Source organism: Acidovorax kalamii (assembly GCF_002245625.1).
GTDB classification, from domain to species: Bacteria; Pseudomonadota; Gammaproteobacteria; order Burkholderiales; family Burkholderiaceae_C; genus Acidovorax; species Acidovorax kalamii.
This window is the reverse complement of record NZ_NOIG01000014.1, coordinates 1-111,534: the sequence shown is the minus strand read 5'-3', so window position 1 is coordinate 111,534 and position 111,534 is coordinate 1. Positions and strand designations below refer to the sequence as shown.

93 protein-coding genes are annotated in these 111,534 nt (G+C 65.1%); 29 read left to right on the top strand and 64 right to left on the bottom strand.

The genetic code is table 11. From position 1 onward, the window contains the following. Positions 1 to 299: 299 nt before the first annotated feature. The 23 genes from CBY09_RS22485 to surE all read right to left on the bottom strand — a co-directional run bounded on the left by CBY09_RS22485 (position 300) and on the right by surE (position 23,211). On the bottom strand, positions 300 to 824 hold the full coding sequence (locus CBY09_RS22485; protein ID WP_063463243.1) for a phosphoribosyltransferase: 525 nt from the start codon (positions 822 to 824) through the stop codon (positions 300 to 302). Between the two features lie 60 nt (positions 825 to 884). Continuing rightward, positions 885 to 2,261, bottom strand: coding sequence for an adenylosuccinate synthase (locus CBY09_RS22480; protein ID WP_094291795.1), 1,377 nt, complete (start codon positions 2,259 to 2,261; stop codon positions 885 to 887). Between the two features lie 27 nt (positions 2,262 to 2,288). Continuing rightward, positions 2,289 to 3,437 carry an ATP phosphoribosyltransferase regulatory subunit gene (locus CBY09_RS22475; RefSeq protein ID WP_094291794.1) on the bottom strand — a complete coding sequence of 383 codons (1,149 nt, stop codon included), beginning with the start codon at positions 3,435 to 3,437 and terminating at the stop codon, positions 2,289 to 2,291. 89 nt (positions 3,438 to 3,526) lie between these two features. Continuing rightward, positions 3,527 to 3,709, bottom strand: a complete 183-nt coding sequence (locus CBY09_RS22470; RefSeq protein WP_094291809.1) for a DUF2065 domain-containing protein — start codon at positions 3,707 to 3,709, stop codon at positions 3,527 to 3,529. 25 nt (positions 3,710 to 3,734) lie between these two features. Beyond that, a complete protein-coding gene (hflC, locus tag CBY09_RS22465) occupies positions 3,735 to 4,643 on the bottom strand; it encodes a protease modulator HflC (RefSeq protein WP_063463240.1) in 909 nt (302 codons plus the stop codon). A gap of 9 nt (positions 4,644 to 4,652) precedes the next feature. After that, positions 4,653 to 6,029 carry an FtsH protease activity modulator HflK gene (gene hflK / locus CBY09_RS22460; RefSeq protein ID WP_094291793.1) on the bottom strand — a complete coding sequence of 459 codons (1,377 nt, stop codon included), beginning with the start codon at positions 6,027 to 6,029 and terminating at the stop codon, positions 4,653 to 4,655. Positions 6,030 to 6,082: 53 nt separating this feature from the next. After that, the gene (gene hflX, locus CBY09_RS22455) at positions 6,083 to 7,258 is read right to left on the bottom strand and encodes a GTPase HflX (protein WP_094291792.1); all 1,176 of its coding nucleotides are present in this window, start codon (positions 7,256 to 7,258) and stop codon (positions 6,083 to 6,085) included. Positions 7,259 to 7,321: 63 nt separating this feature from the next. Next, a complete protein-coding gene (gene hfq / locus CBY09_RS22450; RefSeq protein WP_063463238.1) occupies positions 7,322 to 7,576 on the bottom strand; it encodes an RNA chaperone Hfq in 255 nt (84 codons plus the stop codon). A gap of 106 nt (positions 7,577 to 7,682) precedes the next feature. Next, positions 7,683 to 9,026, bottom strand: coding sequence for a ribosome biogenesis GTPase Der (der, locus tag CBY09_RS22445; protein ID WP_094291791.1), 1,344 nt, complete (start codon positions 9,024 to 9,026; stop codon positions 7,683 to 7,685). Between the two features lie 13 nt (positions 9,027 to 9,039). Beyond that, entirely contained in the window at positions 9,040 to 10,206 is a 1,167-nt protein-coding gene (gene bamB / locus CBY09_RS22440) for an outer membrane protein assembly factor BamB (protein ID WP_094291790.1), read from the bottom strand. A gap of 4 nt (positions 10,207 to 10,210) precedes the next feature. Then, complete coding sequence (locus CBY09_RS22435; protein WP_094291789.1) at positions 10,211 to 10,897, bottom strand: YfgM family protein; 687 nt, start codon at positions 10,895 to 10,897, stop codon at positions 10,211 to 10,213. 26 nt (positions 10,898 to 10,923) lie between these two features. Next, positions 10,924 to 12,219: a histidine--tRNA ligase gene (hisS, locus tag CBY09_RS22430; protein ID WP_094291808.1), complete on the bottom strand. Its 1,296-nt coding sequence runs from the start codon at positions 12,217 to 12,219 to the stop codon at positions 10,924 to 10,926. 122 nt (positions 12,220 to 12,341) lie between these two features. After that, positions 12,342 to 13,580, bottom strand: a complete 1,239-nt coding sequence (gene ispG, locus CBY09_RS22425; RefSeq protein WP_420807473.1) for a flavodoxin-dependent (E)-4-hydroxy-3-methylbut-2-enyl-diphosphate synthase — start codon at positions 13,578 to 13,580, stop codon at positions 12,342 to 12,344. 31 nt (positions 13,581 to 13,611) lie between these two features. Beyond that, the gene (locus tag CBY09_RS22420; protein ID WP_094291788.1) at positions 13,612 to 14,541 is read right to left on the bottom strand and encodes a helix-turn-helix domain-containing protein; all 930 of its coding nucleotides are present in this window, start codon (positions 14,539 to 14,541) and stop codon (positions 13,612 to 13,614) included. After that, entirely contained in the window at positions 14,534 to 15,367 is an 834-nt protein-coding gene (gene pilW, locus CBY09_RS22415; protein WP_094291787.1) for a type IV pilus biogenesis/stability protein PilW, read from the bottom strand. Before pilW ends, CBY09_RS22420 begins: the two co-directional genes overlap by 8 nt. A gap of 36 nt (positions 15,368 to 15,403) precedes the next feature. Then, on the bottom strand, positions 15,404 to 16,516 hold the full coding sequence (gene rlmN / locus CBY09_RS22410; RefSeq protein WP_094291786.1) for a dual-specificity RNA methyltransferase RlmN: 1,113 nt from the start codon (positions 16,514 to 16,516) through the stop codon (positions 15,404 to 15,406). Positions 16,517 to 16,603: 87 nt separating this feature from the next. Then, complete coding sequence (gene ndk, locus CBY09_RS22405) at positions 16,604 to 17,029, bottom strand: nucleoside-diphosphate kinase (protein ID WP_063463230.1); 426 nt, start codon at positions 17,027 to 17,029, stop codon at positions 16,604 to 16,606. 89 nt (positions 17,030 to 17,118) lie between these two features. Further along, on the bottom strand, positions 17,119 to 18,711 hold the full coding sequence (locus CBY09_RS22400) for a pseudouridine synthase (protein ID WP_094291785.1): 1,593 nt from the start codon (positions 18,709 to 18,711) through the stop codon (positions 17,119 to 17,121). Next, entirely contained in the window at positions 18,711 to 19,493 is a 783-nt protein-coding gene (gene scpB, locus CBY09_RS22395) for an SMC-Scp complex subunit ScpB (protein ID WP_094291784.1), read from the bottom strand. Before scpB ends, CBY09_RS22400 begins: the two co-directional genes overlap by 1 nt. Before the next feature lie 150 nt (positions 19,494 to 19,643). After that, entirely contained in the window at positions 19,644 to 20,687 is a 1,044-nt protein-coding gene (locus CBY09_RS22390) for an RluA family pseudouridine synthase (RefSeq protein WP_094291783.1), read from the bottom strand. A gap of 5 nt (positions 20,688 to 20,692) precedes the next feature. After that, on the bottom strand, positions 20,693 to 21,616 hold the full coding sequence (locus tag CBY09_RS22385; protein WP_094291782.1) for a peptidoglycan DD-metalloendopeptidase family protein: 924 nt from the start codon (positions 21,614 to 21,616) through the stop codon (positions 20,693 to 20,695). 12 nt (positions 21,617 to 21,628) lie between these two features. Then, complete coding sequence (locus tag CBY09_RS22380; protein WP_094291781.1) at positions 21,629 to 22,417, bottom strand: protein-L-isoaspartate(D-aspartate) O-methyltransferase; 789 nt, start codon at positions 22,415 to 22,417, stop codon at positions 21,629 to 21,631. Next, positions 22,417 to 23,211 carry a 5'/3'-nucleotidase SurE gene (gene surE / locus CBY09_RS22375; protein WP_094291780.1) on the bottom strand — a complete coding sequence of 265 codons (795 nt, stop codon included), beginning with the start codon at positions 23,209 to 23,211 and terminating at the stop codon, positions 22,417 to 22,419. Before surE ends, CBY09_RS22380 begins: the two co-directional genes overlap by 1 nt. A gap of 150 nt (positions 23,212 to 23,361) precedes the next feature. On the opposite strand from surE, the gene CBY09_RS22370 reads away from it, so the two are divergent. From CBY09_RS22370 to CBY09_RS22355, 4 genes are all read left to right on the top strand, one after another. Next, on the top strand, positions 23,362 to 24,336 hold the full coding sequence (locus CBY09_RS22370) for an NADPH:quinone oxidoreductase family protein (RefSeq protein ID WP_094291779.1): 975 nt from the start codon (positions 23,362 to 23,364) through the stop codon (positions 24,334 to 24,336). Between the two features lie 113 nt (positions 24,337 to 24,449). Beyond that, the gene (locus tag CBY09_RS22365; RefSeq protein WP_094291778.1) at positions 24,450 to 25,982 is read left to right on the top strand and encodes a GGDEF domain-containing protein; all 1,533 of its coding nucleotides are present in this window, start codon (positions 24,450 to 24,452) and stop codon (positions 25,980 to 25,982) included. A gap of 205 nt (positions 25,983 to 26,187) precedes the next feature. Next, positions 26,188 to 27,762 carry an alkaline phosphatase D family protein gene (locus tag CBY09_RS22360; protein ID WP_094291777.1) on the top strand — a complete coding sequence of 525 codons (1,575 nt, stop codon included), beginning with the start codon at positions 26,188 to 26,190 and terminating at the stop codon, positions 27,760 to 27,762. A 248-nt stretch (positions 27,763 to 28,010) separates the two neighbouring features. Continuing rightward, the gene (locus tag CBY09_RS22355) at positions 28,011 to 29,855 is read left to right on the top strand and encodes a gamma-glutamyltransferase family protein (RefSeq protein WP_240515819.1); all 1,845 of its coding nucleotides are present in this window, start codon (positions 28,011 to 28,013) and stop codon (positions 29,853 to 29,855) included. 219 nt (positions 29,856 to 30,074) lie between these two features. On the opposite strand, the gene CBY09_RS22350 is transcribed toward CBY09_RS22355, so the two are convergent. The 3 genes from CBY09_RS22350 to CBY09_RS22340 all read right to left on the bottom strand — a co-directional run bounded on the left by CBY09_RS22350 (position 30,075) and on the right by CBY09_RS22340 (position 32,129). Further along, entirely contained in the window at positions 30,075 to 30,737 is a 663-nt protein-coding gene (locus tag CBY09_RS22350; RefSeq protein WP_094291776.1) for an HAD hydrolase-like protein, read from the bottom strand. Between the two features lie 63 nt (positions 30,738 to 30,800). Then, positions 30,801 to 31,496, bottom strand: a complete 696-nt coding sequence (locus CBY09_RS22345; RefSeq protein ID WP_094291775.1) for a M23 family metallopeptidase — start codon at positions 31,494 to 31,496, stop codon at positions 30,801 to 30,803. Between the two features lie 78 nt (positions 31,497 to 31,574). Next, complete coding sequence (locus CBY09_RS22340; RefSeq protein WP_094291774.1) at positions 31,575 to 32,129, bottom strand: hypothetical protein; 555 nt, start codon at positions 32,127 to 32,129, stop codon at positions 31,575 to 31,577. Positions 32,130 to 32,305: 176 nt separating this feature from the next. On the opposite strand from CBY09_RS22340, the gene CBY09_RS22335 reads away from it, so the two are divergent. From CBY09_RS22335 to CBY09_RS22310, 5 genes are all read left to right on the top strand, one after another. After that, entirely contained in the window at positions 32,306 to 33,301 is a 996-nt protein-coding gene (locus CBY09_RS22335; protein ID WP_094291773.1) for a LysR family transcriptional regulator, read from the top strand. 167 nt (positions 33,302 to 33,468) lie between these two features. Then, on the top strand, positions 33,469 to 35,079 hold the full coding sequence (locus CBY09_RS22325; RefSeq protein WP_094291771.1) for an AMP-binding protein: 1,611 nt from the start codon (positions 33,469 to 33,471) through the stop codon (positions 35,077 to 35,079). 172 nt (positions 35,080 to 35,251) lie between these two features. Then, on the top strand, positions 35,252 to 36,478 hold the full coding sequence (locus tag CBY09_RS22320; protein ID WP_094291770.1) for an acyl-CoA dehydrogenase family protein: 1,227 nt from the start codon (positions 35,252 to 35,254) through the stop codon (positions 36,476 to 36,478). Positions 36,479 to 36,540: 62 nt separating this feature from the next. Beyond that, entirely contained in the window at positions 36,541 to 37,533 is a 993-nt protein-coding gene (locus CBY09_RS22315; protein WP_205734200.1) for a Bug family tripartite tricarboxylate transporter substrate binding protein, read from the top strand. A gap of 108 nt (positions 37,534 to 37,641) precedes the next feature. Continuing rightward, positions 37,642 to 39,615, top strand: a complete 1,974-nt coding sequence (locus CBY09_RS22310) for an alkyl/aryl-sulfatase (RefSeq protein ID WP_094291768.1) — start codon at positions 37,642 to 37,644, stop codon at positions 39,613 to 39,615. Between the two features lie 121 nt (positions 39,616 to 39,736). Here CBY09_RS22310 and CBY09_RS22305 read toward each other — a convergent pair whose 3' ends face one another. From CBY09_RS22305 to CBY09_RS22290, 4 genes are all read right to left on the bottom strand, one after another. Next, the gene (locus CBY09_RS22305; RefSeq protein WP_094291767.1) at positions 39,737 to 41,662 is read right to left on the bottom strand and encodes a sensor domain-containing diguanylate cyclase; all 1,926 of its coding nucleotides are present in this window, start codon (positions 41,660 to 41,662) and stop codon (positions 39,737 to 39,739) included. A 106-nt stretch (positions 41,663 to 41,768) separates the two neighbouring features. Further along, complete coding sequence (locus CBY09_RS22300) at positions 41,769 to 42,521, bottom strand: sulfite exporter TauE/SafE family protein (protein ID WP_094291766.1); 753 nt, start codon at positions 42,519 to 42,521, stop codon at positions 41,769 to 41,771. A gap of 98 nt (positions 42,522 to 42,619) precedes the next feature. Then, positions 42,620 to 43,258, bottom strand: coding sequence for a pyridoxamine 5'-phosphate oxidase family protein (locus tag CBY09_RS22295; protein ID WP_094291765.1), 639 nt, complete (start codon positions 43,256 to 43,258; stop codon positions 42,620 to 42,622). 168 nt (positions 43,259 to 43,426) lie between these two features. After that, complete coding sequence (locus CBY09_RS22290; RefSeq protein WP_094291805.1) at positions 43,427 to 43,990, bottom strand: carboxymuconolactone decarboxylase family protein; 564 nt, start codon at positions 43,988 to 43,990, stop codon at positions 43,427 to 43,429. 148 nt (positions 43,991 to 44,138) lie between these two features. Between CBY09_RS22290 and CBY09_RS22285 the strand changes: the two genes are divergently transcribed. From CBY09_RS22285 to CBY09_RS22275, 3 genes are all read left to right on the top strand, one after another. Next, on the top strand, positions 44,139 to 45,026 hold the full coding sequence (locus tag CBY09_RS22285) for a helix-turn-helix transcriptional regulator (RefSeq protein ID WP_094291764.1): 888 nt from the start codon (positions 44,139 to 44,141) through the stop codon (positions 45,024 to 45,026). Positions 45,027 to 45,185: 159 nt separating this feature from the next. After that, positions 45,186 to 45,683: a hypothetical protein gene (locus tag CBY09_RS22280; RefSeq protein ID WP_094291804.1), complete on the top strand. Its 498-nt coding sequence runs from the start codon at positions 45,186 to 45,188 to the stop codon at positions 45,681 to 45,683. Beyond that, entirely contained in the window at positions 45,680 to 45,943 is a 264-nt protein-coding gene (locus CBY09_RS22275) for a hypothetical protein (RefSeq protein ID WP_094291763.1), read from the top strand. Before CBY09_RS22280 ends, CBY09_RS22275 begins: the two co-directional genes overlap by 4 nt. A gap of 14 nt (positions 45,944 to 45,957) precedes the next feature. Here the strand turns inward: CBY09_RS22275 and CBY09_RS22270 are convergent, their stop codons facing one another. The 3 genes from CBY09_RS22270 to CBY09_RS22260 all read right to left on the bottom strand — a co-directional run bounded on the left by CBY09_RS22270 (position 45,958) and on the right by CBY09_RS22260 (position 50,460). Then, complete coding sequence (locus CBY09_RS22270; protein WP_094291762.1) at positions 45,958 to 47,604, bottom strand: acyl-CoA synthetase; 1,647 nt, start codon at positions 47,602 to 47,604, stop codon at positions 45,958 to 45,960. A gap of 93 nt (positions 47,605 to 47,697) precedes the next feature. Beyond that, the gene (locus tag CBY09_RS22265) at positions 47,698 to 49,365 is read right to left on the bottom strand and encodes a GGDEF domain-containing protein (RefSeq protein ID WP_240515818.1); all 1,668 of its coding nucleotides are present in this window, start codon (positions 49,363 to 49,365) and stop codon (positions 47,698 to 47,700) included. Between the two features lie 9 nt (positions 49,366 to 49,374). Further along, complete coding sequence (locus tag CBY09_RS22260) at positions 49,375 to 50,460, bottom strand: ABC transporter substrate-binding protein (protein ID WP_094291802.1); 1,086 nt, start codon at positions 50,458 to 50,460, stop codon at positions 49,375 to 49,377. A gap of 68 nt (positions 50,461 to 50,528) precedes the next feature. Between CBY09_RS22260 and dnaG the strand changes: the two genes are divergently transcribed. The 4 genes from dnaG (at position 50,529) to CBY09_RS22240 (ending at position 58,202) form a co-directional block, all read left to right on the top strand. Further along, a complete protein-coding gene (gene dnaG, locus CBY09_RS22255) occupies positions 50,529 to 52,595 on the top strand; it encodes a DNA primase (RefSeq protein WP_094291761.1) in 2,067 nt (688 codons plus the stop codon). A gap of 263 nt (positions 52,596 to 52,858) precedes the next feature. Beyond that, entirely contained in the window at positions 52,859 to 55,240 is a 2,382-nt protein-coding gene (gene rpoD, locus CBY09_RS22250; RefSeq protein WP_094291760.1) for an RNA polymerase sigma factor RpoD, read from the top strand. Positions 55,241 to 55,498: 258 nt separating this feature from the next. Further along, entirely contained in the window at positions 55,499 to 56,536 is a 1,038-nt protein-coding gene (locus CBY09_RS22245) for a Bug family tripartite tricarboxylate transporter substrate binding protein (RefSeq protein WP_094291759.1), read from the top strand. Positions 56,537 to 56,585: 49 nt separating this feature from the next. Then, a complete protein-coding gene (locus CBY09_RS22240; protein WP_240515817.1) occupies positions 56,586 to 58,202 on the top strand; it encodes a methyl-accepting chemotaxis protein in 1,617 nt (538 codons plus the stop codon). Positions 58,203 to 58,366: 164 nt separating this feature from the next. Here the strand turns inward: CBY09_RS22240 and CBY09_RS22235 are convergent, their stop codons facing one another. The 3 genes from CBY09_RS22235 to CBY09_RS22225 all read right to left on the bottom strand — a co-directional run bounded on the left by CBY09_RS22235 (position 58,367) and on the right by CBY09_RS22225 (position 61,704). After that, positions 58,367 to 59,377: a tripartite tricarboxylate transporter substrate binding protein gene (locus tag CBY09_RS22235; RefSeq protein ID WP_094291758.1), complete on the bottom strand. Its 1,011-nt coding sequence runs from the start codon at positions 59,375 to 59,377 to the stop codon at positions 58,367 to 58,369. A 107-nt stretch (positions 59,378 to 59,484) separates the two neighbouring features. Next, complete coding sequence (locus tag CBY09_RS22230; protein WP_094291757.1) at positions 59,485 to 60,702, bottom strand: CaiB/BaiF CoA transferase family protein; 1,218 nt, start codon at positions 60,700 to 60,702, stop codon at positions 59,485 to 59,487. Positions 60,703 to 60,726: 24 nt separating this feature from the next. Further along, on the bottom strand, positions 60,727 to 61,704 hold the full coding sequence (locus CBY09_RS22225) for a hydroxymethylglutaryl-CoA lyase (RefSeq protein ID WP_205734198.1): 978 nt from the start codon (positions 61,702 to 61,704) through the stop codon (positions 60,727 to 60,729). A gap of 118 nt (positions 61,705 to 61,822) precedes the next feature. On the opposite strand from CBY09_RS22225, the gene CBY09_RS22220 reads away from it, so the two are divergent. The 3 genes from CBY09_RS22220 (at position 61,823) to CBY09_RS22210 (ending at position 63,710) form a co-directional block, all read left to right on the top strand. After that, on the top strand, positions 61,823 to 62,737 hold the full coding sequence (locus CBY09_RS22220) for a LysR family transcriptional regulator (RefSeq protein ID WP_094291756.1): 915 nt from the start codon (positions 61,823 to 61,825) through the stop codon (positions 62,735 to 62,737). Positions 62,738 to 62,929: 192 nt separating this feature from the next. Beyond that, the gene (locus CBY09_RS22215) at positions 62,930 to 63,238 is read left to right on the top strand and encodes a winged helix-turn-helix transcriptional regulator (RefSeq protein WP_063462008.1); all 309 of its coding nucleotides are present in this window, start codon (positions 62,930 to 62,932) and stop codon (positions 63,236 to 63,238) included. A 112-nt stretch (positions 63,239 to 63,350) separates the two neighbouring features. Next, positions 63,351 to 63,710 (top strand): FKBP-type peptidyl-prolyl cis-trans isomerase, encoded by a 360-nt coding sequence (locus tag CBY09_RS22210; protein ID WP_094291755.1) that lies wholly within the window; start codon positions 63,351 to 63,353, stop codon positions 63,708 to 63,710. A 136-nt stretch (positions 63,711 to 63,846) separates the two neighbouring features. Here CBY09_RS22210 and CBY09_RS22205 read toward each other — a convergent pair whose 3' ends face one another. From CBY09_RS22205 to ppsA, 4 genes are all read right to left on the bottom strand, one after another. Further along, positions 63,847 to 64,374 carry a hypothetical protein gene (locus CBY09_RS22205; protein WP_094291754.1) on the bottom strand — a complete coding sequence of 176 codons (528 nt, stop codon included), beginning with the start codon at positions 64,372 to 64,374 and terminating at the stop codon, positions 63,847 to 63,849. A 161-nt stretch (positions 64,375 to 64,535) separates the two neighbouring features. Further along, complete coding sequence (locus CBY09_RS22200) at positions 64,536 to 66,638, bottom strand: VC_2705 family sodium/solute symporter (protein WP_094291753.1); 2,103 nt, start codon at positions 66,636 to 66,638, stop codon at positions 64,536 to 64,538. Next, the gene (locus CBY09_RS22195) at positions 66,631 to 66,975 is read right to left on the bottom strand and encodes a DUF4212 domain-containing protein (RefSeq protein ID WP_094291800.1); all 345 of its coding nucleotides are present in this window, start codon (positions 66,973 to 66,975) and stop codon (positions 66,631 to 66,633) included. Before CBY09_RS22195 ends, CBY09_RS22200 begins: the two co-directional genes overlap by 8 nt. A 100-nt stretch (positions 66,976 to 67,075) precedes the next feature. Then, entirely contained in the window at positions 67,076 to 69,469 is a 2,394-nt protein-coding gene (gene ppsA / locus CBY09_RS22190; RefSeq protein ID WP_094291752.1) for a phosphoenolpyruvate synthase, read from the bottom strand. A gap of 264 nt (positions 69,470 to 69,733) precedes the next feature. Here ppsA and ppsR point away from each other — a divergent pair, with 264 nt between their 5' ends. Both ppsR and CBY09_RS22180 read left to right on the top strand, forming a co-directional pair. Further along, the gene (ppsR, locus tag CBY09_RS22185) at positions 69,734 to 70,555 is read left to right on the top strand and encodes a posphoenolpyruvate synthetase regulatory kinase/phosphorylase PpsR (RefSeq protein WP_094291799.1); all 822 of its coding nucleotides are present in this window, start codon (positions 69,734 to 69,736) and stop codon (positions 70,553 to 70,555) included. Positions 70,556 to 70,590: 35 nt separating this feature from the next. Next, positions 70,591 to 71,199 (top strand): hypothetical protein, encoded by a 609-nt coding sequence (locus CBY09_RS22180; RefSeq protein WP_094291751.1) that lies wholly within the window; start codon positions 70,591 to 70,593, stop codon positions 71,197 to 71,199. A gap of 197 nt (positions 71,200 to 71,396) precedes the next feature. Here the strand turns inward: CBY09_RS22180 and CBY09_RS22175 are convergent, their stop codons facing one another. Then, entirely contained in the window at positions 71,397 to 72,326 is a 930-nt protein-coding gene (locus CBY09_RS22175; RefSeq protein WP_094291750.1) for a LysR family transcriptional regulator, read from the bottom strand. Between the two features lie 109 nt (positions 72,327 to 72,435). Between CBY09_RS22175 and CBY09_RS22170 the strand changes: the two genes are divergently transcribed. Next, a complete protein-coding gene (locus CBY09_RS22170; RefSeq protein ID WP_094291749.1) occupies positions 72,436 to 73,422 on the top strand; it encodes a 2Fe-2S iron-sulfur cluster-binding protein in 987 nt (328 codons plus the stop codon). Between the two features lie 19 nt (positions 73,423 to 73,441). Here the strand turns inward: CBY09_RS22170 and maiA are convergent, their stop codons facing one another. The 18 genes from maiA to CBY09_RS22080 all read right to left on the bottom strand — a co-directional run bounded on the left by maiA (position 73,442) and on the right by CBY09_RS22080 (position 96,983). Continuing rightward, on the bottom strand, positions 73,442 to 74,080 hold the full coding sequence (maiA, locus tag CBY09_RS22165) for a maleylacetoacetate isomerase (protein WP_094291748.1): 639 nt from the start codon (positions 74,078 to 74,080) through the stop codon (positions 73,442 to 73,444). 31 nt (positions 74,081 to 74,111) lie between these two features. After that, positions 74,112 to 75,113: a Bug family tripartite tricarboxylate transporter substrate binding protein gene (locus CBY09_RS22160; protein ID WP_094291747.1), complete on the bottom strand. Its 1,002-nt coding sequence runs from the start codon at positions 75,111 to 75,113 to the stop codon at positions 74,112 to 74,114. Between the two features lie 54 nt (positions 75,114 to 75,167). After that, on the bottom strand, positions 75,168 to 76,292 hold the full coding sequence (locus CBY09_RS22155; RefSeq protein WP_094291746.1) for a cupin domain-containing protein: 1,125 nt from the start codon (positions 76,290 to 76,292) through the stop codon (positions 75,168 to 75,170). A 31-nt stretch (positions 76,293 to 76,323) separates the two neighbouring features. After that, positions 76,324 to 77,040 carry a fumarylacetoacetate hydrolase family protein gene (locus tag CBY09_RS22150; protein WP_094291745.1) on the bottom strand — a complete coding sequence of 239 codons (717 nt, stop codon included), beginning with the start codon at positions 77,038 to 77,040 and terminating at the stop codon, positions 76,324 to 76,326. Between the two features lie 90 nt (positions 77,041 to 77,130). Next, positions 77,131 to 78,426: an NAD(P)/FAD-dependent oxidoreductase gene (locus tag CBY09_RS22145; protein ID WP_094291744.1), complete on the bottom strand. Its 1,296-nt coding sequence runs from the start codon at positions 78,424 to 78,426 to the stop codon at positions 77,131 to 77,133. 19 nt (positions 78,427 to 78,445) lie between these two features. Then, on the bottom strand, positions 78,446 to 78,769 hold the full coding sequence (locus CBY09_RS22140) for a non-heme iron oxygenase ferredoxin subunit (protein WP_094291743.1): 324 nt from the start codon (positions 78,767 to 78,769) through the stop codon (positions 78,446 to 78,448). 9 nt (positions 78,770 to 78,778) lie between these two features. Beyond that, a complete protein-coding gene (locus tag CBY09_RS22135) occupies positions 78,779 to 79,252 on the bottom strand; it encodes an aromatic-ring-hydroxylating dioxygenase subunit beta (RefSeq protein ID WP_094291798.1) in 474 nt (157 codons plus the stop codon). Positions 79,253 to 79,257: 5 nt separating this feature from the next. Further along, positions 79,258 to 80,583: an aromatic ring-hydroxylating dioxygenase subunit alpha gene (locus CBY09_RS22130; protein ID WP_094291742.1), complete on the bottom strand. Its 1,326-nt coding sequence runs from the start codon at positions 80,581 to 80,583 to the stop codon at positions 79,258 to 79,260. 784 nt (positions 80,584 to 81,367) lie between these two features. Beyond that, entirely contained in the window at positions 81,368 to 82,636 is a 1,269-nt protein-coding gene (locus tag CBY09_RS22125; RefSeq protein ID WP_094291741.1) for a hypothetical protein, read from the bottom strand. Continuing rightward, the gene (locus CBY09_RS22120; protein ID WP_133066333.1) at positions 82,633 to 86,361 is read right to left on the bottom strand and encodes a hypothetical protein; all 3,729 of its coding nucleotides are present in this window, start codon (positions 86,359 to 86,361) and stop codon (positions 82,633 to 82,635) included. Before CBY09_RS22120 ends, CBY09_RS22125 begins: the two co-directional genes overlap by 4 nt. Positions 86,362 to 86,507: 146 nt before the next feature. Then, positions 86,508 to 87,062 (bottom strand): hypothetical protein, encoded by a 555-nt coding sequence (locus CBY09_RS22115; protein ID WP_133066332.1) that lies wholly within the window; start codon positions 87,060 to 87,062, stop codon positions 86,508 to 86,510. Between the two features lie 159 nt (positions 87,063 to 87,221). Beyond that, positions 87,222 to 88,802 carry an argonaute/piwi family protein gene (locus tag CBY09_RS22110; protein ID WP_133066331.1) on the bottom strand — a complete coding sequence of 527 codons (1,581 nt, stop codon included), beginning with the start codon at positions 88,800 to 88,802 and terminating at the stop codon, positions 87,222 to 87,224. Next, positions 88,799 to 90,637: a hypothetical protein gene (locus tag CBY09_RS22105; RefSeq protein WP_094291737.1), complete on the bottom strand. Its 1,839-nt coding sequence runs from the start codon at positions 90,635 to 90,637 to the stop codon at positions 88,799 to 88,801. Before CBY09_RS22105 ends, CBY09_RS22110 begins: the two co-directional genes overlap by 4 nt. 275 nt (positions 90,638 to 90,912) lie before the next feature. Beyond that, complete coding sequence (locus tag CBY09_RS22100; protein WP_094291736.1) at positions 90,913 to 91,551, bottom strand: response regulator; 639 nt, start codon at positions 91,549 to 91,551, stop codon at positions 90,913 to 90,915. After that, positions 91,548 to 92,609, bottom strand: a complete 1,062-nt coding sequence (locus tag CBY09_RS22095; protein WP_094291735.1) for a PAS domain-containing sensor histidine kinase — start codon at positions 92,607 to 92,609, stop codon at positions 91,548 to 91,550. Before CBY09_RS22095 ends, CBY09_RS22100 begins: the two co-directional genes overlap by 4 nt. A 56-nt stretch (positions 92,610 to 92,665) precedes the next feature. Then, positions 92,666 to 94,171 carry a methyl-accepting chemotaxis protein gene (locus CBY09_RS22090; RefSeq protein ID WP_165773972.1) on the bottom strand — a complete coding sequence of 502 codons (1,506 nt, stop codon included), beginning with the start codon at positions 94,169 to 94,171 and terminating at the stop codon, positions 92,666 to 92,668. 51 nt (positions 94,172 to 94,222) lie between these two features. Continuing rightward, positions 94,223 to 95,182 carry a porin gene (locus CBY09_RS22085; protein ID WP_094291733.1) on the bottom strand — a complete coding sequence of 320 codons (960 nt, stop codon included), beginning with the start codon at positions 95,180 to 95,182 and terminating at the stop codon, positions 94,223 to 94,225. Positions 95,183 to 95,312: 130 nt separating this feature from the next. Beyond that, positions 95,313 to 96,983, bottom strand: a complete 1,671-nt coding sequence (locus tag CBY09_RS22080; protein WP_240515816.1) for a long-chain-fatty-acid--CoA ligase — start codon at positions 96,981 to 96,983, stop codon at positions 95,313 to 95,315. Between the two features lie 209 nt (positions 96,984 to 97,192). On the opposite strand from CBY09_RS22080, the gene CBY09_RS22075 reads away from it, so the two are divergent. From CBY09_RS22075 to CBY09_RS22045, 7 genes are all read left to right on the top strand, one after another. Continuing rightward, positions 97,193 to 98,332: an ABC transporter substrate-binding protein gene (locus CBY09_RS22075; protein ID WP_165773971.1), complete on the top strand. Its 1,140-nt coding sequence runs from the start codon at positions 97,193 to 97,195 to the stop codon at positions 98,330 to 98,332. A 228-nt stretch (positions 98,333 to 98,560) separates the two neighbouring features. Beyond that, complete coding sequence (locus CBY09_RS22070; RefSeq protein WP_094291730.1) at positions 98,561 to 99,445, top strand: alpha/beta fold hydrolase; 885 nt, start codon at positions 98,561 to 98,563, stop codon at positions 99,443 to 99,445. 150 nt (positions 99,446 to 99,595) lie between these two features. Then, on the top strand, positions 99,596 to 100,681 hold the full coding sequence (locus CBY09_RS22065; protein ID WP_094291729.1) for an ABC transporter substrate-binding protein: 1,086 nt from the start codon (positions 99,596 to 99,598) through the stop codon (positions 100,679 to 100,681). A gap of 15 nt (positions 100,682 to 100,696) precedes the next feature. Then, positions 100,697 to 102,226: a sugar ABC transporter ATP-binding protein gene (locus tag CBY09_RS22060; RefSeq protein ID WP_094291728.1), complete on the top strand. Its 1,530-nt coding sequence runs from the start codon at positions 100,697 to 100,699 to the stop codon at positions 102,224 to 102,226. Continuing rightward, the gene (locus tag CBY09_RS22055; RefSeq protein WP_094291727.1) at positions 102,223 to 103,149 is read left to right on the top strand and encodes an ABC transporter permease; all 927 of its coding nucleotides are present in this window, start codon (positions 102,223 to 102,225) and stop codon (positions 103,147 to 103,149) included. Before CBY09_RS22060 ends, CBY09_RS22055 begins: the two co-directional genes overlap by 4 nt. A 68-nt stretch (positions 103,150 to 103,217) precedes the next feature. Then, positions 103,218 to 104,147, top strand: a complete 930-nt coding sequence (locus CBY09_RS22050) for an ABC transporter permease (RefSeq protein WP_205734197.1) — start codon at positions 103,218 to 103,220, stop codon at positions 104,145 to 104,147. A 26-nt stretch (positions 104,148 to 104,173) separates the two neighbouring features. Further along, the gene (locus tag CBY09_RS22045; RefSeq protein WP_094291725.1) at positions 104,174 to 105,001 is read left to right on the top strand and encodes an SDR family oxidoreductase; all 828 of its coding nucleotides are present in this window, start codon (positions 104,174 to 104,176) and stop codon (positions 104,999 to 105,001) included. Between the two features lie 513 nt (positions 105,002 to 105,514). On the opposite strand, the gene CBY09_RS22040 is transcribed toward CBY09_RS22045, so the two are convergent. The 5 genes from CBY09_RS22040 to CBY09_RS22020 all read right to left on the bottom strand — a co-directional run. Continuing rightward, positions 105,515 to 105,913, bottom strand: a complete 399-nt coding sequence (locus CBY09_RS22040; protein WP_094291724.1) for a hypothetical protein — start codon at positions 105,911 to 105,913, stop codon at positions 105,515 to 105,517. Positions 105,914 to 105,985: 72 nt separating this feature from the next. Further along, on the bottom strand, positions 105,986 to 109,105 hold the full coding sequence (locus tag CBY09_RS22035; protein ID WP_094291723.1) for an efflux RND transporter permease subunit: 3,120 nt from the start codon (positions 109,103 to 109,105) through the stop codon (positions 105,986 to 105,988). A 9-nt stretch (positions 109,106 to 109,114) separates the two neighbouring features. After that, on the bottom strand, positions 109,115 to 110,236 hold the full coding sequence (locus CBY09_RS22030; RefSeq protein WP_094291722.1) for an efflux RND transporter periplasmic adaptor subunit: 1,122 nt from the start codon (positions 110,234 to 110,236) through the stop codon (positions 109,115 to 109,117). Further along, the gene (locus CBY09_RS22025) at positions 110,233 to 110,805 is read right to left on the bottom strand and encodes a hypothetical protein (protein WP_094291797.1); all 573 of its coding nucleotides are present in this window, start codon (positions 110,803 to 110,805) and stop codon (positions 110,233 to 110,235) included. The genes CBY09_RS22030 and CBY09_RS22025 overlap by 4 nt, the downstream gene beginning before the upstream one ends. A gap of 35 nt (positions 110,806 to 110,840) precedes the next feature. Beyond that, positions 110,841 to 111,534 (bottom strand): TolC family protein (locus CBY09_RS22020; protein ID WP_165773969.1); only part of this gene is annotated, 694 nt, incomplete at its 5' end.

Sequence of the window (111,534 nt, the reverse complement as noted above, 5' to 3'; positions counted from 1 at the left end):
TTAAGAACTGTCAAACTTTTTGCTTTTCTTTCGAGGCCATCGACATCTGCCAACAACCCGCTTTACTCAGCGAAGCCTTGTATTCTATACCGAGTTTTTAAGCACCCAGACACAAAACCAAAACTTTTCTTCACCCCTCGATCGCCAGCAGCACAACCCCACAAGAGCATCACCGCCAGCCACCGAACACAGCACCAAACAACTACATCGTTCGGGCAAGTGCTTCAGAAGCGAAGCCCTCGACTATAGCACGGATTGAAGAGGCTTTGCCAAGAATTCTGAAAATTCTTGGCAACCTATCAAACCCGCCACTTCTCCAGCAGCTTTTCCGGGCCCAGGCTGTCATAGCCTTCAAATGGCTGATGGATCCAGGGATTCGTCGGCAGGAACTCCACGGAGTAGTCAGGCGTGAACGTTGACAGCCCCTTGGTCCAGATCACCGCACTGCGCAGCTCCGTGATCGGTGCGTAGTTGGTCTTGAGCATGTCAATGACCGCATGCAGTGTGTGCCCAGAGTCCGCCAAGTCATCCACTAGCAACACTTTGCCGGCAATCTCACCCTTCGGGGTGGTGATGAAGCGTGCAATGTCGAGGTGACCCTGCACAGTACCAGCTTCGGCCCGATAAGAGCTTGTGGACATGATGGCCAGCGGTTTGTCGAAAATGCGGCTCAGGATGTCACCGGGACGCAGACCACCACGGGCCAGGCACAGAATCGTATCGAACGCCCACCCGGACTGATGCACCTTGAGCGCCAGCTTCTCGATGAGACTGTGGTACTCGTCGTAACTGACATAGAGGTGTTTTCCGTCTTCGGTCAACATGGAATGGCTCCTGAATAGTGGGTGGCGGCTAAGACAACAGAGACAAGGCAACCCCGAAGGTTAGCCTGCAACATAGGGGTGACGCATCATGATCGTGTGGTCCCGATCAGGGCTGGTCGAGATCATGTCGATGGGAACTCCCGTGACCTGCTCGATTCGCTCCAAATAACGACGGGCGCTTTCTGGCAACTTTGCGTAGTCGGTCACACCCACGGTGGACTCACTCCAGCCCGGCAGCGTTTCATAGATAGGAGTACAGCGGGCAATGTCATCCGCGCCCATAGGCAGCAAGTCAATACGTTCGCCATCCAGCTCGTAGCCGGTGCACAACAGCAACTCGGTCAATCCATCGAGCACATCCAGCTTGGTGATGCACAGACCCGAGAGACCATTGACCTGCGCACTGCGCTTCAACAGCGCGGCATCAAACCAGCCGCAACGGCGGCTACGGCCCGTGGTCACGCCTTTTTCGGCACCCACAGTGCTCATGTGGTACCCGGGGGTCCCAGGAACTTCCCAATCCAGCTCCGTCGGGAAAGGACCGCCACCCACACGTGTGCAGTAAGCCTTGGTGATGCCCAGGATGTAATGCAGCATGCCGGGCCCCACGCCAGAACCCGCAGCCGCATTCCCCGCCACGCAGTTGCTCGATGTGACATAGGGGTAGGTACCATGATCCACATCAAGCAGCGTACCTTGCGCGCCTTCAAACAGAAGATTGGCCCCCGCCTGGTTGGCTTCATTCAACTCGCGCGACACATCCGCCATCATGGGTTTGAGCAACTCGGCATGGCGCATGGCTTCGGCATAGACCACGTCAAACTGCACCCGGCCGTCCTGGATGTAAGGCTTGAGCGCATCGCCAAACACGAATTTGGCGGAGCCCAGGTAGGTGGTGAGCACGTGGTTGTGCAGATCCAGCAGTTCACGCAGCTTGGATGCAAAACGCTCGGGGTACTTCAAGTCCTGCACGCGCAGGGCGCGGCGGGCAATCTTGTCTTCATAGGCGGGGCCAATACCACGGCCAGTGGTACCGATCTTCTCGGTGCCCCCCTGCTCCCGCGCAGCCTCACGGGCCACATCGATCGCGGCATGGAAAGGCAAGATCAGCGGGCAGGCTTCGCTGATGCGCAGACGCGAGCGAACTTCGACACCGGCCTTTTCCAGCCCCTCGATTTCCTCGAACAACTTCGCAGCCGACAGCACCACACCGTTGCCGATGTAGCACTTGACCCCGGGGCGCATGATGCCGCTCGGAATCAGATGCAGTGCGGTCTTCACACCATTGATCACCAGCGTGTGGCCTGCGTTGTGTCCTCCTTGAAAACGCACAACACCTTGAGCGCTTTCCGTCAGCCAATCGACCAGCTTGCCTTTGCCTTCGTCGCCCCACTGGGTACCGACCACCACTACGTTGCGACCTTTGGTTGCTTTCATCTCAAACCCAATTCAAATGACAATTGCTCAAACAGCCTGCACGACCCAACGGCCCGCGACCTGCACCAGTTCGCGGTCGCAGTGGAATTCATCCACTTCACTCCCGTGGCCCGGCAAAACACAAACGACCGTCTCCCCTGCAGAGCGCAGTTCGGAGATCGCAGCATGCACATCCGCCCCCTCGCCCCAAGGGGCCCGGATGGCAGCCTTCAATGCACGGGGAGGCACCACACCCACCACCTGCTTGATGTCCAAGCTGAATCCAGCGGCAGGCCGGTTACGCCCAAACACCGCGCCCACTTCGTCGTAGCGGCCGCCACGGACCAGCGCGTCACTGGCACCACGGGCATAAATCGCGAAGCGGGCGCCGCTGTAGTAGGCATAGCCACGCAGGTCCGCCAGATCAAAGGTCACCGCAGCACCCTCCAATCGCGACGCCAACCATTTCAAATTGGATAGCACCTCCGGCACACCAGATACGCGGTGAAGGGCTTTTTCGGCTTCAACCAACACAGAGGAATCGCCGTAGAGCTGAAGCAAGGCCAAAAGGCCTTCCCGGGACTCCACCGGGAAATCACGGGTCAGCGCTCTCAGCTCCTGGGCATCCTTGGCAGCCAATGCAGCATGGATCGCACTCAACAACTGCGGGCCCACCGTGACGCCTGCAAGGAGGTTACGGACGATGCGAACATCCGCCAAGTCAACCGTGGTGTCACGGACCTCAGCGATCCGCAGGCATTCACGGGCCAGTTGCAATGCCTCCAGGTCGGCTTCGACCCCAGCATGGCCGTAAATCTCGGCACCAAACTGCAGTGGCTCACGGGTGGCATGGGGACGATCAGGACGCGTATGCAGCACGGGCCCGCAGTAACACAGGCGCGTTACCCCTTTGCGATTGAGCAGGTGGGCATCGATGCGAGCGACCTGGGGCGTGGTATCGGCCCGCAACCCCATGGAGCGGCCGGAGAGCTGATCGACGAGCTTGAAAGTCTGGAGGTCCAGCGCTTCGCCCGTGCCCGTCAAGAGCGACTCAAGGTGCTCCATCAGCGGCGGCATGACCAACTCATAGCCATAACAGCGGGCTGTATCAAGCAGCCCGCGACGCAATTCTTCGATGTGCCGCGCTTCAGACGGCAAGACATCGGCAATGTGATCCGGAAGGACCCAAGCAGACATGGAGAAAAGGGGAGGCTGTTAAAACCGTGATTCTACCGGCACCCGCCAGAGGCACCCAAAGAATCTCTAGCGAGGCCTGATGACAACCGTTAGAGCCAGAGCATCAACAGGCCTGCAATGATGGCCAGAAGCGCGAAAAATCGCACCTGACCATCTTGCAGTTGGGCAATCTGCTGGACCGTGCGCTTCCAGCTTTGTGGCGAGAAAAAGGGCAGCAAGCCCTCAATCAGCAGGACCAGCGCCAACGCGGTCCACAAGCTGTCCCAGGTCACGCCCACCACTCACCACGCACGCGCATTACTTGCGAGGAGCCGCCTGGGATGCAGCAGGCGCCCCGCCGCGGAAAACCTTGAAAAAGTCAGACGAAGAAGGGTCCAGCACCATGACATCGCTTTTCTTGCTGAAGCTGGCTTTGTAGGCATCCAGGCTCCGGTAGAACTGCGCGAATTGCGGGTCACGACCAAAAGCCTCTGCGTAAATGCGCGCCGCCTCGGCATCACCTTCACCCTTCACCTTCTGGGCATCACGGTATGCATTGGCGATGGTGATCTCACGCTGGCGGTCCGCATCGGCACGGATTTTTTCACCCTCAGCCGCACCGGTGGAGCGCAGCTCATTGGCCACACGTTTGCGTTCCGCCTCCATGCGCCGGTACACGGATTCCGTGATCGCCTCTACATAGTCCACACGGGTGATACGAACATCCACCACGTCCACGCCCCAAGGCTTTGCACCACGGACTGTATCGAGCACTTCACGCTTCACATCCGCCATCAAGGCTTCGCGCTTGACGGAAAGGAGCTCCTTGACGGTGCGCTTGTTGATCTCTTCCTGGAAGGCATTGCGCACCACCCGGTTGAGCTGCATGGCGCCTGCGCTCTCATCCAGACCCACGTTGCGAATGTACTCCGTGGGCTCGGAAATGCGCCAGCGCACGTACCAGTCGATCACCACCCGTTGCTTCTCAGCCGTCAGCATGGGCTCGGTGTCTGTGCTGTCCAAGGTCAGGAGACGCTTGTCAATGTACGTCACGTTCTGAAACGGTGGCGGCAGCTTGAAATTGAGGCCGGGCTCAGTGATCACTTCCTTGATCTGCCCCAGCGCATAGAGCACCCCGAACTGACGCTGATCCACCACGAAAAGCATCGAACTCATGAGAGCAAGCACCACCAAAATAGTGGATGCAATAAATCCAACTCTGTTCACGAACGGCTCCTAGCGAGATTCACGGTCACGGGTGCGATTGGAATCACGCGCCCGGGGATCATTGGAAAAATTGGCCGCCGGTGCAGCAGGCGCCGCAGCGGGCGCTGCACTGGTTGCAGGAGCATCCACAGACCCCACACCACCACTCGCCACACTCTGCATGATCTTGTCGAGCGGCAGGTACAACAGGTTGGAGCCTTGGCGAGACTCCACCAGAACCTTGGTCACATTTCCGTAGATCTGCTGCATGGTGTCCAGATACATGCGATCACGCGTGACCTGGGGCGCCTTCTGGTATTCAGCCAGAACCGACGAGAAGCGCTGGGCATCACCTTGCGCCTGGGCCACGATACGCGCCTTGTAGGCTGCGGCTTCTTCGTTCAGGCGCGAGGCAGACCCCACCGCGCGCGGCACCACGTCATTGGCGTAGGCCTGCGCTTCATTCTTGGCACGCTCTCGCTCCTGGCCCGCTTTCAAAACATCGTCGAAAGACGCCTGAACCTGCTCTGGCGGACGCACCCCGCCTTGCTGCAGATTGATACCCACGACCTCGACGCCCACTTTGTAGCGGTCCAGAATCGTCTGCATCAGCGTGCGAACGCGGGGAGCAATCTGGTCGCGTTCTTCGGCCAAGGCCGTGTCCATGCGCATCTTGCCCACCACCTCCCGCACGGCAGTTTCGGCGGCCTGGACCACGGCGTCCGACGGATTCTTGCTTTCAAACAGCCACGCCCGCGCATCGCTCAGGCGATACTGCACGGCGAACTTGATCTCGACGATGTTCTCGTCTTCGGTGAGCATGGCCGACTCCCGCAGGCCCGTGCTCTTGATGACGGTGTCGCGGCCCACATCAGCAGAGCGGATCTGGGTCACAAAAACCAGCTCATGGCGCTCAATGGGGTAAGGCAAGCGCCAGTTGAAGCCCGCACCCACGGTGCTCTTGTACTTGCCAAACTGGGTGATGACGGCCTGCTGGCCTTCCTGGACGATAAAGAAGCCTGTGCCCATCCAGATCACGAAGACAATGCCAGCAATCAGGCCTACACCGACCCCGGCACTCTTCATGTCAGGCTGAAAGCCCCCCCCCGACCCGCCACCATTGCCAGGACCACGCGATCCGCCGTTTTTGCCACCGAACAGGCCACCCAGCTTGCGATTCAGGTCGCGCCAGAGCTCATCCAGATCCGGAGGCTGTTGACCATTGCCAGGGCGCTGGTCGCCTCCACGGGGACCGTTCTGAGGTGAGCCTCCCTGCCGATCGTCAGGACGCCCCCCCTCTTCCGATTTGTCCTCACCACGACCCCAGCGAGGATCATTCAGATTGAACATGCCCCGAATACGTTCTGGCAGCGAAGCCCAGCGTAGGGTGCGGTTTTGGAAATTCATGCGCAAAGTCTCTGGTTCTCGGATGGGGTCAATCAGTCCGTCATTGTGCCCAATCAAGGCATGGCATCCGGCAATTCAACGGCATCACCTGGGGTCATGTCCAACTGCGTGGCCAGCACCCTGGCAGCAAGCGCATGGCGCAAATGGTCAAGCCCCTCGCCCGAACGGGCACTCACGAACAGCCGGGGCAACAGATGCCCAGCCACCTCGTACTGGTCCTGCAACTCCGGCGGGCGCCGCTCACCAGCCAATGCATCCAACTTGTTGAACACCAGAATCTGTGGAATATCGGCAGCACCGATCTCCTGCAAAACGCGTTCAACCTGAGCCATCTGCTCAGGAAAATCGGCATTGGATGCATCCACCACATGCAGCAGCAAATCTGCGTCAATCGCCTCTTGCAACGTGGCCTGGAAGGCATCCACCAGCCCGTGCGGGAGGTCCCGGATAAAACCCACCGTATCGGACAACGAGACCGACCTGCCCGCATCAGCCAGATACAGCTGGCGGGTGGTCGTGTCGAGCGTTGCAAACAGTTGGTCAGCCGCATAAGCACGGGCCTTGACCAAGGCATTGAAGAGCGTGGACTTGCCTGCGTTGGTGTAGCCAACCAGCGAAATGTTGAAGGTATCGCGCCGCTCGCGCTGCCTGCGTTGCGTAGACCGCTGGCGCTTGACTTTGACCAAGCGCTCGCGCGTGCGCTTGATGGCATCGCCGATCATGCGGCGGTCCAGCTCGATCTGCTTTTCGCCAGGGCCACCACGGGCACCAATTCCGCCGGTCTGACGCTCCAGATGCGACCAGCGACGAACCAGACGGGTGCTCACATACTGCAGCTTGGCAAGCTCGACCTGCAGCTTTCCCTCGTGGCTGCGCGCACGCTGGGCAAAAATCTCAAGAATGAGCAACGTGCGGTCGTTGACCGGCAACTCGATGTGGCGTTCCAGATTGCGCTGCTGGGCTGGGCTCAAGGACTGGTCAAACAGCACCTCAACCGCACCATGCATCTGGGCCAAGGTTCGGATTTCATCGGCCTTTCCGCTGCCCACAAACAGCGCCGCATCCGGCGCCTTGCGCTTGCAGGTAATGCGGGCCACAGGCTGCATGCCAGCGGTCTGTGCCAGCAGACCCAGCTCCTCCAGTTCACCGTCAAAGTGAGGCAGACCGAAGTCCACCCCCACCAACAATACCGGAGCGGTGCCTGCCTGAAGGGGCGTAGCCGAACTCAAAGCGGACCGCCCTTTCGTACCACCTGACTCAAAAACGAAAACCGGCTAACAAGCGGCAACCAATCAAGGGTTGCTGCTGTCGGCATCAGGCGTTTCTGCGGTGGAAAAATTGACTGCGCGACCCGGGACGATGGTCGAAATCGCATGTTTGTAGACCATCTGGGTCACCGTGTTGCGCAGCAACACCACATACTGGTCAAACGACTCGATCTGCCCCTGCAGCTTGATGCCATTCACCAAATAGATGGAGACTGGCACATGCTCCCGACGCAGGGCGTTGAGAAAGGGGTCTTGCAAAAGCTGGCCTTTATTGCTCACGATATTCTCCGTGTTCAAAAATGTTGTTGTAAACCAGCACCTTACCACAGCCAGAGCCCCGTACCGCCAGGTTCAGGCATGGCCCTTCTTGATTCGCGACTTTGTTTTAACCCTCGTCCTTGTCGGCAAACGGGTTGTGCGAGGTCTTCATCTCGATTCGGAGCGGCGTGCCCACCAGGTCGAACTCCTTGCGGAAGCGCCCTTCCAGAAAGCGTTTGTAGGCATCCGTCACGTGCTCCAGCGAATTTCCGTGAATCACGATCACCGGGGGGTTCATGCCCCCCTGGTGCGCATAGCGCATCTTGGGGCGGAACATGCCAGCCCGCTTCGGGCTCTGGAATTGCACGGCCTCCAGAAGCAGGCGCGTGAGCACCGGGGTGGACATCTTGCAGGTAGCCGCCCGGTGGGCCTGGACGATGGACGTCCAGAGGGGGCCGAGGCCCTGGCGCTTCTTGGCCGAAATGAAGTGCAGTGAAGCGAACTTCAAGAACGTCAATCGGGTCTCGATGGACCGCTCCAGCTGCTGGCGCTGATAGTCATCCACCGCATCCCACTTGTTCACCGCCACCACCACAGCACGGCCACTTTCCAGGATGTAGCCCGCGATGTGCGCGTCCTGGTCCGTGACGCCCTGCGTGGCATCCAGCAGCAGCAGCACCACGTTCGCTGATTCGATCGCCTGCAGCGTTTTGACCACGGAGAATTTCTCGATCGCCTCGAACACCTTGCCCTTGCGCCGCAAACCAGCGGTGTCCACCAGCTCAAACCGCTGGCCATTGCGCTCGAAGGGTACGGTGATCGCGTCACGGGTGGTTCCCGGCATATCAAACGCCACCAGCCGCTCCTCACCCAGCCAGGTGTTGATCAGCGTGGACTTGCCCACGTTGGGGCGGCCCGCCACGGCCAGCTTGATGACGCCCTTGTCGGCTGCAGCCTCCATCTCGTCGGGATCGGGCAACTGCAAAGGTGCCAGCGCCAGATCGACCAACCCACGGATACCTTGCCCGTGTGCTGCCGATACGGGATAGACCTCGCCCAGCCCGAGCTCATAGAACTCGGCCAGCTGCACGCCCTGCACCATGCCTTCGGCCTTGTTGGCCACCAGCACACAAGGCTTGCTCAGGCGGCGCAGGTAGTTGGCGATGTCGTGGTCTTGCGCCGACAGGCCCGCGCGGGCATCGACCACAAACACCACCACATCGGCCTCGGCCACCGCTTGCTGGGTCTGCTTGGCCATCTCGCGATAGATACCGCTTGAGGCGTCGGGCTCGAAGCCCCCTGTGTCGATGACGATGTACTCGTGCTTGCCCTGCTTGCCATTGCCGTAATGCCGGTCACGCGTGAGCCCGGCAAAGTCCGCCACGATGGCGTCGCGGGACTTGGTCAGACGGTTGAAAAGCGTGGATTTGCCGACATTCGGACGCCCCACGAGGGCGATAACTGGCTTCATTGAATACAACCGATCAATCTGGACGGAATCCGTAAATACTGCCGTTGCGGGTCACAACCACCAAAGTATCTGCAGCCACGGCAGGTGCCGCCGCAATGCCGGACCCGTCCGTGGCAATGCGGTTGAGGGGAGAGCCGTCCGTACGGGACAACAGGTGAACCAACCCGGTGTCGTCACCGATCACCACAGAGCGCCCCAACAACAGCGGCGCTGTCAGCTTGCGGTGCTTGAGCCGATCAACGCCCCACAGGCGCGAGCCGTCGCTACGGCGCCAGGCGAGCACCGTGCCATTGCTTTCAACACCAAACAGCGCATCCGCGTCGCCATGCACGCCTTCAGCGCCGCTGGCAGGCTGCGTCCAGGCCACGGAGCCCCGGGCCGTGTTCACACAACCCACCGCAGCCTGGAACGAGCGCGCGCAGACGCTGTCACCCACCTTGCTGGTACGCCCGACCAACTCGACCAGGCGCTCCACGTCATTGGTGCCCCGTGGACTGGCCAAAGGCGCTTCCCAGCGCACGCTGCCATTGTCTGGGTTCAGACCCACCAGGCGGCCCGACAGGCCAACCACCAGGGTGTCCCCCACGGCCAGCAGAACGCCGGCCTGGCGCAGCACGAGAGGCTCACCAGGGCGCTGCTGAGCCCACAGGCGCCGCCCCGTGGTGGCGTCATAGGCAGAAACCGAACGGTCTGCCGACAAAACAAACACGCGCCCGCCTGCCACCAGAGGAGGTGTAAAGACCTGGGCGGCCAGGGTTTCGCGCCAGCGCTCGCGGCCGGCCTCCAGCACGATCAGTGCGTTGTTGCGCGAGACCACGGCAGCCGATTTGCCGTCGCTGCCCACAGCCGCCGACAGCGGCTCGCCCAGCGTCGTGCGCCAGACGTCCCCACCAGTACGGGCGTCAATGGCTGCGACCACCCCGTCGGAGGACGCCACAGTGACCACATTGCCCAGGGCATGCACATCCAGGGGCAAGCCAGCAACGTTGCCCACGCGGGCCGTCCAGGCCTGCCGGACCCCCAGGACGGCGACGTTTGCGCCGAGGTCAGCAGGGGCAGGCTTTGCGCTGCCACCACCGCTCCACAACGAGCAGCCCGCCAGCGACGCAGCCAGCACCACCAACGCAGTGCCACGCAGGAAAGAAGAGCGGCCGGACACCGCATGTGGAGTCAATGTCATGTGTTTACTTGGTTTGCACGGAAGATGGGGCCGCCGCCACGGTCGCTGCCTGCGGCGACACACCCAGCGCGTTCAGCTTGATCTCCACCAGGCGGCGGTATTCAACGCTTTCTTCGAAACCCTTGTAGGCCTTGGTGTACTCGGCAATCGCCTCCTGGCGCTTGTCCTGCAAGAGCAGCACATCGCCCTTGCGGTCTGCCGCGACCGACGCGAACTCGGGAGGGAAGCTGCCAGACACCTGCTTGAGCGCCTCATCGTAGTTCTTCTGGTCCATCAGCACGCTGGCCAGGCGCAATTTGGCCAAGGCCTTGAGGCCGTCGTCCGAAGATTGCTCCGCCACCCAGCCCAGCGCATCCTTGGCGGCGTCGGCGTTGCCGGTGTCCTGCATCGCCTTGGCAAAGGTCAACCCGGCCTGACCCGCCTGGGTGGTGCTGCCGTACTTGGACTTGAGGTCGCCAAAAGCCTGCTCCAAGCGCGTTTTGTCGCCCGACCGGGCAGCCACATCCACGGCATCAAAAAGCGCCGCCGCCTGGGTGGCCTGGCGGTTCTGCCAGTACTGGTAACCGTTCCACGCGGCCGCACTGCCTGCCACCACCAGCACCACCGAGCTGATCAGCGTGCCCCAGGTGTTCCAAAAATGCTTGAGCTGGTCAAGTTGCTCTTGTTCTTCAAGATCGAGATGATTGGCCATAAAAGATCAGCGGTTCTGTATTCGGATTAAGCGATGGATTGTAGGGTGGCGGCCCATTGCGCCACATCGGCCAGGGGGTGCTCGGCCTGCGCACCGCTGCCGTCGCGCAAGGCCTTGACGGTGACGTGGCCCCGCGCCAGTTCGTCCTCGCCAAAGATGAGCGCGTGGCGCGCACCGCTGGCGTCGGCCTTCTTGAACTGTGACTTCATGCTGCCCGCACCTTCGGCGCCACCAGCGTGCTGCACCACGTTCAGCCCCGCGGTGCGCAGTGCCTCCAGCACGACGATGACGGGGGGCAGTGGCGTGCCAGGCGGCACGATGGCATAGACATCCGCCGCAGCCGATGGCATGGGCAGGTCCAATTCATCAGCCAGCAGCAACAGGCGCTCGATGCCCAGGCCAAAACCCACGGCAGGCGCACTCTTTCCGCCCAGCTGTTCAATCAGGCCGTCGTAGCGGCCACCGCCACACACCGTGCCTTGCGAACCGAGCTGGTCGGTCACCCACTCGAACACGGTCAGGTTGTAGTAGTCCATGCCGCGCACCAGGCGCGGGTTCACACGGTACTCCAGGCCCACGGCCTCCAACGCAGCGCGCACGGCGTCAAAGTGGGCACGCGACGCGTCGCCGAGAAAGTCCATGAGCTTCGGCGCCGCCTCGATCAAGGCCTGCATTGCCGGGTTCTTGCTGTCCAGGATGCGCAGCGGGTTGCTGTGCAGGCGGCGACGGGCTTCTTCGTCCAGCTGGTCCTGGTGCTGCTCAAAGTAGCGGATCAAGGCCTCGCGGTGCTCGCGGCGTTCTGCGGGCTGGCCCAGGCTGTTGATTTCGAGCCGCACATGCTGTCCCTCCACCAAACCCAGCTCGCGCCACAGTGCGCGGGCAACCAGGATGATTTCCGCATCCACATCCGGCCCGCCAAAACCCAGCGCTTCCACGTCCAGCTGGTTGAACTGGCGGTAGCGGCCCTTTTGCGGGCGCTCGTGGCGGAACATGGGGCCCTGTGTCCACACGCGCAGCGGGCCGTTGTAGAGCGCGTTGTGCTCGACCATGGCGCGCACGATGCCCGCCGTGGCCTCGGGACGCAGGGTAAGCTTGTCGCCGTTCATCGAGTCGGTGAAGGAATACATCTCCTTTTCGACGATGTCCGTTACCTCGCCCAGCCCGCGCACGAACAGCGCCGTGGGTTCGACGATGGGTGTCAGCAGGTATTGGTAGCCATAACGGGCAAGCACCTTGCGCACCGCAGCCTCGAACCACTGCCAGCGTGCCGATGTCGGAAGCTTTTCGGTGCGGGGCACCGAGGCGGGCAGGATGTCGTTCATGCCTTTGACGGCGCTCAGCTTCTGCACTTTGCTCACTGCGGTATTTTCCTGGTATTTTTTTGAAACAAATCAGGCCCTACCGCCTGATAGACATACGTTGATAGCTATTATTTTTATAGCTATCAAGAACGACCGTAGCGGCGCTCGACATACTGCTCGACAAGGGCATGGAACTCTTCGGCAATGCGCTCGCCGCGCAGCGTCAGGGCCTTTTCGCCATCGATGAACACAGGCGCCGCCGGGGCCTCACCCGTGCCGGGCAGGCTGATGCCGATATCGGCATGCTTGCTTTCGCCAGGGCCGTTGACGATGCAGCCCATCACGGCCACCTTCATGCCCTCCACCCCCGGATAACGCACACGCCACACGGGCATTTGCGCACGCAGGTAGTCGTCGATCTGCTTGGCCAGCTCCTGGAACGTGGTGCTGGTGGTGCGGCCGCAGCCCGGGCAGGCCGTGACGCTGGGCACGAACACGCGTAGCCCCAGCGATTGCAGGATTTCAGAAGCAACCACCACCTCCTGCGTGCGCGCCTCGCCGGGCTGGGGCGTGAGCGACACACGGATGGTGTCGCCAATGCCCTCCTGCAGCAGGATGCCCAGTGCCGTGCTGGACGCCACCGTGCCCTTGGTGCCCATGCCCGCCTCGGTCAGGCCCAGGTGCAGCGCGTAGTCGCAGCGGCGGGCCAGTTCGCGGTAGACGGCGATGAGGTCCTGCACGCCACTGACCTTGCACGACAGGATGATCTGGTCACCATTCAGGCCCATAGATTCAGCCAGTTTGGCCGACTCGATGGCCGACGTGATCAGTGCCTCGTACATCACCTGGCGCGCCTCCCAGGGCTGCGCGCGCTGGCTGTTGGCATCCATCAGGCTGGCGAGCAGTTCCTGGTCCAGGCTGCCCCAGTTCACGCCGATGCGCACGGTCTTGTCCCAGCGCATGGCAGCCTCGATCATCTGGCCGAACTGCTTGTCCTTCTTGTCGCCCTTGCCCACATTGCCCGGGTTGATCCGGTACTTGGAGAGCGCCTGCGCACAATCGGGGAATTCGGTCAGAAGACGGTGGCCGTTGTAGTGGAAGTCCCCCACCAGCGGCACGCTCTCGCCCATCCGGTCCAACTGTTCGCGGATGTAGGGCACGGCAGCAGCCGCTTCGGGAGTGTTGACCGTGATACGGACAAATTCAGACCCAGCCTGGGCCAGTTCCTTGACCTGGATCGCTGTGCCGATGGCATCCACCGTGTCCGTGTTGGTCATGGACTGCACGCGCACCGGCGCATCGCCGCCCACGGTCACGATCCGTGAGCCCCAGGTCACTTTTGCCTGGCGCGAACGGCGAGGCAAAGGGGTAGCGACCGCCACGGGGCCAAAATCACGCAAAGGGTTCTGCACGCTACTTCACCTCAAAACGAGCGACGTTCTCGCGCGACACGGCGGTCAGGTCGAACGGCTTGCCACGCACCGTCACCTCCGTTGCGTCGGCACGCCCCACGACCACCGCCAGCGGGGGCTGGGCCGATACCGACACGGACTCCCCCGCAGCCAGGTTGCGCTGCAAGGCCAGAGCGCCGGTGGCGTCTTTCACCTGCACCCAGGATTCACTGCGTGCGCGCAGCACCAGTGTGCCCGCCGGTGCGTCGGCCGCAGGCGCTGGGGCGCTGGCCACCACGGCCGGTGCCGGCGCCGAGGCAGGGACAGCAGCGGTAGCGGGCACTGCAGTGACAGCGGCAGACAAGGCCGGGGCCGCCACCAAGGCCGGAGTCACCGCAGCAGGTGCGGGGGCGGGCTCCGCAGGCCGCTCGGCTGCTGGCGCATCCGCCGCCCCCGTCGGCACAGCATCTGGGGCCGAAGAAAGCACAGGAGCGGTCGTTGAAGTGGATGCCGCGCGGTCCTCGCCCCGAGGGAAGAAGTACAGGGCCAGAGCCCCCATCAGCAGGGCCAGCACCACAAACCCCACAGAGCGCGAAGCGGACCCGTTCCCGGAGAACGATGAAGAGGACACCGCGGATTTGCCCACGCTGCCCTTGACCGGGGCGTTGATCCCGGCGCTGTCTGCCGCCAGACTGGGACTCTGGCTTTGGGGCAGCAAGGCCAGCACGGGCGCCGCGTCCACCTTGAGCACGCGGCACACACTGGAGGCCAGGGCCCGCACGAACACGGTATCGGGCAGCACCGTAAAGTTGTCAGCCTCCAGGGCCTCCAGCTTGCTGACCGGCACTTTCAGTGCCACGGCCAAGGCCGCAATGTGCATTCCAGACGCCTGGCGGGCCTCCCTCAGCAAACCACCCGCCGTCAACCCACTACTCTCCACAACCTCACTCATTGAAAGCCCCGCGTTCGTAAGCACCCAACTCCCGCGAATCCGGGAACCGCTTGCGCAACTGGCCTGCCAGTTGCCGCATTGCCACGGAGTCGCCCAAGGCGCGCTCCACCTTTATGCCCAGCCACAGCGATTCAGCATTGGCAAACTCGCTGTTGTTGAGGCGCCGGATATAAAACTGTGCCCGTGTCAGCTCGTTGCGCCGCAGCAGCAACGAGGACAGCTGGTATGCCACCACCGGATTGGCAGCATCCATCTCGTAGGCCTTCAGAAACGACTGCTCCGCCTCCGCAAGCTGGCCCGCCCGGGACTGGCACAGCCCGCGCGCCATCAAGGTCTTGCCGCGCGCCATGTAGGTGGGGGTGGCAATGGCGCGCCCAAAATACTGGTCCGCATCCGCGTACTTCTGCTGCTGGCACAACAGCCACCCGTAGTTGTGCAGCAGGTTGGCATCGTTGCCGCGCAATGCCATGGCACGGCGAAAGCTGTCGTCCGCCTGCGCCAGGTCGTTCAAGCGCATGAAGATCAGGCCGCGCAGGTTCAACGCATCGGCATAGGAAGGATCTGCGGCAAGCGACTGCTTGACTTCGTCCAGGGCCACCGCTGTCTGGCCCATCTCGAAGTAGTTGGCTGCGAGTTCCAGCCGGATACGGGCACGGCGCCGGGCTTCGGACTCATCGGAGGGGGTTACCAGATCGGCTTCTGATTCACCCAGGGCCGCCGCGTTGTTGGCCGCACACCCCTGGAGTGCTGCGATGCAAATCAATGCACTGCATGCCGTGAGTGTCCAGCGGCCAAAATGCTGCCAGCGTCCAACCAATCCCGCCATGTAGAGCCTCCTTGAAGTTTGCCGATTGCCTGCTGATCAAGTCACCGGTTTGAGCACGATTGTGCGCTGCTTTGCCATGCGCTCTGCAGCGCGGGTGCGATCCTTGACATCACCCGCCAACTGCCCACAGGCCGCATCGATATCATCGCCTCGGGTCTTGCGTACCGTTGTGACAATACCGGCGTCGCTCAAGACCTTGGAAAAGGCAAGAACCTGATTCTGCGCCGACCGCAAGAGCCCTGACGCAGGGAACGGATTGAAAGGAATCAGATTGAACTTGCAGCGCACCCCGGAGCGCCTGACCAACTCAATAAGCTGCTGCGCATGCTCCAGCTGGTCATTCACGCCATCCAGCATGCAGTATTCAAAGGTGATGAAGTCGCGAGGCGCATGGGCAAGATAACGGCCACAGGCCTCCAGCAACTCCTGGATCGGGTACTTGCGATTGAGCGGCACCAGGTTGTCGCGCAAGGGATCGTTCGGCGCATGCAGGGACACCGCCAGAGCCACGGGGCAGTCCTGCGAGAGCCGGTCCATCATGGGAACGACACCCGAAGTGGACACCGTTACCCGGCGGCGTGACAGGCCATAGCCATGGTCGTCCAGCATCACACGCAGGGCGGGCACCAAGGCAGCGTAGTTCTGCAGCGGCTCGCCCATGCCCATCATGACCACGTTGGAGATCACGCGGTCTTCGGTGTTGAAACGCTTGCGCAGGGAGTGCTCAGCAAACCACAGCTGGGCCAGGATCTCGCCCGTGGTCAGGTTGCGGCTGAAGCCCTGGTGCCCCGTAGAGCAAAAGCGGCAGCCCACGGCACAACCGGCTTGTGACGACACGCAGAGCGTGCCCCGGTCATCCTCGGGGATGAACACGGCCTCGACCGCATTGCCATCCCCCACGTCAAACAGCCACTTCACTGTGCCGTCCGACGAAACATGTTCGGAGACAACAGGCAGGGCCTCGACCTTGGCACACCCCTTGAGCTTGTCGCGCAGGGCCTTGGCCAGGTCGCTCATGGCGTCGAAGTCGCTCGCGCCACGCTGATGGATCCAGCGGAACAGCTGGGTCGCACGAAAACGTTTCTCGCCCAGCTGCTCGCAAAAGGCTGCGAGGCCGTCGAGGTCAAATTCCAACAGGTTGGTGGTCATTGCGCCGCCCTCTCGGAGGGCCGGGCGCAACCGTCCCCATGGCGCAGACATCCCACGGTTGCGGGAACAGGCATGGGGATCACCATATCAACGCGAGTAGATGTTCAGGCCAGGGAAGAAGAAAGCCACTTCCACAGCAGCCGTTTCAGCAGCGTCCGAGCCGTGCACGGCGTTGGCATCGATGCTGTCAGCGAAGTCAGCGCGGATGGTGCCAGCTTCTGCCTTCTTGGGGTCGGTGGCGCCCATCAGTTCGCGGTTCTTCAGAATCGCGTTTTCGCCTTCCAGGGCCTGGATCATCACAGGGCCGGAGATCATGAAGTCCACCAGGTCCTTGAAGAAAGGACGCTCTTTGTGCACGCCGTAGAACTGCTCGGCTTCCAGGCGCGACAGATGCACCATGCGGGCAGCCACGACCTTGAGGCCAGCGGCTTCAAAACGGGCGTAGATCTGGCCGATGACGTTCTTGGCCACTGCGTCGGGCTTGATGATGGAGAGAGTGCGTTCGATAGCCATGTTGATTTTCCTGAATGAATAATGTTGCCGTGATTCGTTTGTCCACCGGACAAAGCCCTCGATTCTAACCGTGGAAGCCTGGCAGCAGATTAACGACCACCGCCGCGCCGGGGGCCACCACCGCCGGGTCGGCGTTTGTCCTGGCGGTGCCGCGAGAGGCTGTCCATCCCGATGTACCCCACCGAGGTTTTCATCGGATCGGGTTGGGCCGCGCCGCGCTGGCGATCGCCACCCGCGGCATTGTTGCCCCGCGCGCCCTGCCCTTGCCCGCCGCCGTCACGCCGAGGCTTCTGACCCCGGGGGCCCGCACCGCCACCGCCCTGGGACATGTCCCGGCGGGGACCATCTCCCGCCCGGGGGCCGCCACGACCCCTATTGCGCGCATTGCCATTGCCACCGCGCCCGCCAGCCGCAGGGCCCGCTTCCGCGCGGCCCTCGACCGAATCAGCGCGCCCCGCGCCCGCCGCCTGGACCAGGGCCCGGATATCGCTGTCATCCAGCTCCAGCCAGGCTCCCCGCTTGAGGCCACGGGGCAGCACCATGGCGCCGTACCGGATGCGGATGAGGCGACTCACGGCATGCCCCACCGATTCCATCATGCGGCGCACTTCACGGTTGCGGCCTTCGGAGATGGTGACCCTATACCAGCAGTTGGAACCCTCACCGCCACCGTCTTCGATGGAGCCAAACGACGCCATGCCGTCGTCCAGACGCACGCCGTCGAGCAGCTTCTGCTTTTCTTCGTTGCTGAGTGCACCGAGAACACGCACCGCGTACTCACGCTCCAGTCCAAAACGGGGGTGCATAAGCTTGTTGGCCAGTTCGCCCGAGCTGGTGAACAGCAGCAGCCCTTCGGTGTTCAGATCCAGCCGCCCCACCGACTGCCACTTGCCCTGCATCAGCCGGGGCAGCTTGCGGAAAACCGTCGGCCGGTTCTGCGGGTCGTCATGGGTCACCACCTCGCCCACGGGCTTGTGGTACGCGATCACCCGCGCTGGCGGCGGGTCGATGCGGTAGCGGATGGGTTTGCCATTGACCTTGACCTGGTCGCCAAACTGGATGCGCTGGCCGATGTGGGCCGGCTCATTGTTCACCGAGATCCGCCCTTCCAGGATGAGCTGCTCCATCTCAAGACGCGAGCCCAAGCCCGCCTGGGCCAGCACCTTGTGCAGCTTGGGCGTTTCCACCTGGGGCAACAGCACCCGCTTGGCGGGGGCCACATCTGCCGACGCGTCATCCTGGTCGAAACGGCCCGAGACCACATCCTCGAACTGATAACCCTCCACCCCTGGCGCGGGCTTGCGCTTGTCGCGCCCCATCCCTTCCGCACGGGGTGGACGCCCCCGGTGGTCGGCCGGGGCCTGGCCCTTGCGTCCCCCACGCGGTGCGGCACCATCAGCCCCAGGCGCCTGCGAACCGACAACTGCGGGCTCTACAGCCACCGCCAACTCGGCACCAGCGGGCACTTCGACCGGGCTCGAAGACTCAGCCTGCACCCCTGTGGCCGAAGCCACCGCAGCCATTCCGGAGTCCGCCGCCAGGGTGTCGGCCCCCTCTGCGGAAACCGGCACAGCCTTCTTGCGCGGCGCGCGCTTGGCAGCAGGCTTTTTGGCAGCAGGAGCCACATCAGCAGCTCCAGCCTCGGGCGTTGCGCCCGGATTGTCGGGGGTCGAATCGTTCATCAAGTGTTTCCCTGGACACCACCCGGGGTATCCGTATCCATATGGTCGCCACGGAGATCTGTCTCCGTGTCATTAAAAAAATCGTCCACCAACGGTGGGGGCACGCTCTCCACGATGGCAGAGGCGAACTGCGGCTGCTGCTCCACCACAGGCTCCACAACCACCACCTCGGGCTCAGGCTCCGGCACCGCCTCCAAAATCGGCACCAGTTCCGGCTCGATCACCCCCTGGGCCGCAGCAGCCATGGCCTCCAGCACATTCGCATTGCCGGTGGGGTCGTCCAAAACGGGCAACTGGTCCAGTGACTGCAGGCCCATGTCATCCAGAAACTGGCGGGTGGTCGCAAACAGCGCAGGACGGCCCACGGTTTCCCTGTGCCCGATGACCTCGACCCAGCCCCGGTCCTCCAACTGCTTGATGATCAGGCTGTTGACGGTCACGCCACGGATGTCCTCGATGTCACCCCGCGTCACCGGCTGGCGGTACGCAATGATGGCCAGCGTTTCCATGGTGGCCCGCGTGTAGCGCGGGGGCTTTTCGGGGTGCAGCCGGTCGAGATACTCCCGCATCTCGGGGCGGCTCTGAAAACGCCAGCCCGTGGCCACCTGCACCAATTCCACTCCACGCTGTGCCCAGTCCTGCTGAAGCTCCTGCAGCAGGAGCTTGAGTGTGTCAGACCCCAGCGCATCATTGAAAAGCACCCGCAGCTCGCGCACAGGCACAGGTTGCTGCGCACAGATCAGCGCAGTTTCGAGGACCCTTTTGGCATCCACCGTGTTCATGGTTCAGCGATTCCTGGAAAAGTGCCACGCGTTGCAACGGGTGTCACATCAACAGCAGGGGGCAATCAAATTGGCGCGCAGTGCAAGGACGTTGGCGCGACACAAGGGCCCGGCGGGATTCCGTCTTCGGGCAGGGGGCCGATCAGGCCATCAGGGCGCATTGTAGCCCAGGCCCCAGGAAGACAGTGCCTGCTGCATGTCCTCGGGTGCCTGCGCCTGGAACTCCAGCGCCTTGCCCGTTACCGGGTGCACAAAGGCCAGGCGGTAGGCGTGCAGTGCCTGGCGCTGCATGGCTCCCAAGGGCGCACCGCCGTACAGGGTGTCGCCCACCAGCGGGTGCTTGAGCGATGCCATGTGCACCCGGATCTGATGGGTCCGCCCCGTATGCAAGGTGCACTGCACCCAGCAGCCCTGGTCGGTGCCAGCCAGCCACAACACGTCGGTGCGGGCAGTTTTGCCCGCATGCAGGGCCAGGTCCACCACGGCCATGCGCAAACGGTTGCGCGGGTCGCGCCCGATGGGTGCATCGACCGAACGGATCTTGGGCCCGGTCCAGGCGCCATGCGCCAAGGCGAGGTACTGGCGCTTGACCTTGCGCTCGGCAATCAATGCCACCAATGCGTCCATGGTGGCGCGGTTCCGCGCCACCACCATGAGGCCGCTGGTGTCCTTGTCCAGCCGGTGCACGATGCCAGCACGGGGAACCAGCAGGGCCTTCTCATCCCGGGCCAGCAAGCCGTTGAGCAAGGTCCCGCTCCAGTTGCCCGGCGCCGGGTGTACCACCAGCCCTGCGGGTTTGTTCACAACCAGAAGGTGCTCGTCTTCATACACCACATCAATGGCCATGGGCTCGGGGCGGAACGCCTGGCTTTGCAACGTAGGCCGCATCTCCAGCACCAGCTGGTCACCCGCCTTGACGCGGGTGGACGCCTTAAGCACAGGCCTGCCATTGAGACTGACCAGCCCCTGCCCCAGCAACTGCTGCAGGTAGCTGCGGGAGAACTCAGGAACCAGATCGGCCAGCGCCTTGTCGAGCCGGGCAGCATGCTGCGGCGGCGCCACCAGCATGTGGCGCATTTCGCTGCTGGTCTCGACCAGCGCTTCCGACTCCTCGGCGAGCAGGAAGTCATCACCCGCTTCAGCGGGCACCCCGGCCGCACTGCCCTTGCCGCTCTGCGGCAGCCCGGCCACCATGGGGATCAACGCGCTGGCAGGTAGCGCGAGGGGTCCACCGGCTTGCCCTGCCGGCGGATTTCAAAGTGGAGCTTGACACGGTCTGCGTCGGTGTTGCCCATCTCGGCAATCTTCTGGCCCTTGCGCACGGCCTGGTCTTCCTTGACCAGCAGCGACTGGTTGTGGGCATAGGCCGTGAGGAAGGTGTTGTTGTGCTTCAGGATCACCAGGTTGCCATAGCCGCGCAGGCCTGCGCCGGCGTAGACCACGCGGCCATCAGCAGCCGCCAGCACGGGCTCGCCCGCCTTGCCGGCAATATCGAAGCCCTTGTTGCGCGCCTCGTCAAAGCCCGCGATCAGCGAGCCCGAAGCGGGCCAGATGAAGGCGATGTCGTCCTCCCCAGCAGGCGCGGCAGCTGGCGCTGGCGTAGCGGGAGCCACGGCCACCACGGTGCCGGAGGCCGCCGAGGCCGGTGGCTTGGGTGCGCTGGCTGGCGACGTAGCTGATGCAGCCGGTGCGGGTGCTACGGTGGACGAGGTCACCGGCCGCGTCACCACGCCATTGTCAGACGCCACAGCCGTCGCAGCCACAGCGGCCGTGGGAGGCACCACGCGCAGCACTTGGCCCACTTCGATAAGGTTGGCGTTTTCGAGGTTGTTCCAGCGGGCCAAGTCTTTCCAACTCTGGCCGGACTCCAGCCCGATGCGAATCAGGGTATCCCCAGGCTTGACCGTGTAATAACCCGGTTTGCCCGCATTTTCTGCCCCGGGCAACGGCTTGATGGGGGTGCCCACCACCACGCCAGGCTGGCCAGCCTGCGCGGGCGCAGAAGATATGGAGGTGCCCCGATCTTCCACAGGAGCCTTGTTCAGGCGGGTGCCACAGCCGGAGAGCACCAGCCCCGCCATTGCCACGGTAAACCCCATCACAAGACCACGCGATACGAACATAAGCAATTCCCTTTACGCAATCCCCGATTTTAGAGGGACAAAATGCACCGGTTCGAGCACGTTTTGTTTCAATCCGTGCGGGGTTTTGTCGATCACCAGCAACATCTGCTGTCCGCCCGACAGCGCCATCGGCGCCACCAACCGCCCTCCCACCGCCAGTTGATCGCACCAGGCCTGGGGTACGGCATCGCCACCTGCGGCGGCAATGATGGCGGCATAGGGTGCTCCCTTGGCATAGCCCAGCATGCCATCGCCAAACAGCAGATGGACGTTGGCCAACCGGAACGGGCGCAGGTTGTCGCGGGCCCGGTCGTGCAGACCACGCAGCCGCTCCAGCGTGTAGACCTCCCGGGCTAGCAGGCTCAGCACCGCCGCCTGGTAGCCGCAACCGGTGCCGATCTCCAGCACCCGGCCCAGGCCGCCCGCCCGCGCGCCCTCGGCACCCAGCAGCAATTCGCACATGCGCGCCACCACGCTGGGTTTGGAGATGGTCTGCCCCAGCCCGATGGGCAGGCTGGTGTCCTCATAGGCCTGGTTGACCAGGGCGCTGTCCACAAACCGGTGGCGCTCCACCGCACCCATGGCCTGCAGGACGGGCGCCGAGGTGATGCCCCCCGCCGCCAGTTTTTGCACCATGCGCGTGCGAACTGCTGACGAGTCGAGCCCCACCCCCACCGGTGCAGCTACCACTGGCTTGCGCGCCGCCAACGCCGAAGCCGGTGCCGACACCTGTGCCACCGGCTTGGCGCCAGCGTTGCCCGTGCCCGGCAGACGGGCCGGAAACCCAGGGCGGCGCTGCATCACATGCCTGGGGCGGCAGCCGCCCCCGCCCCTGCAGCCCATTGGGACGCCTTCTGCGCCCAGGCGCCCAGGCTGTCGTGATCGGTCAGGTCCACCTTCAGCGGCGTGATGGACACATGGCCCTGCGCCGTGGCATAAAAGTCCGTACCCTCGGCATCGTCTTTCGCCGCACCCGCCCCGCCAATCCAGTACATGGCCTCGCCACGCGGGCTCTCCTGCACGATGACGCGCTCGGCCGCATGGCGGCGCCCCAGTCGGCACCACTTGGCGGGCCGCAGCGCATCCAGCGGCATGTTGGGGATGTTCACATTCAGCAGCCAGGGGGTCTCGGTCACCAGTTGCTGGCTACGCATCTGCGCCACGATCTCCCGTGCCTTGGCGGCGGCGGCTTCCAGCTCGCCCCAGCCCTTGTCCACCTGCGAGAACGCAATGGCCGGGATGCCAAACAGATAGCCTTCCATGGCAGCGCCCACCGTACCGGAATAGATCGTGTCGTCCCCCATGTTGGCGCCATTGTTGATGCCCGACACCACCAGGTCGGGCCGGTAGCCCAGCAGCCCGGTCAGCGCGATATGCACACAGTCGGCTGGCGTTCCGTTCACATACCGAAAGCCATTGGCAGCCTTGTGGACGTACAGCGGCGAATGCAGGGTCAGCGCGTTCGACTTGGCGCTGTTGTTGTGCTCGGGCGCGACCACCTCCACCTCCACGCCCTCCAGGGTCTTGAGTGCGTCATGCAGGGCCACGATGCCCGGGGCCTGGTAGCCATCGTCGTTGGAAATCAGAATTTTCATGGTTGCAGCAGAGGTTGCAACGGATTGTAGGTGGGCGCTCCTGCATGCGTCGCCCCGCCATGGCGCGCGCAGGGTCGGTCGCTCGTGGGACAACAGCCCCCGGGCACCCCGGCCTATCATGCGCCCCAACATTGACAGGAGACTTTTCTCATGCACGCTTGGCTTTGCACCAACCCCGTCGGCGTTGACGCCCTGACCTGGACCGAACTGCCCACACCGGCCCCCAAGGCGGGCGAGGTGCTCATCGAGATCAAGGCGGCCAGCCTGAACTTTCCAGACCTGCTGATCGTGCAGAACAAGTACCAGATGAAGCCGCCGCTGCCCTTTGTGCCGGGCTCCGAATACGCAGGCGTGGTGGCAGCCGTGGGCGACGGCGTCACGCACCTCAAGGTTGGCCAGAACGTGGCCTGCCTGTCGGGCACGGGCGGCTTTGGCACGCACACCATTGCGCCCGCCGCACTGTGCATGCCGCTGCCCGACGGCTTCTCGCATGTCGATGCCGCCGCCTTCATCATGATCTACGCCACGTCCTACCACGCGCTGGTGGACCGGGCTCAGCTCAAGGCAGGCGAAACCGTGCTGGTGCTGGGTGCCGCTGGCGGGGTTGGAACGGCCGCGATCCAGATCGCCAAGGCCATGGGCGCGCGCGTGATCGCCGCCGCATCGAGCGACGAGAAATGCGCGCTGTGCACCTCCATCGGTGCCGACGCCACCATCAACTACAGCAAAGACAACCTGCGCGACGCCATCAAGACTCTCACCGACGGCAAAGGCCCCGATGTGATCTACGACCCCGTGGGCGGCGACTTTGCCGAACCCGCCTTCCGCTCCATTGCCTGGCGCGGCCGCTACCTGGTGGTGGGGTTTGCCTCGGGCCCCATCCCCGCGCTGCCGTTCAACCTGGCGCTGCTCAAGGGCGCCTCCATCGTGGGCGTGTTCTGGGGCGACTTTGCCAAGCGCGAGCCCAAGGCCAACGCCGCCATGATGGGCGAGCTGGCCCAGTGGTACGCACAGGGCAAGATCAAGCCCGTGATCGACCGCACCATGCCCATGGCCGAACTGCCCGCCGCCTACGCCCACATGGGCTCGCGCGGCGTGATGGGCAAGCTCGTGATGGTGAACTGAGCCTCTGCCAGCCCCCTGCAGGGGCCCCGCCAGGCCGGGCGCCCCTGCCCAAAAAAGCCATCCGCTGTGTCACACTTGCGCCTTCCCGCCCCTCCTGACACTGGTGCCCACCCATGGCCGACCGCCTCCCATCCGAGATCGCGCGCGAGACACTGAAACAGCTGGCGGCCCGCCGGTTGCAACCCACCCCTGACAACTACCTGGCGCTGTACGACGAAATTGCGGGCACCCGCAGCCCGCAGCCCTTCCCCGACGGACCGCTGAGCGGCATCCAGCGGGTGCTGCCCGCCCAGACCCCGGCCCAGAAGCGTTTGCTCACCCAGTTCGAGCGGGCCATCATCACCAAGGACTGGACCTCGCTGCAGAGCGTGATGGTGGGCTATGCCAACCTGGGCCTGCACCCCGCTGCCGCCACCCCCATCGAAACCGCCAGCGCCCCCACCGCCCTGGGCGAATTGCCGCCCGAACTGGCCGAAACTCTGGCGCGCCTGATCGACAACACCCTGCCCGCGCTGGGCGAAGACGACGCCCGCGTGATCGAGATGGCCAAGCAGCTCGTCACCTTCCTGCGCGAACCTTCGCCCCCCGTGGCCACAGCGCAGCTCATGCTGGGCAACTTCACCTACCGGCTGTCGTTTGCCACCGAAGACCAGGCCGCCATCCGCACCAGCCTGCTGGAGCTGCTGCACATGATCTTCGAGAACATTGCCGTGCTCAGCGTGGACGACCGGTGGCTGCACGGCCAGGCCGAGGCGCTGATGACCGCCTCCACCCCGCCGCTCACCCTGCGCCGGCTCGACGACGTGCAGCGCCGCCTCAAGGACGTGATCTTCAAGCAGACCGAGGCCAAGGCCCGCACGCTCGAAGCGCAAGAGCAGATGAAGGACATGCTCGCCACCTTCATCGAGCGGCTGGCCAAGATCACCGCCTCCAGCACCAGCTACCAGGGCACGATGGAACGCTGCGCCGACCTCATCGGCAAGGCCAGCAGCCTGCAGGACATCGCACCCGTGCTGCAGGAGGTGATGAGCGCCACCCGCGCCATGGCGCTGGACAGCCGCGTGGCGCATGACGAGCTGCAGGACCTGCGCGAGCGCACCGAGGCCAAGCGTGCCGAAGTGGCCAAGCTGCAGGAAGAACTCGACCGCGCCAGTTCCCAGGCCCGGCACGACCCGCTCACCGGCACCCTCAACCGCAAGGGCCTGGACGAAGCCATGGAGCGCGAGATTGCCCGCGCCCGCCGCATGGGGTCGCCCCTGTGCCTGGCGCTGCTGGACCTGGACAACTTCAAGTCCTTGAACGACCGCCTGGGCCACGCAGGTGGCGATGCGGCGCTGGTGCACCTGGCCCAGGTCACGCGCGAGGTCATGCGGCCACAGGACCTTTTGGCCCGCTATGGCGGTGAAGAGTTTGTCATCGTGCTGCCCGACACCGCAGTCGAAGCCGGCGCGGCCGCCATGACACGGCTGCAGCGCGAGCTGACCACCCGCTTCTTTCTGCAAGGCACCGAGAAAGTGCTCATCACCTTCAGCGCAGGCGTGGCGCAGCTGAGCGACACCGAAAGCAGCACCGACGCCATCCTGCGTGCCGACCAGGCCATGTACCTGGCCAAGCGCTCGGGGAAGAACCGGGTGATGGCGGCGTAGTGGCTCCCCCTGTGTCGCCTTCGGCGCCTTCCCCCAAAGGGGGGACGCCACCCGTGGCCTGGCAAAGCCAGCTCCACGGTGGCACTGGCCTGGGGTGCGCCGGTATCGACCGGCAGTAGACGAGGCAAGTGACAGGATGCCCAAGACCCGTCAATCCCGAAACAGCTGCGGGTGAAACTGCTCAACACCTGAATACCAGCGACCCATGAACCGCCGCGCCTTTCTGCAACACGCCGCCTGCGCGGCCACCGCATCCACCCTTCCCCGCTGGGCGTGGAGCAACCCGCCCACGCTGCAAAGCAACCCCTTTGCACTGGGTGTCGCCAGTGGCGACCCCACGCCCGATGGCGTGGTGCTCTGGACCCGTCTGGTGCTGGCGCAGCCCGCACAGATGTTGGCCACCCACACCGTGCGGTGGGAGGTCGCGCACGACGCGCGCTTTGCGCAGATCGTGCAAAAAGGAGAAGCCCCCGCACTGCCGCAGCTGGGCCACAGCGTGCATGTGGAACTGCACGGCCTGCAGCCAGCGCGCTGGTACCACTACCGCTTCATGCTGGGCGAGGCGGTGAGCACCGTGGGCCGCACGCGCACCGCGCCCTCAGCGGGCGACCTGCCGGATGCGCTGCGCATCGCCTTTGCGTCCTGCCAAAGGTGGGAGCACGGCCACTACGCCGCGTGGCGCCATCTGGTGGCCGACCAGCCGGACCTGGTGCTGTTCCTGGGCGACTACATCTACGAATACGCCACGCCCAAAAACACCAGCGACCTGGCGCGCACCCACAGCCTGCGCCTGGCCACCACGCTGGCCGACTACCGCGACCGCTACGCGCTGCACAAAAGCGACCCGGCCCTGCAGGCCGCCCACGCTGCCTGCCCTTGGTCCGTGACCTGGGACGACCACGAGGTGCAGAACGACTACGCCGCCAGCGCGGGGCACGCAGGCCGGGGCGATGCCACCAGCTTCCTGGCGCAGCGCGGCGCCGCTTGGCAGGCCTTCTACGAAAACATGCCCCTGCGCGCCGCCAGCCTGAGCAGCCCCTTCCCCGACACCCGGTGGGACGCATTGCAGGTTTACCGACGCCTGCGCTGGGGGCAGCTTGCACACATTCACCTGCTGGACAGCCGCCAGTACCGCAGCTGGCAGGCCTGCCGCGCGCCCGAATCGCCCAGCGCAGGCGCCGTGCGCAGCAGCAACTGCGCCGACCTGGCCGACCCCATGCGCAGCCTGCTGGGCACCGCGCAAGAGCAATGGCTGCACACCGGTCTGGCTACCGATGCCGCCACGCAAGACGCCACCCGCTGGAGTGTGATCGCGCAGCAAACCCTGTTCTCGCCGCGCCACTACCCCTCAGGCACGGTGACCACCGACAACTGGGACGGCTACCCCGCCGCCCGCGCGCGCCTGCTGCAGGCCGTGGCAAAGCACAAGCCACGCAATACCGTGCTGCTGGGCGGCGACATCCACCAGAACTACGTCTGCCGCGTGCACGCCAACGCAGACCGCCCCGACTCGCCCGTCATCGCCAGCGAGTTCTGCGGCACCTCCATCAGCTCCCGCTCGGGCACCACCCAAGACAAGGTGGACGCCGTGGTGCGCCACAACCCGCACGTGCTGTTGGCCCGCTGCGACCTGCGCGGCTACGGCCTGGCCCACATCACGCCCACGCAGTGGACCACCACCCTGCGCGTGCTCGACGACCCCCTGCGCGCCGACAGCGGCGCCAGCACGCTCGCCCGCTTTGTCGTCCAGGACGGCCGAGCGGGGCCCGTGGCCACATAGACCGCAGGCGGAACGCCGCAGTGGTCGGCGTCGCCCTTAAAAGCGTATTAGCTATACATTTGATAGCTTAAAAGGCATACCCATAGTGCGGTAACGGCCTAAAAAGCTTTGAATTTGGAGCCTGTAGCGCAATGTAACGCCGCACCCCAAAGCTGCGCCTGGCGCCGTACGATGGCCGCTGTTTCTTGCACGCACGCTTGCTTGTCCTTTCTGCTTGTCACTTCTTGCCACCCAGGAGAAACCAGCCCATGCCCACCCCCACGCCCTTCCCCGCTGCAGCCACCCGCCCATCCGCGCCACGGCGCCACCTGGTGGCCTGCGCCGCACTCGCAGCCCTGCTTGCGGGCTGCGCCAGCAGCCCCTCGCAGTTCGCCTACACCGTGCCCGCCCAGCCCGAAGGTTCTTCGGGCTACACCGAAAAACCCGGCTGGGCCACCGAGAAGTTCGCCGTGGCCGCCGCCAACCCGCTGGCCACCGACGCGGGCTACCAGATCCTCAAGGCCGGTGGCTCGGCCATCGACGCCGCCATCGCCGTGCAGATGGTGCTGACCCTGGTGGAGCCCCAATCCAGCGGCATCGGCGGCGGCGCCTTCCTGCTGCACAGCACCGGCAAGCTGGTGGAGGCCTACGATGGCCGCGAGACCGCGCCCGCAGCCGCCGACGAAAAACTCTTCCTGGGCGCCGACGGCAAGCCCGTGCAGTTTTATGACGGCGTGGTGGGCGGCCGCTCGGTGGGCGTGCCCGGCACCGTGCGCATGCTGGAGATGGCGCACAAGCAGCACGGCAAACTGCCCTGGGCCACGCTGTTCCAGCCCGCCATCACGCTGGCCGAAGGCGGCTTCAAGGTCAGTGCGCGGCTCAACACCCTGGTCAAGGCCGACGCCCACCTCAAGAAAGACCCGGTGGCCGCCGCCTACTTCTACAAACCCGACGGCGACGCCCGCGACGTGGGCTTCAACCTGCGCAACCCCGAGCTGGCCGCCGTGCTGCGCCGCATCGCCGCCGAGGGCAGCAAGGCCCTGCACGAAGGCGAGATCGCCCAGGCCATCGTAGACAAGGTGCAAAAGCACCCCACCAACCCCGGCAAGCTCAGCCTGGCCGACCTGGCCAGCTACCAGCCCAAAAAGCGCGAAGCCCTGTGCCACGACTACCAGGTGCAGGCCAAGGACTTCCGCATCTGCGGCTTCCCGCCACCCAGCTCGGGCGCCATTGCCATCGGGCAGATCCTGGGCATCCTCAAGAACACCGACGCCGCCGCCAAGCCCCTGCAAGACGGCATCCCATCGGCCGACTGGCTGCACCTGTACACCGAAGCCGCCCGCCTGGCCTTTGCCGACCGCGCACTCTACGTGGCCGACCCCGACTTTGTGCAGCCGCCCGCAGGCAGCTGGACCAGCCTGATCGCCCCCGCCTACCTGGCCGAACGCGCGAAGCTCATCGGCCAGCAGAGCATGAAGGTCGCCCAGCCCGGCAACCCGGCGGCCGTGAAGGCCGGCTACGCCCCCATGCCCGACCAGCCCGAATTCGGCACCAGCCACATCAGCATCGTCGATGCCTTCGGCAACGCCGTGGCCATGACCACGACCATCGAAGACCAGTTTGGCGCGCGGCAAATGGTCAAAGGCTTCTTGCTGAACAACGAGCTGACCGACTTCAGCTTTGCCCCCACCGACGCACAAGGCCAGCCCATTGCCAACCGCGTCCAACCTGGCAAGCGCCCGCGCTCGTCGATGTCGCCCACGCTGGTGTTCGACAAGGCCACGGGCGAGCTGCTGATGAGCGGCGGCAGCCCCGGCGGCGCGGCCATCATCCACTACACGGCCAAGACGCTGTATGGCGTCTTCAACTGGGGCCTGATGCCCCAGCAGGCCATCAACCTGCCCAACTTCGGCTCGATGAACGGCCCCACGCTGCTGGAAGAAAAGCGCTTCCCACCCGCCACGGTGGAGGCCCTGCGCGCCCGGGGCGCCGAGGTGCGCGAGATGAACATGACCAGTGGCCTGCAAGCCATCACGCGCGGCCAGGCGCATGGCAAGAAGCTGTGGATGGGTGGCGCGGACCCACGGCGGGAGGGGGTGGTGATGGGGGACTGAGGAGGTGGATGGGTTGGTGCCTTGGCATCAACCCACCCGCGCTGGCCAACCATCTGGCGCAACTGGCGCACATCCGTTACGCGACGCAGCGCGACCGCAAGCCGCTTCATGAAGCGGCCCTCTTGCACAGGAAAGAAGCCTCCAGAGCTTCGTGATGCTGCGCTGCCACCACAAAGGCTCACCACACCCAAGGTGTTTTACCTGCGCCCCCCCAATCGGTCAGGCCACGGCTGCCGTGGAGGAGTCCGTATAGCTGTGTGGGACGATTCTTCTCATCGAAAGTACATTTTCAAACTCTTCTTCAGGTGAATGGCCCCGAAGAGACTCTATCGCCCCATATCCCCATGACACGGCGCCAAAAGCGACTTTCTCTTTTCGCGCAGCATCCAAGTCGGAGATTTGATCACCAATATAGATGGCTTCATGGCAGGAAACCCCAGCCTCTTTCAACACCTTCCGTATTCGTGGTGATTTACCGAAAATGGACATCCCGCACTCAAAGTGCGTGATGATTTTCATCATGTCCGCACCAAGAATCTCACGGATATTGTCGTAAGCATTCGACGAAACCACCGCCAGGGCGACCCCATTATTTGCCAGATGAAGCAACGTGGATTCAATATGCTCAAACAAGGAGATGCTTGCCGCATTGCTTTTCATAAGCGAGGCAAAGTCCTTTGCAACAAAAGGAAGCTTCCACTTGGGCAACTCTACCAGCTGCATTATTTGCCTTGCGCTCTTCTGACGCAAGCCGGGAACAGCATCCGCATCGATCTCTCTGAATCCGTGCTTTTGGGCGAGTTGATTGAAGACTTGAATAAAAAAGGGAAACGAGTCAGCGAGCGTTCCGTCAAAATCAAAAATTGCGAGCTTATATTTCATTTAACCAATACTGTCTAACGTTCAACATGAGCGGCAAGACCCGGCTTGTCGGGGCCTGTCCTCTCAAATAAAGGGTTGGGCAACACTGCGAATCCTCTGCCTGCGCCTTGGCAATGAATTTTTTTGAATGAGCCAACGCCCATCCACATGGGCTTCATAAACCGAAAACGTGAAGGGTATCAGTTGCTGCGCCAGAGGATTGGGGCAGGACATCAGCTGAAAGTGCAAGTGAGGCACATTCGACTGCCCGCTGTCGCCCACCTCGGCGACTGGCTGCAGCCCACGCACAAGATCCCCCGCTTTGACGCTCAGGGAGCCCCGCCGAGCATGGGCCAGGAAGGCATAGATGCCGGGAGATTCAAGCGATTCGATCACCAGATGATTCCCTGCGAATTCCCGGATGTCTCCCGCTCCACTGGCGATCAGACTTGCCAGTCGGCGCCTCTCTCGGGAGGGCCACCACGATGCCCGCACAAGGCCCCAGAGCTTCATCAGGTAGCTTTGGGGGAACTCGGGACAACCATCCACGGCCGTCACGACCCTCCCATGGAAGGGGCTGAGGATCGGCTGCCCCCAGCCATGGTGCTCTTCATAGGGAACAGCCGTCAGCAGTTCTCGCCATGCGGCACGGGTCGTGGCCTTGAGGTGTTTGTCCAGGCGCATGAAGTCAAGCGCAAGTTCATGCCCGGGTTCGGTGCCGTCGGCGCCAACGTACCACTCGCCGGACAGCGGAAAGCCAACGCTCAACGAGGATGGCATTGTGTTGCCCACCGGTCGGCGCAAGGGACGATTGCAGGTGGGCGACGCCCGCTTGTGAACGCCCTCCTGGCGCAGCGGTCAGCTGGCGCTTGGGCGATAGCTCCACTTGGAGGTGGCCAGCAAGATGGCCAATGAAATGAATGCCAGAAAGATGCTGCCATAGAAGAAGACATATGACTCGCTCAGGCGTTGAGGGTAAATTTTCCATGCAGCCCCAAGACCGATGGCGTTGCCGCCGACGGCAAGGATGGCTGCAGCAAAGTCATGGAAGCGTCTTGCCCTGTTGGCACCAGCGGACCAGCGCGGATCTGTGTTGTAGCTCGGCAGGCTGGTGTGGGCATTGTCCAGGCGCTCCAGCTCAGCCAGAAAGTGGCGCAGATTGGAGATGGCGCGCTCAGACTTGTAGTTCAGCATCGCAAGGCACACCGATGCCACCGGAAAGCCAAGAATCAGCCATTCGATCGGAGGTTCGGAGCCGCTTTGGCTGGGCCTGAGAGCCACCAGGGCCGCCAGAAGGCTGACGACCAGCGTAACGTACAGGGTAAGTGCCTGCTGGCGCTGTGCGATGCGGGCGTTGACTTCCTGGTACGCGGCGATGAACCGGTAATTCGCGTCGACTGATGACTTGCTCATGGCCGAAGTATCGCTTGCCGATGGCTACCGACCGGTGTGCCACCCGCCACAGGGCTGGTTTTTGTGCAGCTGCGCCACCCGTGCGCTGCGTGGGCATGAAGCTCTGAAAGGGCACAGGCAGGGCGGAGCCAGGCCCTGCAACCATCCGCCCCTGCGCCCCGCTAAAGTCGAGCCCCATGGATCTACGAAGCCTGCGCTACTTCATTGCCGTGGTCGAGGCCGGCAGCCTCTCTCGGGCGGCGGGCAGCCTGTACATCGCGCAGCCTGCGCTCACGGCCCAGATCAAGAAACTGGAATCGGAGCTGGGCGCGCAGTTGCTGGAGCGGTCGCACGCGGGCGTTTCCCCCACGCAAGCCGGGGTGCAGTTGTACCAGGATGCACGGCGCCTGCTGAGCGATGCCACCGCCATGCGTGAACGCATCCAGCGCCTGCCCCAGGGGCCGGAAGGCTCGGTCACCATCGCCGTGCCGTTTCTGCTGTCGTCGCTGCTCATGGGGCCGTTGCTTGCGCGCCTGAAAGAGACACACCCGCGCATCCGGGTGTTCGTGCTGGACGACCTCAGCCTCATGGTCAAAAAGGCCATGGTCGAGCGGCGTGCAGACATTGGCATCCTGGTGGATACGCCGCAGGCCGAGGGCCTGGTGTGCAGGCCGTTCGCGCGTGAATCCATGTACTTCTGCGGGCACGACGCCGATGGCACCGTGCGCGCCCTGCTGCAGCGCCCGTCAGCATGCGCCACCCCCACGCGCCCCGACATCGACTTTGCGGTGGCCGCCGCGCAGCCGCTGGTGCTGCAGTCGCGTCGTTTTTCCATCCGCCAGCAGGTGGAAGACGCTGCGGCCTTGCGCGGCACGGCGCTGAACATCGTGCATGAGCACGATTCGGCCCGCGTGATCCGCTCGCTGTACGCCTGTGGCGCAGGCTTCACGTTCACGCCGGCCTGCGCGATGGGCGACACACCCGCCATGGCGTCTGACTGGCTGGTGGCACGTGTGGTCAACCCGGAGATGGCCCGTGCCTACACCGTGGCCACGGCCCCCGAGCGGGACCGGGACCCCGGTGCAGACGGTGTGATGCAGGCCGTTTTGCAGGCCCTGGCCGCTGTGGCGCAGCGCCTTGCAGACACCGGCCGGTGGGATGCAGAGATCACCGGGCCTGGCGCAGCGCCATGATGCGGGCCAGCAGAGCACGAAAGGGCCGCCAAACGGCAGCAGCCCCGCAGCCATCAATTCGATTGATACCTCCCGATCAGCAATCGGTATTTCCCTGATACCCCCGTCTTCTGGAACAGTCCGGCCAAGCCCCCGCCACACAGGGGGTTGCACTCCAGGAGACGACCATCACCACCACCCCGCCCCCCCACAGCTGCGCCCATCGCCGCCCCGTCGCCAACGTCGGCGCCCTCGTGGCGCGCAGCGCCCGCGCCCATGCCCGCCGCATCGCGGTCAAGAGCCCTGCGCGCAGCATCACTTATGCCGATCTGGAGCAGCGCTCGAACCGCCTGGCCAACGCCTTGCTGAGCCTGGGCCTGCAGCGCGGTGACCGCGTGGGCATTTACCTGCCCAACTGTGTCGAGGTGGTCGAGATCGAGATAGCCTGCTACAAGGCCGGGCTGATCAAGGCGCCGTTCAACGCCCGGCTCTCGCCCACCGAGGTCGGCGCCATTGCCGCCAACAGCGGCGCGGCGCTGATCGTGACCACTGCCGAGCGCGCCGAGACCATCCGCCCGCATGTGTCGCAAAGCATGCCCAGCGCCATGCCCCAGCTGCTGCTGACCGACGATGCGGGCCCCACAGGCTACGAAGCGGCACTGGCCCGGGCCAGCGACTCGTTCGCCCCGGTGGCCGTGTTCGAAGACGAAGTCGCCGTGCTGCACTACACCTCGGGCTCTTCGGGCGTGCTCAAGGCGGCCATGCAGACCTTCGGCAACCGCCTTGCGCAGCTGCGCAAGTTCCTCACGCGTTCGGACGGGCAGCAGCCCGGCCACATCCTGGGGCTGGTAGGCCCGATCACCCACGCATCGGGCATGCAGATGGTGCCGGCGCTGTGCCAGGGGGTCACCATCCGCCTGTTCAACGGCTTCGAGCCCCCGCGCTTCATCGCCGACATGCGGGCCGACCGGGTGACCCACACCTTCATGGTGCCCACCATGATCAACATGCTGCTGGCCGAGCTGGAGGGCCAATACCGCCCCCTGCCCGACCTGCTGCGCCTGGGCTACGGCGCCGCCCCCATGGCGCCCGCGCGCATCCTGCAGGCCATGGACGTGTTCGGGCCCATCCTGCAGCAAGGCTATGGCGCGGGCGAGACAACCTCGGGCGTGTGCGGCCTGTCGGTGGAGGACCACCTGTTTGCCCGCGCGGCGCGGCCCGAGCGGCTGGCATCGTGCGGGCGCCCGTTTCTGGAATGTGATGTGCAGATCCTGGGCGACGACGGCCAGCCCGTGGCCACCGGCGAGATCGGCGAGATCGTGGTGCGCGGCGACGACATCTTTGCGGGCTACTGGCGCGCGCCCGAGCTGACGGCCGAGGTGCTGAAGGACGGTGCCTACCACACGGGCGACCTGGCCCGCATGGATGACGAGGGCTACGTCTACATCGTGGACCGCAAGAAGGACATGGTGATCAGCGGCGGCTTCAACGTGTACCCGTCGGAGGTGGAGGCAGTGCTGTACCAGCACGACGCCATTGCCGATGCCTGCGTATTTGCCGTGCCCGATGACAAGTGGGGCGAGGCCGTGGCCGCGCACGTGGTGCTCAAGCCCGGCCGTGCGGCCGGTGCCGACACCACCGCTGCGATCGACGCGTTCTGCGCCCAGCACCTGGGCGGTTTCAAGCGGCCCCGGCGCATCGAATTCGTCACCACCCTGCCCAAGAACCCCAACGGCAAGGTGATGCGCCGCGCCGTGCAGGCCCCGTATTGGGAGGGGCGTGGGCGGATGGTGAATTAGAGGGCATCCCCCTGAGCGGCTTTGCCGCTTCCCCCTTCTCTCTTAGCGCTTCGCGCTGCGGGAAGGGGGACGACGCCCTCGCTGCGGGGCGGCCCTTGCTCGGCGTCCCTGGCCCGGGGCGCGCCAGTTTCCAGCGGCAGCAGGTAGCCGCCAACCACAAGGAATACCGACCATGAACAACGACATTACGTCCCCCCTCCCCGCGCCGCTGTTTCCCGGCATGCCTTTTGAAGGCTCGCCACAGGCGGCCGAACTGATCGCCCGCATCAACGAGTTTCTGTATGGCGAGCTGGCCGCGCTGGCGCGCGAGCATGGCATCGACCACGAGAACGCGCCCGACAGGGCCTTGCTGCAGCAGGTGTGGAAGCGCTCGCACGCGCTGGGCTTTTACGGCATGACGCTGCCGCAGAAGATGGGCGGCCTGGGCCTGCCCACGCTGGACCATGTGCTGGTCAAGGAAGCCATCTACGCCAGCGGCTCGCCATTCGCCCCCCATGTGTTTGGCGAGCTGAGTGGCCCGCCGCGCGTGGGCGCGCTGGCGCGCATGGCCACACCGCACCAGATGCAGCAGTTCATCCTGCCGGTGGCGCGGGCCGAGATGGCCATCTGCTTCGCGCTGACCGAGGCCGAGGCTGGATCGGACGCTGGCAACGTACAGACACGGGCCGTGCGCGATGGCGACGACTACGTGATCACGGGTACCAAGCGCTTCATCTCGGGCTCGCCGTTTGCCGACTACGCGGTCCTGATGGCGTCCACCGCCACACACGACGACCCCGACCCGAAAAAGCGCGAGGTCACGGCCTTCTTTGTGGACTTGCATGCACCCGGCGTGCGTGTGGAGTCGGGCTACAAGACCATGGCCGGACAGACCAGCACGGGCAACATCGTGCTGGACGGAGCGCGCGTGCCCGCCGCCAACCTGATCGGCGAGCCCGGGCGCGGCCTGGCGCTGGCGCTGGGCCGCATCAGCGTGAACCGCTTGCTGCACTGCCCGGCCATGCTGGGCCTGGCGCAGGTGACCCTGCGCGATGCACGCGACTACGCGCAGCAGCGCCACCAGTTCGGCCGTGCCATCGGCCAGTTCCAGGCCATCCAGCACATGCTGGCCGACATGGCGACCGACTGGGCCGCCGCGCGCGGGCTGATGCTGGCCACGGCCCGCGCGATTGATGCAGGCGCCGAGCCGCGCGCCGAATCGTCCATGGCCAAGCTGTTCTGCTCGGAGGCGGCCTTCCGCATCGCCGACCGCGCGGTGCAGATCCACGGCGGCGAGGGCATCGTGCAAGGCCGTCGCGTGGAGTTCCTGTTTCGCATGCTGCGCATGTACCGCGTGCTCACCGGCACGAGCGAGATCCAGCGCAACACCATCGCGAAAGAGCTTTTGGCATCCCCCTGAGCGGCTACGCCGCCCACCACGCGCCAAAACAACCCTCATAGAAAATGACAAGGAGACAAGACATGACCAAGCAACCCATCCCCCACCTGCGCCGCCGCGCACTGATCGCCGCGGGCTTGCTGCCGCTGCTGGCCGGCGCCCCCGCGCTGGCCACCGAGGCATGGCCTGCGCGCCCCATCAAGTGGGTCGTGCCCTACCTCGCGGGCACGGGCCCGGACACCACGGCCCGCATCGTGGCCGAGGCCGTGTCGAAGGAGCTGGGCCAGCCCGTGGTCATCGAGAACAAGGGGGGTGCAGGCGGCAACCTGGGTGCACGCCAGGCGGCCAAGGCGGCGCCGGACGGCTACACCTGGGTCTACGCCGGGTCGCCCATGGCGGCCAGCATGCGCATGTACAAGCAGCCGGGCTACGACGCACTCAAGGACTTTCGCCATGTGATCGGGCTCACCAGTTCGGACACGGTGGTCATCGTCAACGCGCAAAGCGACATCCGCACCCTGGCCGACCTGCTCGCGCGCATGCGTGCGCAGCCCGGCAAACTGGACTACGCCTCGGGCGGCGTCGGAACGCCCTCGCACCTGGGGGTGGAGATGGTGCTCAGCGTGAGCCAGGCGCAGGCCACGCATGTGCCGTACAAGGGCGCGTCGGAAATCGTCAACGCGGTGCTGGGCCAGCAGGTCACCTTTGGCGCACCCATCACCGCCGTGGCGTACTCCAACATCGTGGCGGGCAAGCTGCGCCCGCTGGCCGTGACGGGACCCGCGCGCAACCCCAAGCTGCCCACCGTGCCCACGCTGGCCGAGGCGGGGCTGCCGGGGGTGGAGCTGACGTCGTGGGGCGGCGTCTCCGTGCCCACCGGCACACCCGATGCCATCGTCTCGCGCGTGCGCTCCGCATTCGAAGCCGCCCTGCGCCAGCCCGCCGTGGTGGCAGCGCTCGAAGAGCAAGGCGGCATGGTCCACCCGCAAGACAGTGAGACCTTCACACGTGCCTTCGGCAGGGAAATCAGCTTCACCGAAGCCATGATGAAGCGCATCAAGCTCGAACCGATGTGACGGCGCCGGGCATGCGCCACCAGATGATCCGCTTCAATTTTGATAGCTGTCAGCGCACATCCATCAGGCGATGGGGCCATTTTTAATTCTCAAACAGTTAGCTTCTCCATGCGAACCCTCTCCCTGTGCGCGGCTCTCACCCTGCCGCTTTGGCTGGGCCTGGCCCCTGCAACCTTTGCCCAGGTGGCCGACGTCCGGCAGGACGCAACCGCCGCTACGCGTGCGCGCCAGGCCGCATCCCTGGGCACGCTGGACGTGAATGCGCCCGCCAGCTTCGAGGACGCTCGCCGAGGCCTGATTGCCACACCCAGCGGCCAGGTGCGCAACGCCCAGGGCCAGGTGGTGTGGGACTTCGACGCGCTGCGGTTTGCGCAGGGCGAGGCGCCGCCCACCGTCCACCCCAGCCTGTGGCGCCAGGCGCGCCTGAACCAGACGCCCGGCCTGTACCAGGTGCACGAGGGCATCTGGCAGCTGCGCGGGTTTGACCTGGCCAACCTCACGCTCATCCAGGGCCGCACAGGCTGGATCGTGGTGGACCCGCTCACCACGCAGGAGACGGCGGCCGCCGCCCTCGCGTTCGCGCGCCAGCACCTGGGCGCACAGCCGGTGTCGGGTCTGGTGTTCACGCACAGCCATGTGGACCACTTCGGCGGCGCCCTGGGCGTGCTGACCGCGCAGGACGCCCAGGCGCGCGGCGTGCCCATCGTGGCGCCCGTGGGTTTCATGGAAGAGGCCACCAGCGAGAACGTGCTGCTCGGCCCCGCCATGTCGCGCCGCGCGGGCTTCATGTATGGCAGCCAGCTGCCACGCGATGCGCGCGGCGTGGTGGACAACGGTCTGGGCATGGCAGTGGCGGCCGGGCGCATCGGCATCCTGCCGCCCACGGTGCTCATCGACCAGCCCACACAGGCGCTCGACATTGACGGCGTGCGCTTCGTTTTCCACAACGTGCCCGGCTCCGAAGCCCCGGCCGAGATGGTCTTCGAGCTGCCCGACCTGCGTGCATTCGGCGCGGCCGAGCTGGTCTCGCAGACGCTGCACAACCTCTACACCCTGCGCGGCGCCAAGGTGCGCGATGCGCTGGCGTGGTCGCGCTACATCGATGGCGCCATTGCGCACGCAAGCCGTGCGGATGTGGTCTTCCTGCAGCATGGCTGGCCGGTGTGGGGCCGCGAGCGCATCGACACCTTCATGACGACGCAGCGCGACACCTACCGCTACCTGCACGACCAGACGGTGCGCCTGCTCAACGCCGGGCTGACCCCCGGTGAGATCGCCGAAGCCGTGCAACTGCCCTCCACGCTCGCGGCGCAATGGGCGTCGCGCGGGTACTACGGCACCGTCAAGCACAACGTGCGCGCGGTGGCCCAGTTCTATCTGGGCTGGTTCGACGCGCACCCCGCCACGCTCGACCCGCTGCCGCCCGTGGAGGCCGCACGCCGCTACGTGGCCCTGGCGGGCGGTGCAGACGCTGCGGTGGCCGCCGCGCGTCAGGCCTACAACGCGGGCGACTACCGCTGGGCCGCTGAATTGCTGCGCCATGTGCTGCTGGCGGACAGCAACAACGCAGCGGCCAAAGACCTGATGGCGCGCAGCTTCGAGCAAATGGGCTACGCCGCTGAATCTGCGCCCTGGCGCAACTTCTACCTCACCGGCGCGCAGGAGCTGCGCCAGGGCCCAGCCCCACGCAACGCGTCGGCCCCGCGCTCTGCCGTGGCCGACATGCTCATGCAAACGCCCATCCCGCAGTTTCTGGACGCAATGGCCGCCTCGCTCAACGGCCCGCGCGCCGACGGCCTGCGCCTGGCCGTGGCGCTGCGCTTCACCGACGCGCAGGAAAACCACGGCCTGTGGATCGAGAATGCGGTGCTGCACCACCGCCCGGGCACACCGCCCTGGCCCGCCGCCGCCACGCTGGTGCTCACCAAGCCCGCCTTCCTGCGCCTGATGAACGGCCAGGCCACGCCGCAGGAGCTGGCCACCGCCGGCGCGCTGCGCATCGAAGGCGACGCCCAGGCCCTGCGGCAGCTGATGGCGCTGCTGGACAAGCCAGCGCGCGACTTTCCGATCATGACACGGTGATGTGGATGAAAAAGGCCTCCAGCGCCCGTATACAAAGCGCTTTCCGCTCCTGAATCAGGAGCGATTGCAACAAGAGAAAACCCAACGCCAGCCGGTGGTGCCCACCCGGTGGGCCTGCGCTTCACTCGGCCAGCGGGCTGGGCGCTGTGTCGGTGCTGAAGCGGTTCTTGCCCGCCTGCTTGGCGGCATACATCGCGGCATCGGCCTGCGCCAGCAGCGCATCGGCATCGCTGCCGTGGCGCGGGTACAGCCCCGCCCCCACGCTGGCCGACACCTGTGCAACCGCACTGTCCAGCACAAAAGGCTGCGCCATCGCGGACAGCACCTTGTCCGCCACAACCTCGCAGTCCTCCACCTGGTCGATGGCCGCCAGCACGATGCCGAACTCGTCCCCACCCAGCCGCGCCACGGTGTCTTCGGCGCGCACGCAGTCCTCCAGCCGCCGGGCGACCTGCTGTAGCAGCTGGTCGCCCGCTGCGTGGCCCCACTGGTCGTTGACGGACTTGAAGCCGTCGAGGTCCACATAGAGCACGGCGGCACGCCGTCCGTAGCGGCGGGCCGATTCGAGCACACGCGCAAAGCGGTCGTTGAACATTACGCGGTTGGGCAGGCCGGTGAGCGCGTCGTGCAGCGCGTCGTGCGACAGGCGCATCTCCAGCTCCTTGTGCGCGCTGATGTCCTGCGTCACCACCACCAGAAAGTCCGGACGGCCCTGCGCATCCTTGACCAGGCCCAGGGCCTCATACACCCACAACAGGCCGCCATCCTTGCGCCGGTAGGCCTTCTCCATCTCGGGCGACAACACGGGCGAGTGCGCCACCAGGCGCTGCGCCAGAAAGCGGCGCACGGCTTCGCGCTCGCCCTCATCGCTCAGCGCAAACAGGTCGCGCTGGCGCAGCTCCTGCAGCGAATAACCCAGCATGCGGCAGAACTTGTCGTTGGCCCGCAGGATGCGGCCCTCGGGCGTGATGTGGGCAATGCCCGTGGCCGCCTGGTGGAAGGTGGCGCGGAACAGCCCCTCGCTGGACGCGAGCGCATCGGCCACGGCCCGCTGGCGCGCCAGCACCACGATGAGCAGCGCGCCAAAACACAGCAGCGCCACGCTCGCGCCCGCAGCCAGGGCCAGGTAGCCCGCACGCCGCTGCATCACGGGTTCCAGCACTTCGCTGGAGGCCGAGCCCACGGTCACCATCAGCGGATGGCCCGCCATGCTGCGGTAGCTGAGGATGCGCGGCACACCGTCCACCGCACCGTGGGCGTCGATCAGATCGTCCTCGGGCGCTGCCGCCTGGCGCTGGAACCAGGGCAGGCTGCGCGCGTCGGCGCCAAAGCTCACCTTGCCGCCAGACTTGCGGCCCCGCACCACGCCATCCAGCCCGGTCAGCTCCAGCAGCCCCTGGGCGCCCAGGTCGGCCTGCCGGTAAAAGTCCGTGAAATTCGTCGGGTCCACCGACATCACCACCACGCCGCCAAAGCGCCCCCCCTCCCTCACGATGCGCAGCGCCATCGGAATGCGCCACTGCCCCGACACACGGCCCAGCACGGGTTCGCTCACGAACAGCTCGTCGCGCTCGCTGCGCCGCAGCGCCTGGAAAAAAGCGCGGTCGCTGTAGTTGACGGCCCCGGTCTCCTGGCTGCTGCTGACGATGTCGCCCTGCTCGTTGACCACGCTGATGATGGTGAACATGGGCTCACGGATCACGCCGCGCGCCACCCAGTCGCGCAGGTTGATGTCGGTGCCCTGCTGCAGGTACTGCTCGCGCACAAAGGCCGCCACCTGCTCAGCCGCCTTGAGGGTGCGGACCACCTGCTGCTCGAAGGCAATGGCCAGGTTGGCGTTGGACTGCATGGCCGAAGCAACGGCCTGCTCGCGCTCGAACGCCACACGCTGCAGCGTGACCAGCCACAGGCCCGCAACGGCCGCGATGCAGCCCAGCGCAATCGCCAGGCTCAGCGGCGTGGCGAGCCGATAGCGGCGGCGCGGCGCCCCGGCTTCAAGACGGTCGTCCGCGTCCGGCGGCCGCGTGGTGTCATCTTTGTGCTCCATGCCCCCGAAATGTAGCGGCGCATCCGCACTTGGTCGATGAAAGGATGGCAATACCAAGAAGCCAACAAAAAAAGGCCTCCAGCGCGCATCTGAAAAGCGCTTTCCGCTATCGATACATGAGCACCCTGGGGACGCTGGCCACCAGCATCGCCACGCCCGACAGCGTCAGCATGCCCAGCACAATCTGCCGGAACCGGGCCTCGCTGATGCCGTGGTACAGCCGGGTGCCCAGCAGCGTGGGTACCAGCATGGAGGGCACGACGATGGCCAGCAGGGGCAGGGCTTCGCGGGTGACCAGGCCGGTGGCGAGGTAGGTGGCAAAGGTCACCAGCAGCATGGCCAGGTTGAAGTTCTGGATGATGGCGCGCTGCACATCCTTGTCGAGCCCGCGCAGGGTGCACCACAGGGTGGGCAGCACACCGGTGAAGCCGCCCAGGCCGCCCATCACGCCACCCGCCAAACCCACCACCGCATCGGCCACACGGCCGCCCCGGGTGATGCGGGGGAGTTGTTTGGCCATGAGCATGGCGGGGCACCACAGCACGAGCAGGGTGCCCAGCACCAGCTTGAACGCGTCCATGTCCAGGCGGGGCAGCACGGCCACGCCGAGGGGGATGCCCGCCAGGCCGCCCAGCACAAAGGGCAGCAGGCGCACGCGGTCAAAGCCCCGGCGCACGGTGGCGGCGGCCACCAGCTGGCCGGTGAGTGCGCCACACACCGTGAGCACCGCCGCTAGGCGCGGCTCCAGGCTCCAGGCCCAGAACGACATGGCGACCATGCCAAAGCCAAAACCCGACAGGCCTTGCACAAAGCCTGCGGCGACGGCGCCGACCGCCACGATCAACAAAACGGAATCCATGCCTCTCCCCCCTGCGTTGGTTGCACGCTGTGCTGGCAGCGCCCTGGTGCCATTGTGTGCGCAGGCAGCGAGGCCACTGCAGCGGGGCCGCGCAAGGCTCAATACAACGTAGCCTGCTGGCGCGCAGGCAGGTCGCGGTCGTAGGTGGCGCCATCAAACTGGCCCAGCGTGATGGCCGCAAGGATGGCGCCCGGTGTGGGCACGGGGCGCGGGGTGCCGGGGGGCACGGTGCTCCACAGGCGCGAGCGCTGGATGGCCCGGGCGCACTGGAAGAAGACGGTCTCCACATCGACCACGATCACGCACTTGGGCGGCTGGCCGTTGACCACGAAGCGCGCAAGCAGATCGGGCGCGACGCTGATGCGTGCGCGGCCATTCACGCGCAGGGTTTCGCCCACGCCGGGGATGAGGAACAGCAGCGCCACACGCGGGTCGGCCACGATGTTGCGCAGGCTGTCGGCGCGGTTGTTGCCACGCCGCTCGGGCAGCAGCAGGGTTTTGTCGTCCAGCAGCTGCACAAAACCGGGCGGGTCGCCACGCGGCGAGGCATCCAGCCCGCCCGGGCCGGTGGTGGCCAGCACCGCAAAGGGCGCGGCTTCGATCATGGCGCGGTAGGCGGGGTGGATGTACGGCACCTCTTTGCTGAGCGATGCGTCGCTGGGCTGGCCGAGCAGCGCCTCCAGGCGCTGCAAAGTGTCGATGGCGTGGGGGTCGGTCGGTGCGGGGGCCTCGGTCATGGAGGTGGCGTCTTTCGTTGGGATGGCAGGGCTGGCCGGGGCGCGGCGGGTCTGCCGCGTGGTCCAACGACATTGTGGTCTGCCAGCGTGACAGGGGCCACAACAGCGCATCTGCCACCTGCCACGCGGGCGCCTGTTGCCAGTGGCAGGAGACCCGGGCCCCGCCGGTCAACGCCCCGGCCGCAGCTTGACGCCGGGGAAATCCACCGGAACGGCCAGCGCCACATTCACATAGTTGGTGAACAGGTTCAGCGCCACATGGGCCACGATCTCAACGATGTGCTCATCGCTCAACCCCTGGTCGCGCAGCGCCTGCACATCGGCGGCATCGACCTGGCCGCGCTGGTTGACGAGCTGCAGCGCAAAGCGCAGCACGGCGGCGGTGCGCGGGTCGGCAGATTCGCCCGACTGCGCCGCGGCCAGCGCCTCGCCGCTCACGCCCGCCTTGCGGCCCAGCGCGGTGTGGGCGGCCAGGCAGTAATCGCAGGCATTGCGGTTGGCCACGGCCACGGCGATCTGCTCGCCCAGGGCCGCGCCCACCACGCCGCCGCCCAGCGCGCCAAAGGCAGCCCACATGCTTTGCAGCGCGGCGGGCGAGTTGGCGACAGCGCGAAACATGTTGGGCGTGGTGCCAAAGGCGCCGTGGATCTGGTCCAGCAGCGCACGTGCCGGGCCGCTGGCGGCGGTGCGGTCTACCAAAGAAACGCGGGCGGTGGAGAAATGGTCGGACATGGTGATTTCCTTGCAGGTGGTGAAACGTTGGAGATCCGGCACTAGGGCGCCGGGTACTGCGGATGCACAGCACCCCTGCAGTGTCTTGCGCCAAGGCGTACTATTGGCCACAAAAAATCCATCATTCATACCAATTCATCCAAATCGCATGCCCACAGACCACCCACAGCCCTCACCAAGCCCCGCGCCGCTGGATCGCCTGTCGCCGCTGCTGGAGCGGTTTCGGGTGCGAGCGCACCTGTTCCACCACGGGCCGCTGTGTGGCGTGACGCACTTTGCGGCGGCGCCGGGCCGGGGCTTTTTGCATGTGCTGCGCCGGGGCGAGATGGTGGTCACGCACCAGCCCCAGGCGGGCCCGCCCGAGCGGCTGGAGGTGTGCGAGCCCAGCCTGCTGTTCTATGCGCGGCCGCTGGAGCACTTTTTTCACAACGCGCCCACCGAGGGCTCGGACTTCACCTGCGCCGCGCTGGACTTTGACGGCGGCGCAAGCCACCCGCTGGCCCGCGCCCTGCCCCCGCTGGTGCTGCTGCCGCTGGGCGCGGTGGACGGGCTGCAGCAGTCGCTGGACCTGCTGTTTGCCGAAACCGACCACCTGCGCTGCGGCCACCGCGTGCTGGCCGACCGCTTGTTTGAAGTGGTGCTGCTGCAGCTGCTGCGCTGGCTGCTAGACCACCCGCAGCAGGCGCAGATGCCGCCGGGCTTGCTGACCGGCCTGGCCGACCCGCACCTGTCGCGCACCCTCACGGCCCTGCACGAGGCGCCCGGCCAGGCCTGGAGCCTGGAGCAGATGGCGCAGCAGGCAGGCCTGTCGCGCAGCGCGTTCGCCGCCCGTTTCAAGGCCGTGGTGGGCGAGACCCCGGCCGACTACCTGGCGCACTGGCGGCTGACGTTGGCGCAGGCACATTTGCGCGGCGGCCGGTCGCTGAAGTCGATTGCCAACGAGCTGGGCTATGCCAACCCTTCAGCGCTGTCGCGGGTGTTCGCGCAGAAGCTGGGGGTGTCGCCACGGGACTGGCTGGACGGTGTTGCCGCATAGCCCGGCTCGACGCGCACCCCATGGGTTGCCACAATGGGCGGCGCCGCCTGCAACACCAAGATTCAAGCAAAATCAGGCCCTGCCGCCCGTCAATAGAGCGCAATCAGCTATCCAATTGATAGCAAATTCATTCCTCTGCCGCCGAGAAGGATGCACGCCATGAACGCTGCCCTCACCCAACTGGCTGCCGACTGCGGGCTGGCCAGCGATGCCCAGACCCCGCTGCGCCTGGCCTTTGGCCTGGCTTGTGTGCAGCGCGTGCGCCACCTGCTGGAAGATCCGGAAGCCATCGCGGGCCTGGACACGCTGGCTGCATTCACGGCAGGCATGGTGGACGCAGCCACGCTGGCCGATGCAGCAGAGCGGCTGAAAGCGGTGGCTTCGCACCACAGGGGTTCGCAATCGCTGGACGGGTCGGCCCACGCCGCCGTGTCGGCCACCTATGCCGTGGCGAATGCCCTGGCTGGCCGGGCACTGGAGGCTGCCAACTACGCGGCCTATGCCACGGTGTACGCCTATGGGGGTTACGCAGTGCAAGACCGCTCGACCTTTGAGCCAGAGCACCAGTGGCAGGTGCAGGCATTGCAGCGGCTGCTGGCAGGCGCAGCAACCCCGCCGTCGGCACCCTCGCTGGCGGCCTGCCAGCCCCCGGCATGAGCCGCCCACCCATCCCCGCCGCGCTGGCCGCTCCGCTGCGCACGATCCTCAACGCCGAACTGGCGCGGGGCAATGCCATTGATGAGGTCGCGGACTGGCCGCCCCATTGCGAGCTGCTCATCATCCTGCGCCGCCCCTTCGCCACGGCCTACCCGCTGGCGCCGGGTATGACTTTCAACGCCATCGAAGACCGGCACTACTGGAAGTCCGAATACCACCTGGATGGCGGGCGACAGACCTTGGCCTGCGGCTTTGGCTGAAGCGCTGCGCAGGCTCAGACATCAATCGCCGCTGCCGACCCGGCCAACTTGCGCAGCTCGAACTTCTGGATCTTGCCGGTGCTGGTCTTGGGCAGCTCGCCAAACACCACGGCACGCGGCACCTTGAAGCCCGCCAGGTGCTTCTTGCAGTGCGCCACGATGTCCTCGGGCGTGGTCTGCGCACCGGTTTTCAGCTCCACAAACGCGCAGGGCGTCTCGCCCCACTTGGGGTCGGGCTTGGCCACCACGGCGGCGGCCAGCACATCGGGGTGGCGGTAGAGCACGTCTTCGACCTCGATGGACGAGATGTTCTCACCGCCCGAGATGATGATGTCCTTGCTGCGGTCCTTGATCTTGATGTAGCCGTCGGGGTACTGCACGGCCAGGTCGCCGCTGTGGAACCAGCCGCCTGCAAAGGCCTCGTCGGTGGCCTTGGGGTTCTTGAGGTAGCCCTTCATGGCGATGTTGCCCTTGAACATGATCTCGCCCATGGTTTCGCCGTCCTGCGGCACGGGCAACATGGTCTCGGGGTTCAGCACGCGCACGTCGCGCTCCAGGTGGTAGCGCACGCCCTGGCGGGCGTTGAGGCGGGCGCGCTCGCCAATGTCGAGCCCGTCCCAGGCCTCGTGTTTGGCGCACACGGTGGCCGGGCCGTAGACCTCAGTCAGGCCGTACACGTGGGTCAGGTCGAAGCCCATCTTTTCCATGCCTTCGATCATCGACGCCGGTGGCGCAGCGCCCGCCACCATGGCCTTGACGCCAGCGGGGACGCCCGCCTTCATCGCGTCAGGCGCTTTGACCAGCAGGCCATGCACGATGGGCGCGCCGCAGTAGTGCGTGACGCCGTGGTTGCGGATGGCATCGAAGATAGCCTGCGCGTCCACACGGCGCAGGCACACGTTGACGCCCGCACGCGCCGCAATGGTCCACGGAAAGCACCAGCCGTTGCAGTGGAACATGGGCAAGGTCCACAGGTACACCGCGTGCTTGGGCATGTCCCACTCCAGCACGTTGCTGATGGCGTTGGTGGCCGCGCCCCGGTGGTGGTAGACCACGCCTTTGGGGTTGCCGGTGGTGCCTGAGGTGTAGTTGAGCGCAATCGCATCCCACTCGTCAGCGGGCAAGCTCCAGGCAAAGGTCGCGTCGCCGCTGGCCACAAAGGCTTCGTAGTCAGTGCCGTCCAGGCTTTGCACGGCGGGGCCGTAGAGCGCGTCCTGCACCTCGATCACGCTGATGGGCGTGGTGGCGGTGCGCAGGGCCAGCGCTTTGGCCATGGTGCCGCTGAATTCCGGGTCCACGATCACGGCCTTGGCCTCGCCGTGGTCCAGCATGAAGGCGATGGCTTCGGGGTCCAGCCGGGTGTTGAGGGTGTTGAGCACGGCGCCCGCCATGGGCACGCCAAAGTGCGCCTCCACCATCGGGGGCGTGTTGGGCAGCATCACGGCCACGGTGTCGTTCTTGCCGATGCCAGCCTGGGTCAGCGCGCTGGCCAGCTGGCGACAGCGCGCGTAGGTCTGGGCCCAGCTCTGGCGCAGCGCGCCGTGCACGATGGCCAGGCGGTCGGGGTAGACCTCGGCCGTGCGTTCGATGAACGACAGGGGCGACAGGGCGGCAAAGTTGGCTTCATTGCGGGGCAGGTGCTGGTCGAAGATGGAGGTCATGGGCGGGTGCGAGAAGGTGAACAGGACACAGCCTAGCGCCGCAGGCTGACACGAAGGCAACACCATGCGCAGAGCCAGCGCCAGGGCGCTAACTCAAACGCTGCGGCGGTGGCTTTGCTTGACACGGTACATGGCCGCGTCGGCGCTGGCCAGCAGCGTGTGCGCGTCCTGGGCGTCGCGCGGGAACAGGCTCACGCCGATGCTGGCACGCACCGGGAAGGGCTGGCCCTCGATGTCCAGCGGTGGCGCAAAGGCCTGCTCCAGCTTGGCCACGATCTGCAGCGCGGCTTCTTCCGAGTCCACGTTTTCACACAGCACGGTGAACTCGTCGCCCGCCAGCCGGGCCACGGTGTCGGCCTGCCGCACGGCGCCCAGGATGACGCGGGCCACGGCCTGCAGCACCAGGTCACCCACGGCGTGGCCGCGCGTGTCGTTGATGGCCTTGAAGTCGTCCAGGTCCACAAACAGCAGGGCGCAGTCGCGGCCGCTGCGGCGCGAGAGTTCGAGCGCCTGCGCCAGGCGCTGCTCGAACATGCGGCGGTTGGGCAGGCCGGTGAGTGCATCGTGGTGCGCCAGGTGGGCCATGGCGTCGCGGCTGGCGTTCAACTCGGTGATCTGGCGGCTGATCTGCTGCTCCATGTCGTGGAAGCTGCGGGCCAGCTCGCCCACCTCGTCCTTGCGGTGCACAGGCAGCGCACCATGCGCCAGCCCCTTCGAGAACGCCTGCGCGGCCGCCACCATGGCCTGCAGCGGCTGCGTGACCACCCGCGACACGCCCGCCGCCAGCACCACGCCCACCAGGCTGAGCACCAGCAGGATCTTGAGGATGCTGCGGCCCAGGTCCAGCACCTCGCCCTGCACGGCAGCCAGGGGCTGCGATAGGCCCACCACCATGAAGCGCCCTTCCTCCTCGCCGCCAAAGGGCATGCGCACAAACGAGAACACGCGCGCCTCGTCGTCGTCGGAGCCGGGCCGGCTGAGCACGGCCTCCTGGGCACGCCCCTCGACCAGCGCCGCCACCGGCGCAAAGCTGTCCTGGATCAGGATGCGCTGGCCCCGGTCAAAGCCAAAGGTCTGGGTGGCATCGGGGTGCACCAGGAAGTCGCCCCAGCGGTTGCTGAGGTAAAAACCATAGGGCGTTGGCAGCGCGGCATCGAAGTTGCGCAAGAACGGCTCGGCCGCCACGCGCACCACCACCACCCCCTGCACCTTGCCGCCCTGCACCACGGGCGAAGCCATGTTGAACACCGGCACCGCTTCCTCGCCCGGGGAGCCCTCGTGGTTGATGCCGAATTCGGACACATAGACCTCCCCCGCCGACAGCGCCAGGGCTTCGAACACAAAGGGGAAATGGGCCTTCTCCTGCAGCGCTTCGTCGGCAATCCGCACGGGCACCCCACCCTGGCGGTCGATGCGCACCAGCTCCAGACCGTAGTCCCAGGCGCTGATGAAACGGATCTGCAGGTAGCTGGGGTGCGCGGCCAGGCTGGCGCGGAAGATCTCGGCGAGGCGGTTCCGGTCAGGCTCCTGCGCTGCCACGCTGGCCAGAAAGGACGTATCGCGCGCGACCGTGCCGAACCCGGCCTGCATGTGGCGCGCCAGCACCTGCGTGGTGGCCATCAGCGCACGTTCGGCCCGCCCCTGCAGACGGTCGCGGCTCGAGTCAAAGGTGTAGTAGCCCGCCAGGATGGCCGCAAACACGCTGAACGAGGCCAGCAGCACCCCCAGGCGCAGTGCAATGCCCCATGTCATGCGCTGCATGCCCATGTGTCAGAACCTCGCCGGGCGGTCGCCCGCCACGATGCGCTGCCACAGTTGCGCGCGCCGGGTTTCGTCCTCCACCGGCTCCAGCCAGACGATGGGCCCCATGGGCACATCCCCCGACAGGGCGGGTGGCTCCTCCAGCGTGTTGGCCAGGCCCTGGCGCCGGGTGAATTCGCGGCTCAGCGCCGGGTCAAGCATGTAGTTGATCCACTCCGCAGCCAGGGCCACCTTGGTGGATCGACGGGTAATGGCCCAGCAGTCGAGCCAGGCCAGCGCGCCCTCTTTGGGCACCACATAGCCCACGTCCAGCCCCGCATCGCGCAACTGCTTGAGCTGCTGCTGGCCGTAGTTGGCGTGCATCACGGCCACCTTGTGCTTGCGGAACAGCTCCACCGACTCCTCGGGCAGGCTGTAGAAAGAGCGCACGTTGCGACGCAGGGCCACCAGGTCCCTGGCCAGCGAGCTGAAACGGTCGGGATCAATGCGAAACGGCGCCAGCCCCCGGTGCATGGCGGCCAGCGAAAATCCATGGCTGCTGCCGTCAAATGCCAGCACCTTGCCCTGCCAGCGCGGGTCCCACAGCACGGCAACCGAGTCCGGGGGCGTGCTGAACTGCTGGCGGTCGTAGACCAGCCCCATCTCGGAATAGGTGAAGGGCATGGCATACACCTCGCCCCACGCGGTGATGCCTGCGATGGACTGCAGTTGCCGAAAACGCGGCAGCTGGCGCGCCGTGTTGGGAATGTTGCTTACGGGCAACGGTGTCAGCATCTTCTGGTCCACCAGGCGCGCGATTTCGGCGGTGTTGGCGGCGACCAGGTCAAACCCGGGGCCGCCCGGGCTGGCCAGCTTGGCGCGCAGGACGTCGTCGGAGGCCACGGTGGTGATCTCGACCTTGACCCCGTGGCGCTTCTCGAACACGGCCACAAAGTCGGCATCGGCATACCCCGGCCAGGCCAGCACGCGCAGCACCGTGGCGGCTTGCGCCGGGCCAGGCAGCACCGCCCCCAGGCCTGCGGCCAGCAACGCTGCCGCCGCACTGCGGCGCCGCACCTGATGCGGCCCAGTGCCTGCTGCTTGCTGCCATGCCATGCACGCCATGCCGAAAGCCCCGCTTTGTAATAACTGGTAACAAACAGTTTACGCGGACAATACACCGCGTGACGATCCCTCAGTCTTTCATCCAGGAACTGCTTGCCCGCGTCGATGTGGTCGACATTGTGGGCCGCTACGTTCAACTGAAGAAAGGCGGGGCCAACTTCATGGGACTGTGCCCTTTCCACGGGGAAAAGTCGCCATCTTTCAGCGTCAGCCCCGCCAAGCAGTTCTATCACTGCTTTGGCTGCGGCAAAAACGGCAACGCCATCAGCTTCTTGATGGACCACGCAGGCATGGGTTTCGTCGAGGCCGTGCAGGACCTGGCCCAGGGCGTGGGCCTGCAGGTGCCTGACGACGACATCTCGCCCCAGGAGCGCGAGCGCGCCGCCGCCGCCCGCCAGAAGCAGGCCACGCTGAGCGACGTGCTCGAGAAAGCCGCCGATGCCTACCGCCGCCACCTGCGCGAGTCGCAGCGCGCCATTGGCTACTTCAAGGGCCGGGGCGTGTCGGGCGCCGTGGCCAAGCGCTACGGGCTGGGCTATGCGCCCGAGGGCTGGCGCAGCCTGGCCAGCGTGTTCCCGCGCTACGACGACCCGCTGCTGGAGGAAAGCGGCCTGGTCATCGTGGGCGAAGAGGGACAGGACAAGCGCTACGACCGGTTTCGCGACCGGGTGATGTTCCCCATCCGCAACGTGAAGGGCGAATGCATCGGCTTTGGCGGCCGGGTGCTGGGCGACGACAAACCCAAGTACCTCAACTCGCCCGAAACCCCGGTGTTCCACAAGGGCCGCGAGCTGTACGGCCTGTTCGAGGCCCGCACTGCCATCCGCGAGCACGGCTATGCCCTGGTCACCGAAGGCTACATGGATGTGGTGGCGCTGGCGCAGCTCGGGTTTCCGAACGCCGTGGCCACCCTGGGCACGGCCTGCACGCCCGAGCATGTGCACAAGCTGCTGCGTTTTACGGACGCGGTGGTGTTCAGCTTTGACGGCGACAACGCGGGCCGCCGCGCCGCGCGCAAGGCGCTCGACGGGGCCCTGCCCCACGCCACCGACACGCGCAGCATCAAGTTTCTCTTCCTGCCCGCCGAGCACGACCCGGACAGCTTCATCCGCGCCCACGGCACCGACGCCTTCGCCCAGCATGTGGGCAACGCCGTGCCGCTCAGCCGCTTTCTGGTCGAATCGGCCAGCGAAGGCTGCGACCTGGCCACGGCCGAGGGCCGCGCCCACATGGCGAGCAACGCCCGCCCGCTGTGGACGGCCCTGCCCGACGGCGTGCTCAAGCGCCAGCTGCTGGGCGAACTGGCCGAACTCACCCAGCTCAACGCACGCGACCTGTCGGAGCTGTGGAACTCTGGTGGCGGTGCCCGTGAGCCTGCACGTGTGCCCGCCCCGGCACCGCGCCCCCAGGCCCCGGCCGCCAGCCCCTATGCCGATGAGCCCCCCTGGGGCGACATGCCGCCCCCCGACCTGGACGGCTGGCAGCCCCACCACGAGCCCGAATACGTGGGTGGCGGGGGCACATCCGGCGGCTACGAGGCCCCTGGCGCTGGTGGTTACGGCGGCGGCAAGCCCCCGTTCCGCAAGAACAGTGGCGGTGGCGACTGGAAAAAGGGCAGCAACGGCAAATGGAGCAAGCGCGACAAGGACGCGCCTTGGCCGCCCCAGCCGCGCCTGCCCCGCACGCCCGCCATGGGCCGGGCCGACCACGCCGCGCGGCTGCTGTTGTCGCACATGGCGTTTCTCGAAGAGCTGACCCATGACGACCATGCCGCGCTGTGCGCCCAGCCCTCGCCCCACGGCCCGCTGTTCACCTGGCTGGAAGCGCAGTTCCACGAACACGGCCCCCTGGCCTGGGCCGTGCTGCGCGAAAGTCTGCGCGACCACGAATGCGAAGACCTGGCGGTGAAGGTGATGACCGGCGCCCACGCCCAGACCGAGGGCGAGCTGGCCGAACTCCGGCTGGAGCTGCGCGATTTGCTGAACCGCATGCTCATCGAGGACATCGCCGAGCAGCAGAAGCTGCTGATGCTGCAGGCCGCCCAGGACCCCTCGGCCCTGGAGCGCTACCGGGCTCTGGAGCAAAAACGCAAGATTTTGTTGGGCGTGAACACCGCAACGGCTTGAAATCGAGTCAAATGGTATGATGTAGGGTTAGGCAAGAGCGACAGCAGCACCTCCGAGCCGGGCCACCGCGACAAACGCGCACCTATGCGCTGATGGGCCCACTTATCGCAAGGACTGCACACCAAATGATCGCCCAGACATCTTGCCGCTGAGGGCATCCCCTCGAAGTGCGAAGACCGTTCAGCTTCGCACCGCCACCCGCGCCGGGATCTGTGGCGCTTGCGATTTCTTTGTGTGTCCGTTTTTGATTCTGAGGTTGTTCCATGCCCGCTCAAAAGTCCGCGAAGCCGCCCAAGTCCGCTCCAGGCACTGCCGCAAAGGCTGTTCCCACCCCTGCTGCCAAAGCAACTGCGAAAGCTCCGGCCAAAAAGCCTGCAGCCGCCGCGCCCGCTCCAGCAGCCAAGAAAGTCAAAACCGTGTCCGTGAAAAGTACCGCCGAGCTGATCAAAGCCGCCGATGAGCTGCTGAAGAAAAAGCCTGCCCGCGCCAAGGCTGTCGCCGCTGCCGCCGACGAAGAAGAAACCCCGAAGAAGCGCCCCGGCCGCCCCGCCAAGGCTGCAGGCACCACCGCCGAAGCCAAGGCCCCCGCCAAGCGTGGCCGCAAACCCAAGGCTGCCGCCGCCGGTGACGAAGGCGGCGACGACACCGACCTGTCCGACATCGAATCGGACCTGGAAGGCGAAGTCGAGGAGACCCCGGAAGCGGCCGCCACGGTCGAAAAGGTCAAGCCGCTGCGCATGAAGATCAGCAAGGCCAAGGAACGTGCCTTGATGAAGGAATTCGGCCTGGACGAAACCGTCCTGTCCGAAGAAGACATGCAAAAGCGCCGCCAGCGCCTGAAGGCCCTGATCAAGCTGGGCAAGACACGCGGCTACCTCACGCACGTTGAAATCAACGACCACTTGCCCGACAAGCTGGTCGATGCCGAAACCCTCGAAGCCGTCATCACCACCCTGAACGACCTGGGCGTGGCGGTGTACGAGCAGACGCCCGATGCCGAAGCGCTGATCATCACGGACAACGCTCCCGCTGGCGCCACCGAGGAAGAAGCCGAAGAAGCCGCCGAAGCCGCGCTGTCCACCGTGGACTCGGAATTCGGCCGCACCACCGACCCGGTCCGCATGTACATGCGCGAAATGGGCACGGTGGAGCTGCTGACCCGCGAAGGCGAAATCGAAATCGCCAAACGCATCGAAGGCGGCCTGATGGCCATGATGGAGGCGATCAGCGCATCGCCCGCCACCATCGCCGAAATCCTGAACATGGGCGAGGAAATCCGCGAAGGCAAGGTCGTGATCTCGACCATCGTGGACGGCTTCTCCAACCCCAATGAGGCCGACGACTATGTGGCCGAAGAAGACTTCGACGAATTCGACGAGGCCGATGACGACGACGGCAAGGGCGGCAGCAAGGCGCTGACCAAGAAGCTCGAAGAACTCAAGAAGCAGGCGCTGGAGCGCTTCGACAAGCTGCGCGAGCTGTTCGAAAAAGTGCACAAGGTGTACGACAAGGAAGGCTACGGCACGCCTGCGTACATCAAGGCCCAGCAGGCCCTGTCGGCCGAGCTGATGACCATCCGCTTCACCGCCAAGACCATCGAGAAGCTGTGCGACATGGTGCGCGGCCAGGTGGACGATGTGCGCAAGAAGGAACGCGAACTGCGCCGCATCATCGTGGACAAGTGCGGCATGCCCCAGGAGACCTTCATCAAGGACTTCCCGCCCAACCTGCTGAACCTGCAATGGGTCGAGAAGCAGGCCGCTGCGGGCAAGCCCTGGTCGGCCGTGATTGCGCGCAACATCCCGCCCATCCAGGACCTGCAGCAAAAGCTGATGGACCTGCAGTCGCGCGTCGTGGTGCCGCTGGCCGAGCTCAAGGGCATCAACAAGCGCATGAACGAGGGCGAAGCCACCTCGCGCGATGCCAAGAAGGAAATGATCGAGGCCAACCTGCGCCTCGTGATCTCGATTGCCAAGAAGTACACCAACCGGGGCCTGCAGTTCCTCGACCTGATCCAGGAAGGCAACATTGGCCTGATGAAGGCGGTGGACAAGTTCGAATACCGCCGGGGCTACAAGTTCTCGACCTACGCCACCTGGTGGATTCGCCAGGCCATCACCCGCTCGATCGCCGACCAGGCGCGCACCATTCGTATCCCGGTGCACATGATCGAGACGATCAACAAGATGAACCGCATCAGCCGCCAGCACTTGCAAGAGTTTGGCTTTGAGCCCGATGCGTCCATCCTGGCGGCCAAGATGGAGATCCCCGAGGACAAGATCCGCAAGATCATGAAGATCGCCAAGGAGCCGATCTCCATGGAAACGCCGATCGGGGACGACGACGACAGCCACCTGGGCGACTTCATCGAGGACGGTGCCAACACCGCTCCTATCGAAGCCGCCATGCAGGCCGGCCTGCGCGACGTGGTCAAGGACATCCTGGACGGCCTCACGCCGCGTGAAGCCAAGGTGCTGCGCATGCGTTTCGGTATCGAAATGACCAGCGACCACACCTTGGAAGAAGTGGGCAAGCAGTTCGACGTGACCCGCGAACGCATCCGCCAGATCGAAGCCAAGGCACTGCGCAAGCTCAAGCACCCCAGCCGCTCGGACAAGCTGCGCAGCTTCATCGACTCGCTGTAAGCGCCGTAAGCCTCGCAACCCAGCCTTCGCTGGCCCCAACGCCCTGCCCCGCATCTGCGGCGCAGGGCGTTTTTTTGGGCTTTGCTCAGCGCGGCCCCCACGTTTACCCCCATGCCAGCGACAGCAGACTGACAGCTTGGATGGTGACCATTGCCACACGGCTGAAGGAGACTGCCATGCAGTTCGGCAATCTCCTGTCGCAGTGCGCACAGGCCGACCCAACGATCTGCATCCCCCCCTTTTTTTGCCAAAGACCGTATGACGACCTCCTTCAACCGCCGCCAGATCCTTGCCCGCGCCACCGCCACGGGCGCCATCGGCGCACTAGGTACCTCGTTTGCCACTTCCGCCTGGGCCCAGGCGGCCGCCGCAGGCGCTGCCGCGCGCAGCGCGCCGCCCAAGGCACCCAAGCTGGTGGGCACGCTGCGCATCGTGATCCCCGCCAACCCCGGTGGCGGCTGGGACCAGACTGGCCGCGCGCTGGGCGCAGCGCTGGTGGGCGCGGGCGCGGCCGACCAGGTCGAGTACGAGAACATCGGCGGCAAGGGCGGCACCATTGGCCTCGCCAAGTACGCTGAAAAATACGGTAACGATGCCAACACCTTGTTCATGGGGGGCATGGTGATGGTGGGCGCCGTGGCGCTGCAGAAACCTGCCGTGGACATGGGCCAGATACAGCCCCTGGCGCGCCTGACCAGTGACTACCTGGTGGCGGCGGTGGCGGCGCAATCGCCCATCAAAACCACCAAGGACCTGGCCGATGCCATGCGCGCAGACCTGAAGGCGGTGCCCGTGGCCGGTGGCTCTGCCGGAGGGGTGGACCATATCTTTGCGGGAGTCTTGGCGCGTGCCACCAAGGCCAACCCGGAAGGGCTGGTCTACAAGCCGTTTCCGGGTGGTGCCGACGTGGTCGAGGCCGTGATGTCTGGCAACGCGGCCGTGGGCCTGTCGGGCTACAGCGAGTTCAGCGACGCGATTGCGGCGGGCAAGCTGCGTGCCATCGGCGTCTCGTCGCGCCGCAGCGCGTTTGGCCTGCCCGCATTCCGCGAACAGGGACTGGACGCTGTCATGGCCAACTGGCGCGGCGTGTTCACCGGCAAGGGCGTGGCACCTGCGCGGGCGGCCGAGATGCTGGCCGCCATCGAAGCCGCCACCCACCATGAGTCCTGGACGCGCACGCTCAAGCAGAACCGGTGGGAACCCTCTTGGCTCACGGGCAAGGATTTGGCAGAGTTCATGGAGCTGGACCTCACCACCGCCCGCGTGATGGTCTATTTGCTCAAGCTGAAGGCCTGATCTCACCACCAGGCCCTCCGGGCCCGCTGCAGAACCTTTGGAGCCTCTGATGAAAATGTCCAACCACTCCATCGGCGCACGCATGGCCACGGCCCTGGGCCTGGTGCTGGCGCTGCTGCTGGGCGCCGCGCTGTTCGGCATCGCCACGCTGTACCGCACGCTGGGCACCTACGACACCACGGTGCTCGGGCGGGTGGCGCAGGAGCGCGCCGTGAGCCGCATGGAGAGCGAGTTCAAGACCCAGGTGCTGGAGTGGAAGAACACCCTGCTGCGCGGCGAAGACTCGCGCAAGCGCGAATTGCACTGGAACGCCTTCCAGGCCAGCGAAAAACGGGTGGCCGATGCCGCCAAGGCGCTGGAGCCCCAGCTGACCGACGCGCAGGAAAAGGCCGCGCTGCAAAAGTTCACCCAGGCCCACGCGCAGATGGCGCAAGGTTACCGCAAGGGTTTTGAAGTGTTCCAGTCGCTGGGCTTTGTGCCATCGGCTGGGGATGCCGACGTGGCAGACATCGACCAGGGCCCGGCCAAGCTGCTCACCGAGCTGAGCCAGCAGGTGGCCGCCAGCAGCGCGGCCATTGCCCAGCAGGCGGGGCAAGACGCGCGGCGCGCGCTGGTCAGCAGCCTGGTGGCGCTGGCGCTGGTGACCGCACTGGGCGCGTGCGCGGGCTGGCTGCTCACGCGGTCGGTGGTGCGGCCGCTCGGCGTGGCCGTGTCGCTGGCCCACAAGGTGGCAGCGGGCGACCTGACCACCAGCATCCGTGTGGAAGGCCGCGACGAGCCCGCCCGGCTGCTCGAAGCCCTGCGCGCCATGCAGGACAACCTGGAGACCGTGGTGGCCGGTGTGCGCAGCAACGCCGAGGGCGTGGCCAGCGCGAGTGCCGAAATAGCCCAGGGCAATGCCGACCTGAGCATGCGCACCGAAGAGCAGGCTTCGTCGCTGGACGAAACCGCTTCGTCCATGCAGCAACTGCAGGCCACGGTGCAGCAGAACGCCTCGAACGCGCAACGCGCCAACGAACTGGCCAAGAGCGGCGCCACCGTGGCACAGCGCGGCGGCGATGTGGTGACGCAGATGGTGGAGGTGGTACAGGGCATCCAGGAAAGTTCGCGCCGCATTGCCGACATCATTGGAGTGATCGACGGGATTGCGTTCCAGACGAATATCCTGGCGCTTAATGCCGCCGTGGAAGCCGCGCGTGCGGGTGAGCAGGGCCGGGGTTTTGCGGTGGTGGCCAGCGAGGTGCGCAACCTGGCCACGCGCAGCGCCGGGGCGGCGCGCGAGATCAAGGCGCTGATCCAGACCAGCGTGGAACGTGTGCAGGCGGGCTCGGACCTGGCGCGGGATGCGGGCACCACCATGACCGAGGTCGTGGCGTCCATCCGCGAGGTGAGCAGCCTGATGGAAGAAATCAGCCAGGCCAGCGCCGCGCAGACCTCGGACATGCAGCGCGTGACACAGGCCATCGTGCGCATGGACGACGTGACGCAACAGAACGCCGCCCTGGTGGAAGAAAGCGCCGCCGCCGCAGGCAGCCTGAGCGGCCAGGCCCGCCAGTTGGTGGATGCCGTGGCGGTGTTCCGCCTGCGGCACCAGTCACATCAGCAGCATCCGCAGCGCTCTCCGCAACACCACCAGCATCACGCGTTGCCCGCACCACAAGCCTGACGCAGATTACTATCAAAACAATAGCTTAAAAGGCTTACCCATAGCGCGGTAACGTCCTAAAAAGCTTCAAATTTTTGCTCCGGAGCGGCGTGGCGAACGGTCAGGCGGCCTGACAGGCCACGCCCTGCCCCACCCGCCGCCCGGTCTCGGCGGGTCTCGGTCCGTCAGTCAATCTTCACGTGGGCGTTTTTCACCACCTGCGCCATGCGCGCGGCTTCGGTGCGGAAGAAGGCGGCGGCGGGTTCGGGCGGCGTGAGCTTGATCTCGTAGCCCTGGGCAAGCAGAGCATCGCGCGCCTCGGGCATCTCCATGGCGGCCTTGAAGCCGTTGTACAGCCGCGCGAGCTCGGCCTTGGGCAGGCCCGCAGGCGCCACGGGGGCGATCCAGCCATCCAGTTCGTAGCCCGGCAGGCCCTGTTCGGCAATGGTCGGCACCCCGGGCAGCAGGGGCACGCGGCTGGCCGTGGTCACCCCCAGGGCGCGCAGCGCACCCGACTTGATGTGCGCCGCAGCGGGCGCCACCGCCACCACCCCCAGCTGCACCTGCCCGCCCAGGATGTCGTTCATCAGCGGGCCCATGCCCCGGTAGGGGATGTGCTTGATGTCGAGCTGCGCCTGGTCCACAAACATGGCCGCGCCCAGGTGCAGGATGGTGCCGTTGCCGGACGACCCGTAGTTGAGCACGCCGGGTTTCGACTTGGCCAGCGCGACCAGCTCCTGCACCGTCTTGGCGGGCACCGAGGGGTGGGCCACCAGCACAAAGGGCGTGGCGCCAATGATGGTGATGGGCGTGATGTCGGTCAGTGAGTCGAACGGTATGTTCTTGTACACGCTGGGGTTGACCACATGGTTGTTGGACACCACACCGATCACCGAGCCGTCCTTGGGCGCACGCACGATTTGCGTGGTGCCGGTGATGCCACCCGCGCCCGGCAGGTTCTCGATGACGATGGGCTGGCCCAGTGCCTTGGCCAGGCTGGTGCTGATGGCACGGATGGCGCCGTCCGCCCCCGAGCCCGCCGACAGCGGCAGGATCACGCGCAGCGGCTTGCCGTCGCCCTGGGCACGGGCCAGGCGGGGCAGGCCCCAGGCCGCAGCGGCCAGCGCGGCGGCGCCGGTGGCCAGGGCCTGGCGACGCGTGGGCAGGCCGTGCGTGGCGGGCGCGATGCGGGGCAAGTCAAAGGCAGGGGTGGACTGGGGCACGGTTGTCTCCGGTGGTGGGGTGGGGAATCCGGGGGCCTGCGGTCTGCGCCGCGTGGGGGGCCCCGGTCGTCAAGGAAAGATCAGGCAATGGCCCCGCTGGCCTGCAACGCGGCCACTTCATCGGCCGTGTAACCCAGGCCCTGCAGCAGCTCGGCGGTGTGCTGGCCCAGGCGCGGCGGGTCACGGCGCACATCCAGGCGCTGGCCGTCCATGCGCAGCGGCATCAGCGTGATCTGCGCAGTCTGCCCGGCGCGCTCACCGTCGGGCAGCGTGATGTCGGCCAGGCCACCGGTGGCTTGCAGGTGCGGGTCGTAAAACAGTTCTTCGGGTCGGCGGATGGGTGCAAACGGCAGGCCGTGGCGCTCGAAGATCGCGGCCAGCTCATCGGCCGTGTGCTGCGCCAGCCGCTCGCGCAGCACGGGCATCAGCGTGGGACGGGCGCGCACGCGGTCGTTGTTGGTGGCGAGGCCCGTGTCGGCCTTCAGGTCGGCATAGCCCATGGCATCGCAGAAGGTCTGCCACTGCGCATCGCTCACGGCGGCCAAAAAGATCTGCCCGCCGTCCTTCACGCTGAACACGTCGTACACGGCCCAGGACGAAATGCGGTCGGGCATGGGGGCTGCCGGTTTGCCGGTGACGGCGTACTGCATCATGTGCTGGCCGACCAGGAACACGTTGTTCTCGAACAGGGCCGAATCCACCTCCTGCCCGCGCCCGGTGATGCCGCGCTGCATCAGCGCCGCCATCGCACCGATCGCGCCGAACATGCCGCCCATGATGTCGTTCACGCTGCTGCCCGCGCGCAGCGGGTCGCCAGGGCGGCCGGTCATGTAGGCCAGGCCGCCCATCATCTGCACCACCTCATCGAGCGCCGTGCGGTGCTCGTACGGGCCGGGCAAGAAGCCCGTGTGGTTGACGTAGATGAGGCGCGGGTTGACCTCGCTCAGCGCGGCATAGTCCAGGCCGTACTTGGTCATCACGCCCGGCTTGAAGTTTTGCGCCACCACGTCGGCGGATGCAGCCAGCTTGCGCGCCACCGCCAGGCCCTCGGGGCTGCGCAGGTCGATGGCAATGCTCTTCTTGTTGCGGTTGAACATGGGGAAGAAGCCCGCGCCCGCGCCCAGCAGATGGCGGGTGCGGTCGCCATCCACAGGCTCGACCTTGATGACCTCGGCGCCCAGGTCGGCCAGTACCATGCCGCAGGTGGGGCCCATGACCATGTGGGTGAACTCGACTACGCGCAGGCCTTCGAGCGGCAGGCGGGGGGACGAGGGGGTGGCGGGTGTGTCGTCGTTCATGTTCAGGTCGTTCCGAAAAGGGGGTCAGGCCGTTGCTGCCAAGCGCAGCGCGGCGGGTGCGGCATTCTGCGGCAGCCCGGCCTGCCAGAGCGTGCCATGCAGGGTCTCGCCCGACAACCATCCGGCCACGCGCTGGCGCAGCGCGAGCAGCGCGGTCACGTCGATACCAGTGGCAACGCCCATACGCTCCAGCATGAACACGAGGTCTTCGGTGGTGACATTGCCACTGGCGCCCGGCGCGTGCGGGCAGCCGCCAATGCCCGCCAGGCAGGCGTCGAAGCGGGTGATGCCTGCCTGCCAGGCGGCATACACATTGGCCAGGCCCATGCCGCGCGTGTCGTGGAAGTGCGCGCAGGCCAGGCGGTCGCCCACCAGGGCGCGGGCCTTTTCAAACAGCCGGGCGACCGAGGCCGGGTCGGCAAAACCCACGGTGTCAGCCAGGCTCACGCGGTCGGCCCCCGCATCCAGCAAGGCCACCATCAGGCGCAGCACTTCGCTCTCAGCCACCTCGCCCTGCAGGGTGCAACCAAAGGCCGTGCCCACGCCACCTTCGATCAATGTGCGGCGGCCGCTGGCATCGCGCAGCGCGCGGATGCGCGCCACCTCGGCCACCACCTCGTCGGGGGTCTTGCGCAGGTTGGCCAGGCTGTGGGCGCGGCTGGCGGACAGGGGCACGATCATCAGGTCGGCACCCTGCTCCAGCGCGCGCTCGGCGCCTTTGATGTTGGGCACCAGCACCGAGGCCACCAGGCCGGGCAGGTTTTTGGCATGGGCCAGCACCTCGGCCGTGTCGGCCAACTGGGGCAACAGCCGAGCCGGTACAAAGGAGCCCACCTCGATCTCGCGCTGGCCGGCGGCGTAGGCAGCGCTGATCCATTCGATCTTGTGCGCGGTGGGCACCACCGTGGCAATACTTTGCAGGCCGTCGCGCAGGCCGACTTCGCGGACGGTGGCACGGGCCGCCGGGGGCTGCAGGTCGGACGGGATCGGGGAGGTGCGCACGGGATGTCTCTTTCGGGTGGGTCTGGGCAAGATTCTAAAAATTCCCGAATGAATCAGAAAATACATCTCGGAAGCCATAACATTCCCAAACGGAACATCACAATCCTGGAGATTTGCCATGCGCGACCTGGATCTGCAGACCCTGCGCCTCTTTGCCGCCGTGTGCGAGCAGCGCAGCATTGCGCGCGCGGCCGAGCAGGAGTCCATCGTGGGCTCGGCCATCAGCAAGCGGCTGGCGCAGCTGGAAGACACCGTGGGCACGCCACTGCTGCTGCGCAAACGGCGGGGCGTGGTACCCACCCCGGCGGGCGAGACGCTGCTGGAGCATGCCCGCACCATGCTGGCCAGCGTGGGGCAGATCGAGCGTGACATGGCGGCCTACGCCACCGGCACGCGCGGCCATGTGCGCATGCTGGTCACGGCGTCGGTCATGGCCGAGTCGCTGGCCGACGATGTGGCGGCCTTTCTGCAGGACCCTGCACACCGCAACATCCAGATCAGCCTGGAGGAGCGCGTGAGCCCGGACGTGGTGCAAGGTGTGCGCGACGGCAGCGCCTCCATTGGCATCTGCTGGGACGCGGCCGACCTGTCGGGGCTGGAAACCAGCGCCTACCGCAGCGACCACCTGGCTGTGGTGGCACACGAGTCGCACCCCGTGGCCCAGTTGCAGAGCGTGCGGTTTGCTGATGTGCTGGAGCACGAATTCGTGAGCATGCCCGCGCTGAGCGCCGTGCAGGTGCTGCTGGCGCGTGCCGCCGCAGTGGAAGGAAAAATGCTGGCCCACCGAGTGCTGGTGTCCAACTTTGACGCCGCCCTGCGGGTGGTGCGCGCCAACCTCGCCATCAGCGTGGTGCCGCGCGAGGTGGCCCAGCCGTTTGCCCAGTTGGCACCGGTGCGCATCGTCCCGCTGAGCGACCCCTGGGCCCAGCGGCGCTTTGCCATCTGCTACCGCAGCGCCAGCGCCCTGCCCCCGGCGGCGCAGTTGCTGGTGGGGTATTTGGCGCGGCAGGGGCATCTGCTCCCGGCCCCCTGATCCGTGGCCGGTGCGCAACATTTTGCTGGCGAATGGCCCAAATTTCCCCTTCAGCGCATATGTGACGTGCATTCTGAGCTACCAAACTTGTAGCAAAACGGGTTCCGCGCTATAGTTTCAGCACATCACGGGCCCGGCAACCGTCCGCCCGATCCGAATCGAGATCCAACACTTGCGCGAGGAGAAGCGTCCATGAGCTCCAAAGAAAATGTCGCCATCAACCAACTGTTCGAGCGGCTTGAATGCCGCTACGCACTGCGCGTGCTGTGGGCCCTGAAGGACGGCCACCCCCAGACCTTCCGCCTGCTGCAGGACAGCGTGGGCGGCATCACCCCCAACACGCTCAACACCCGCATCAAGGAACTGCGCGAGGCCGGTTTTGTGGACCATGGCAGCGACGGCTACACCGTCACCCCCTCGGGCGCCGACCTGCTCAAGCGCCTGTCGGACGTGCAGGCCTTCGCCACCCGCTGGGTGGCTGGCCGTGCCAAGAAGGCCTGAGCCCCCGGCCCTGCACAGGGCATTCGCTAAAATAGCACTCTAAATAGCTTCTAGCGCGCGATGAGCAAGCGCTAGAAGCTATATTTTTAATAGCATTCAAGGAACCTCCACCATGGCACTGACCACCACCGCATCCGGCCTGCAGTACGAAGACACCACCGTGGGCGAAGGCGCCGAAGCCACCAAGGGCCAGAACGTGTCGGTGCACTACACCGGCTGGCTCTACAACAACGGCGAACAAGGCGCCAAGTTCGACTCCAGCCGCGACCGCAACGACCCCTTTGAATTTGCACTGGGCGCGGGCATGGTCATCAAGGGCTGGGACGAAGGCGTGCAAGGCATGAAGATCGGCGGCAAGCGCACCCTGATCATCCCCGCCGCCCTGGGCTACGGCGCCCGTGGCGCAGGCGGCGTGATCCCCCCGAACGCCACACTCAAGTTCGACGTGGAACTGCTCAAGGTCGGCCGCTGATCGCGGGCCCCTCGGGCTACAAAAAAAACCAAAGCGGCCTGCGGGCCGCTTTTTTGTTTTCTGCGAACCGCACTCGCCGCCCTCCAAAACAGGGAAAACAGGCGAAACGGGCAAAGGCGCAGTGTGTGCGAAGGGCTCAGTCAAACAGCGCGTGGTCCAGCCGTTCGAACTTGTCGTCCCCCACGGCCTCGCGGATCTTGGGGGCCAGCGCCGCCAGATCGTCAAAGCTGCCCGCCCCTTCCACTGCCAGGTTCAGGCGAAACCCGCGCAGCCCCAGGCCTGCCGTCAGCTCCGTCGCAATGGGGTAAGCGGCTTGGTAACGCTCCTTGGGCGAGCGCCCCGAGCCCTCCACGGGCGAGGCAATGGTGCCCAGATCGGTGCCCGGGGCCTCCAGGGCATCGGCAGCGTCCGCAAGCGCCGATGCCGGGCCACCTGCCTGGGCAAACACCGGCAGGGGCTGGCCCGACAACGGGGCCAGCAGCCCCTGGGCAATCATGGTCTGGACATCGTCCTGCGTGATGCCCATGGCCGCCGTGGCCGCCAGGACTTCGCCCATGCTGCGCTTGCCGTCAAACAGGATGAATGCCGAACGCTGGCGCGAACTCAAACTGCCACGGCGATCCTTGAGTGCCTCTTGCCCGGCCTGGGTTTTGACGAGAACCATGCCTCTCCTAGGGAATGAATACGGTGGCAGCTAAGGCCAGAAGGCCAGACGGTTGCAATGGCCGATAGGCCACGCTGTGCAGCCCAGAATCCCATATTTTGAAACCTATGGAAATCGGGGTTTACACATAAATACACCCAATCCCTGCCCGGCGGGGGGGCCTACATTTCCGAGCGGACGGGCGGCAACGCCGGGGCTGGCCGTGTCATCCAGCTCAGCACCACCGTGACCAACAGCCCGCAGGGCACGCCAAACACACCGGCAGAGATAGGCTGGATGCCAAACCAGAGCCCATCGGCCAGCAGCCAACGGGGCAACACGCCCTGCACGGCCGACACATGGGACAGCATGTAGTAGACCGCGATGCCCAGCCCGGTGAGCATGCCCGCCACCGCCCCCTGCCGCGTGGTGCCGCGCCAGAAAATGCCCAGCACCATGGCAGGCACAAAGGCCGATGCGGCCAGCGAGAACGACGCCGACACCATGGGCAGGATCTCGGAAGGCTTGAGCGCCGCAACAAAAGCGGCCGACAGGGCCACCGCCAGCAGCGCAAACTTGCTCAGGATCACCCGCTGCTCGGGCGAGGCCTTGCGCTGCGAGTCCTGAAAGTACAGGTCGCGCACCAGCGCATTGCTGATGGTGAGCAACAAGCCATCCGCCGTCGAGAGCGCCGCCGCCAGCCCACCCGCCGCCACCAGGCCCGACACCACATACGGCAGGCCGCCCAGCTCGGGCGTGGCCAGCATGATGAGGTCAGCCCCGAGGCGGATCTCCCCGAACTGGATCAGGCCATCGCCATTCACGTCTTCCAGCGACAGGAGCGAGCTGTCCACCCGTGACCATTGGGCCATCCAGTTGGGCAACGCCTCAAAGCTGCTGCCCACCAGGTTCTGCATGACCTCGAACTTGACCAGCACCGCCAGCGCCGGAGCGCTGAGGTACAGCAGCGCAATAAAAAACAGCGACCACCCCACCGACGCCCGCGCCGCCGACACCGTGGGCGAAGTGTAGAACCGGGTGAGCAGGTGCGGCAGGCCCGCCGTGCCCACCATCAGGCAGAACATGAGCGCCAGAAAGTTGCGGCGCGTCAGCTCGTAGTCGCGCTGCTCTTCAGGCGTGCCATCGGGGTCCCCCACATAGGCCTGGCTATGGGGTGGCAGCCCGCCTAGGGGGCGTGCGCGCTCGTAGTTCTCGCGCATTTCGCGGGTCCAGCGCTCGCGCGCGGTATTGGCATCGCGTGGCAGCGCAGCCAGCTCGCGGCTGGCAGCCACGATCAGGCCCACATCGGCGTTCTGCGCACGCAGCGCCCGGATGCGCTCGCGCCCCTTCTCGCGCTCGTGCGCAAGCGAGGCCTCCACGTTCTGCAGGCGCGCCTCGAAATCCTTGGCACGCTGCAGATAGGCCTGCACCACCTGGTGCTCGGCCGGGGAATCGAGCAATTGCGCCTCCAGGTCGGCGATCTTGCCGATCTGCTCACCATAGACCAGGGGCGCCAGCGGGTTGCCCAGCTGCTTGTAGGCCAGCCACGACACCGGAATCATGAACGCCAGCAGCAGCACTACGTACTGCGCCACCTGCGTCCAGGTGATCGCCCGCATGCCGCCCAGGAACGAACACAGCAGCACCCCACCCAGGCCCAGCATGATGCCGATCTCGAACTGCACACCCGTGAGGCGCGAGGCGATCAGCCCCACGCCATAGATCTGCGCCACCACATAGGTGAACGAGCACAGCACCGCCGCCAGCGCGGCAATCACGCGCGGCCAGCGGCCACCAAAACGCACGTGGAAAAAATCGGGCACGGTGTACAGCCCCATGGCCCGCAGATGCGGCGCAATCAGCATGGCCACCAGGCAGAAGCCGCCCGTCCAGCCCAGCAGATAGGCCAAGCCCCCTGCCTGCCCTGGCGTGCCCGAAAAGCCCTGCAGATACAGAGCACCCGACAGGCTGATGAACGAGGCCGCACTCATCCAGTCGGCAGCCGTGGCCATGCCGTTGTACATGGGCGGAATGCGCCGCCCGGCCACGTAGTAGTCCTCGGGGTCCGTCGTGCGGCCATACACGCCAATACCGGCGTAGACCATCACGGTGAGGAACAGAAAGATCGGGCCGATCCAGTGGCGCGACAGGCCCTGGTGCTCGGCCCAGGTCATCAGCGCCAGAAAACCCAGCACCCCCGCCACGTACAGCGCCAGGATGCGATGCAGCCGCCACAGGTAGGCGCGGTCACTGTCGGCAGGGCTTCCTGGCTTGCGCTCAGCCATGGGGGCGGTCGGGGGCCTGTGCAGAAGACAGTGGCGGGGCCTCGCGGTCTGCCAGGTCCTCCCGCTCAAAACGGTTCATGGCCCAGCCATAGGCCACCACGATGCCGATGAACACCAGCACGGCACCTTGAGCCGCGATCCAGTAACCCAGTGGCCACCCACCAAACACCAGCACCTGCAGGTCGCGGGCGAAATAGGTGGCGCCGAAAGACACCAGGGCCCACAGCAACAGGAGCCCCGCCTTGAGCTTGATGTGGCGCACGTCATGCAAGTCGGGCGGGAAAGGCCCCGCCATCTCCGGCTCGCTCGGGCGGGGGTTGGGCTGCTGAGAACGCATCATGGGCATGTCACGACCACACCGTGGTCAGATCACAAACACATCACGAACTCTGGCGCGAGCGATGTGGCGGCCCATGGCGGTGCAGCAGCCCTTTGCGTCAGCCTGCAGCCAGTTGCTGCCAGGTGGCGATCACGCTGTCGGGGTTGAGCGAGATCGACGAGATGCCTTCCTTGGCCAGCCACTGCGCAAAGTCAGGGTGGTCGCTGGGGCCCTGGCCGCAGATGCCGATGTACTTGCCCTGCGCCAGGCAGGCCTTGATGGCCTGGTGGATCAGCGCCTCGACAGCCGGGTCGCGTTCGTCAAAGTCCTGCGCCAGCAGCTCGAGGCCCGAGTCGCGGTCCAGGCCCAGCGTGAGCTGGGTCAGGTCGTTGGAGCCGATGGAGAAGCCGTCGAAGAACTCCAGGAAGCGCTCGGCCAGGATGGCGTTGCTCGGCACCTCGCACATCATGATGACCTTGAGCTCGTCCTTGCCGCGTTGCAGGCCGTGCGATGCGAGCAGCTTGGTCACGCGCTCGGCCTGGCCCAGCGTGCGCACGAAGGGCACCATCACCTGCACGTTGGTCAGGCCCATGTCGTTGCGCACGCGCTTGAGCGCTTCACACTCCATCGCAAAGGCTTCACCGAAGTCTTCGCTGATGTAGCGCGCCGCACCACGGAAGCCCAGCATCGGGTTTTCTTCCTCGGGTTCGTAGCGGCTGCCGCCGATGAGCTTGCGGTATTCGTTGGACTTGAAGTCCGACAAGCGCACGATGACGGGCTTGGGCCAGAAGGCAGCTGCAATGGTGGCCACACCTTCGGCGACCTTGTCCACATAGAACGCGCGGGGCGAAGCATGGCCGCGCGCCACAGACTCCACGGCCTTCTTCAGGTCGGCGTCGATCTGGGGGTAGTCCAGGATCGCCTTGGGGTGCACGCCGATGTTGTTGTTGATGATGAATTCCAGGCGGGCCAGGCCCACGCCGGAGTTGGGCAGCTGGGCAAAGTCAAACGCCAGCTGGGGGTTGCCCACGTTCATCATGATCTTGGTCTTGATGGGGGGCATCTCGCCGCGCTGCACTTCGGTCACCTCGGTTTCGAGCAGGCCGTCGTAGATCTTGCCCGTGTCGCCCTCGGAGCAGCTCACCGTGACCAGCGTGCCGTCTTTCAGGCGCTCGGTCGCATCGCCACAGCCCACCACAGCGGGAATGCCCAGTTCGCGCGCAATGATGGCGGCGTGGCAGGTGCGGCCGCCCCGGTTGGTGACGATGGCGCTGGCGCGCTTCATCACGGGCTCCCAGTTGGGATCCGTCATGTCGGTGACCAGCACATCGCCGGGCTGGACCTTGTCCATCTCGGAAATGTTGTGCACCAGGCGCACGGGGCCAGTGCCAATCTTCTGGCCGATTGCGCGGCCCTCGGCCAGCACGGTGCCGTGGCCCTTGAGCTTGTAACGCAGCTCTGCCTGGCCCTTGGCCTGGCTTTTCACGGTTTCAGGCCGTGCCTGCAGGATGTAGAGGTGGCCATCAGTGCCATCCTTGCCCCACTCGATGTCCATGGGGCGGCCGTAGTGCTGCTCGATCACCAGCGCGTAGCGGGCCAGTTGCTCCACATCGGCATCGGTCAGCGAGTAGCGGTTGCGCTGCTCGGTGGGCACGTCCACGGTCTTGACCAGCTTGCCGCTGGCGGCTTTTTCTTCCGGCGTGGAGAACACCATCTGGATCAGCTTGCTGCCCAGGTTGCGGCGGATCAGCGCTTTCTTGCCCGCCTTGAGCATGGGCTTGTGCACGTAGAACTCGTCGGGGTTCACGGCGCCCTGCACCACCGTCTCGCCCAGGCCGTAGCTGCTGGTGATGAAGACCACGTCTTCAAACCCGGACTCGGTGTCGATGGTGAACATCACGCCTGCCGCGCCCAGGTCAGAGCGCACCATGCGCTGCACACCCGCCGACAGGGCCACCACGTCGTGCTCGAAACCCTTGTGCACGCGGTAGGAGATGGCGCGGTCGTTGTACAGCGACGCGAACACTTCCTTCATCTTGTGCATGACTTCGTCGATGCCCACCACGTTCAGGAAGGTTTCCTGCTGGCCGGCAAACGATGCGTCGGGCAGATCCTCGGCCGTGGCGGACGAGCGCACGGCAAACGAGGCAGCGGCGTTGCCCGCGCTCAGCTTGGCAAATTCGTCGGCAATGGCCTTTTGCAGATCGGCCGGGAAAGGCTGGGCCTCGACCATGGCGCGGATCTCGGCACCGACCTGGGCCAGCGCACGCACGTCCTCGGTGTCCAGGCTCTTGAGCTTGGCGCTGATCTTGTCGGCCAGGCCGTCATAGGCCAGGAATTCGCGGAACGCGTGGGCGGTGGTGGCAAAGCCCGTGGGCACGCGCACGCCCTGCGGCAGCTGGGAGATCATCTCGCCGAGGCTGGCGTTTTTACCGCCTACCGCCTCGACATCGGTCATTCTCAGGTTTTCAAACGGTACGACCAGGGCGGTCGGGCTGAAAAGTGCAGACATGGGAAAGCTCCAGAAGTTGAAACCGGGTCTGCATGCCTGGCCTCGGCGGGCGTCAGGCAGGCGGCCATGCACAGGCTGCAGCTTTGTCGTTGTGGTTGTAGGCCGACGGTGTGCATGGTGAGAATCAGATAATTGTGACAATTGTAGGCCCGAGCTTCTGGCAACGGGCTGACGCTTTCACGCGACTCGCGCAAATCGGGCCATAGCCACGTCTTTGTGGTGGCCACCCCGCTGGCGCAAACCGCATCCAAAAAAAGGGGCCCCATGCACTCGCGCACCGTATTTTTTGTCTCTGACGGCACCGGCATCACCGCCGAAACCTTCGGCAATGCCATCCTGGCCCAGTTCGAAATGAAGCCGCGCCATGTGCGCCTGCCCTTCATCGACACCGTGGACAAGGCCCACCAGGCCGTGCGGCAGATCAACCACACCGGCGAGGTCGAGGGCAAAAAGCCCGTGGTCTTCACCACCCTGGTCAACATGGAGGTGCTCAAGGTCATCCAGGAAGGCTGCAAGGGCATGCTGCTGGACATGTTCGGCACCTTCGTCCACCCGCTGGAGGAAGAGCTGGGCATCAAGTCGCACCACCGCGTGGGCCGCTTCAGTGACGTGAGCCGCAGCAAGGAATACACCGACCGCATCGAAGCCATCAACTTCAGCCTGGCCCACGACGACGGCCAGAGCAACCGCGACCTGGCAGGTGCCGACGTGATCCTGGTGGGCGTGAGCCGCAGCGGCAAGACCCCCACCAGCCTGTATCTGGCCATGCAATGTGGCCTGAAAGCCGCCAACTACCCGCTGATCCCCGAGGACTTCGAACGCCGCCAACTGCCCCCGGCCCTGGTGCCGTTCCGCAGCAAGATCTTTGGCCTGACCATCAGCCCCGACCGCCTGGCCGAGATCCGCGCCGAGCGCCGCCCCAACTCCCGCTACGCCAGCATCGAAAACTGCCGCATGGAAGTCTCCGAAGCCGAGGCCATGATGCGCCGCGCGGGCATCCGCTGGTTGTCCACCACCACCAAGTCGATCGAAGAGATTGCGACGACCATCCTGCAGGAGATCCGGCCGGAGAAGCTGGTGTATTGAGCGGCAACCGCCCTCCACACGATGCCGCGCTTCGCATGAAAAAAATCTCATTCGCCGAATTCGATGCCTGGACAACACGCCAAGCGCGGCTGATCCAGGAAAACGCCTTTTTCGACGCCGCCCACGCCTTTGAGGACGAGGGGGTGATGTTTCACCAAGGCGATCTGGTGGTGGACGAGCTGATGGTTGCGCCGGTCACCGTCATCGACGGCAACGTGTCCGCTCGCAAGATTGGCTACCCCTACGACGTGGGCCTGCTGGTGGTCACCGGCAACCTGACCTGCGAGCACATCGGCCGCATGAGTTTTGACGTGATTGTTGGCGGCCATCTCCACGCCCAATCGGTGTGCGTCAACACCTCGAACGACTATCTGCTGCGGGTCGGCGGCAACATCACCTGCGACTTCTTTTCCGAATACGGCTGCGCTGTGGAGGTGCAGGGCAAGATCATCTGCCCCAAGGTGCTCTCCCTCATGAACAAGGTGGTCGCCCATGGCGGCATCGAAGGCGAGCTGATAGACAACTTCCGGGGCAAGGATGTCGCGCAGGTGCTCATCAGCGAGGTACTGGCAGACGACGGGTATTTTGACGAGGAGAAGTTCGAGGCCTGTGTCCGCAGCGGGAAGTCGCCCTACAAGGACTGACCTTCAGCCGGCCTTCAGGGCGTGCATCTGCTTACTTTCAAACCAATGGCTCAAAAAGCTCAAGGGGTGAGCACAAATTCCTATTAAAAATCGGCCCTACCGCGCGACCGACAAGCGCAAGCAGCTATAAATAACATAGCATTTCATGGTAGCGCCTGTGGCTCAGCCCGGCATGCGCTGTGGGCCCGGCCCACCGATCACGCCAAGCCAGCCCCTGGGGGGCCATCGCCCCCAAACAATTCAAACACCATGCTGCGCAGCCATTGGTTCACCGGCTCGCGGTGCACCTTGGCGTGCCAAAACACGCTGATGGGCGCGTCAGGCAGTTTGACGGGGTGCGTGCGCACCACCAGGCCAAAGGGCTCGACCAGCTTGAGCGCCAGCCGCTCCGGCACCGTCGCCACCAGCGCCGTGCTTTGGAGGATGTGGCCCACGCTCACAAAGTGCGGCACGCTCAGCCGCACCAGGCGGTCGATGCCGGCCTTCTGGATCAATTCATCCACCTTGCCGTGCCCCGTGCCCGCAGACACGATCACCAGGTGCTCTGCCGCTTTGTAATCCGACAGCAGCAGCTTGGGCCGGTCCAGCGCGTGGCCCTTGCGGAACAGGCACACATAACGCTGGCGGAACAAGCGCCGCTGGAAAAATCCCGCTTTCAGCTGCGGCAGCAGGCCGATGGCCAGGTCCACCTTGCCAGCCTCCATGTCTTCGCGCAGATGGGCGGCGTTGTTGCGCACGGTGTTCAGCGTGACGCCCGGCGCCTCCCGCCCCAGGCGCTCCAGCAGCGCGGGCAGGAAGACGATCTCGCCAATGTCTGTCATGCCGATGGTGATGGTGCGCTTGAGCGTTGCAGGCGTGAACTGTGTGCGCTGGTTCAGCCCGCTGTGGATCATGCCCAGCGCATACCCCACGGACTCGCCCAGTTGTTCGGCAAAAGGCGTGGGCACCATGCCGCCCGAGGTGCGCAAGAACAGCTCGTCGCCAAAAATGCGCCGCAGCTTGGCCAGCGCGTTGCTGACCGCAGGCTGTGTCAGCCCCAGGTTGTCGGCCACCTTCGACACGCGCCGCTCGACCATGAGTTGCTGAAACAGCACCAGCAGGTTCAGGTCGATATCCGATAGCTCCATCGCCACTCCATCAGCTCGGGTGATATGAAGTGGCGATGGTATTGCAGCCAGTGATTCGCAGGCGCTTTCGTGGGCACAATGGGCTGGATGAAATCGAACGCAGCCCGCCATGGACATCCTCGTTCAGCCGCTTAACCGCGTGATCCGCGCCGAGCCCGGCGTGAACCTGCTCGACGCCCTGCGCGCAGCGCAGGTTCCGATGTCGTATTCATGCCTGTCGGGCCGCTGCGGCATCTGCCGCTGCCGGGTGCTGTCTGGTGAGGTGCTCGATGGCGGGCGCGAGCAGCAGCGCCCGCTGGACGGCGTGGACGGTGCCGTGCTGGCCTGCCAGACCTATGTGGCCGAGCCCTGCACCATCGAAGTGCCCGCCCCCGGCGAAGCCGTGGTGCACCGTGCGCGCGTGGCCAAGGCCACCGTGGTGGCCATCGAGCCGCTGGCGGCAGACATCCGGCGCCTGCTGCTCAAGGTGGCAAAGCCCATTGAGTTTTCGCCAGGCCAGTACGTGCAGCTGGGGTTCACGCCGACGCATGTTCGCCCCTACTCCATGGCAAACCTGCCGGGCGAACAGCTGCTGGAGTTTCATGTGCAACTCATGCCCCAGGGCCGGGTCAGCAGCTACATCGCCGGGCAGCTGAAGGTGGGGGACAAGGTCAAGGTCAGCGGGCCGCTGGGTGCGGCGTATCTGCGCCAACAGCACACGGGGCCCATGCTGTGCGTGGCTGGGGGTACCGGGCTGGCGTCAGTGCTGTCGGTGGTGCGCGGCGCGGTGGCTGTGGGCATGCGCAACCCCATTCACCTATACTTCGGCCTGCGCTCGCCGCGCGAGCTGTATGGCCTGGCATGGCTGGACCATCTACGCAGCGTGAACCCTGCCCTGCAGGTGCATGTGGTGGTGGCCTCGGGCGCCGACTCTGCCACGCAGCGGCGCGGGCTGGTGACCCAGGCCATCGAGCAGGACCACGCCAGCCTGCGTGGCTGGCAGGCGTATCTGTGCGGATCGCCGCCGATGGTGGAGACCACCACACTGCTGGCGCTGGGCAAAGGCCTGGAGGTGGCCCACCTCCATGCCGAGGCCTTTTACATGCAGGGCGACTGAGGGGTAAGTTCCTTCAGGCTCAGCCCGCATCCGGCTGCGCGCTCGGCGCCGCCTTGCGGAACGCTTCCAGCTGCGCGCAGGCCGCGTCCACCGCCTGCACCAGCGGCCAGCGCGCCAAGTCCACCTTGAAGCGGCGCGCGCTTTCCACCTGCGGAACCAGGTACACATCGGCCAGCGTGGGGGTGCTGCCAAAGCAGAAATCACCGCGCTGCGGGTCCCTGGCCAGCAGCGCCTCGATGGCGTCAAAGCCCGCGCTGATCCAGGTGCCGCACCAATCGTTCACAGCTGCCTCGTCCGCACCAAAGCGGTGGCGCAGCGCCTCCAGAATGCGGCGGTTGTTGATGGGGTGGATGTCGCAGCCCACGATGGCGGCCAGGGCGCGCACCTGGGCGCGATCGCCTGCATCGCCGGGCAGCAGCGGTGGGGTGGGATAGCGCTCCTCGAGCCACTCGATGATGGCTGGCGACTGGATCATCAGGCGCTCATCGGCCTCCAGCACGGGCACGAACTGCTGCGGGTTGATGGCCTTGAAGGCATCGCCAAAATGTTCCTCACGCCGCAAATCGACCGCGACCTGCTCGTAGGCCAGCCCCTTGAGGTTGAGCGCAATGCGCAAGCGGTGGGATGTTCCGCTGCGGAAGAAGGAATAGAGTTTCATGGTCAGTCTCTGTTTCAGTCCCTGTGTCAGGTCAGTCCAGGGCAATCTTGGCACGCTTGACGACTTCACCAAACGTGCGCGAATCGCGTTCGATGGCCTTGGTGAGTTCGGCGGGCGGGCCGATGTAGGGCTCAAAGCCGAAGGTCGCCAGGCGCTCCTTGACCTCCGAGGTGGCCAGCACCTTGCCCACGTCGGCATTGATCTTCTCGATGGCCACCTTGGGCGTGCCTGCGGGCGCAAACAGGCCCACCCAGGTCTTCACTTCAAACCCGGCCGGGCCGCCCGCTTCGCCCATGGTCGGAATGTCGGTGAAGCCCGCCAGACGCTGGGGCGCAGCCAGGGCCAGAAACTTCACCTTCTTGGCCTGGAACATCGGTCCGGCCGTCGCTGCCGTGCCAAACGCCCACTTGATGTCGCCCGTGGCCACAGAGGTGTAGACGCTGCCCATGTCCTTGTAAGGCACATGCATCATCTTTGTGCCCGTTGCTGCCTCCAGACTCGCCGCGCCCACATGGGCCACGCTGCCGATGCCCCAGGAGCCGTAGGTGATGTCACCTGGCGCCGCCTTGGCCGCCTTGATCAGATCGCCCACATCCTTCCAGGGCGAGTTGGCCGCCACCACCACAAAGAAGTTCGTGAAATACACCGGCGCCACGGGCTCGAAGTCTTTGACGGGGTCGTAGGGCAACTGCTTGAACACATGCGGCTGCAGGGCCATGTGCGTGTTGTCTACCTGCAGCAGCGTGTAGCCGTCGGGTGTTGCGCGCTTGGCATCGCCGATGGCGATGAAACCGTTGGCGCCGGGCTTGTTGTCGATGACGAGTTGCTGCCCCCAGTTGCGCGACAAGCGCTCGCTGAGGATGCGCATCACCGCGTCAGGGCCGCTGCCGGGCGAATACGGCGCGACGGAGCGAACGGGTTTGGCGGGGAAGGTCTGCGCCACGGCGTCGGGCACGCTCGCGGCGGCCACAAGGGCCAGCGCGCAAAGCGCCAGAGCGGGTTTAAAAAACTGTGAACAAATGGCGGTCAGCATGGGGGGGGTCTCCTTGGTTTTATGAAAGCCGAATCCGGCTTGGTGAGTGATGTATCAAACAGTGACTTGCGCACGGTGGCTGTGCAGCGCCTCAAAAATCGGCGCGTCGCTGAAGCGGAACAGGTCCAGCGCGCCAGCGGCCGATGCCTGGGCCGAGAACGGCTGCCACGACGGCACCACAAACAAGTCGCCCCGCGCCACGAGCCAGGTGCGCTCACCCACCGTGACGGTGCCGCTGCCGTCAAACACCTGGAACACGGACGAACCCACCTCGCGGTGCACCCGCGTTGCACCGCCCGCACGCACGCGGTGCATTTCGGTCCGCATCGTGGGCAACACATCGGCGCCGGTGGTGGGGTTGGTAAAGCGCACCGCTGCATGCCCGGGGCTCAGCGTGCCCGCCTGGCCTTCGTCTTCCAGCGCGAGCTGATCGGCCAGTGCACGATCGGTGTCCACCCAGCGGTAGGCCAGCAAGGGCGTGGCGGGCTGGGCCTGCACCATCGATACCGGGCGCAGGCCCGGGTGGCCCCACAGCCTTTCGGAATAAGAACGCTCGGCGGTGGTGCGCTCGGCGGGTGGGAGCTTCTCGCGCCCCACTTCAAAAAACTGGCTCTCGGTGTAGTACGAGAACGGAATGTCCAGGCCGTCAATCCAGGCCATGGGCTCGGTGGCAGCGTTGTGGTGGGCATGCCAGTTCCAGCCGGCCTGGGGCAGAAAGTCGCCCCGCGACATGCGCACGGCATCGCCATTCACCACGGTCCAGACGCCCTCGCCCTCCACCACAAAACGAAACGCGTGCTGCGTGTGCCGGTGCTCGGGGGCGTCTTCGCCGGGCATCAGGTACTGGATGGCGGCCCACAGCGTGGGCGTGGCAAAGGGACGCCCACCCAGCGCCGGGTTGGCCAGCGCAATCGCACGGCGCTCCCCGCCACGGCCCACGGGCACGATGGCGCCCGCCTGTGCGGCCAGGGCCTTCAAGCGGTCCCAGCGCCACAAGTGCGGCACGGCCTTGGATTGGGGCTGGCGGGGCATCAGGTCGCCAATCTGCGTCCAGAGCGGTACCAGCAGCTCTTGCTCAAAGCCCCGGTACAGCTGCTCCAGCTCGGGCGTCGGATCGGGCTGGCCTTTGCCCGCAATGGCGTGCAGCCGCACGGGGGACGGCGTGAGGTCGGTGGTCATGGTGGGGTTGTCTCCTGGATGTGGTTTTTTCTTATTCCGCCGGACCAACGTGGAGCACGATGCTGCCCACGCCTTTGATGTGTCCATCGATGCGGTCGCCCGCCAGCACGGGGCCCACGCCCTCGGGCGTGCCGGTAAAGATCAGGTCACCCGGCTGCAGGTGGTAGAACTTGGACAGGTCGGCAATCAGCTCGGGGATGTTCCAGATCAGCTTGGACAGGTCGGACTTCTGGCGCACAGCGCCGTTGACCGACAGCTCCAGGTTGCCCTGGCCCAGCACCACCTGCGGCATGGGCACGATCTCGGAGACCACTGACGACTGCTCCACATCCTTGCCCAGGTCCCAAGGCCGGCCCTTGTCGCGCGCCACCAGCTGCAGGTCGCGGCGCGTCATGTCCAGGCCGCAGGCATAGCCATAGACAAGGCGGGGCGCATCGGCCTCGCTCACACGAAAACCGGGCGCACCAATGGCCAGCACCAATTCCATTTCGTGGTGGTAGTTCTGGGTGCCGGGTGGGTAGGCCACGGTCGCACCAGACTCGACCAGCGTGGACGGTGCCTTGGTGAAATAGAACGGCACTTCCACCGCCTTGTCCACCGGGCGTCCCATCTCCACCGCATGCGCGTGGTAGTTGCGGCCCACAAAGAACAGCCTGTGGATGGGCAGGCGCTCGCTGCGGCCACGCACAGGCAACGAATAGACGGGGGGCGGGGTCCAGAGGTAAGTGGTTGACGTGGTTGCGGTCATCGGTGGTTTCCTTAGCGGGTTGTCGTGTTCGGTTTCTTGTGGGTTTTGGTGGAGGTGCGGGCCTCGGTGCTGCGCGGCATCCAGTTGGGTTCACAGCTTTGCCATCGGCGTGTTCAGGTCGGCCAGCCGCTCGGCATCCACCGTCTTGCGCTGCTCGATCAGCCTGCGGGCAAAGCGCAGGTCGCGCGCTGCGTTGGCGCCTACGGCGGCCTGCACCACATCGCCCGCCAGGTAGAACAGCACAAAGCTGCCGCTGGCCGGGTCGCCGCGCTGCACCACGCGGTGCGCAGGCGTGGGCATGCCGTAGATCTGCAGGTTCATGCCGTACTGGTCGGACCAGAACCACGGCAACGGCTGGTAATCCACGGCCTGGCCCAGGGCCGAGCGCGCAGCGGCCATGCCCTGCTCTTGCGCGTTCTGCCACGACTCCAGCCGCAGGCTGCGCCCAGCCCACGGGTTGGGTGCCACGGCCACATCGCCCGCAGCCAGAATGTCGGGGTCGGACGTGCGGCATTGGGCATCAACCAGCACGCCACCTTCGCAAGCCAGGCCCGCCGCGCGCGCCAGCTCGTCGTTGGGCACCAGGCCAACGCCCAGCACAATGGTGTCGCACGCCAGCGCGCTGCCATCGGCCAGCAAGACTTCCAAGCGGCTATCTGCGCCGTCTGCGCCATCTGCAGCGCGGGCAAAGCCCCGCACCCCCGCACCCAGCAACACGCGCACGCCCTGGGCGCGGTGCAGCGCCAGCAGGTACGCCGACACCTCGGCGGGCACGGTGCGCTCGCACAAGCGGCTTTGCGTCTCCACCACCACCACTTCCGCGCCCTGCTGGCGTGCGGTGGCCGCCACCTCCAGGCCGATCCAGCCACCGCCCACCACCACCACGCTGCGGCCAGGCCGAAGGGCCGGGGCCAGCGCCTGCGCATCTTCAATGGTGCGCAGCGTGTGCAGCGGCACCTGGTCTGCGCCGGGCACGGCAAGCCGCCGGGCGCGCCCCCCGGTGCACAGGATGAGCTTGTCGTAGGGCTGTGCTGTGCCATCCGACAGCAGCACCTGCTTGGCAGCGCGGTCAATGCGGCGCACCTGCACGCCGGGCCGCCATTGCACCGCCAGTGCGTCAAAGGCCTCGGGCTTCATGAGGCGCGTGCTCTCAGGGGCTGCTGCGCCCGATAGCACCGCCTTCGACAGCGGTGGCCGCTCGTGCGGCGGGTGGGCTTCGTCACCGACCAGCACCACACGGCCCACAAAGCCTTCGCTGCGCAGCGTCTGCGCCGCCCAGCCGCCCGCCTGGCCCGCACCGACGATCACGATGGTGTGGGCCGAGTGGGCGTTAGCGCCTTCATGCGGCAATGCGGCGGCCTCGACCTCAGGTCGTTCGGCAGTCATGGGAGGCTCCTTGAGAGGTTCAGTCCAGGGCCAGCCACACGCGGCCGCCATCGATCTTCACGGGGTAGCTGCGCAGCGGCTCGGTGACGGGCGCGCAGGTGGGTTTGCCGTTGCGCACGTCAAACTTGCCCTGGTGCAAAGGGCATTCGATCTCGTGCCCTTCCAGAAACCCATCGCACAGGCGCGCATGGCCGTGGGTGCAGATGTTGTCGGTGGCAAACACCTCGCCGCCCACGCCATACAGCGCAATGTCGCGCCCGGCCACGGCCAGGCCGATCACGTCATCCTCGGGCACATCGCCGTGCGCGGCGGCGTCAATCCAGTTCGTCGTCATCGTCGTCATGGCAGCTCCTCAGATGGGGTAGATCAGCGAGTTGGGAATCATCTCGCTGTCGTAGACGACGAGGCGCGACGCGAACTTCAGGCCCTCGGGCGTGGGCACCACCTCATCCAGCGTGCGCCCCACGTTGAACACCGTCGATTCCTTCGACAGGCGCGTGCGCAGCACCGCATAGTTGGCCTCGCAGTGGATGCGACCATCCGCATCCACCTTGTGCGCCAGCGGTACACCCACCACATGGCGCTGGTAGTAGGGGTCGTGGAACAGCGTCTCGCGGATGCCGTAGACGCGGTCCTTCAGCATGCCCTTGCTGTCAAACGCCAGCGTGGCCAGCGGAAACCCGCGCTCGTGGTTCTCGCGCGGCTGCAGCTTGTACACGCAGTGGTCGATGAAAAATTCAGGCCACGCCTCCCAGTCCGCCGCGTCGAGTGCGCGGGCGTAGCGGGCGTAGAGCTGGTTCAGTTCGAAGTAGGTCTGGAAGTCCATCATGGTCAAGCCTCCGCCTCCATCACCTTGCGCCAGTATTCATACATGCCCCGGATCAGCGTCTCGGTCACCATGTGGTCTGTGTCGCCTACCTCACGCCCGCCCAGCTCGGCCAGCGTGCGGTGCGCGGGCTTGGTCTCAAAGCCTTCTTGCGACCACTCGATCACCTCCCCATCGTCGGCCGACACAAAGCCCGCCGGGCCGAACAGATTGGCCTGGCGCAGGCGGCGCTGCGTCATTGCTTCGCTGTCGTCTTCAAAGCCAAAGTGCGTCCACACAAAATCAAAAGCCCCCTTGCCATCCGGCTGGATGTGGCGCGTGGACACGCTGTTGACCTGCTGCTGAAAGATCACGCTGGGGAACACGGTCATCATCACGGCCGTGGGCACCGATGCTGGCGCGCTGGGCACCGCTGCATCACCACTGCTTGCAGCCGGGGGTGGCCCCGCCCACCAGTCCTCCTGCGCAATGTCCAAAAAGCGCGGGTCGTTCAGCGACATACTGGCCTTGAAGCTGGACACCTGCGTCACATCCGCCGCCTTGCCCGCCGCGCCACGGGTCGAGACCATGGCCGCGTGGCGGTGCTGCGCATCCATCAGCAGTTGCGACTTGTTGTCGGCACGCCAGAGCCCAAAGGTAACGAACCAGGTGTGCAGCAGGCCGGGGTGGTACGGGTCCTTGATGTTCTCTTGCATCAGCTTCCAGTTGCCTGGAATGCGCTGGCGGTTGTAGCCCAGGATGGTGAGCTTGCGGCCATTGAACAGCCGGTCAAAGTAGCCCAGGATGGTGGGGCCCAAGAATTCCTCCAGCGGCTCCACGCTGTGGTCAAACGACGCAAACACCACGCCGCCACGGGTAGCCACCTTGAGCTTGGTCAGGCCATGCTCTGCCGGGTTGAAATCCGCAGGCATGCCGCCATTGACCTTGCCATCCTGCTTCACGCCACGCCGAAACGGCACGCCCTGCAAGTCGCCCGACAGGGTGTAGTTCCACTGGTGGTACGGGCAGGTCAGGCTCTCGCGATTGCCATGCCGCTCGCGGCAAAACGCCATGCCCCGATGAGCGCAGACGTTTTCCACCACATGGATCGAAGCGTCCTTGTCACGCACCAGCAGCACCGAGCGCTCGCCGATCACCGTGCGCTTGAAATCCCCCGCGTTGGGAATCTCCGCCTCCAGGCCGACATAGCACCAGTGCCCGTTGTAGAACAAACGGGCCAGCTCCTTGCGGTACAGCGCCTCATCGGTATAGGCCTGAAAGGGAATGCGGCTGGTGCCTTCCGTCTCCCAGCGGATCTGCTGCGGGAACACGGTCACGGGGCATTCATGCATGGGCGTCTCCTTTGTTTTTTGTCATCGCCAATCAATCGGTCGATCCATCGATCCATCTGTCTTTCGGGGCCGGTGCAGATGCATCCAGCGCCTGGGGACCGATCATTCGCGCTGCAGCAATATCAGTCAATGGAACGCTGGTGATGTTTCACATCACCGGTGTGAATATGACTTTGACGGCGGCGCGGGAGATTGCAGGGCCATGTGGCGGGGCAAGGCGCGCAAGGCCGCGCCGCACGCAGGTTGCGTGAGCGCGACAAACGGGAGCGGGTACTGGGGGCGGTCGGCCGAGAACCATCTACCGATGGGTCTGGGCCGGGCGGACAGCCTGCGTGGCAGGGAGGCCGTTGAGGACAATGCTCAGCCGATGGGTGGCTTGACCAAGCAAGGGCATTTCAAATCAGCTCAGATCAGCAGAGGCTGCATTGCAGCGATTGCTGCCGTTCGCATCTTGGGCACTAATGGGTACTGTCGGTTGGAAGCAGACGTTTCCTACGGTTGCTGTCATCGCTGCGGGAATCGAAAGCTCGGTTGGCGAGCGCTCGCCAGGGTAGTCGCCCGGCGCAGCAAACTGCTCGTGGAAAAAATACTGCTGTCGCAGCAGGCAGGTAGATCGATTGTCGAGGTATTCAATATCCCTGGGTCTTTATTTGGCGCAGGGTGGTCTATCGTACGCAGCGTTTGCAAGTGTCCGAAAAACAAGTCGACAGGTGATCAGCACAGCAGCGTGGAATTTGGGCGGCGACTCAGACCGTGCGCGAAGTGCCCGCGATCGGACTGCGGCTTACTGCTGCGATACGTCCACTGCCAGCCTAGCAGCTTCTTGGGCCTGCGACAGCAGCCGTTCTGCCAGGATGAGGTTGTCGCGAGATCGCAGCATGGCCAGTTGCCGGCCTGCGTCAATCAAGTGGTCCTTGCCGCATCCGTAGAGGGTCAACTTGTCCTGCGCGGATGCCTGATTGACAGCCTCCTCCAGACAGTACTTGGCGGCCTCTCGGTACAAGCCCACTGCGACCATCATGTCGGTTCCCACCATGCCTGCCCGCTCCTGGGCCCAGATGGCGGCTCGCAGTCCGAGCGCTTTGGCCAGATCCACAACCGTGGATGCGCGGCGTGGCTGCTCACTGTCGAATTTGTTCTTGGCGGCAGTCAGTCCCTCTTTTACACTGGCCGACGCCGCAGTGAACTCGCCGAGCGCAATATAGGTCGCTGCAAGCTCATTCAAGATGTCGGCGCGTGTGGGATTCTGGGTGCTCGCAAACGACAGGATGGCCAGATATTCGCGGCGAGCCTCGTCGGTGCCTTCCTTGTGGAACCGCGTGGCGTGGACAAATAGCGCATCGGCGATCTCCGGCTTGGCCATCGCATCCTGCACGAACAGCGGATCCATGACCCTGCGGCCCAGGATTTCGGCGGAGACACGGCGGCTCTTGAGCAGCCGCTTCAGGAGCTCGACACGTTCCTGATTGTTCACGCCAACCGTGACCTTGTATGCGCCGGAACTGCAGACGGGTGGCCTGTTATGGCACTGGCCTCGATTGATAGGATTGGTCGCATCGAATTTGTCGGCTACCACGCCCCGCAAGGCAACGCCGGTTGCGAAAGCTTCGACGGATTTGTCCGCATCCATGACCTCTACGGTGAAATCGTAGACGCCATTCGGTGCAACGGGCAAGTGCTGTGCGCCGGCATTGCCATACCACTGGGGCTGGTTGGTGGACTCGGGTTTAGACAGCGCGGTTGTAGGTTCGAGGCTCAGAAGCAAAGGGAGGCGGTCGACGGCCATGAAGTTGGATGCTTCCCGGTCGACCCATTTGCATTTCAGGCCGAACCAACTGCACTCGCGGTCTCGCCAATAACGGTGATTGGCATCGACCTGCCCGTCGATGCGGATTTGCAGGCGTTGACCAGGGTAGAACTTGTGGGAAGCGGCGAACACTTCCTCGAACGTGCTTCGCTCGGGCAGCACTTGCGCCGAAAGCTGTGCATTCGCTTGCATAGGCGCTGCCACGGCCAGTACGGCGGTGGCCAACCAGAATTGGATCGTCATCATGCTCCCCCCTTGCACAGAGCCAGATACCTGTCACGGACCGGTTTGGGTACGCTTTGGTCGTTGCTCTCGGACTGTGCATTGAAGACGTCGTTGCGCACCGGCGTTGCGGGTTCTTTACTCGCAGCGAACCAGGAGGCGGCAATCATTTCGATCTCTCGCTGCGGTTTGCAAACACGGACGACCTGGCTTTCGAGGCAGGATTGCAGCCGCTCCAAGTCCCTGCGTGCCGCGGGCGGTAGGAAGCGCAGCTCGCTGGCTTCAGCCGGTTTGGCTGCACGGCTGAAGGCCGTGATAAAGGAAGACCGCATGGAAGCGGGAATATCGGTGGTCTGAGCCTCGACTGGAGACCCTGGTTCACCGGCACATGATGGCGTCACCCTGGACACGAGCTTGTAGTCATGGATTTCGAACGGCAGGCCCGTATCCAGGCCGCGCAGCGAGTTGAGGTAGCGCTCTTCCGAGACGATGTTCGAGGCGTCATGGTAGAAGTACGCGATCCGCATGAGGATGTCATCGATTCGCTTGTTCTCTGGTGTGTTCTGCAGCGTCAGGCTGTAAACCGCGTACAGCCCGTACCCCTCAAAGTCTCGTAGGGACGGGTAATTGATTTCATTGAAAGGCCCTTCGAATCGCGTTCGCAATGCGTTGACATCGAAATCTTCCGGTCGGTTGAACGCCGCTGAGCTTCTTGCCAGCAGCGCTTCCCGCTGGAATACGATACCGCCTTCCGTGTCTGCGGCGGCGCGCGGAATTTGTGCGATCCCAGAATGGCGCAGCGACACTTGGCTCAGCGTGGTCTGGGTGCCGCCCATCGCGCCGGCCAGCCGCAGGTCGATGATGCGGACGTTTTCGTAGTTCAGGGGCACGATCTTGTGACCGGGAAGAATAGAAAACTGCAGTGAAAACGTGCCGCCGCCGGGATTAGCCTGCCACTCCTTGAACCGCCGCCATTCCTGCTCGCTCACAAGATGAGTCTTAGCACTCAACTGCTGGGTGGCTGCAATCTGGCCGAGCATGTTGTCACCTGGCTTGCATCCACGCTTGACGCAGACATCCTTCGCCAGCTGAACCATCTGCCTCCAGTGCACGCGAAGGGTATCGGGATCCCCCCGCGTGCTCTCACGTTCCCGGTTGAGCCAGTCGAACAGATGGATGTCCGAGTCCAGCGCGTAGCGGACGTTCTGCGGGTCCGATTGAATCGCTGCCGCCACGGCGCCGCGTGCGCTCAGTCCGCTGTTCCACATGGCGAATGAGCGGTCGAAGAGATCGAACTCCTCTCTGAGCCTCTCACTCAGGTAATAGGTCAGGGCCCGCCGCAGGCCGATACCGGCATGGTTCTTGGCAGCGCTGTTGGACCGGCGGTTGATTTCGGCAGAGAAAACGGACAGCTGGCGTTCTGCGGAGTCACGCAGCACCTCGGCACGCTGCTGCTCCACTTCGGCCAGTGCATACTGAAAATACGCTTCGGTGGCCAAGTCATAGAGCTGCTCTTGCTCTGCCATGATCCGCAGGCTCTGATCCGCCAGACGGTTCATTTCGTCCATGTTCGAGTCCATCTTGGCGAAACTTTGTGCCATGGCGACTACCATACCTGCCCCAGGGACGGCGTAGTTGAGGGCAGCTGTCGCCATGGCAGATGCTTCCGGCGACAGGCCTGTGGAGTTTCCTGCTGATGCGGGATATGCGAGGGGCGCGACCATGTAGGGCGCGGCCTCTGGGCGTTTCACGACGTCCTCGACGACTGCGGCGCCCAGAGTCTGGCGCACCAGTGCGTCGCGAGCTTTTTGGGTCGCCTGTTGGGACATTCCGTTCGCGAGCGCATTCCAGGTGGTCTCCCGCTGGGACCGGTTGTTGCTTTCCGTGCGCAGTTCCGCCTCCACAGAGGTCCCTAATGCCGCATCGGGAAGCTGCGCAACGGCCAGGCGCTGCAGTTTGGGCACCGACATCAGGTCGGAATACAGGGCGGGAAGGTCCTTGAGCCCACTCGTTGCTTTCTCGAATCTCGCGGATGCAAACACGGTGGCGAAACTGACCGTCGACAATTTGCCGGAGACCTTGTAGGTGATGGCTTTTCCCTTGATGCTTGCTGCGGGCAGGGCGGACAAGCCGTCGTTGGCCAGTTTGTTGATGGCAGCCTCGATCGACGGCTCGCCCATGGCCCGAGCGACCTGGATGCGCTGGGCCTCCGGGATGGCGGCAAAGAGATCGGCTGCGCCGATGTGCAGGAAGTGTTCGATGAACGTTCGGTACTGCGCGTCGGTCAGCTCGATGGCGGAGATGCCCTTGTAGATTGCCTGGAACTTCTCCCTGGCGACGTTTCCGTCCTTGATGACGTCCATCGCAAATGTCTGCAAGTCCGTGCGAACTACATTCGGAATGCGGTCCAGCGCAAGGCCTTCCAGCCGTTGGCGCAGGGCAATGGCGTCCTGCGCAGTCAATTCGAGCTTGCGGTACGACTCCAAGAGGCCGGCTGTTGGCACCTGCTGCATCACCCGAGTCGTAAGCCTCTGTTGCTCCGCCTCAGGCAGTGTGTTCCACATTGCGTTGCCAGCGCTGACGAGGTTGTCGAAGGTAGGTTTGCGAATGAGGTCGGCCGCCTGCTTGAGCTGCTCGCCCTTAGTTTTCAACTCGTTGTAATTCTTGGCCGAAGAGTTGTAGAACTCCTGCAGCTTCTGGGCATTGGCGCTGACTTGTCCCACGGCCTTGCTGAGCTCGGAATTCGGGTCGCCCAACTGGGCGGCCGCTTCCTGCACCAGCGCAGCCTTAATATCCCCTGTCATCACAGCCGTGCCGACAGATGGCGGAATCCCCGTGCCGGCCACGATCGCCTGGGTCAGCAGGGAAGAGGCATTGGCGGACAGCTGTTTTTGCTCTTCCGCCAGATGCTTGCTTTTTGCTTCCACGGCCAGCCGCTGGCTAGTGAGATTGCGCACGCGCTCTTCCCATGTACCGAGCTGATTGCGTTCCTTCCGTGCTTCGATGACCCCTTTTTCCTGGGCGAGGGTCTGGTCCTTGATCTGTCCTTCGAGGGTGATCTTCATGCCGGCCAACTTGGCCTGCTCGGTCGCATCGGTGTCAAGCTTGGTGAGCATCGCCTCGATGTCATTCACCTGCGTTTCGAAGCGCTTTAACAACGCGTCCATGACCAGCAGATGCCGGTGCGGCGTGCTCGGCCGGTTGGTGCGATAGCCACTCCAGAAATCATTGCCCAGCCGTAGATTCAAAAGCCTGTAGTCCACGTCGACACGCAGCAGCCTCTTTACAGACAGTTGGGTGGGGTTGAGCTTGTCGTCGGGCGCCTCGTTTGCGAGGGTAGCAAGGGTGCGCTTGTAGGCGTCCTCCGCGTTCTTCCGGTCGTCGCGCAAGTAGTGCTCGTCGGCCAGTGACTTTTGGATGTTGGCCTTTTCGACGGCCAGGCCCGCATAACCGATTATGTCGTTCGCCAGATACCGCCGGTAGTCAATCTTGGGGATTGGCGGTTCTTCTTTAGGGGCGGGTGGCGTCACTGCCGCATTGCCGGCTCCGCTGGCAGGACTGGCTGGCCCCGGCGGCGTCACTGGTTGCCCTGTGGAGTCACCGGACGTCCCTGGGGACGCCGTCACAGTGCCCGCTGACGATGATGGTTGCGGCTCGGGTCCTGGCGGCGATTGCTGTGCCCCGGCTTCCAACGCCAGTGAAAGGCTCGCCAGCGCGGCCGCGGCGTACATGACTTTGATCAGGCGCATGGATTCTCCCCTCTAAGTGTCACTGGCACTCTCCCGTTTCATTGACTCCGCGCCAACCTACAAATAGGGGATGACGCCCGCTTGTTCCCGCTTTTCTGCGACGGGCCTTCGGAAATACACCGATCGTTCTGGCGAGGCGTAGCGGATTACTTTAGCTTGTCGATTACTTTCTGGATGACGTCCTTGGCCTGGACTGCAACGGGATCGACCAAGCACATGCGGGCGACGACCAGCAACTGCTTGCGGCTCTTCTGGTCCTGCAAGGTCTTGACTGGGTCGGTTGCGGCGAGAATCTTTTGCCAATCGCTCACATCCAGTTCGCATATCGAAGCAGATGGCTGGGTGTAGCACGCGACATGCGAATCGAATGCGCTCAGCTGCATTTGCTGGCAATTGCAGGATTTGCTTTGACCGTCCTTGGGCAGGAGAGGCACGATTTTTTCCTGGAGGCATTTCAGCGTAGCGTTGCGCCACGCCGCGCCCTTGGCCGACAGCCCGGGTAGTTCCAGGAAGGCGGTGCAGTACTTTGCGCCATAGGATTTGAAGTATTCGAACGGCGATCCATCACACGCACAGCGGTCGGCGAAGCAGCTGGTGTACACGCCACAGGTGGGCGTCATTGTGTTGACGCACTGAGACAGCGAAGGCAATGGGCAAATGGCCATAGCTGCGCCTAGCAGCAAAGCGGTTTTGGTTAGCATCCGGCACCCTCCTTTGGCGCGTTATACCGCTGGACACGTTAGGAACCAAACCATTTTGTGCAGTCGGAGCGCTTCGGCCAAATTCGTTCAGCCCTGGGGCAACCGGCGCGCGGTCATCAGGGGCGAGCCCCTAGAGCTGAACCCCCATCAACAACTCTGTCAAGCGTAGTACTTGAAATTGTGTTTCCAACTGGTTTGGGGAAGCCCGGGATTTGCAAGAATAATTTCGCCAACTCGGTCGGAATACTTGATGGTGATAGGCCGACCTTCACCAAGCTGGCAAGAGTTGTAGTTCAGCTTGGTCAATCCCAGGATGTCTTTGGCTACCTGAACGATGTCACCTTCTCCAAATTGGATGGTGATAGAGAGGGGGACGGGAATCTCGAAGCCGTCGTAGCTCGCGATGCGAGCTTTAAAGCCATTTGTGTACAGAAGGCCGTGGCGGCTTGTCCGCTGCCAGAAGACGCCACGTTGGACGGGATATTGGCCTCGTTTTCCGACGTCCGGATGGTCGTCATAGCGGTACAGGCGCTGGCCGCCACGGTCTTGGCGGACACGAATCGAGATGAGCTTCACGCCCTCTGGAACAGCCTTCAAAAATCCTCTGTATTCCTCTGGACTCACACCTGAGTGGGTATGCAGAAAAATCTCCTTTAGTGGTCGACCGTCCTGCTCCTGGTATGTCTCGATGGTGCCGCGCAGCAGCGCCTCAGCCTTTTCTGGCGGAAGGTGATATTCGCCTGTTTTGGCTGAGTACCAAGCACCAAACTCACCGACGAAAACAACGCCGTCACCGCTGTCCAAGAACATCTGTGCTGCGCAGCAAGCGGTACGCTTGTTTTCGGCGAGTTTGTAGGCCAGGCCAACGTAGCAGACGCCTTCTCGAGCCCAGGGCGTTTTCCATGGCTTCGCGCCGCACTTGTAGTAGATGGCCGTGCCGAAATTCCACAGCCGGTCGGACAGCGGGTTTTCGCCCTTTTCGCCGAGACGCACCTTCGGAGTGATGTGGAGCGTTGACTCCTTGATTATTTGCACTGGCAGGTCGAGTCCCATCAATCGACCCTTGAGTTGCCGGCGGAAGTCTGGCGAGTAGCTACGAGATTCCTCGAACGTCTCCAAGGTCTCGAGAACAGCGGTCACTGCCTCGTCCTCAAAGTCGTCAAACATTCCCTGCTGACCGGTTTCTCGGTCAACGATTGCCTGCTCCAGGAAAGAACGCTCGTCGCGGCTTCGTCCAACATCGCTGCGCTTGCTCAGAGGAATGATTGAGTTCGGACGACAGTTCTCAAAGACTTCGTCGGGGACAACGCAGATGGCCAGAGCGGGGCGTGAATCGAGCTTTCCGAGCTTTTCCACCTGTTCCATGTACAGACCAGTGACCGCGAATGCGCGGTCGTGTTTATCAGCTTTACGTGACGCATCCGAGAGCTTCCCTGCGTCAATGGCATAGCTGCGAACCGGCGAAGGCCATTTGGCACCGAAGGCCACGTCAAAGCCTGGAAACGGTGGCCAAGCCCGATGTCTGGCGGGGTCAATGCAGGAGGCTGGCGCATTCAGCGCGGCGCACCAATTCTTCCAGGCCTCTATCCCGCTAGCAGTGCCAAGAACAATGTTGTCCGGTAGCTGCTGCCTTGCCTCTGCAGGTCCAAAGAGGGCCAGTCCGTCATGCGGGTCTTCAGCGGTTTGGCCATGGCCAAATTCAAGAAGTGGCTCGCCCAGAAAATGAAATGTATTGCTCATGGAGCCTCTCCAGCCTGGGGCATGCCATCACTATCGTCGGCCCCGTCTTCTTCATCTTCGCGAGTCCTGTTTTCGGCGAGCTCTTCGCTCATATCGACCATTCCTGCGAGGGCATGCACGTCGAGTCCGACTGGGCACATCCATTTGAGCGGGTTGGTACTCATCGTTAAGGCTCGGCGTCCTTCGCCATATCGAATGAGACCAGGTTCTGCTTCCAATGCTTGAACTACTCCAAGTAATCGCGGGAGCCAGTCTTTGTTCCACCAATTCTTCGTCACAACCTTGCGACGTCGTCCCAGCTCTTTGAGCTCATAGACCTTGCCATTGAGGTCCGTCGGGCGGACATAGACGTTGACGAGAACGTTCCAACTCCCATCAACGTCTCGTTGTGGCTGGAACTTAGGAGATAGTTGGTAGAGGAATGGCGATGCCCTTTCGCCCCAGCCTTTGGTCCGTTTGCCGGTGAGGCTGACGCGGGTGTCTCGCCCGTCAACGTGTCGGATACGCTGCGTCCATGCTCCATCTTCGCGCTCCGGAAAATAATAGATTCTTCTGTCTGGACACCACGCCAGCCCCTTTTGCGCACAAACGACGGTAAGGCTCCGGCGAACTAATTCCTTCGCGACATCCTCTGTCTTCTTTCCATCGCGCTCTGGGTTTTCGGTCCACAGAAATTCAGGGGTGCGTATTGCCTTGACGGAAGGAATGGCGTTCTCCGGAGGCGGGGTGAAGGCGACCAACCGGTAGGCATTCAACTCCACAAACGCCCAGCTCGTTCTCAGTTCATCGAGCTTTGCCGTGGATAGCGCTGAGTGGAGGTCGTAGACCAACATCGTCTCAGGCAATCTCAGCGCAAAGATGTTTGCGAAAACAGGCTCCTCCTTCGCGATGGTGACCCGCGTAGGCATGTAGTCGTTCAGCGCTATAGCTTTGCCCTGGTCGAGCATGATGTCAGGCTGAATTCCAAGAGCTGCCAGCCTTGCCACGATCTGCTCAAGACCTGTGCTCCAGGAACGTGAGAAGTCTGCCGGGGTGGAAGAGCGTAATCGAGAGGGCAACTTTGATGGCTCAATCTCGGATGCTTTGCAGAGAAGCACCAGTGCTCCTTTCCCCGCGGCCAAAGCGCACCGCTCGAGCAGCAATTCATCGGCCATGCTGGATTGCGACAAGACGGGGATGTATTGTGTGGCCCTTAGGTCAATGAGTTTCCGAACGCTCTCGTCCTGGTTTTCACCTGCAAAAGGCGCGGTGCCTCGGCACCAGACTCGGAAGCCCGCGAGCGTGAGTCTGCGCGAAAGCCAAGTTGCGAGCGCATGGTCGGAGTCGACATGGTCAATAACCAGGGTATCTCGGCTCTCAGAAAGCGATTCACCACCTGCTTGCGGAAAAAACGGAGGCGTGAAGATGCTGGGATGCTGCGCCAAGAGATGGCGCTGAGGTCCGACCAGTAGCACCCTTAATCTTTCCAAGTCGAAAAGGTCTAGTTTCCAACCGAACTCACTCCGGACGAGTTCATGAGCGCCGTCCTTTTCTGCAGCGTTCAATGCTTCAGTGCATACGAAAACGAACAAATCTGGGTTGTGAGCCTGTTCGCGGACCCGAGCGCAATCGCTTTTGAGCTTGGTCTTCCAGTCGCCCCGAACTGTGTACGCAAAGACGATTTTTCGCCCGTTCGAATCGGACCGAATGATTGCGTCACGCCCGCCGTCACCGGTTCCCCCCAGTGGATCAATCCCGGGATAGTCGGTACCTGCAAGCAGACCCGAACAGAGCCGTTCGAAGTCGCGGTAGCTTGAGACACGCTCTAAGCAGTAGGTGATACGGTCAGCGGACATGTGTTAAGCATACGATGCAGTTATAGCGTGTGTCCTGCCGGTGGGGCCGACCACGGCCTCTGCGCTCACTTTTGCTGCGAATTTGGAAGATTCATGCCGCTCACATTGTGCATTTGGCGAGCGTCCGCTCTGGGCGCACTGCCGCCGCATGAAGCATCCTCATCGATCGTCGGCAACCAGCCTGAAGCAGGCCTGCTTGACCGCTAGTATCGTAGCGCGCGACTTCTCGATCTCAAAAGTATTGAACAAGCCATTCGTACCAAGAGACGTCTGGACTATCCATGCACGATCTTGTGCCGGATCGCATACATCACAAGTTCGGCGTTACTTTCCACGCCGAGCTTGCGAAGAATGCGCGTTCGGCTGGAACTCACCGTCTTCACGCTGATGAACATCTTTTTTCCGATGTCAGTCAAGGAGATGCCTTGGGCAATCATGAGCATGACCTGGTGCTCGCGAGCGGACAGCTTGTGGTGCGGCGGTTGATCGTCGTCTGCACTGGCGGTCTGCAGCAGCAGCCGCTGAGCCGCGATGCTGCTGAGGTAACGCCTACCAGCGGCCACCTCGCGGATGGCGTGGATCAACTCCTCGGCCTCGGCATCCTTGGTGAGATATCCACTGGCGCCCGCGCGCAGCGCTACCACGGCGTACTGCTCGGCCGGGTACATGGACAGCAGTAGCACCGGCATCTTCGGAAACTCTGCGCGAAGCGACGGCATGGCTTCCAATCCGCTGCGCCCTGTCATGCTCACATCCAGCAACACGACTTCAAAAGGAGCTCCCCGCAGTTTGGTCAGCATTTCGCCCACATCGCGCGCTTCATCCTCCACGCGCATGTCCGCCTCGTCCGAAAGCAGCTTGCGCAGCCCCGAACGGAAGATGGTGTGGTCATCAACAACGAGAACTCTGATCATGGTGTGACAGGTATTGAAAGGTGAAGGCTCATGCCCGCCCCGGGCGCACACTCAAGGTCCAAGGTGCCACCCAGCTCACGCGCCCGTTCTTTCATGCCAAGCAGGCCTCGTGCATCGCTGCGGTGGGGGCCTGGAGCCAGGCCCACGCCATCATCCCGGATCTCCAGCGACAGCTGATTAGGCTCCTCCTGCCGCAAGGACACCCACACCTTGCCGGCATGAGCGTGTTTGGCAATGTTGATCAGCGCCTCCTGGAAGATACGGAACACACTGGTCGCGCGGTCGATCTCCAGCCCCTCTAGCGTGCCCGAGGTATCCCACTGACATTGCAGTGCGTGCCGCGCCGCAAACTGGCGCAGCTCGCGCTGCATGGCCGAAGCCAGCCCCAGGTGGTCAAGCCCGCTGGGCCGCAACTCCTCGGACATCTCCCGCACCGACTGGATGGCTTGGCGCGTCATGTGCATGAGGTCCGCCGCGATCTCCGTGAGCGCAGGATCGTTGACCCGGCGCTGCACGCGCTGGGCGTTCATCTTGATAGAGGCCAGCAGCCCGCCCAACACGTCGTGCAGCTCACGTGCGAACAGTGCCCGCTGGCGCTCGCGCTCCTGGTTGATGTGCGCAGCCAGCTGCTGCAGATCGTTGCGCGCTTGGCGCAGCTCTTCTTCGCGCAGCGTCTGCTCGGTGACGTCAATGCCCACGCCCATCACTGCAGGTCTGCCCCGGTAGGCCATGCGCGAACCGTGCACCTCCAGCAGCACGATGCGCCCCTGCTTGTGAATAGCAGGGGTGATGTAGCGCACGCTGTCGATCTCGCCTGCGATCCGCTGGTGGTACATCTTCAGTGTGTAGTCGATGGACGATGGCGGGACGAGGTCACGCAGCGACATGCCGACGATCTCGGAACGGCTGCGTCCGAAGAACTGGGCCCAGGTCTCGTTCGAGTACACGAAGATTTCATCCTGGATGACATAGATGCCCGTGATCGACTGCTCGACGATGGCCTTGAAGGAAAGGTCCAGGTAGTCATCCGCAGTCGGAGGGGGAGGCTGGGGCTGCATGGGTAGGTCGTGGCGGAATCAATACGGGGCAACGGTAGGGGGCGGATCCCCTCGCGTCAAGCGGTGAGCACAGGCGTGACATAAGACCCGCAGGTCACGACCAGGTCGCCATGGCGCTCGAAGTAGGCAGACTTGGTCATGGCCTCCTGCGTGAGCGGGTGCAGCCAGCGGTAGCTCACGTGGCCACTGCCCTGGCGCAACGCGCTGGCAACAATCTCGGCCACGAAATGTTTGCCATCCAGGTCCTTGAAGTTGCGTCCATCCACCCCGACCAGCCGGGTGTTGGTTCCATGGGCAACACAATGAACGTCAGTGGAATACAACACCAGGTAAAGGTCCCGGTCGATCAGCTCGGTGTTGTGGGGGGTGTTGACCTGGGCAATCAACGCTGCGCCGCCCCGGCTGCGCAGTACGCCAACGGCCCGCTGCACGAGGGCCTTCGCATCATCAGCGCTGGCATGGGCCTGGGTTCCCAAGTCGAATGACGCCACCGACTGGACCAGTTGCAACGCCTGCTGGTGCAGCGCCGCCACCGGCTCGGCGGCATTGCGACTGAGCGACGCGTTCTGGCGGGTGAGCACATCCAGATCCGCGATGGACGCGCCGATGGCATGCATGCCTGCCGTTTGCTGCCGCACCGCCGTGGCCATGGCCTCGATGATGCTCGCCACCTGCTGCACGCCGTCCAGCAGTCCCGCCATGGTCCGGCCTGTCTGTCCGGCCATCTCAGCACCGGCATCAACACTGCGGGCCGACCCTTCGATGAGGGTGCGCACCTCGCGAGAGGCAGCGGCGGAGCGCGTTGCGAGGTTGCGCACTTCGTTGGCCACTACGGCAAACCCCCGCCCCGCATCCCCCGCCCGTGCAGCCTCTACCGCAGCGTTGAGCGCAAGGATGTTGGTCTGAAACGCGATGTTGTCGATCAGGCTGATGATCTCGCCAATCTTGCGCGAGCTGCCTGTAATGCTGCCCATGGTTTCCACCAGCCGCTGGATCACCTGTGCGCCTTGCTTCGCTTGCTCCAGCACGCCGTTGGCGATGTGATGCCCCCGTTGGGCATCGTCGGCATTGGCCTGTAGGGCTGGCGCCAACTGCTCCATAGAGCCGTTGACATCGTCTATCGACGACGCCAACGTGCTCATCATGGCGGCAAAGCGCGTGTGGTCGCTGCCCACGTGGCCCGAAGATGTCGCGATGGCCAATGTGCCTGCATGCACATCGCGCACCACGGCAGCCATGCGTTGCTGAAGCGCGGCCAGGTCCTGAAGCAGCGGTTCGGTACGGTCCGCACCGCGCGGATCTTGCGGCGGTGCCTCCAGCGCGCCCGCCACCAACTGTTGCACCTGCCTGTGCGCCTGCACCAGGCGGCGCGCGTGCCGGGCTGACTGAACGGCCAGCCCAGCGTAGCAACAGCCAGCAAGCACAAGGCAGGCCATGGCCCCCAGCTGCATCTGGCTTGGCGGCGCCATCGCCAACGCAGCAACTCCCCCCACCACGGAGAAAGCCGCAAGCGCATGCGCCACCACACCAGCGCGATCGTTCCAGACTGTGAGCAACCCCATGGAATGTTCCGATCCTTTTCTGGGAACCATGTCTTGGCAGCGTTCTGGCACTCAGAACACGTGCTGCAGGCCTACTTCGTAGCCATTCTTGCGCGTGGGTGCCTTGCTGTCGTGCGCGAAGGTCGTGTATACGCTGGTGCGCTTGGACAGGAAGTGGTGATAGCCCAGCGCCAACTTCTGCGAGGCAACCACATCGGCGCGCTTGTAGTTCCCGAAGCTGGTTCGGAACTGGCCCGTGCCCACAGGAACCACCGACGACAGGGCCCACGTGCGCACGCTGGCATCGGTGTGGTCCGTACCACCCGCAACCATGGCATTGAGCGTGAACGCACCAAAGTCATAACCACCAAACAGCGTGGCGAGCTTGGAACGCCCGTCTGCGGGCTTCTCGTAGCCGAAGCGCAGTTGCCAGGGGCCCGGTGCATAACCCAGTGCAAACGAGTACGGCGTCTTGTGTGGCGTGCCCGACCAGCCGGGATTGGCGTCCTTGGCGGCCACCTGCGCCGTGAACGAGAAGGCACCGGTGTCGTAAGCATAGGTGGCTGCATCGTTGTACCAAAGGTTGCCGATATAGCCTGTACCTGCTGCAAAGCCGTTGGTGGTGTTGTCCCAGAACCAAGGGTCCACCAGGAGCTGCGGCAGCAGCGCCGCCGTCATCTGCCGCCCCAGCGTGAGCGAACCCCAGCCTCCGCGCAGAGCCACAGACGACTCCTGCGTCCAGTAGGTGCCAGCAGGGGAGTTGAGCACCGCGCCAGGTGCGTTGGTCGTACCACTGTCAGCGTTGATCCGGGTCGCCAGCTTGAAGCTGGCCAGCATGCCGCCACCCAGGTCTTCAGTGCCAGCAAACGTGAGGTGGCTCATGGAGCCAGTACCCATGCGCGTCTGTCCGGCCCCAATGTCTTTTCCCACGTTCAGGTCGATGCGCCCCGACAGGGTGATGTTGGACTGCGCGAGAGCCGATGTGCTGGCAAGCAATAAGGCTGCGGCGGGCAGTGTGATGCGGGCAATCATGGCGTGAGGTCTCCTTCCCTTAAAGGGATCTGTTGTGGTTCAGTAAAAATGAGGGACAGCCTGCTGCGCCCCACGGGTCGTGGGGCCTCCGGGACCGCTGGCGCAGGAACTCCAGCGCGGGGATACGGCCTCAGGCCAGGGCCGTCTGGTGTTCGGGTGCTGATGCCTGTGCAAACTTCTGGCGCAGGACTTTCTTGTCGAACTTGCCCACACTGGTCTTGTCGATGGCCTCGACAAAATGGATGCGGTCGGGCACTGCATAGCGGGGAATCAGGCCCCGCTCGGCCTGCTCCAGCACCAGGGTGCGCAAGGCCTGCTCGGTGGCAGACGCATTGCCCGGGCGCCGCACCACCACGGCGATGGGCCGCTCGCCCCAGCGCTCGCAGGGCGCGGCCACCACGGCGGCCTCGGCCACGCCCGGGTGGGCGGCCAGGAGCTGCTCCAGGTCGAGCGAAGACACCCACTCGCCCCCGGTCTTGATCACGTCCTTGATGCGGTCCACCAGCCGCAGGCAGCCGGTGGCATCGATGCGACCCATGTCCTGGGTGTGCAGGTAGCCGCCCTGCCACAGGGCCTCGGAGGCCTCGGCATTGCCCCGGTAGCCCTGCGTGAGCCAGGGCGCACGCACCACCACTTCACCCACGGCCTTGCCGTCGCGGGGCAGCGCGTGCAGGGATTCGTCCACCACCCGCAGGTCCACCAGCGGCACGCTCCAGCCGGCGGTCAGGCGGAAGTCGTCGGGCACGTCCAGGCCCGGCTGCGCAGGGCGCTGCGCCAGCGTGAGCAGTGGGCAGGTCTCCGACATGCCGTAGCCCGTGAAGATGTCTATGCCCTGCGCCAGCGCTTCCTGGCACAGGTGGGGTGGCATCACCGAGCCGCCCGAGACAATCTTCCAGCCCTCGAACCGGCGCCCCTTGGCGGCGGCCAGCACCATCTGCAGCACGGTGGGCACGCCGTGCGAAAACGTCACGCCCTCGCGCGCTACCAGGTCCACGATGTGCTCGGGCCGGAAGCGGCCCGGATAGACCTGCTTGACCCCCATCAGCGTGGCCACGAACGGTAGGCCCCAGGCGTGCACATGGAACATCGGCGTGAGCGGCAGGTACACGTCGCCCCGGTGAAAACGCTGATGCTGCGGGCTGGCCGCCAGGCCTGATGCCGCTGCCAGCGTGTGCAGAACGATCTGGCGGTGGCTGAAGTAAACGGCCTTGGGCAGGCCCGTGGTGCCTGTGGTGTAGAAGGTGGTGGCCAGCGTGTTTTCGTCGAAGTCACGGAACTCGAAAGCCGTGGGCTGCACGGCCATCAGCGCCTCGTATTCGCCCACCGTCGGCAGCGGCGTTTGTGCGGGTTGCGTATCCTGAAGCAGCACGATGCGCTGGAGTTGCGGCAGGCGCGCGTGGATGACTTCAAGCACCGGCAGGAAGTCGGCATGCACCAGCAGCGTGGTGGCGCCGCTGTGGTCCAGCGCATAGGCGATCTGCTCGTTCGACAGCCGGATGTTCACCATCATCAGCGCGGCGCCCATCATGGGCACGGCAAAGTAGCTCTCCAGATAGCGGTGGCTGTCCCAGTCCATCACCGCCACCACATCGCCCGCCCCCACACCCAGCGACTGCAGCATGTGGGCCTGCTGCGCGATGCGGCCCACAAAACCCCGGTAGGTGGTGCGAAACAGGTCGCGGTACACGATCTCCTGGTCCGGGGCATTGGCCAGCGGGGTGTGCAGCAGCTGCTTGACGAGCAGCGGGTAGCTGTAAGCGGACGGGGTGCGCTCGATCACGCGGTCTTCGGGGGTCTGCACGTTGGTCTCCTGGCGTTCTTGTATGAGTGCACCGAGCGTAGGCAAAGGGCTGCGGCCTGGATGCCAGAAATTTCTGTACGGCAAGGCAGATAAGTCCATGCCGCGGGGCCGCCCGTGGCGGAAAAGTCTGGCGCGCCGGGCAGACAATTCCCGCAGACGGCCGCCGCCCCTGCACCCAGCATCGCGCACCACAACTCAAGGAGACACTGGTGCAGCATTTTTTCTGGCGCAGGCTGGTCGCTATCGGAGGGCTGTGCGGGGCCCTGTCAGCGGGCGCTGCGCCCGTTGCGGAGCTGGTGGTGGGGCAATCGCTGCCCCTGTCGGGTGAGCAGGCGGCGCTGGGGCGACAACTGCGGCTGGGCGCAGACCTGTGGTTCGCCCATGTCAACGCCACGGGTGGCATCCAGGGCACGGCCATCCGCCATGTGGTGCTGGACGACGCCTTCGACCCAGCCAGCGTGGTGCGCAACACGCGCCAGTTGGTGCAGCAGGAGCAGGTGTCCGTGCTGATGGGCTACCCGCAGGCGCAAGGCGTGCGCCCCGTGCTGGCGCAAAAGCTGCTGGCGGCGTCGGGTGTGCCACTGCTGGGGCCCGCCACGGGGGTCGGGTGGCTGCGCGAGCCGGTGCACCCCCAGGTGTTCCCTGTGCGCGCTGGCCAGACGGGCGAGGCCGAACACCTGGCCGGGCACCTTGCCACGCTGGGGGCACGCCGCATCGCCATGGTGCACGCGGCAGACGAAGACGGCCTCGGTGCCGTTGACGCCTTGCGCGCGGCGCTCACCCGCAAGGGACTCACCCTGGCAGGAGCCGCCACACTCGGCCTGGAAGGACCCGACGCCGCTGTGACTGCCCTGCGGGCGTTGCGGCCCGAGGCCATCGTGCTCATGGCTCCCACACGCCACGTCGCCGCATTCGCCAAAGCGTACCGAGGCACGGGCGAGACGGCACAACTGCTGAGCTTTGCGCGGGCCGACCACCAGGAAGTGCTGGCCCAAGTCGGCTCCACGGTGGCGCGGGGGATGGGCTTCACGCAGGTTGTGCCTTATCCCTACGGAGGTGCCCGGCCGCTGGTGCGCGAATACCGGGCGCTGCTGGCCACCTACGGGCCCATGGACGCCGCCCCCAGCTACGCGGGCTTCGAGGCGTTCATCGCCACCAAGGTGCTGGTGGAGGCCCTGCGGCGCGCAGGTGGCACGACCTGGACGCCAGGCCGCGTGGCCACTGCACTGGAGCAACTGGGCACTCTGGATCTGGGCGGTTTCGTGGTGCGCTATGGCCGGGGCGAGCGCCAGGGCGGGCGCTATGTGGATTTCACCGTGCTGGGCAGCGAGGGGCAGCTGCTGCGCTGACACCATGGGGGCATCGGATGCCCTGCGGAAAAACCAATAGCAATAAATCGAATGCAGAAAAGCGCCAAGGCCGAGTTTCTCTCGCATTCCACATGCCAGAGCAGCCATTGCGCGAAAAACAGCAGGCAGAAAATTCCCTCAACGCCCGGGGAATTTTCTGGCTGACGGTGCGCAATGGCGCGATCTACGATGCGCCGGCCAGACAACGAAAAAAACCGAAGGAGACATATGAGCACAACGAACACCAACGAAACGCGCTTCAGCGTGCCTGCGGCCGATGGCCATGCGATCGAGGCCTATGCCTGGGCCACTCCCGCAGCCACCGCCACGCCCCGCGCCGTGGTGCAGCTGGTGCACGGCATGTCCGAGCACATCCGCCGCTACCGCCATGTGGCCCTGGCGCTGGCCGCGCAAGGCTACTTGGTGTACGGCAGCGAGCACCGGGGGCATGGCCAGTCGGCATTTGATGCGGGCACAGCAGGCGACTTTGGCCCGCGCGGTTTTGCGGCCCTTGTAGACGACATGGCTGCAGTGACCCGCGCGCTGCGTGAGCGCCATCCCGGACTGCCTGTCGTCATGGTGGCGCACAGCATGGGTTCGATGGCGGCACAGGTCTATCTGATCGAGCACTCGGCGCTGGTCGATGCGGTCGCGTTGTCGGGCACCGCCGCGCTGGAAATGCTGGATGTGCGCACCTCCGGCTGGACGCCCGAGACGGCCAACGCCAGTGTGGGCACACCGGTCACGCCCGCCGACTGGCTCAGCCGTGACCCCAATGTGCCAGCAGCTTTCATTGCCGACCCGCTGTGTGGCACGCCGCTGACGCTGGAGTCGCTGTTCTCTATCTTCGACGTGGGAAACCGCACGGCAGAAACGGCCTTGTACGCCGCTGTGCGCAAGGACCTTCCGCTGTACCTCTTCACCGGCGACCGCGATCCGGTGAACGCCTGTCTGGTTTGGTTCGACCCGCTGGTGAACCGCCTGCGCGGCGCGGGCTTCCGCGATGTGTCCACCCACGTGTACGGCGGCGCGCGCCATGAGGTACTCAACGAGACCAACCGCGAAGAGGTGATTGCCAACCTCATCGCCTGGATACGCCGCGCGGTCGGTTGAGGCCGCGCTCAACTACGCGCCCTGACCGGCGCCTGCCCCCTCTTTTCATCCCGACCTGACGAGTGGCCCCTGGGGCCGCGCGCAGGCCCCTGCACGCCTTTCTTACGCCTTTTCACGCCGTTCTTTCATACCCACAACAGGAGACACACCATGCTTGCACCCACACCATTCCACTGGAAGAAAGCCCTGGCCGCCCTGGCACTGGCCGGCCTGGCCGCCGCACAGGCCGCGCATGCGGCCGATGTCGAGCTGCTGCCGCCCGGCCTGCTCACGGCCACGACGGCCGAGCAGACCAAGCCCGGCCAGTACAAGAAGGCCGGGCCTTGGCGCATTGGTGTCTCGTGGGCCGGCATGGGCAACAGCTGGATCGTGCAGCTCATCGCCGAGATGCGCCACGCCGCCGCGCAGGACAAGAACATCGGCGAATTCATCTTCACCGAGGCCAACTGGCAGCCCGCCAAGCAGGTAGCCGACGTGGAAGACCTGCTGACCAAGAAGGTGGACCTGCTCATCATCGGCCCCATCTCGCAGGCCATCGGTGCGCCGCTGATCGAGAAGGCCGCCAAGGCGGGCATCCCGGTGGTCACGCTGGGCTCATATGGCCGCGCCGTGCCATCCACCACCGAAATCTGGGCCGGTGGCCGCATTTTTGGTCAGCAGGGCGGTGAGTTTTTGCGCAAGGAGCTGGGCGGCAAGGGCAACCTCTGGGTGTTCCGCGGCATTGCGGGGGTCGATGAAGAGCAGCAGCGCTACGACGGGTTGAAGAAAGCCATCGAGGGCAGCAACCTCAAGATCACCAACGAGGTGTTTGGCGACTGGAACTACGCCAAGGCCAAACAGATTTGCGAAAACCTGGTGCTGTCCGGCCAGCCGGTCGATGGCATCTGGTTCTCGGGCGCCGAGATGACACGCGCCTGCATCGACGTGTTCAAGGAGGCGGGCAAGCCCCTGGTGCCCATGACGGGCGAGGCCAACAACGGCTTTCTGCGCGTGTGGAAGCAAGCGGGTGTGAAGACTGTGGCACCGATCGTGACGCCGGGCCTGGGCACTGCCGTGGTGCGCGCATCGAGCGCGCTGCTAGAGGGCAAGCCGCTGTACCGCTCGTACTTTTCGATGCCGACCCCGATTGCGCGGGACCAGCTCGACAAATTCTTCCGCCCTGAGCTGAACGACTCCTACTGGATGCCCACGGTGCTGCCCGAAGCCAAGATCGTGGAAACCTACCGCAGCAAGTAACAGGAAGCGCGCACCATGACGATCAAGGAGCGCCAGCCCCTGGTGGAGCTGCGCAGCGTGAGCAAGTCGTTCGGCCAGAACGCCGCGCTCAAGGCGGTCAGCCTGAAGGGCTGGCCCAGCTCGATCCACGCCGTGACCGGCGAGAACGGCGCGGGAAAATCCACGCTGATGAAACTGCTGGCCGGGGTGCACCAGCCCGACAGCGGCGAGATTTTGCTCCAGGGCCGCCGCGCGGCGCTGGGTACGCCCGCCAAGGCGCGCCGCGCGGGGGTGTCCACCGTGTTCCAGGAGCTGACCATCCTGCCCAACCTCACGGTAGCCGAGAACCTGTGCCTGGGGCGCGAACTGACGCGCGGCGGCTTGCTGAACCTGCGCGCGCTTCGGCATGAGGCCGTACAGGTACTCCAGCGCACCGGCATCGCGCTGGGCCCCGACCGGCTGTGTGGCACGCTCAGCGTGGGTGAACAACAATTGTTGGAGATCGCCAAAGGCCTGCATTCCGAGGCCGACATTTTCATCTTCGATGAACCCACCGCGCCGCTGAACCGCGCAGAGGTAGACCAACTCGAAACCCTGCTGCGCGCCTTGAAGGACCAGGGCAAACTGGTCTTCTACATCAGTCACCGGTTGGAGGAGATCTTCCGCTTCTGCGACACCGTGACGGTGCTCAAGGACGGCGCACATGTGGCCACGCAGCCCATCGAAAGCCTAACACCCGATGCCCTGGTGGCGCTGATGGTGGGGCGCGAACTGGAGGCGCTGTTTCCCGAGCGCCCGGCACATGTGCCCGATGTGCCTGCACTGCAGGTGGAACACCTCAAAGCCACACCCCACAGCCCCCCTGTGTCATTCATGCTGCGCCGGGGCGAGATCGTGGGCATTGCCGGGCTTGAAGGCCAAGGCCAGCGCGAAATCATCCGCAGCCTAGCCGGAGCACAGGAGCGCAGCGGCGGCACCGTGCGTATATGGGCAGACGGTGGCCACAATATCGCTGTTGCGCCTGGCAGCGTGGCTGCCGCTGTGCGCTGCGGTGTGGCCCTGCTGCCCGAAGACCGCAAAGGCGAGGGGCTGTACCTCGACCTGTCCATCGAAGACAACATCTGGCTCGGCCCCCTACGCCAGACCCCGCTGTGGCGCCGGGCGCCGCGCGCTCCGGATCTGGTGCGACGGTTGGCCGACCGCATGGGACTGCGCACACCCCCAGCGCAGCCCGTGGGCTCGCTTTCGGGCGGCAACCAGCAGAAGGCCATGCTTGGCCGCTGGCTGGCAGCCGATGTGCAGATTCTGCTGGTCGAGCAGCCCACGCGCGGCGTCGATGTGGGCGCCAAAGCGGAAATCTATGAGCTGCTGCGCCGCTTTACGGCCGAGGGCGGCACGATCCTGGCCGTCTCTGGCGACCTGCCCGAGCTGATCGGCCTGTGCGACCGCATTCTGGTTGTGCGTGGTGGCGCCATTGTGGCCGATGTGCCCGCGCACAGCGCCACCGAAGAACTGCTGCTGGGCCACGCACTGCGCAGCGAATCCCCCCACGAGGCCACCGCATGACCACTCTAAATCCGGCCCGCACTGGCCTGACGCACTACACCCTTGGCCTACCTGTCGTCCTGGTGTTGCTCCTTGCCGCCACCCAGGCAGACTTCCGCTCCCCCCAGAACCTTCTGAACTTCAGTGGCCAGATCGGCGCACTGCTCATAGTGGCTGTGGGGCAGTTGTTTGTCACGCTGGTGGCAGGCATCGACCTGTCGGTGGGTTCGGTGATGAGCCTGGCATCCGCCTTCGCCGCCACCCAGAGCGATCCACTGGCCGCCGTCGCCATGGCGACCGCCCTGGGGGTTGCAGTGGGAACGGTCAACGGCATGGGCGTGGCCTTCGCGGGCGTGCACCCGCTGGTGATGACACTGAGCACCGCAACTTTTCTGCAAGGACTGGCTTACGTGGTGCTGCCGATTCCTGGAGGCTCCATCGCGCCCGCCATGACGGCGGCTGCGACGGGCGAGGCGGCAGGCATCCCGGCACCACTGTTGTGGTGTGCGGCAGCAGCGCTGGCAGCCAGCATTGTGCTGCGTCGAACTCGTTTTGGTGCGCACCTGTTCGCGGTGGGTGGCCACCCGCGCAGCGCTTACCTCAATGGCGTGCGCGTGAAATCCGTGGTCGTGGGAGCCTATGTGTGGTGCTCGGTTGCTGCAGCGTGGGCGGGACTTTTCCTGGCCGCGCGTGTGGCGGCCGGAGACCCGGCTCTGGGGGCGTCTTATGCGCTGGAATCCGTTGCGGCCGTGGCCCTGGGCGGCGTGCAACTGACAGGCGGCGTCGGCAGCGTGGCAGGTGTGGTGGCCGGGGTGCTGAGCCTCGGGCTGATGACCAATGGCCTCAACCTGTTCGGCGTATCTCCCTTCATGCGCGGGGTGTTGACCGGTGTCTTGTTGCTTGCGGCCGTGAGCCTGCAGCGCCGGCACATCGTTGGAATGTGAGTTCGCCCATGTCTTCATCCATGTCCCTATCCTCTTCCCCCGGGCTGGCGTACCGCCTGCAACAGGCAATGACATTCATCCTGGCGTTGCCACCCGCTTATCTGGGTACCGTGGTGCTGCTGGTCAGCGCGGCGGCCCTGAGACCCAACCTTCTTTCTCCGTTCTTGCTACTGCTCATCTTGCGCCAGGCGGCGCCGCTGGGCTTCGCCACCATCGGGCAGTCTTTGGTGATGCGCTGCCGCTCGCTCGACTTGTCCTCAGGTGGTGTGATTGCGGTGGTGTCGTATCTGTTGACCAGCGGCGTGATGCCCTTGCCCTGGCCCATCGCATTGCCGCTGTGCATTCTGTTTGGTGCACTGGTCGGGGCATTCAACGGCTTTTTGATCGTGCGGGTGCGTGCTTCGGCGGTTATCGTGACGCTGGCCGTGTCGATGATTCTGTCGGGCACCGTGATTGCGTTGAGCCAGTTCCATGCCGTTGGCGATGCGCCAGAAATCCTGCGTTCCATGGGCCGCGCGCGCGTGGCCGGGGTGCCGCTGGTGCCATTGCTCTGGATTGCGACCCTGGTGCCGTTGGCCCTGTGGCTGCGCCGCAGTGCTTTTGGTCGCGTGCTTGATGCCGTGGGCGCCAACCCGCGTGCTGCGGGCCTGTCGGGACTGCCGCACCTGCGCGTGGTGTTTGTGGCGCATGTCACCTCGGGCGCCATGTCGGCCCTCAGCGGCCTCATGCTGCTGGGCTTCGTGGGCGTGGGCAATGTCAAGCTGGGCGCGGATCTGGCGCTCAACGCACTGGCGGCGTCCATTCTGGGCGGCATCAACTTCGGCAGCGGGCGTGGCGGCATGCTGGGCCCGGCGGTTGCGGCGTTCATGCTGGTTTTTCTCTTCAACTTCCTCACCAGCCTGGGCCTGGGTGAGCCCGGCAAGCTGATGCTGCAGGGCACGCTGATCGGGGCGGCTGCACTGGCCTATTGCTTGCGCCACAAAGACTCGGCGCACTGATTTCACACAACCCAAAGAAGCTCAAGATGGCAGATGTTTTCAAAGATGGCTTGCTGCACGGGCAGCACGCACTGATCACGGGTGGCGGCAGCGGCATCAACCGCCGCATCGCAGAACGTTTTGCAGCCCAAGGGGCAGCGGTGTCCATCGTGGGACGCAGCCTGGAACGGGCTGAAGGCGCGGCCACCGCCATCCGAGCAGTGGGTGGGCAAGCGCAGGGCTTTGCGGCGGACGTGCGCGATTTCGACGCACTGGCAAGCGCCTTCAGCCAGGCACACGCAGCCTTTGGCCCGGTAGACATTTGCATCGCGGGCGCAGCGGGCAACTTCGTTGCCGAGGCTGCCAACATGTCCTCCAATGGTTTTCGGACAGTGGTGGACATCGATCTTGTCGGCACCTGGAACACCTTCCGTGCCGTGCTGGCGCTGCTGCGCGAAGGACGATCCAATCTGCTGGCCGTCTCGGCGGTCCAGTCGGTGATGCCCATGGCCACACAAGCGCATGTGTGTGCGGCCAAGGCAGGCATCGACATGCTGGTGCGCACGCTGTCCATCGAATGGGCGCAGCGTGGTGTGCGCTGTAACGCCATCGCACCCGGCCCGGTGGCGGATACAGAAGGCATGAGGCGCCTCGCGCCTGAAGGGGACGTGAGCTGGGCGCGCGTGCTGGCGGGCATTCCCATGGCGCGAGCCGCAGACCTGGATGAAATTGCAGACTTGGCGCTGTTCCTGTGCAGCGGCGCTGCCCGCTACATCCACGGCACCGTCATCGCCATCGATGGTGGACAAACTAATCTGGGGTCACTGCCGTTCGGTAACGCGCTGCTTGAGTCATTGAGGCCTTACCCCTCCTGAACGTGGGATCAGTAAAGCATTCTCGTTCTTCCGAAAGCTCTGAAAAATGTCGGATCGGCTTCACCCCTGTCCGCAAGGAAACCGCAGAGGTTCTGCACCAGGTGGGCTTGCGGGTAGTAAGAGTTCAGGACTGGTTTCAATTTCGACCTTGAGAGCGTCTGGTTTAGGCGCAGATCTGTCGTCCGACTGTCTCCGCTGAACGTCGGCAACCAGCCTAAAACAGCCACACGCTGCCTCAAAAATCTACCGATTCCTTTGCTTACGGAAGCTCAGCACCTTGCGCCCGGCATCAACCAAATTACTACCAATTTGATAGCTATAAGCGCTTTACAGACAGGCGGTAGAGCCCAATTTTCTTCAAGTTTCAGCACACCGCAACACTGAAACCACGCACGCACCCATCTCGCCGGTGCTCATGGCGCACTGCCACTGAGACAGACAACACACCGCCACGCCAGCAAAAGCCAACGCGGCGGCGCGTCGAGCACAACGCTTGCCCTCTTTGGCAGCGGCTTACTTCACCGCAAACCGCACATTCGCCGCCTTCTTGCCCGGCAGCGTCACCAACGCCACCACCTTGGTGCCTGCTGCGACCTTGAAGATGCCTTTGGTTTCGAGCCTGCCCTCGCCTGCCGGTACAAGCACAGCCTCGGATTTCTCGGTGCCGTTGAGCAGGGTGAGCTTGGCACTCACGCCCTCGGTCTTGGCGGGTTTGCCGTGGTCGCGCAGGTGCAAGGTGATGGTGTCGGGCTTGGCGACGAGTTCATAGTCCATGTCGTTGGCTTCGGCCACGATGCCGCCGTGCTGGGGCTTGTGGTCATGGCCCGCGCCGTGGTCGCCTGCGGCGTGGGCGGCAGTGGTGGCCACAGCTGCGAGGGCCAGGGCGGCGAAAAGTTGACGGGTAGTTTTCATGAGAGTCCTTTCAAAGGGTGAATGAAAAAGCAAACGAACAAATAAAGAGAACGAAAACAAAACAAGAAAAGCTCAGAACGCCTCGGCGTTCTTGTCGTCCAGCAGGCGTTCGGCATCCTTGCGGCCAAACAGCCAGAACAGCGCGGGGGTGAGGAAGGTGTCGAGCAGCGTGGAGCTGATGAGGCCGCTGAAGATGACCACCGCCACCGGGTGCAGGATTTCGGTGCCAGGGCGCTCGGCCTCCAGCAGCAGCGGGGCCAGGGCAAAGGCGGTGACCAGGGCGGTCATCAGCACCGGGCTCAAGCGCTCCAGCGAGCCGCGCACGATCATGGCGGTGTCAAAGCGCTCGCCTTCCACGCGCATCAGGTTGAGGTAGTGGCTCACCTTCAAAATGCCGTTGCGCACCGAGATGCCCGCCAGTGTGATGAAGCCAATCAGCGCCGCCACCGACAGCGGCTGGCCCGACACCCACAGCCCCAGCACCGCGCCCACCAGCGCCAGCGGGATGTTGGCCATGATGAGTGCCGACAGCGTGGCCGAGCGGTAGCGGGTGTACAGCACCACAAACATCAGCACCAGCGAGACGATGGCCAGCAGGCCCACCAGGCGGCTGGCTTCTTCCTGCGCCTGGAACTGGCCGCCCAGGGTGATGAAGTAGCCCTCGGGCAGGCGCGTGTCACCCACGGCCTGGCGGATGTCGGCCACCACGTCGGACAGCGCCCTGCCCTGCGCGTTGGCCGAGAGCACGATGCGGCGCTTGCCATCGTCGCGGCTGATCTGGTTGGGACCGTCGCCTTCTTCGATGGTGGCCAGGCGCGACAGGGGCACGGGGCCACGCGGCGTGTCGATCAGCACGCGCGCCAGGCCGTCGATGGAGCGTGCGCTGTCGGGCAGGCGCACCACCAGCGCAAAGCGGCGGCTGCCTTCCACCACCTGGGCCACCTTCTCGCCCTCTACCAGCGTCTGCAGCGCGGCCAGCACCTGGGGTGCGGGCACGCCCATTTGCGCGGCGGCGGCGTAGTCCACGCGCACGGTGATCTGCGGCGCCAGCACCTGCTTTTCCACCTCCAGGTCGGCCAGGCCGGGGATGCCCGCCAGCCGCGCGCGCAGGGCCTCGGCCTGGCCGCGCAGCGTGTCCAGGTCGTCGCCAAAGAGCTTGATGGCGATCTGCGAGCGCACGCCCGAGAGCATGTGGTCGATGCGGTGCGAGATGGGCTGGCCGATGGCGATGGCGGCAGGCAGGTGCGCGAGGCGGCTGCGGATGTCGGCCTGCACCTCGGCCATGCTGCGCTTGAGCTCGGCCGCAGGCAGCAGGCCCACGTCCAGCTCGCTCACGTGCACGCCTTCGGCATGTTCATCGAGCTCGGCGCGGCCACTGCGCCGGCCCACGTGCGTGACCTCGGGCACCTGGCGCACCAGCACCTCGGCCTGGCGGGCCAGCGCGCTCGATTCGGCCAGCGTGACACCGGGGTTGAGCCGCATGCCGATGAGCAGCGTGCCTTCGTTGAACGGCGGCAAGAACGTGGTGGGGAAAAACGGCACCGCCGCTGCCGACAGCGCCACCGCCACCGCGCTCACGGCCAGGGCTGTGCGCGGGCGCGCCAGCACGGCCACAAGCCCGTTGCGGTAGCGCGCCTTGAGCCAGGCCACCACGCGGGTGTCGCCGTGGTCCAGGTTCTTCATGCGCGGCAGCAGGTAAAAAGCCAGCACCGGCGTGACGGTGACCGACACCAAGAGCGATGCCAGCGTGGACACGATGAACGCAATGCCCAGCGGCACAAACAGCCGCCCCTCGATGCCCGGCAGCGCAAACAGCGGCAAAAACACCAGCACGATGATGGCCGTGGCATACAGGATGCCCGAGCGCACTTCCATGGACGCGAGCTTGACCACCTCGATGGGGTGCAGGCGGTGGTGGGGGTGTTTGGCGCGGTCCATCTTCAGGCGGCGCAGCACGTTCTCCACGTCCACCACCGCATCGTCAACCAGCCCGCCGATGGCAATGGCCAGGCCGCCCAGCGTCATGGTGTTGATCGACAGGCCGAAGTACTTGAACACCAGCGCCGTGATGAAGATGGACACCGGGATGGCCGTGAGCGCAATCACCGTGGGCCGGAGCGTGCCGAGGAACACGAACAGGATCACCGCCACAAACACCGAGGCGCCCATGAGCTTGCCCTGCAGCGTGGTGACCGACGCCTCGATGAAGCTTGCCTGGCGGAAGGTGACGCGCGGTGCCTCCATGCCTGCGGGCAGCGAGTTCTTCAGGTCCACCAGCGCGGCCTCAATGCTGCGCGTGAGGCCGATGGTGTCGGCCGTGGGTTGCTTCTGGATGCCCAGGATGACGGCGCCCTGCCCTTCGAAGCCTGCGTCGCCACGTTTGGTGGCTGCGGCAAAAGTCGCGTCTGCCACCTGGCGCAGCAGCACGCTCTGGCCGTTTTTGGCGGTGAGGGCCAGGTTCTGCAGGTCTTCAAGCCGCGAGGTGCGGCCCAGGTGGCGGATGAGGTATTCGCGCCCGCCCAGCTCCAGAAACCCGCCCGAGGTATTGGCCGCAAAGCCCTTGAGCGCGCCCGTGAGCTGCTCGTGTGTGATGCCCAGCGCTGCCATGCGTGCCGTGTCGAGCAGCACCTGGAACTGGCGCACCTCGCCACCGATGGGGATGACCTGCGCCACGCCGGGGATGGCCATGAGGCGCGGGCGCAGCACCCAGTCGGCGTACTCGCGCACGGCCATGGGCGTGGTCTTGCCCGCGTCGATGGGGATGGCCACCTGCATGATCTCGCCCATGATGGAGCTGATGGGTCCCATGCGCGGAGTGATGCCGCTGGGCAGGCCCTCTTCCATGGACGACAGGCGCTCCGACACCATCTGGCGCGCGCGGTAGATCTCGGTGCTCCAGTCAAAGGTGACGTAGATGAACGACAGGCCCGCGCTGGAGGTGGAGCGCACGCTTTCCACACCGGGCAGGCCGTTCATGGTGGTCTCCAGCGGGAAGGTGATGAGCTGCTCGACCTCTTCGGCGGCCATGCCGCCGGCCTCGGTCATGAGGGTGACGGTGGGTTTGTTGAGGTCAGGGAACACGTCCACCGGCGTGCGCGAGAGCGTGAAGGCGCCATAGGCCATGAGCACGGCGGCGGCGATGAGCACCAGCAGCCGGTTGGTCAGGCTGTTTTCGAGAAGCCACTTGAACATCGTGACTCCTTAGCGGACCTGGTTGATGAGCGTAGCGCCCTGCGTGGCCACGCGGTCGCCGGGCTTCAGGCCCGAGGTCACGGCCACCGAGGTGCCATCGAGCGGCACCGCCGTGACCACCCGTGGCGCAAAGCGCTCGGGCGACTCCTTGACCCACACGATGGTCTGGTTGGCCGGGTTGCGCAACAGCGCGACAGCGGGCACTTGCACGCCCTCCACCTTGTCGGTGGATTGCACGAACACGCGCACCGGCTGGCCCAGGGCCAAGGTGCCCAGCGCAGACGAGTCGCCCGCAAACTGCAGCGGCTGCGCCTGGTCGCGCAGGCTGCGCGCCGCGCCCACAAAGCGCAGCGGCACGCGCTGCCCGCCCACGGCCAGCGTGGCACCGGCCACGCTCTGGGCCTGTGCCGGGTCGTAAGCCAGGGCCTCGATGCGCAGGCGCGATGGGTCTACCACCTCGAACACCAGTTCGCGCGCATCCACCACCTGCCCGGCCACGGCGTTGGCCGAAGCGATGACGCCCGACACGGGCGCCACCAGCGCATCGCGTGTGGCCAGGCCCGCGCCCACGGCGCCCAGGCGCTGGGTGAGGCTGTGCAGCTCGCTCTCGGCGGCCTCGATGTCCTTGCGCGGCACGGTGTCGGCCAGCTCCGTGAGGCGCGCCACGCGCCGTGCGGCCAGGTCGCGGGCGGCGCGCAGTTCGGCCTGCTGGGCCAGTTGGTTGGAGCGCTCGATGGCGCCCGCCGTGGGCACCACATAGGCCAGCACCTCGCCCTTGCGCACCGCCTGGCCCACGCCCGGCAGGCCCTTGGGCCCGGCCTCCAGCCGCCCGGCCAGCACGGCCTGCACCTTGCCCCCCGCGTTGGGGTCCATCACCACAGTGCCCGCCAGTTCAAAGGCCTTGGCGTGTTGCCCGGTGGCTGCCACCAGAGTGCGCACGCCCAGTTGGCGCTGTGCGGGTTTGGGCAAAAACACGCTGCCATCGGGCTGGCGGCTGGGGCCGTTGCCGGTGGGCGCGGGCTGCACGTCGCCATGGTCGTGGCCGGGGCCTGCCAGGGCTGGCAGGGGGGCGTTGAGCGCGGCGGCCATCAGCAGGGCCAGCCAAGAGGGCATGGGGTGGAAGCGCTTCATGCTGCACCTCCCACGCGCTGGGTGTTGCCCATGCGGGCAGTACGGCCCCGGCGCAAACCCCACACGGCGACCAGCGCCAGCAGCACGGCAGCCACGGCGCCTGCGATCAGCCCAGTGCGGCGGGCCAGCCCGGCCGGTGCGGCATCGGTGTGGGCTGCGGGGTGCAGGTCGATCTCGCCTGCCAGCAGGTCCGTCTCATTGCCTGCGGCCACGGTGGCGGTGACCGGGCTCACACCCTCGGCCAGCGGGGCGGCCAGGGTGGCCTGGAACTCGCCCTCGGCCACGCGGGTGACGGGCACGCTGGTGCCTGCAATGTCCAGCTCCAGCCGGGCGTCCTTCACGGGGCTGTTGTCGCCCGCGTGGTCCAGGTAGAGCGCGATTTTTTGCCCGTCGAGCACGCCCACCAGTTCAAACAGGTCGGAGGTGGCGGCAAAGCGCGGCAGGGCCGTGCCCGCTGGGGCGGCGGGGGCTTCGCCATGGTCGTGGCCATCACCGGCCAGCGCGGTCGGCGGTAGCAAGCCCAGCAGCAGGGCCAGGCCCAGTGTGGAGAAAGCGGAAGAGAGTGTCATGGTGTTCAGCAAAAGTGGTGAGGGCCTCAAGGGCGTCATTGCGGCAGCAGGCCCAGGGCTTGGCGCAGGTGGGAGATGGCGGCCGCCGCGTCGATGCGGGCGCGGGCCAGCTGGCGTTCGGCCTGGGCGGCCTCCAGCTCCACACGCAGGCGCGTGGGGCCGTCGGCTTCGCCCAGGCGGAAGGCCTTGTCGATAAAGCCGCGTGTGCCCTGCGCCAGCGCCGCGTGGCGTGCCAAGGCGTCGCGCTGGGCCTGCGTGGCCTTTACGCGGGCCATGGCGGCGGCGATGTCGGCGGCCAGGCGCCTCTGCTCCACGGCAGAACGCGCCTCGGCATCGATGGCATCGGCGCGGGCTGTGGCCTGCTTTGCCTGCGCGCGATCGCCCCCGCCCAGGGGTATGCGCAGGCCCACGGTGAAGGTCTGCTGGTAGCGGTCGCCCGCCTGCTCGCGGCCGCGCGTGGCGGCCACCGTCAGCTCGGGGTTGGCGCGGGTTTGCACGGCGGCCAGGTCGGCGGCGCGGCGGGCCACCTCGGCCTGGTCCTGCCAGTCGGCCGCCGCAGGGTGCTGGGCAGCGGCTGCCGTGGCATCGGGCACGGGGGGCTCGGGCTCTGCCCCGTCCGCCAGCGCCAGGGTGGGCGCGGCCTGCACGCCCCAGGCAGCCAGTGCGGCCTGGGCTGCGTCCCGCACGCCCTGGGCCTCGGCCATGGCGGCTTCGGCCTGGGCCACGGCG

Bases quoted from the DNA above. Each gene is read 5' to 3' on its own strand.
- CBY09_RS22390 (WP_094291783.1), bottom strand. From the start codon at position 20,687: ATGGTGGCCGGGCTGCCGCAGAGCGGCAAGGGCAGTGCGGCCGGGGTG.
- CBY09_RS22335 (WP_094291773.1), top strand. From the start codon at position 32,306: ATGGATCTACGAAGCCTGCGCTACTTCATTGCCGTGGTCGAGGCCGGC.
- scpB (WP_094291784.1), bottom strand. From the start codon at position 19,493: ATGAACACGGTGGATGCCAAAAGGGTCCTCGAAACTGCGCTGATCTGT.
- ppsA (WP_094291752.1), bottom strand. From the start codon at position 69,469: ATGTCTGCACTTTTCAGCCCGACCGCCCTGGTCGTACCGTTTGAAAAC.
- CBY09_RS22215 (WP_063462008.1), top strand. From the start codon at position 62,930: ATGAGCTCCAAAGAAAATGTCGCCATCAACCAACTGTTCGAGCGGCTT.
- CBY09_RS22150 (WP_094291745.1), bottom strand. From the start codon at position 77,040: ATGACCGCAACCACGTCAACCACTTACCTCTGGACCCCGCCCCCCGTC.
- CBY09_RS22280 (WP_094291804.1), top strand. From the start codon at position 45,186: ATGAACGCTGCCCTCACCCAACTGGCTGCCGACTGCGGGCTGGCCAGC.
- CBY09_RS22420 (WP_094291788.1), bottom strand. From the start codon at position 14,541: ATGAGTGAGGTTGTGGAGAGTAGTGGGTTGACGGCGGGTGGTTTGCTG.
- ppsR (WP_094291799.1), top strand. From the start codon at position 69,734: ATGCACTCGCGCACCGTATTTTTTGTCTCTGACGGCACCGGCATCACC.
- CBY09_RS22265 (WP_240515818.1), bottom strand. From the start codon at position 49,365: ATGCAGCGCATGACATGGGGCATTGCACTGCGCCTGGGGGTGCTGCTG.
- CBY09_RS22400 (WP_094291785.1), bottom strand. From the start codon at position 18,711: ATGAACGATTCGACCCCCGACAATCCGGGCGCAACGCCCGAGGCTGGA.
- ndk (WP_063463230.1), bottom strand. From the start codon at position 17,029: ATGGCTATCGAACGCACTCTCTCCATCATCAAGCCCGACGCAGTGGCC.
- CBY09_RS22140 (WP_094291743.1), bottom strand. From the start codon at position 78,769: ATGACGACGATGACGACGAACTGGATTGACGCCGCCGCGCACGGCGAT.
- CBY09_RS22025 (WP_094291797.1), bottom strand. From the start codon at position 110,805: ATGACACTCTCTTCCGCTTTCTCCACACTGGGCCTGGCCCTGCTGCTG.
- CBY09_RS22350 (WP_094291776.1), bottom strand. From the start codon at position 30,737: ATGAAATATAAGCTCGCAATTTTTGATTTTGACGGAACGCTCGCTGAC.
- CBY09_RS22115 (WP_133066332.1), bottom strand. From the start codon at position 87,062: ATGCTAACCAAAACCGCTTTGCTGCTAGGCGCAGCTATGGCCATTTGC.
- CBY09_RS22120 (WP_133066333.1), bottom strand. From the start codon at position 86,361: ATGCGCCTGATCAAAGTCATGTACGCCGCGGCCGCGCTGGCGAGCCTT.
- CBY09_RS22180 (WP_094291751.1), top strand. From the start codon at position 70,591: ATGAAAAAAATCTCATTCGCCGAATTCGATGCCTGGACAACACGCCAA.
- CBY09_RS22290 (WP_094291805.1), bottom strand. From the start codon at position 43,990: ATGTCCGACCATTTCTCCACCGCCCGCGTTTCTTTGGTAGACCGCACC.
- CBY09_RS22175 (WP_094291750.1), bottom strand. From the start codon at position 72,326: ATGGAGCTATCGGATATCGACCTGAACCTGCTGGTGCTGTTTCAGCAA.
- CBY09_RS22105 (WP_094291737.1), bottom strand. From the start codon at position 90,637: ATGTCCGCTGACCGTATCACCTACTGCTTAGAGCGTGTCTCAAGCTAC.
- CBY09_RS22110 (WP_133066331.1), bottom strand. From the start codon at position 88,802: ATGAGCAATACATTTCATTTTCTGGGCGAGCCACTTCTTGAATTTGGC.
- CBY09_RS22070 (WP_094291730.1), top strand. From the start codon at position 98,561: ATGAGCACAACGAACACCAACGAAACGCGCTTCAGCGTGCCTGCGGCC.
- CBY09_RS22065 (WP_094291729.1), top strand. From the start codon at position 99,596: ATGCTTGCACCCACACCATTCCACTGGAAGAAAGCCCTGGCCGCCCTG.
- CBY09_RS22230 (WP_094291757.1), bottom strand. From the start codon at position 60,702: ATGAACGACGACACACCCGCCACCCCCTCGTCCCCCCGCCTGCCGCTC.
- CBY09_RS22170 (WP_094291749.1), top strand. From the start codon at position 72,436: ATGGACATCCTCGTTCAGCCGCTTAACCGCGTGATCCGCGCCGAGCCC.
- surE (WP_094291780.1), bottom strand. From the start codon at position 23,211: ATGAAAATTCTGATTTCCAACGACGATGGCTACCAGGCCCCGGGCATC.
- CBY09_RS22355 (WP_240515819.1), top strand. From the start codon at position 28,011: ATGCCCACCCCCACGCCCTTCCCCGCTGCAGCCACCCGCCCATCCGCG.
- CBY09_RS22275 (WP_094291763.1), top strand. From the start codon at position 45,680: ATGAGCCGCCCACCCATCCCCGCCGCGCTGGCCGCTCCGCTGCGCACG.
- CBY09_RS22135 (WP_094291798.1), bottom strand. From the start codon at position 79,252: ATGGACTTCCAGACCTACTTCGAACTGAACCAGCTCTACGCCCGCTAC.
- CBY09_RS22360 (WP_094291777.1), top strand. From the start codon at position 26,188: ATGAACCGCCGCGCCTTTCTGCAACACGCCGCCTGCGCGGCCACCGCA.
- CBY09_RS22100 (WP_094291736.1), bottom strand. From the start codon at position 91,551: ATGATCAGAGTTCTCGTTGTTGATGACCACACCATCTTCCGTTCGGGG.
- CBY09_RS22095 (WP_094291735.1), bottom strand. From the start codon at position 92,609: ATGCAGCCCCAGCCTCCCCCTCCGACTGCGGATGACTACCTGGACCTT.
- CBY09_RS22345 (WP_094291775.1), bottom strand. From the start codon at position 31,496: ATGCCATCCTCGTTGAGCGTTGGCTTTCCGCTGTCCGGCGAGTGGTAC.
- rlmN (WP_094291786.1), bottom strand. From the start codon at position 16,516: ATGACCACCAACCTGTTGGAATTTGACCTCGACGGCCTCGCAGCCTTT.
- CBY09_RS22090 (WP_165773972.1), bottom strand. From the start codon at position 94,171: ATGGGGTTGCTCACAGTCTGGAACGATCGCGCTGGTGTGGTGGCGCAT.
- hisS (WP_094291808.1), bottom strand. From the start codon at position 12,219: ATGAACGACATCCTGCCCGCCTCGGTGCCCCGCACCGAAAAGCTTCCG.
- CBY09_RS22270 (WP_094291762.1), bottom strand. From the start codon at position 47,604: ATGACCTCCATCTTCGACCAGCACCTGCCCCGCAATGAAGCCAACTTT.
- CBY09_RS22060 (WP_094291728.1), top strand. From the start codon at position 100,697: ATGACGATCAAGGAGCGCCAGCCCCTGGTGGAGCTGCGCAGCGTGAGC.
- CBY09_RS22245 (WP_094291759.1), top strand. From the start codon at position 55,499: ATGACGACCTCCTTCAACCGCCGCCAGATCCTTGCCCGCGCCACCGCC.
- CBY09_RS22295 (WP_094291765.1), bottom strand. From the start codon at position 43,258: ATGACCGAGGCCCCCGCACCGACCGACCCCCACGCCATCGACACTTTG.
- CBY09_RS22030 (WP_094291722.1), bottom strand. From the start codon at position 110,236: ATGAAGCGCTTCCACCCCATGCCCTCTTGGCTGGCCCTGCTGATGGCC.
- rpoD (WP_094291760.1), top strand. From the start codon at position 52,859: ATGCCCGCTCAAAAGTCCGCGAAGCCGCCCAAGTCCGCTCCAGGCACT.
- CBY09_RS22480 (WP_094291795.1), bottom strand. From the start codon at position 2,261: ATGAAAGCAACCAAAGGTCGCAACGTAGTGGTGGTCGGTACCCAGTGG.
- CBY09_RS22365 (WP_094291778.1), top strand. From the start codon at position 24,450: ATGGCCGACCGCCTCCCATCCGAGATCGCGCGCGAGACACTGAAACAG.
- CBY09_RS22040 (WP_094291724.1), bottom strand. From the start codon at position 105,913: ATGAAAACTACCCGTCAACTTTTCGCCGCCCTGGCCCTCGCAGCTGTG.
- CBY09_RS22130 (WP_094291742.1), bottom strand. From the start codon at position 80,583: ATGCATGAATGCCCCGTGACCGTGTTCCCGCAGCAGATCCGCTGGGAG.
- CBY09_RS22125 (WP_094291741.1), bottom strand. From the start codon at position 82,636: ATGATGACGATCCAATTCTGGTTGGCCACCGCCGTACTGGCCGTGGCA.
- CBY09_RS22260 (WP_094291802.1), bottom strand. From the start codon at position 50,460: ATGGCATGGCAGCAAGCAGCAGGCACTGGGCCGCATCAGGTGCGGCGC.
- CBY09_RS22315 (WP_205734200.1), top strand. From the start codon at position 36,541: ATGACCAAGCAACCCATCCCCCACCTGCGCCGCCGCGCACTGATCGCC.
- CBY09_RS22485 (WP_063463243.1), bottom strand. From the start codon at position 824: ATGTTGACCGAAGACGGAAAACACCTCTATGTCAGTTACGACGAGTAC.
- CBY09_RS22370 (WP_094291779.1), top strand. From the start codon at position 23,362: ATGCACGCTTGGCTTTGCACCAACCCCGTCGGCGTTGACGCCCTGACC.
- CBY09_RS22085 (WP_094291733.1), bottom strand. From the start codon at position 95,182: ATGATTGCCCGCATCACACTGCCCGCCGCAGCCTTATTGCTTGCCAGC.
- CBY09_RS22045 (WP_094291725.1), top strand. From the start codon at position 104,174: ATGGCAGATGTTTTCAAAGATGGCTTGCTGCACGGGCAGCACGCACTG.
- CBY09_RS22220 (WP_094291756.1), top strand. From the start codon at position 61,823: ATGCGCGACCTGGATCTGCAGACCCTGCGCCTCTTTGCCGCCGTGTGC.
- CBY09_RS22200 (WP_094291753.1), bottom strand. From the start codon at position 66,638: ATGGCTGAGCGCAAGCCAGGAAGCCCTGCCGACAGTGACCGCGCCTAC.
- CBY09_RS22475 (WP_094291794.1), bottom strand. From the start codon at position 3,437: ATGTCTGCTTGGGTCCTTCCGGATCACATTGCCGATGTCTTGCCGTCT.
- CBY09_RS22435 (WP_094291789.1), bottom strand. From the start codon at position 10,897: ATGGCCAATCATCTCGATCTTGAAGAACAAGAGCAACTTGACCAGCTC.
- maiA (WP_094291748.1), bottom strand. From the start codon at position 74,080: ATGAAACTCTATTCCTTCTTCCGCAGCGGAACATCCCACCGCTTGCGC.
- CBY09_RS22385 (WP_094291782.1), bottom strand. From the start codon at position 21,616: ATGTTCGTATCGCGTGGTCTTGTGATGGGGTTTACCGTGGCAATGGCG.
- CBY09_RS22340 (WP_094291774.1), bottom strand. From the start codon at position 32,129: ATGAGCAAGTCATCAGTCGACGCGAATTACCGGTTCATCGCCGCGTAC.
- CBY09_RS22145 (WP_094291744.1), bottom strand. From the start codon at position 78,426: ATGACTGCCGAACGACCTGAGGTCGAGGCCGCCGCATTGCCGCATGAA.
- CBY09_RS22050 (WP_205734197.1), top strand. From the start codon at position 103,218: ATGACATTCATCCTGGCGTTGCCACCCGCTTATCTGGGTACCGTGGTG.
- hflK (WP_094291793.1), bottom strand. From the start codon at position 6,029: ATGAATTTCCAAAACCGCACCCTACGCTGGGCTTCGCTGCCAGAACGT.
- CBY09_RS22160 (WP_094291747.1), bottom strand. From the start codon at position 75,113: ATGCTGACCGCCATTTGTTCACAGTTTTTTAAACCCGCTCTGGCGCTT.
- CBY09_RS22380 (WP_094291781.1), bottom strand. From the start codon at position 22,417: ATGCAGCGCCGCCCTGGGTTTCCGGCCCGTCTGCCGGGCACGGGCAAC.
- der (WP_094291791.1), bottom strand. From the start codon at position 9,026: ATGAAGCCAGTTATCGCCCTCGTGGGGCGTCCGAATGTCGGCAAATCC.
- CBY09_RS22285 (WP_094291764.1), top strand. From the start codon at position 44,139: ATGCCCACAGACCACCCACAGCCCTCACCAAGCCCCGCGCCGCTGGAT.
- CBY09_RS22240 (WP_240515817.1), top strand. From the start codon at position 56,586: ATGAAAATGTCCAACCACTCCATCGGCGCACGCATGGCCACGGCCCTG.
- CBY09_RS22310 (WP_094291768.1), top strand. From the start codon at position 37,642: ATGCGAACCCTCTCCCTGTGCGCGGCTCTCACCCTGCCGCTTTGGCTG.
- CBY09_RS22210 (WP_094291755.1), top strand. From the start codon at position 63,351: ATGGCACTGACCACCACCGCATCCGGCCTGCAGTACGAAGACACCACC.
- pilW (WP_094291787.1), bottom strand. From the start codon at position 15,367: ATGGCGGGATTGGTTGGACGCTGGCAGCATTTTGGCCGCTGGACACTC.
- CBY09_RS22205 (WP_094291754.1), bottom strand. From the start codon at position 64,374: ATGGTTCTCGTCAAAACCCAGGCCGGGCAAGAGGCACTCAAGGATCGC.
- bamB (WP_094291790.1), bottom strand. From the start codon at position 10,206: ATGACATTGACTCCACATGCGGTGTCCGGCCGCTCTTCTTTCCTGCGT.
- CBY09_RS22035 (WP_094291723.1), bottom strand. From the start codon at position 109,105: ATGTTCAAGTGGCTTCTCGAAAACAGCCTGACCAACCGGCTGCTGGTG.
- CBY09_RS22055 (WP_094291727.1), top strand. From the start codon at position 102,223: ATGACCACTCTAAATCCGGCCCGCACTGGCCTGACGCACTACACCCTT.
- CBY09_RS22305 (WP_094291767.1), bottom strand. From the start codon at position 41,662: ATGGAGCACAAAGATGACACCACGCGGCCGCCGGACGCGGACGACCGT.
- CBY09_RS22195 (WP_094291800.1), bottom strand. From the start codon at position 66,975: ATGCGTTCTCAGCAGCCCAACCCCCGCCCGAGCGAGCCGGAGATGGCG.
- CBY09_RS22155 (WP_094291746.1), bottom strand. From the start codon at position 76,292: ATGACCACCGACCTCACGCCGTCCCCCGTGCGGCTGCACGCCATTGCG.
- CBY09_RS22300 (WP_094291766.1), bottom strand. From the start codon at position 42,521: ATGGATTCCGTTTTGTTGATCGTGGCGGTCGGCGCCGTCGCCGCAGGC.
- CBY09_RS22320 (WP_094291770.1), top strand. From the start codon at position 35,252: ATGAACAACGACATTACGTCCCCCCTCCCCGCGCCGCTGTTTCCCGGC.